Source organism: Terriglobia bacterium (assembly GCA_036496425.1).
GTDB lineage: Bacteria > Acidobacteriota > Terriglobia > 20CM-2-55-15 > 20CM-2-55-15 > 20CM-2-55-15.
The window spans coordinates 1-96,108 of record DASXLG010000133.1; the positions used below are offsets into that span (position 1 = coordinate 1).

General features: G+C 56.6%; 90 protein-coding genes and 1 pseudogene. 55 read left to right on the forward strand and 36 right to left on the reverse strand.

The annotated features are described in order from the left end of the window. Window positions 1-132: 132 nt before the first annotated feature. Window positions 133-1,845: an NAD+ synthase gene (locus VGK48_08970; protein HEY2381297.1), complete on the forward strand. Its 1,713-nt coding sequence runs from the start codon at window positions 133-135 to the stop codon at window positions 1,843-1,845. Window positions 1,846-1,849: 4 nt separating this feature from the next. Continuing rightward, window positions 1,850-2,500, forward strand: a complete 651-nt coding sequence (locus VGK48_08975; GenBank protein HEY2381298.1) for a Smr/MutS family protein — start codon at window positions 1,850-1,852, stop codon at window positions 2,498-2,500. On the opposite strand, the gene VGK48_08980 is transcribed toward VGK48_08975, so the two are convergent. Then, a complete protein-coding gene (locus VGK48_08980; protein HEY2381299.1) occupies window positions 2,479-2,811 on the reverse strand; it encodes a hypothetical protein in 333 nt (110 codons plus the stop codon). The genes VGK48_08975 and VGK48_08980 overlap by 22 nt on opposite strands. After that, on the reverse strand, window positions 2,808-3,422 hold the full coding sequence (gene lexA / locus VGK48_08985) for a transcriptional repressor LexA (GenBank protein ID HEY2381300.1): 615 nt from the start codon (window positions 3,420-3,422) through the stop codon (window positions 2,808-2,810). The genes VGK48_08980 and lexA overlap by 4 nt, the downstream gene beginning before the upstream one ends. A gap of 130 nt (window positions 3,423-3,552) precedes the next feature. On the opposite strand from lexA, the gene VGK48_08990 reads away from it, so the two are divergent. Further along, window positions 3,553-4,467, forward strand: coding sequence for a PilX N-terminal domain-containing pilus assembly protein (locus VGK48_08990; protein ID HEY2381301.1), 915 nt, complete (start codon window positions 3,553-3,555; stop codon window positions 4,465-4,467). A gap of 61 nt (window positions 4,468-4,528) precedes the next feature. Here VGK48_08990 and VGK48_08995 read toward each other — a convergent pair whose 3' ends face one another. Further along, a complete protein-coding gene (locus tag VGK48_08995) occupies window positions 4,529-4,822 on the reverse strand; it encodes a Sm ribonucleo-like protein (GenBank protein ID HEY2381302.1) in 294 nt (97 codons plus the stop codon). Window positions 4,823-4,860: 38 nt separating this feature from the next. Here VGK48_08995 and VGK48_09000 point away from each other — a divergent pair, with 38 nt between their 5' ends. From VGK48_09000 to VGK48_09035, 8 genes are all read left to right on the forward strand, one after another. After that, on the forward strand, window positions 4,861-5,478 hold the full coding sequence (locus VGK48_09000; protein ID HEY2381303.1) for an HAD family phosphatase: 618 nt from the start codon (window positions 4,861-4,863) through the stop codon (window positions 5,476-5,478). Window positions 5,479-5,608: 130 nt separating this feature from the next. Next, window positions 5,609-7,867 (forward strand): glutamine amidotransferase, encoded by a 2,259-nt coding sequence (locus tag VGK48_09005; protein HEY2381304.1) that lies wholly within the window; start codon window positions 5,609-5,611, stop codon window positions 7,865-7,867. After that, on the forward strand, window positions 7,864-8,820 hold the full coding sequence (locus tag VGK48_09010; protein ID HEY2381305.1) for a hypothetical protein: 957 nt from the start codon (window positions 7,864-7,866) through the stop codon (window positions 8,818-8,820). Before VGK48_09005 ends, VGK48_09010 begins: the two co-directional genes overlap by 4 nt. Further along, window positions 8,817-11,351, forward strand: a complete 2,535-nt coding sequence (locus VGK48_09015; GenBank protein HEY2381306.1) for a tetratricopeptide repeat protein — start codon at window positions 8,817-8,819, stop codon at window positions 11,349-11,351. The genes VGK48_09010 and VGK48_09015 overlap by 4 nt, the downstream gene beginning before the upstream one ends. Window positions 11,352-11,353: 2 nt before the next feature. Next, on the forward strand, window positions 11,354-12,379 hold the full coding sequence (locus tag VGK48_09020; protein ID HEY2381307.1) for a MoxR family ATPase: 1,026 nt from the start codon (window positions 11,354-11,356) through the stop codon (window positions 12,377-12,379). Window positions 12,380-12,470: 91 nt separating this feature from the next. Next, a complete protein-coding gene (locus tag VGK48_09025) occupies window positions 12,471-13,385 on the forward strand; it encodes a DUF58 domain-containing protein (protein HEY2381308.1) in 915 nt (304 codons plus the stop codon). Window position 13,386: 1 nt separating this feature from the next. Further along, complete coding sequence (locus VGK48_09030) at window positions 13,387-15,435, forward strand: BatA domain-containing protein (GenBank protein HEY2381309.1); 2,049 nt, start codon at window positions 13,387-13,389, stop codon at window positions 15,433-15,435. 20 nt (window positions 15,436-15,455) lie between these two features. After that, the gene (locus VGK48_09035) at window positions 15,456-19,142 is read left to right on the forward strand and encodes a hypothetical protein (protein ID HEY2381310.1); all 3,687 of its coding nucleotides are present in this window, start codon (window positions 15,456-15,458) and stop codon (window positions 19,140-19,142) included. Window positions 19,143-19,276: 134 nt separating this feature from the next. On the opposite strand, the gene glyA is transcribed toward VGK48_09035, so the two are convergent. Further along, window positions 19,277-20,521, reverse strand: coding sequence for a serine hydroxymethyltransferase (glyA, locus tag VGK48_09040; GenBank protein HEY2381311.1), 1,245 nt, complete (start codon window positions 20,519-20,521; stop codon window positions 19,277-19,279). Between the two features lie 56 nt (window positions 20,522-20,577). On the opposite strand from glyA, the gene VGK48_09045 reads away from it, so the two are divergent. The 8 genes from VGK48_09045 (at window position 20,578) to VGK48_09080 (ending at window position 26,885) form a co-directional block, all read left to right on the forward strand. After that, a complete protein-coding gene (locus VGK48_09045) occupies window positions 20,578-20,940 on the forward strand; it encodes a hypothetical protein (GenBank protein ID HEY2381312.1) in 363 nt (120 codons plus the stop codon). Next, entirely contained in the window at window positions 20,927-22,141 is a 1,215-nt protein-coding gene (gene glp, locus VGK48_09050) for a gephyrin-like molybdotransferase Glp (GenBank protein ID HEY2381313.1), read from the forward strand. Before VGK48_09045 ends, glp begins: the two co-directional genes overlap by 14 nt. A 2-nt stretch (window positions 22,142-22,143) precedes the next feature. Beyond that, window positions 22,144-22,665, forward strand: coding sequence for a cyclic pyranopterin monophosphate synthase MoaC (gene moaC / locus VGK48_09055; protein HEY2381314.1), 522 nt, complete (start codon window positions 22,144-22,146; stop codon window positions 22,663-22,665). Window positions 22,666-22,737: 72 nt separating this feature from the next. Then, window positions 22,738-23,265 carry a MogA/MoaB family molybdenum cofactor biosynthesis protein gene (locus VGK48_09060; protein ID HEY2381315.1) on the forward strand — a complete coding sequence of 176 codons (528 nt, stop codon included), beginning with the start codon at window positions 22,738-22,740 and terminating at the stop codon, window positions 23,263-23,265. 9 nt (window positions 23,266-23,274) lie between these two features. After that, window positions 23,275-23,637, forward strand: coding sequence for an NADH-quinone oxidoreductase subunit A (gene ndhC, locus VGK48_09065; GenBank protein ID HEY2381316.1), 363 nt, complete (start codon window positions 23,275-23,277; stop codon window positions 23,635-23,637). 44 nt (window positions 23,638-23,681) lie between these two features. Continuing rightward, window positions 23,682-24,254, forward strand: coding sequence for an NADH-quinone oxidoreductase subunit B family protein (locus tag VGK48_09070; protein HEY2381317.1), 573 nt, complete (start codon window positions 23,682-23,684; stop codon window positions 24,252-24,254). Window positions 24,255-24,285: 31 nt separating this feature from the next. Beyond that, window positions 24,286-25,275, forward strand: a complete 990-nt coding sequence (locus tag VGK48_09075) for an SAM-dependent methyltransferase (GenBank protein ID HEY2381318.1) — start codon at window positions 24,286-24,288, stop codon at window positions 25,273-25,275. After that, window positions 25,272-26,885, forward strand: coding sequence for an ATP-dependent DNA ligase (locus VGK48_09080; protein HEY2381319.1), 1,614 nt, complete (start codon window positions 25,272-25,274; stop codon window positions 26,883-26,885). The genes VGK48_09075 and VGK48_09080 overlap by 4 nt, the downstream gene beginning before the upstream one ends. 17 nt (window positions 26,886-26,902) lie before the next feature. On the opposite strand, the gene VGK48_09085 is transcribed toward VGK48_09080, so the two are convergent. Beyond that, window positions 26,903-28,045 carry a glycosyltransferase family 4 protein gene (locus VGK48_09085; GenBank protein HEY2381320.1) on the reverse strand — a complete coding sequence of 381 codons (1,143 nt, stop codon included), beginning with the start codon at window positions 28,043-28,045 and terminating at the stop codon, window positions 26,903-26,905. A gap of 29 nt (window positions 28,046-28,074) precedes the next feature. Here VGK48_09085 and VGK48_09090 point away from each other — a divergent pair, with 29 nt between their 5' ends. Next, on the forward strand, window positions 28,075-29,085 hold the full coding sequence (locus tag VGK48_09090; GenBank protein HEY2381321.1) for a GDP-mannose 4,6-dehydratase: 1,011 nt from the start codon (window positions 28,075-28,077) through the stop codon (window positions 29,083-29,085). An 86-nt stretch (window positions 29,086-29,171) separates the two neighbouring features. On the opposite strand, the gene VGK48_09095 is transcribed toward VGK48_09090, so the two are convergent. From VGK48_09095 to VGK48_09110, 4 genes are all read right to left on the reverse strand, one after another. Next, window positions 29,172-31,229 carry a glycosyltransferase family 39 protein gene (locus VGK48_09095; protein ID HEY2381322.1) on the reverse strand — a complete coding sequence of 686 codons (2,058 nt, stop codon included), beginning with the start codon at window positions 31,227-31,229 and terminating at the stop codon, window positions 29,172-29,174. A 5-nt stretch (window positions 31,230-31,234) separates the two neighbouring features. Next, window positions 31,235-31,642 carry a PIN domain-containing protein gene (locus VGK48_09100; protein ID HEY2381323.1) on the reverse strand — a complete coding sequence of 136 codons (408 nt, stop codon included), beginning with the start codon at window positions 31,640-31,642 and terminating at the stop codon, window positions 31,235-31,237. Further along, on the reverse strand, window positions 31,639-31,848 hold the full coding sequence (locus VGK48_09105; protein ID HEY2381324.1) for a hypothetical protein: 210 nt from the start codon (window positions 31,846-31,848) through the stop codon (window positions 31,639-31,641). Before VGK48_09105 ends, VGK48_09100 begins: the two co-directional genes overlap by 4 nt. A 139-nt stretch (window positions 31,849-31,987) precedes the next feature. After that, window positions 31,988-33,073, reverse strand: coding sequence for a hypothetical protein (locus tag VGK48_09110; GenBank protein ID HEY2381325.1), 1,086 nt, complete (start codon window positions 33,071-33,073; stop codon window positions 31,988-31,990). 98 nt (window positions 33,074-33,171) lie between these two features. Between VGK48_09110 and VGK48_09115 the strand changes: the two genes are divergently transcribed. Next, window positions 33,172-34,251, forward strand: coding sequence for a TonB family protein (locus VGK48_09115; protein HEY2381326.1), 1,080 nt, complete (start codon window positions 33,172-33,174; stop codon window positions 34,249-34,251). A gap of 735 nt (window positions 34,252-34,986) precedes the next feature. On the opposite strand, the gene VGK48_09120 is transcribed toward VGK48_09115, so the two are convergent. The 3 genes from VGK48_09120 to VGK48_09130 all read right to left on the reverse strand — a co-directional run bounded on the left by VGK48_09120 (window position 34,987) and on the right by VGK48_09130 (window position 36,929). Further along, window positions 34,987-35,430 carry a hypothetical protein gene (locus VGK48_09120; protein ID HEY2381327.1) on the reverse strand — a complete coding sequence of 148 codons (444 nt, stop codon included), beginning with the start codon at window positions 35,428-35,430 and terminating at the stop codon, window positions 34,987-34,989. A gap of 112 nt (window positions 35,431-35,542) precedes the next feature. After that, entirely contained in the window at window positions 35,543-36,151 is a 609-nt protein-coding gene (locus VGK48_09125; GenBank protein ID HEY2381328.1) for a DVUA0089 family protein, read from the reverse strand. 367 nt (window positions 36,152-36,518) lie between these two features. After that, on the reverse strand, window positions 36,519-36,929 hold the full coding sequence (locus tag VGK48_09130; protein HEY2381329.1) for a hypothetical protein: 411 nt from the start codon (window positions 36,927-36,929) through the stop codon (window positions 36,519-36,521). A gap of 142 nt (window positions 36,930-37,071) precedes the next feature. Here VGK48_09130 and VGK48_09135 point away from each other — a divergent pair, with 142 nt between their 5' ends. Continuing rightward, complete coding sequence (locus tag VGK48_09135; GenBank protein HEY2381330.1) at window positions 37,072-37,977, forward strand: AAA family ATPase; 906 nt, start codon at window positions 37,072-37,074, stop codon at window positions 37,975-37,977. 119 nt (window positions 37,978-38,096) lie between these two features. Here VGK48_09135 and VGK48_09140 read toward each other — a convergent pair whose 3' ends face one another. Both VGK48_09140 and VGK48_09145 read right to left on the reverse strand, forming a co-directional pair. After that, complete coding sequence (locus tag VGK48_09140) at window positions 38,097-39,074, reverse strand: aldo/keto reductase (protein ID HEY2381331.1); 978 nt, start codon at window positions 39,072-39,074, stop codon at window positions 38,097-38,099. After that, entirely contained in the window at window positions 39,071-39,430 is a 360-nt protein-coding gene (locus tag VGK48_09145) for a TIGR03435 family protein (protein ID HEY2381332.1), read from the reverse strand. Before VGK48_09145 ends, VGK48_09140 begins: the two co-directional genes overlap by 4 nt. A 465-nt stretch (window positions 39,431-39,895) precedes the next feature. On the opposite strand from VGK48_09145, the gene VGK48_09150 reads away from it, so the two are divergent. Together VGK48_09150 and VGK48_09155 are read left to right on the forward strand one after the other, a co-directional pair. Further along, the gene (locus VGK48_09150; GenBank protein ID HEY2381333.1) at window positions 39,896-40,630 is read left to right on the forward strand and encodes a DVUA0089 family protein; all 735 of its coding nucleotides are present in this window, start codon (window positions 39,896-39,898) and stop codon (window positions 40,628-40,630) included. Window positions 40,631-40,732: 102 nt separating this feature from the next. Then, window positions 40,733-41,242 (forward strand): hypothetical protein, encoded by a 510-nt coding sequence (locus tag VGK48_09155; GenBank protein ID HEY2381334.1) that lies wholly within the window; start codon window positions 40,733-40,735, stop codon window positions 41,240-41,242. A gap of 212 nt (window positions 41,243-41,454) precedes the next feature. Here VGK48_09155 and VGK48_09160 read toward each other — a convergent pair whose 3' ends face one another. Beyond that, the gene (locus VGK48_09160) at window positions 41,455-41,847 is read right to left on the reverse strand and encodes a BlaI/MecI/CopY family transcriptional regulator (protein HEY2381335.1); all 393 of its coding nucleotides are present in this window, start codon (window positions 41,845-41,847) and stop codon (window positions 41,455-41,457) included. 144 nt (window positions 41,848-41,991) lie between these two features. On the opposite strand from VGK48_09160, the gene VGK48_09165 reads away from it, so the two are divergent. The 6 genes from VGK48_09165 (at window position 41,992) to VGK48_09190 (ending at window position 50,466) form a co-directional block, all read left to right on the forward strand. Further along, a complete protein-coding gene (locus VGK48_09165; protein HEY2381336.1) occupies window positions 41,992-42,969 on the forward strand; it encodes a chemotaxis protein CheB in 978 nt (325 codons plus the stop codon). Window positions 42,970-43,307: 338 nt separating this feature from the next. Further along, on the forward strand, window positions 43,308-47,342 hold the full coding sequence (locus VGK48_09170) for a TonB-dependent receptor (GenBank protein HEY2381337.1): 4,035 nt from the start codon (window positions 43,308-43,310) through the stop codon (window positions 47,340-47,342). A gap of 41 nt (window positions 47,343-47,383) precedes the next feature. After that, a complete protein-coding gene (locus VGK48_09175) occupies window positions 47,384-47,809 on the forward strand; it encodes a DUF6152 family protein (GenBank protein HEY2381338.1) in 426 nt (141 codons plus the stop codon). Beyond that, on the forward strand, window positions 47,806-48,600 hold the full coding sequence (locus VGK48_09180; GenBank protein HEY2381339.1) for a hypothetical protein: 795 nt from the start codon (window positions 47,806-47,808) through the stop codon (window positions 48,598-48,600). The genes VGK48_09175 and VGK48_09180 overlap by 4 nt, the downstream gene beginning before the upstream one ends. A gap of 18 nt (window positions 48,601-48,618) precedes the next feature. Next, a complete protein-coding gene (locus tag VGK48_09185) occupies window positions 48,619-49,416 on the forward strand; it encodes a hypothetical protein (GenBank protein ID HEY2381340.1) in 798 nt (265 codons plus the stop codon). A 102-nt stretch (window positions 49,417-49,518) separates the two neighbouring features. Further along, entirely contained in the window at window positions 49,519-50,466 is a 948-nt protein-coding gene (locus VGK48_09190; protein ID HEY2381341.1) for an MBL fold metallo-hydrolase, read from the forward strand. A gap of 85 nt (window positions 50,467-50,551) precedes the next feature. On the opposite strand, the gene VGK48_09195 is transcribed toward VGK48_09190, so the two are convergent. Next, on the reverse strand, window positions 50,552-51,361 hold the full coding sequence (locus tag VGK48_09195) for a hypothetical protein (GenBank protein ID HEY2381342.1): 810 nt from the start codon (window positions 51,359-51,361) through the stop codon (window positions 50,552-50,554). 24 nt (window positions 51,362-51,385) lie between these two features. On the opposite strand from VGK48_09195, the gene VGK48_09200 reads away from it, so the two are divergent. From VGK48_09200 to VGK48_09250, 11 genes are all read left to right on the forward strand, one after another. Further along, the gene (locus VGK48_09200; protein ID HEY2381343.1) at window positions 51,386-51,805 is read left to right on the forward strand and encodes a hypothetical protein; all 420 of its coding nucleotides are present in this window, start codon (window positions 51,386-51,388) and stop codon (window positions 51,803-51,805) included. Then, window positions 51,783-52,190 carry an SET domain-containing protein-lysine N-methyltransferase gene (locus tag VGK48_09205; protein HEY2381344.1) on the forward strand — a complete coding sequence of 136 codons (408 nt, stop codon included), beginning with the start codon at window positions 51,783-51,785 and terminating at the stop codon, window positions 52,188-52,190. Before VGK48_09200 ends, VGK48_09205 begins: the two co-directional genes overlap by 23 nt. A gap of 162 nt (window positions 52,191-52,352) precedes the next feature. Beyond that, the gene (locus tag VGK48_09210) at window positions 52,353-53,132 is read left to right on the forward strand and encodes an NADH-quinone oxidoreductase subunit C (protein ID HEY2381345.1); all 780 of its coding nucleotides are present in this window, start codon (window positions 52,353-52,355) and stop codon (window positions 53,130-53,132) included. Between the two features lie 9 nt (window positions 53,133-53,141). After that, window positions 53,142-54,260, forward strand: coding sequence for an NADH-quinone oxidoreductase subunit D (locus VGK48_09215; protein ID HEY2381346.1), 1,119 nt, complete (start codon window positions 53,142-53,144; stop codon window positions 54,258-54,260). A gap of 50 nt (window positions 54,261-54,310) precedes the next feature. Beyond that, on the forward strand, window positions 54,311-55,351 hold the full coding sequence (gene nuoH / locus VGK48_09220; GenBank protein HEY2381347.1) for an NADH-quinone oxidoreductase subunit NuoH: 1,041 nt from the start codon (window positions 54,311-54,313) through the stop codon (window positions 55,349-55,351). A gap of 4 nt (window positions 55,352-55,355) precedes the next feature. Next, a complete protein-coding gene (locus VGK48_09225; GenBank protein ID HEY2381348.1) occupies window positions 55,356-55,826 on the forward strand; it encodes an NADH-quinone oxidoreductase subunit I in 471 nt (156 codons plus the stop codon). 36 nt (window positions 55,827-55,862) lie between these two features. Beyond that, on the forward strand, window positions 55,863-56,393 hold the full coding sequence (locus VGK48_09230; protein HEY2381349.1) for an NADH-quinone oxidoreductase subunit J: 531 nt from the start codon (window positions 55,863-55,865) through the stop codon (window positions 56,391-56,393). Window positions 56,394-56,399: 6 nt separating this feature from the next. Next, window positions 56,400-56,702 (forward strand): NADH-quinone oxidoreductase subunit NuoK, encoded by a 303-nt coding sequence (gene nuoK, locus VGK48_09235; GenBank protein ID HEY2381350.1) that lies wholly within the window; start codon window positions 56,400-56,402, stop codon window positions 56,700-56,702. A 148-nt stretch (window positions 56,703-56,850) separates the two neighbouring features. Next, window positions 56,851-58,908, forward strand: a complete 2,058-nt coding sequence (nuoL, locus tag VGK48_09240) for an NADH-quinone oxidoreductase subunit L (GenBank protein HEY2381351.1) — start codon at window positions 56,851-56,853, stop codon at window positions 58,906-58,908. Then, complete coding sequence (locus VGK48_09245) at window positions 58,908-60,491, forward strand: NADH-quinone oxidoreductase subunit M (GenBank protein ID HEY2381352.1); 1,584 nt, start codon at window positions 58,908-58,910, stop codon at window positions 60,489-60,491. Before nuoL (VGK48_09240) ends, VGK48_09245 begins: the two co-directional genes overlap by 1 nt. Beyond that, window positions 60,491-61,939 carry an NADH-quinone oxidoreductase subunit N gene (locus VGK48_09250; GenBank protein ID HEY2381353.1) on the forward strand — a complete coding sequence of 483 codons (1,449 nt, stop codon included), beginning with the start codon at window positions 60,491-60,493 and terminating at the stop codon, window positions 61,937-61,939. Before VGK48_09245 ends, VGK48_09250 begins: the two co-directional genes overlap by 1 nt. Window positions 61,940-61,952: 13 nt before the next feature. On the opposite strand, the gene VGK48_09255 is transcribed toward VGK48_09250, so the two are convergent. Next, window positions 61,953-62,714: a cytochrome c gene (locus tag VGK48_09255; GenBank protein HEY2381354.1), complete on the reverse strand. Its 762-nt coding sequence runs from the start codon at window positions 62,712-62,714 to the stop codon at window positions 61,953-61,955. 10 nt (window positions 62,715-62,724) lie between these two features. After that, entirely contained in the window at window positions 62,725-63,351 is a 627-nt protein-coding gene (locus VGK48_09260; GenBank protein ID HEY2381355.1) for a hypothetical protein, read from the reverse strand. A gap of 103 nt (window positions 63,352-63,454) precedes the next feature. On the opposite strand from VGK48_09260, the gene VGK48_09265 reads away from it, so the two are divergent. The 4 genes from VGK48_09265 (at window position 63,455) to VGK48_09280 (ending at window position 65,223) form a co-directional block, all read left to right on the forward strand. Beyond that, entirely contained in the window at window positions 63,455-63,682 is a 228-nt protein-coding gene (locus VGK48_09265; protein ID HEY2381356.1) for an AtpZ/AtpI family protein, read from the forward strand. Continuing rightward, a complete protein-coding gene (locus VGK48_09270) occupies window positions 63,679-64,074 on the forward strand; it encodes an ATP synthase subunit I (protein ID HEY2381357.1) in 396 nt (131 codons plus the stop codon). Before VGK48_09265 ends, VGK48_09270 begins: the two co-directional genes overlap by 4 nt. 3 nt (window positions 64,075-64,077) lie before the next feature. Then, window positions 64,078-64,821, forward strand: a complete 744-nt coding sequence (gene atpB / locus VGK48_09275; GenBank protein ID HEY2381358.1) for a F0F1 ATP synthase subunit A — start codon at window positions 64,078-64,080, stop codon at window positions 64,819-64,821. A gap of 81 nt (window positions 64,822-64,902) precedes the next feature. Beyond that, window positions 64,903-65,223, forward strand: coding sequence for an ATP synthase F0 subunit C (locus tag VGK48_09280; GenBank protein HEY2381359.1), 321 nt, complete (start codon window positions 64,903-64,905; stop codon window positions 65,221-65,223). Window positions 65,224-65,312: 89 nt separating this feature from the next. On the opposite strand, the gene VGK48_09285 is transcribed toward VGK48_09280, so the two are convergent. The 9 genes from VGK48_09285 to ndhC (VGK48_09325) all read right to left on the reverse strand — a co-directional run bounded on the left by VGK48_09285 (window position 65,313) and on the right by ndhC (VGK48_09325) (window position 74,685). Further along, complete coding sequence (locus tag VGK48_09285; GenBank protein HEY2381360.1) at window positions 65,313-66,746, reverse strand: alpha/beta hydrolase domain-containing protein; 1,434 nt, start codon at window positions 66,744-66,746, stop codon at window positions 65,313-65,315. 306 nt (window positions 66,747-67,052) lie between these two features. Further along, window positions 67,053-68,501, reverse strand: coding sequence for an NADH-quinone oxidoreductase subunit N (locus tag VGK48_09290; GenBank protein ID HEY2381361.1), 1,449 nt, complete (start codon window positions 68,499-68,501; stop codon window positions 67,053-67,055). Then, entirely contained in the window at window positions 68,498-70,033 is a 1,536-nt protein-coding gene (locus VGK48_09295; protein HEY2381362.1) for an NADH-quinone oxidoreductase subunit M, read from the reverse strand. The genes VGK48_09290 and VGK48_09295 overlap by 4 nt, the downstream gene beginning before the upstream one ends. A gap of 1 nt (window position 70,034) precedes the next feature. Continuing rightward, the gene (nuoL, locus tag VGK48_09300; GenBank protein ID HEY2381363.1) at window positions 70,035-71,972 is read right to left on the reverse strand and encodes an NADH-quinone oxidoreductase subunit L; all 1,938 of its coding nucleotides are present in this window, start codon (window positions 71,970-71,972) and stop codon (window positions 70,035-70,037) included. A gap of 3 nt (window positions 71,973-71,975) precedes the next feature. After that, window positions 71,976-72,278, reverse strand: coding sequence for an NADH-quinone oxidoreductase subunit NuoK (gene nuoK, locus VGK48_09305; GenBank protein HEY2381364.1), 303 nt, complete (start codon window positions 72,276-72,278; stop codon window positions 71,976-71,978). After that, window positions 72,275-72,766 (reverse strand): NADH-quinone oxidoreductase subunit J, encoded by a 492-nt coding sequence (locus VGK48_09310; GenBank protein HEY2381365.1) that lies wholly within the window; start codon window positions 72,764-72,766, stop codon window positions 72,275-72,277. The genes nuoK (VGK48_09305) and VGK48_09310 overlap by 4 nt, the downstream gene beginning before the upstream one ends. Beyond that, window positions 72,763-73,776, reverse strand: a complete 1,014-nt coding sequence (nuoH, locus tag VGK48_09315; protein ID HEY2381366.1) for an NADH-quinone oxidoreductase subunit NuoH — start codon at window positions 73,774-73,776, stop codon at window positions 72,763-72,765. Before nuoH (VGK48_09315) ends, VGK48_09310 begins: the two co-directional genes overlap by 4 nt. Window positions 73,777-73,855: 79 nt before the next feature. Next, window positions 73,856-74,326, reverse strand: coding sequence for an NAD(P)H-dependent oxidoreductase subunit E (locus VGK48_09320; GenBank protein ID HEY2381367.1), 471 nt, complete (start codon window positions 74,324-74,326; stop codon window positions 73,856-73,858). Further along, window positions 74,326-74,685 (reverse strand): NADH-quinone oxidoreductase subunit A, encoded by a 360-nt coding sequence (gene ndhC / locus VGK48_09325; GenBank protein HEY2381368.1) that lies wholly within the window; start codon window positions 74,683-74,685, stop codon window positions 74,326-74,328. The genes VGK48_09320 and ndhC (VGK48_09325) overlap by 1 nt, the downstream gene beginning before the upstream one ends. 84 nt (window positions 74,686-74,769) lie before the next feature. On the opposite strand from ndhC (VGK48_09325), the gene thiS reads away from it, so the two are divergent. After that, the gene (thiS, locus tag VGK48_09330; protein HEY2381369.1) at window positions 74,770-75,753 is read left to right on the forward strand and encodes a sulfur carrier protein ThiS; all 984 of its coding nucleotides are present in this window, start codon (window positions 74,770-74,772) and stop codon (window positions 75,751-75,753) included. On the opposite strand, the gene VGK48_09335 is transcribed toward thiS, so the two are convergent. Continuing rightward, on the reverse strand, window positions 75,719-76,972 hold the full coding sequence (locus VGK48_09335; protein ID HEY2381370.1) for an MFS transporter: 1,254 nt from the start codon (window positions 76,970-76,972) through the stop codon (window positions 75,719-75,721). The genes thiS and VGK48_09335 overlap by 35 nt on opposite strands. Window positions 76,973-77,057: 85 nt before the next feature. Here VGK48_09335 and VGK48_09340 point away from each other — a divergent pair, with 85 nt between their 5' ends. Beyond that, the gene (locus VGK48_09340; protein HEY2381371.1) at window positions 77,058-77,663 is read left to right on the forward strand and encodes a Uma2 family endonuclease; all 606 of its coding nucleotides are present in this window, start codon (window positions 77,058-77,060) and stop codon (window positions 77,661-77,663) included. Here the strand turns inward: VGK48_09340 and VGK48_09345 are convergent. Next, window positions 77,635-78,285: a hypothetical protein gene (locus VGK48_09345; protein HEY2381372.1), complete on the reverse strand. Its 651-nt coding sequence runs from the start codon at window positions 78,283-78,285 to the stop codon at window positions 77,635-77,637. The two genes, VGK48_09340 and VGK48_09345, sit on opposite strands and share 29 nt — an antisense overlap. A gap of 256 nt (window positions 78,286-78,541) precedes the next feature. Then, window positions 78,542-78,661: pseudogene (locus VGK48_09350) on the reverse strand (transposase). A gap of 404 nt (window positions 78,662-79,065) precedes the next feature. On the opposite strand from VGK48_09350, the gene VGK48_09355 reads away from it, so the two are divergent. Together VGK48_09355 and VGK48_09360 are read left to right on the forward strand one after the other, a co-directional pair. Continuing rightward, on the forward strand, window positions 79,066-81,648 hold the full coding sequence (locus VGK48_09355) for a protein kinase (protein ID HEY2381373.1): 2,583 nt from the start codon (window positions 79,066-79,068) through the stop codon (window positions 81,646-81,648). A gap of 81 nt (window positions 81,649-81,729) precedes the next feature. Then, complete coding sequence (locus VGK48_09360) at window positions 81,730-82,161, forward strand: hypothetical protein (GenBank protein ID HEY2381374.1); 432 nt, start codon at window positions 81,730-81,732, stop codon at window positions 82,159-82,161. Window positions 82,162-82,290: 129 nt separating this feature from the next. On the opposite strand, the gene VGK48_09365 is transcribed toward VGK48_09360, so the two are convergent. Beyond that, window positions 82,291-82,662: a hypothetical protein gene (locus VGK48_09365; GenBank protein HEY2381375.1), complete on the reverse strand. Its 372-nt coding sequence runs from the start codon at window positions 82,660-82,662 to the stop codon at window positions 82,291-82,293. 16 nt (window positions 82,663-82,678) lie between these two features. Between VGK48_09365 and VGK48_09370 the strand changes: the two genes are divergently transcribed. Next, on the forward strand, window positions 82,679-83,179 hold the full coding sequence (locus tag VGK48_09370) for a YajQ family cyclic di-GMP-binding protein (GenBank protein HEY2381376.1): 501 nt from the start codon (window positions 82,679-82,681) through the stop codon (window positions 83,177-83,179). A gap of 12 nt (window positions 83,180-83,191) precedes the next feature. On the opposite strand, the gene VGK48_09375 is transcribed toward VGK48_09370, so the two are convergent. Then, window positions 83,192-84,520 (reverse strand): sigma-54 dependent transcriptional regulator, encoded by a 1,329-nt coding sequence (locus VGK48_09375; GenBank protein ID HEY2381377.1) that lies wholly within the window; start codon window positions 84,518-84,520, stop codon window positions 83,192-83,194. Next, window positions 84,469-86,574: an ATP-binding protein gene (locus VGK48_09380; protein ID HEY2381378.1), complete on the reverse strand. Its 2,106-nt coding sequence runs from the start codon at window positions 86,572-86,574 to the stop codon at window positions 84,469-84,471. Before VGK48_09380 ends, VGK48_09375 begins: the two co-directional genes overlap by 52 nt. A 179-nt stretch (window positions 86,575-86,753) precedes the next feature. Between VGK48_09380 and VGK48_09385 the strand changes: the two genes are divergently transcribed. The 3 genes from VGK48_09385 (at window position 86,754) to VGK48_09395 (ending at window position 90,999) form a co-directional block, all read left to right on the forward strand. Beyond that, complete coding sequence (locus VGK48_09385) at window positions 86,754-87,968, forward strand: type II secretion system F family protein (GenBank protein HEY2381379.1); 1,215 nt, start codon at window positions 86,754-86,756, stop codon at window positions 87,966-87,968. A 3-nt stretch (window positions 87,969-87,971) separates the two neighbouring features. Next, the gene (locus tag VGK48_09390; protein HEY2381380.1) at window positions 87,972-89,537 is read left to right on the forward strand and encodes an ATP-binding protein; all 1,566 of its coding nucleotides are present in this window, start codon (window positions 87,972-87,974) and stop codon (window positions 89,535-89,537) included. A gap of 85 nt (window positions 89,538-89,622) precedes the next feature. Beyond that, window positions 89,623-90,999, forward strand: coding sequence for a sigma-54 dependent transcriptional regulator (locus VGK48_09395; protein HEY2381381.1), 1,377 nt, complete (start codon window positions 89,623-89,625; stop codon window positions 90,997-90,999). A gap of 102 nt (window positions 91,000-91,101) precedes the next feature. Here VGK48_09395 and VGK48_09400 read toward each other — a convergent pair whose 3' ends face one another. Together VGK48_09400 and VGK48_09405 are read right to left on the reverse strand one after the other, a co-directional pair. Beyond that, window positions 91,102-92,400, reverse strand: coding sequence for an FAD-dependent oxidoreductase (locus VGK48_09400; protein ID HEY2381382.1), 1,299 nt, complete (start codon window positions 92,398-92,400; stop codon window positions 91,102-91,104). After that, the gene (locus VGK48_09405; protein ID HEY2381383.1) at window positions 92,397-93,398 is read right to left on the reverse strand and encodes an MraY family glycosyltransferase; all 1,002 of its coding nucleotides are present in this window, start codon (window positions 93,396-93,398) and stop codon (window positions 92,397-92,399) included. The genes VGK48_09400 and VGK48_09405 overlap by 4 nt, the downstream gene beginning before the upstream one ends. A gap of 71 nt (window positions 93,399-93,469) precedes the next feature. Here VGK48_09405 and VGK48_09410 point away from each other — a divergent pair, with 71 nt between their 5' ends. Both VGK48_09410 and VGK48_09415 read left to right on the forward strand, forming a co-directional pair. Beyond that, window positions 93,470-93,817, forward strand: coding sequence for a hypothetical protein (locus tag VGK48_09410; GenBank protein ID HEY2381384.1), 348 nt, complete (start codon window positions 93,470-93,472; stop codon window positions 93,815-93,817). A gap of 204 nt (window positions 93,818-94,021) precedes the next feature. Further along, a complete protein-coding gene (locus VGK48_09415; protein ID HEY2381385.1) occupies window positions 94,022-94,816 on the forward strand; it encodes a TIGR03435 family protein in 795 nt (264 codons plus the stop codon). A gap of 243 nt (window positions 94,817-95,059) precedes the next feature. Here VGK48_09415 and VGK48_09420 read toward each other — a convergent pair whose 3' ends face one another. Then, on the reverse strand, window positions 95,060-95,632 hold the full coding sequence (locus VGK48_09420) for a Uma2 family endonuclease (GenBank protein ID HEY2381386.1): 573 nt from the start codon (window positions 95,630-95,632) through the stop codon (window positions 95,060-95,062). Window positions 95,633-96,108 lie beyond the last annotated feature (476 nt).

Below are 96,108 nucleotides of genomic sequence, written 5' to 3' on the forward strand. Positions count from 1 at the left end.
TAAATAGACGTAGAACCATCGCCGGCACTGGGTTTCAGCCGATCATGCCGCTCAAACCGCCGTCATTTCTGGCTTGAGTCTTTAACGTTTTGTTACGATAGCTGTGGCATTAGTTTTCAGCGCAGCACTCTCATGAAACACCCGTCTCAATTGCGTTTGGCGATGGCACAAATTAACGTCGTGGTCGGTGATATCGACGGAAACGCGCAAAAATGTCTGGAATGGATCGATCGGGCGCGCGCCGCCGACGCGGACATCGTGACGTTTCCCGAGCTGGCATTGACGGGTTATCCGCCCGAAGATCTTTTGCTGAAGCCGCAGTTCATCGACGCCAACCTCGCTGCGTTGGATAAAGTCGTCGGCCGAACACGAGATATTGCGGCCATCATCGGCTTCGTCGATCGCCGGGACGACATTTTCAATGCCGCTGCGATTGCGCAGAACGGGCAGCTCGTTACCACCTACCACAAGATTTACCTGCCGAATTACGGAGTGTTCGACGATTTCCGTTACTTTCAGCCGGGCAACGGCTGCCCTGTACTGCAGTTGGGACGCGTGACGATCGGCGTGAGTATTTGCGAGGACATCTGGTATCCCGACGGCCCGGTCTTTCAACAGGCAATTTCGGGAGGAGCGGAAGTCATTATCAATATTTCGTCGTCTCCCTATGACGCCGGGAAGCGCCGATGGCGCGAACGGATGCTGGCGACCCGCGCATCGGACAATACCGTCATTGTTGCCTACAACAATCTGGTCGGCGGGCAGGACGAACTGGTTTTCGACGGCGACAGCCTGGTTTTTGACGAAAACGGCGATCTGATCGCCCGCGGCAGGCAGTTCGAGGAAGACTTGATTCTCGTCGACCTCGATGTTGAATCTGTTTTTCGAAAGCGCCTTCACGATCCCCGAAGACGCCAGCAGAAATTCAGTGTGCCGAAGCCGCCGGAAGTGTTCTCCCTGGCGGCGCGATCGACCAAACACGGTCCAATGCCGCCTGCGCCACAACCGGAACCGCTTTCTGAAGACGCTGAAATTTATCGCGCACTCGTTGTCGGCACACGCGATTACGTCATCAAAAATGGCTTTAAGAAAGTGGTGCTCGGCCTGAGTGGCGGCATCGACTCTGCATTGACCGCATGCGTCGCCGTCGATGCCCTTGGAAGCGCCAATGTCGTTGGTGTGCTGATGCCCTCGGAGTTCTCATCGCGCGGAAGCATTGAGGATGCCGAGCAGCTCGGAAAGAATCTCGGCATCGAGCTTCTGACGATTCCGATCAGCGACGTTTTGCACTCCTTCACGACTGCACTGAAAGCAGGATTTAAAGGAGCGAAGCCGGACGTCACCGAAGAGAATATTCAGGCCAGAATCCGTGGCACTTATTTGATGGCATTGTCCAACAAGTTCGGCTGGCTGGTGTTGAGCACCGGTAACAAAAGCGAGATCAGTACAGGCTATTGCACTCTTTATGGGGATATGGCGGGCGGTTTCGCGCTGTTGAAGGACGTGATGAAGACCACGGTGTATCGATTGGCCGAATATTGCGGCCGCATCCCAAGGGCTACTATCGATAAGCCACCCTCCGCGGAATTGCGGCCGGACCAGCTCGACACCGACAGTTTGCCGCCGTACGAGGTGCTCGATCCGATTCTGAAGGCATACGTCGAAGACGATCGCAGTTTCTCGGAAATGATCGATATGGGTTTCGAGGAACAGTTGGTGCACCGCGTGATTCGCATGGTGGATACCAATGAATACAAACGCCGTCAGGCCGCGCCCGGAGTCAAAATCACGCGGCGCGCGTTCGGGCGCGACCGGCGAATGCCGATCACCAACAGGTTCAGATAACACAATGGATAAGCCGTTTGCGATTCTCGAGCAATGGGTGAAAGAGGGCCGAATCCATCTGTCGGCGGAGCCGGCACGCCTGACGGTTGAAGAAGAGCTGCGCGATTTCCCGTCCGATATGCCCGCTGGAATGTCGGATTCGGAACTGTTCGAATTTGCGATGAAGGACGTCAAGTCGCTTGGCTGGAGCGCGGTGCCGCTTCACGCCAGACCGCCGGTTGAAATCCAGGGGCAGGACGAGGAGAAGGAAGCGTTATGGGTGCTCGAGCAGTTTTTGCGGAGCGGCAACGACGATTTCGAGAACTCCGGTGAATACATCGAAGGGTCCGTCCAGCCACAAGGCCGCCTCTACTTGCACGATCTACGTTCGGGCCGGTTCTCCGTCCAGGCGCACCTGGACCTCCATGGCTTGAATCAGCAGGAAGCGCGGTTTGTTCTCGAAGAATTTCTGTTCGAAGCGGTCCGCAGAGGATTCACCTGCGTCCGGGTGATCCATGGCCGCGGCCGGCATTCCGAAAAAGACCAGCCGGTCCTGAAGGAGAATATTCAGCGCTGGCTTTGCACCCGGCGGATGAGCCGCCGCGTCGTCGCTTACACTTCCGCCCGCCGCTGCGATGGCGGCGGCGGTGCCGTCTATGTGCTTTTGAGGAAGTGAACGCGATCCGCAGGCGCGCATAAAGACGACAGAAAGTGCGAGCGCGTTCCAAGATCGTTATTGCGGCGGCGGCACACCACAACAACTCGCGCACCCTGCTGCACCATCGACTCCAGTTCGGTCTTAATGCGCCCGAGCATATGCGCGGCCTCGCGTGTCTGGATGGACGCGTCGTATAAAGGTTCAAGTAAATCCGCCAGGACAATGGCGTTGGGATGAGAATGTTTCAACGACGCCACTGCGGCCTCGTCGATCTCGTCATCACAGACATACACAATCAACTGGCCCGTTTGTACTGCTGTTGCGATCATTTCTTCATCACGCGAAGCACGCCCATCACCTTGCCGATGACTTTGAACGTTGCCGCCTCGCTCCTTTCGATTTCGATGGGACGATATGCAGGGTTTTCGGCTTTCAGGGATATCCGGTCGCCCGTCATGTAGAACCGTTTGACAGTCGCCTCTTCACCGATGAGAGCGACAACAATCTCACCATTCAACGCAGTGTCCTGAGGATGCACAAGAACATAATCCCCATCCAAAATATGAGCGCCTTCCATGCTGTTGCCCTGAACCTTCAGCAGGAAGGCGCCCGCTGGAGCCCAGTCTTTTGGGAGTTGGATTATGTCTTCGATGTTTTCCTGTGCCAGCAAAGGCGGTCCGGCAGCAACCCGTCCCAACACTGGAACCGTCAGGCCTTCTGCGGATTGCTGGCGCGAGGACGCTGGAACGGAGAGCGAACGCGATTGATATCGCTTTTTTTGGAGGAAGCCCTTCCGTTCCAGCGCCGAAAGATGATCCTGGACCGTCCCAGGATAAATCTCGAAGTGCCGCGCAATTTCCCGGATCGACGGTGGATAGCCGTTATCTTTCAAATGGTTATCGATGAAATCCAGAATTGCCTGCTGTTTGTCTGTCAGCATGCCGGAGTTTATACCGTACATATGTACGGTATGTCAACATGCGTCTAAGCAAGCCAACTTGAACAGAGCTTTTGTGCAAAGCCCTTGCTCGCAAAGTGACACCATCTTAGTGTGCGTTCAGGAGGGCGCCTTGGAACGCGAGCGAGGCGTCGCTTTGATCCTGGCGTTGCTGGTGCTTTCGTTCCTCACGATTCTCGGCAGTGCTCTTCTGACGACGTCGACCATCGACATCTGGATCAGCGACAACTACAAAACTTCGACTGAAAATCTCTATATCGCCGAGGCGGGAATCGATAACGCTCGCCAGCTGTTGCGGACCTCGAATCTTTCGGCTTCTCAACTGCTGGCTGCGGCCGCGGGCCCGGATCATCAACTGTCAACTGCGACCGACCTCGCCACGTTGCTGGCGAGCGACGATCTGCCGCTGATTCCGTCCGATCCATCCATGCGATCCAGCGGCCAGCCGCTTCTGAACAGCTCCGGAGAGATTACCGGCTATTACTACGTCTGGCTGCGTAACGATAACGCGGACGGTACAGCTTCAACATTCGACACCAATCAAACGCTCACACTCATCAGCACCGCCTCGAACTGGGGACTGCACAAAGTGATCGAAACGACGGTGCAGAAGGGCGGCTTTCCGGACAATGCGAACGATTCCCGGATGCAATCGGCTGCCGGCCTGCAGAGCTTCGCGGCCGGCATCACCAGGCATGCGACGGACCTCTATTCCACAACGTCGATCACCGACTACGGCAGCGCCGCCCAATATAAGATTGCAGTCGTGAACGGAAACACAACCCTGGGGCCCGGCACGGGTTACGGAATTCTGCTTTGTCAGGGCGACTTGAACGTCGCCGGCAACTTCACCTGGAACGGTCTTATTCTGGTGATTGGGACGGGTAACGTGCATTGGAACGGATTTACCGGAACGGTCAATGGTGGTTTGTTCAACGGAGGGGTGTATAACGTGACCGACGCAGGACAGATCAGGCTGGCGAATCAACCGTTTCCCTACACTCCGATCGCGATTCAGGAAAGATGAAGAGGGAGCCACGAGAAGCACAAAAGGCACATGCGCATCTTGTGCCTTTTGTGGTTTCTGCTTATGCCTTGGCTTCGCGAGCTCTGCCGTTTGCTGCGGGATCTTCGAAGAGATACTTGACGCGGTTCTTGTAAATGAAGAGGTTCGGCTGCGTGTCGCGAGTGATCCGGATGATGTCTTTATCGTAGTACTCGATCCAGCCCCGCACCTCCTCGCCGTCGATCAGCTTCACGACGACGGATGTGCGGCTTTTCGAGAGCCGATCGATGTATTCGGCCTCGCGGTAAGTCTGCTCCGGAGCCGCTTGCCGCCGGTCGCGCCGGCTGGTGTATTCATGGGGTGTACGTATTGCCATGCCCCGCAGTATTCAGTTTTCGATGTTAAGATTCAAGAGTGAAGATTGAGGCACTTTTGTTCGATCTGGGTAAGGTCTTGATCGACTTCAACTTCGAGACAGGCGTTCAGGCTCTGCATGGTGCCTGCTCGATTTCCCGCGGCCGGTTTGAGGAAGTTTTATGGGATGAAACCTGGATCCAGCGCTACGAAAGGGGCGAGATCTCCACCGCCGAATTCCACACTTACCTGCGTGAGACCGCAGCCCTCGAAATGGATCTTCAGGGCTTTTGCAATGTCTGGTCGTCGGTATTTCTGCCCGGTTTGCTGGTCTCCGAAAAGCTCCTGGCTACTCTGAAAAGCAGATATCCCCTCATTCTGGTTTCCAATACGAATGAGGCGCACTTCGAATTCGTCCGCACTCACTATCCTGCCGTCGACTATTTCGAGCAGCACATTTTGTCGTATGAGGTTGGTTCTCTGAAGCCCGATCGCAAGATCTTCGAACAGGCTATCCGTGTTTCAGGGTGCCGTCCGGAGGCTCTTTTTTTCACGGACGACCGGGAAGAGAACATCCTGGCGGCGCGGGAACTGGGCATCCACGCGCACCAGTTCAAGACCGAGGCTCTGCTGATCGCAGCGTTGCAGGCCGCGGACGTCGAGATGGCGCATACGTAAAACCTTTTTAACGTCTGGAAGTTTTGTCTGATTTCCAAGTAGAATGGGACCGCTTGCCGTTCCAAAACTGAATTTAAGAGGCAAAAAGGTCGGCCAGATGTCCCGCTAAGGAACGTCTAACCTCGAGTTAATGAGCATTTTTGAGTTTTTCTTCAAATACAAACCCATCATTTACGAAAAGGGGCATCTCGCATTTCAACTGCTGGGTTCCCGTTGGCTGTTTCTTTTCTTCATCGTCGCGGCCGCTGCAGGCGCCTGGTTCGCATACCGGGCTGTGGCGCAGGATAAGTACTCCATCGGCCCCGTTGCGCTCAGAGCGTTCACCTTCACGGTCCTGGCTTTCATTTTCCTGCGGCCGGTCCTGAATATCTCCACGGTTCTGCCGCAAGAGAGCTACCTGGCTGTCGTGATCGACAATTCGGAAAGCATGAAGATCAAGGACGACGGCAAGGTTGCCCGGTCGGAAGAGTTGCAGAAGCAACTCGAGACGACAAACTTCATGAAGCGGTTGAACGACAAATTCAAGACCCGGGTCTATCGATTCGATGCGACGGCAGAGCGCATCGATCGTCCCGATCAAGTGAACTTCTCCGGTAAGCGGACCCGGCTCGAATCGGCTACCGATCTTTTACAGCAGGAACTGGGGACGGTTCCCCTATCCGGTGTCGTTCTGATTACGGACGGCGGGGACAATGCTTCGAAACAGTGGACCGAATCGCTGTCCAAACTCGAATCCAGGCATATCCCGTTCTACACCGTCGGTGTCGGTTCGGAGAACATTACGCGCGACGCGGAAATCGTGAAAGTGTCGGCGCCCCGATCCACACTCAAGGAATCCTCCGCAGCGGTGGACGTGTCGTATCGAAGCCACGGCTTCTCCGGGCGCAAGGCCACCATGTATGTTCGTGAGAACGGCGTTCTGCTCAAGACACAGCAGGTCACGCTGCCTCCGGACGGTGAGATTTCGGAAGCGACCATCGATCTGCCTGTGAAAAACGAAGGCGTCCGCCTTTTCTCGTTCTCGCTCGAGGAACCCGACGACCGCATTCCGGAAAACAACACGCTCAATGCGCTGGTGGAAATCAAGAACGATCATCCTCAGATCCTTTACATCGAAGGGGAGCCGCGCTGGGAATTCCGATACATCCGCCGCGCGCTGCAGGACGATCCGAATATCCGTCTGGTGACGTTGTTGCGGTCATCGCAGAACAAGTTCTACCGCCAGGGCCTCGACAAAGAAGAAACGCTCGCCGAGGGTTTTCCCAAGAAGAAGGAAGAACTGTTCGCATACAAAGGCCTGATCTTCGGCAGTATCGAATCGACCTTCTTCAGCCAGGAACAGCTGAAAATGGTGGTTGATTTCGTCAGCAACCGCGGCGGCGGCTTCATGATGCTGGGTGGCCGCAACTCCTACTCGGGTGGACATTATGAGAACAGTCCGATTGCGGACATCCTGCCCGTCCAGCTGGCCGCCGGCGACCGTACGCCTGTGGTCGGCCCGGTGAAGATGGTCGTTACCGATTACGGACGAACGAATCCGCTCATGAGGTTATCGCCCGACGCCAATGGGAACGTCGTTAAAGACTGGGCGGACCTGCCGCCGGTCAATGATTACAACAAGACTTTGGATGCCAAAGTCGGCGGAATCGTGCTGGCCCGGGGACAAGCCGCGCAGAAGGGCGGCGCGGACCCGATTCTTCTGGCGTATCAGCGCTACGGCCGCGGCCGCACCATGGCTCTGACGACAGGCAGCACCTGGCATTGGCAAATGGGGATGGATTCCAAGGATCAGACGCACGAGATGTTCTGGAAGCAGACTCTGCGCTGGCTGGTCAGCAACTCTCCGGACCCGGTGATGATCACGTCGGACAAAGACACCTATCTCCCCGGCGAGACTGTCCGCCTGAGCGCCGACATTTCGAACAAGAATTTCGAGCGCATGAACAATGCGAAGGTCGTTGCCAAAGTCACCAATCCGGACGGACTTTCCCAGACCATTCCGCTCGATTGGAATGGAGCGGCGGAAGGAACTTATCAGGCGGAGTTCAACGCGACGGGCGCCGGCGTGTACTCCATCGACGTTGAAGCCGCTCAAGGATCCGAGAATCTCGGCAGTAACCACTCCGCCTTCCAGGTTCAGGACCGGCCCGTGGAATTCTATAACCCCGCTCTCGACACACGGCTTCTTCAATCCGTCGCAACATCGACCGGCGGCAAGTATTACCCTCTTTCCAAAATGGGCGACATTCCGGACGATGCTCAGTACTTCGACGGTCAGTCGTCTTTCATCGAACAAAAAGAATTGTGGGATGTGCCGATCCTCTTCATGCTTCTTTGTCTCAGCCTCGGCGCCGAGTGGTTCTGGAGAAAGAGAAAAGGACTCGCATGAGGCATAGAGTTCTGTCTGTCTGCGCTCTGCTGCTGCTGCTTCTCATTGCATTGCCGGCAGCTGCCTTCGCCGAGTCGAGCGCTCTGATTCTCCAGGGTGTCGCGGGCAGTCCGGAACACGAAGCGAAGTTTGCCAAGTGGACGGTGGGGACCCAGAAAGCACTGATCGACAAGTTCGGCTTCTCTCAAAACCGCGTCATCGTCCTCGTCGATAAGCAGACAGCGCAGGCCGAGATTCAGAAGGCGTTCGTCACACTGAAGCAGCAGCTCAAGCCCGGGGACAGCTTCTTCCTGTTCATGATCGGTCATGGCAGCGCCGAAGACGGCGTCTACAAGTTCAATATCTTCGGGCCGGATTATACCGCCGACGATTACAACAAGCTGCTCGCGACTCTCAATGTCGGCCGGACTGTGATCGTTGCGGCGACGCCGTCGAGCGGCGCTGCGCTTGAGAAGTTTGCCGGCAAGAACCGCGTCGTGGTCACGGCTACCCGGAGCGGCCAGGAAGAGAACGATATCGTTTTCTACGATTACTTCCTCGAAGCGCTTCAGGGCACCGCCGCCGATGAAGACAAGGACCAGAAAGTCTCCGTCTGGGAAGCATTCAAATACGCGGTCAACGGTACGGATCGTTTCTATAAGGATGAAGGCCGCCTGTCCACCGAACATCCACAGATCGACGACAACGGAACCGAAAAGACCGACGCGAAGGCCAAAGAGCCGCCTATGCTCGCGCGGTCGACAAGCTTCGTTGTGGATCGTCCGCTCGTGTCGAGCGATCCGAAGATGCAGGCCCTGTTGAATGAGCGGAAGGAGATCGAGCAGAAGATCGATCAGCTCCGCATCGACAAAAACTCCGTGCCAGCCGCCGACTTCGACAAGCAGATGGAAGATCTGCTGGTCCAGCTGGCGCTCAAGAACCAGGACATCAAGCAGCAGGAGGCCAAGAAGTGAGAAAGTCCCTTCTTTCTCTGGTTCTTCTGCCGTTCCTTCTGTTGAGTTGCGGAGCGCTCTGGCAATCGGAAAAGAAGGGGCCGGTCGAACTCGCGCGGACAGGTATGTACAAGGATGCCGCGGCCGAGCTCGAACCGATGGTGGCGAGCGGCAATTTCGATCCCGTCGTCGTCGAGAGTCTTTATTACTCCTGGATCCGCACCGGCGATTACACCAAGGCGCGGGAAAAGTTCGACGTCTGGGCCAGGTCCAATCCGAATGCGGGTCCTGTCCAGCTTGCCGCGGCGCGGGCCAACCGGCTGGCCGGCAACTACGACCAGGCTCTCACTCATCTGGATCCGATTTTGAATTTTTCGAACGTCGGCGTCGCTGCGCAGTATGAGAAGGCTGCGGTACTCGATGAGAGCGGGAAGCACGACGAGGCCTTCGCTCTGTACAAGAAGCTGTATGACAACTTCGCGAACGGGATCATCCGTGCGACGAGCGACGAGCTGCCGGTCGTTCGTGCGATGTGGGGGCTCGGCGGCAGTAACAACTTTCACGATGCGAACGATCTGCTCGGGATCATCACAAAGTCAGATCCCCGCAATGCGGAAGCGTTTGTCGCCTGGGGCGATCTGCTGGCCGAGAAGTACAACGAGCCGGAAGCGATCGCGAGCTATCGGGACGCGCTGAAGATCGACCCGAATATGCCCGAGGCACACCTCGGCCTCGCGAAGACGCTCGCCAGCACCGCGCCCGACAAGGCCAGCGCCGAGCTTGAAACCGCGATGACGACAAATCCGAACCTGATCGGCGGGCATCTTCTCATCGCCCAACAGCAGATCGACACTGAGAAATACGACAAAGCCAAGCAAGAGATCGGGAAAGTGCTCGCGGTCAATCCGAAGTCGGCGGAGGCCTTGAGTCTGCTGGCGTCCATCGCGTTCTTCCAGAACAATACTGCCGACTTCAATATGTACGTGAAGCAGGTGCTGGACACGAATGCGCACTACAGCAAACTTTACGATCTGCTTGCTTTAAGCTGCGAGCACCTGCGGCTCTATAAGGAAACCGTCGATTTTGCGCGTGAAGCCTTGAAGCTCAATCCTCAGGATTGGGATGCGATGGGCACTCTCGGCATCAATCTGGTTCGCATCGGTCAGGAAGAATCCGGGCGCCAAGCGCTCGATCAGGCGTTCAAGGGCGACTCCTTCATCACGTCCGTATACAACACCCTCGATGTTCTGGATAAGCTTGACCACCATTTCACGAAGTTCGATACGCCTCATTTCAGAGTGAAGCTTTACGAAAGCGAAGTCGCAGCGCTGAGACCCTATGTCTCGGATCTCCTGGAACGGGCCTACGATACGTTGAGCGAAAAGTACGGCTACAAGCCGGCAGTTCCCGTCAATTTCGAGATGTATCACGACCACAATGACTTCGAGGTCCGGACATTCGGGGAGACCGGCTTCGACGCTCTCGGCGTTTCCTTCGGCCGGCTTTTCATTATGGATTCGCCGACCGCGCGGAAGCCCGACACATTTAACTGGGGTAGTACCCTGTGGCACGAATTCACCCATGTCATCACGCTCGAGATGACCGACCACAAGGTCCCCAAGTGGCTGTCCGAAGGGCTGTCGGTGTATGAGGAGCGCAAAGGTTTCCCCGGCTGGGGCGACCGCATGAAGTTCGATTATCTTCAGGCGATCAAGGCAAAAAAGCTTTTGCCGGTCGAAGAAATGAACGACGGCTTCCTGCATCCGACCTATCCGCAGCAGGTTTTCGTTTCATACTACGAAGCCTCGATCATCTGCGATTACATCGAAGAAAAGTACGGCTTCCCGGCCATCAAGAAACTGCTCCTCCTTTATAAGGACGGCAAAACCACTCCCGACGCATTTCAGGGCGCGCTGGGCGTGGCGCTTCCCGAGTTTGATACCGGGTTCTTTGCATGGGTCGACGGCAAGGTGAAGGACATCGACGTCAAAACCTTCACCGACCTGATGAATTCGGGCCAGGAAGCGGTGGTCAAGGGGGATACGGACAAGGCCATTGAAATCCTGAATAAAACCGTTCAGATGTATCCCGAGTACACCGAAGATCACAATGCCTATGAGCCGCTCGCCGAGGAGTATTTGAAAAAAGGCGACAAGAAAGCTGCCATCGATATCCTGAAAAAGTACGTCGGATATTCAGATACGGCATTTAAAGGAAACATGAAACTCGCCGGCCTGCTGATGGAATCGGGTGATATGGCCGGAGCGCGACAGGCATTTGAAGGCGCGCTCTACATTCGCCCGATGGATCTGGAAGAACATCAGAAGTTTGGCGATCTTTTATTGACTCAGAAGCAATACGGTCCAGCCGTTCGTGAGTTTGAAGCGCTGATTGCATTGAACGCGCCCGATAAAGCAGGAACGTATACGAAGTTGGGGGAATCGGACTTTGGCAAAGGCGACCGTCCATCGGCCAAGGCCAATGTCATGAAAGCTCTCGAGATCGCGCCGTCATACGAGCCTGCTCTCGAATTGTTATTAAAAGTGAGGTAATTGTGGAACTCAGCGTTGAACAAAAGAAAGAACTCGAAACAGTCGAGCGGTTTCATGCGGAACTGAAAAAGATCGACTTCGAAATCCGGAAAATTATCGTCGGCCAGAAAGAAGTCGTCGATCAGGTGATGATCTCGATGCTGACCGGCGGCCACTCGATCATCACCGGCGTCCCGGGCCTTGCCAAGACGCTGCTGATTGCGACTGTGGCCCAGGTGCTTCATCTGGATTTCAAGCGCATCCAGTTCACTCCCGACCTGATGCCGGCCGATATCACGGGAACCGAAATCATTGAAGAGGACCGGGCCACGGGCAAACGGTCGCGGGTATTCGTCAAAGGACCGATCTTTGCGAACATCATTCTCGCCGACGAAATCAACCGCACGCCGCCCAAAACCCAATCCGCTCTGCTTGAGGCGATGCAGGAAGGATCGGTCTCGATCGAAGGCAATACCTACATCCTGGAAAAGCCGTTTTACGTGCTTGCGACCCAGAACCCGATCGAACTGGAAGGTACCTACCCGCTGCCTGAAGCTCAGCTCGACCGCTTCATGTTCAACATCGTCATTGGTTACCTTTCGGAGGATGAAGAAATTCAGGTCGTCAACCAGACCACCAGTCTCCGCCAGGTCGCATTCGAAAAAACCATTGGCGGCCAGGAAATCCTCGAATTCCAGCGCCTTGTCCGGAAGATGCCCGTCGCCGAAGAAGTCATGCGCTACGCCGTACAACTCGCCCGCACCAGCAGGCCGAGCGGCGCGAATCCGCCGGATTTCGTGAAGCAATACGTCAATTACGGCGCCAGCCTCCGCGCCTCGCAGTTCCTGATTCTGGGCGCCAAAGCCAGGGCGCTTGTTCACGGACGCTACAACGTCGCCGTCGAAGACATCCAGACACTGGCGTATCCGGTGTTCCGCCATCGCATTCTGACGAACTTCCACGCCGAATCCGAAGGCATCAAGTCCGAAGACATCATCAAGCGCCTTCTGGAAGTCGTGCCGCTGCCGAAATCGGGGTTGAAGGACTAAGGGATTAAATGAGCGGAGCGCGCGAAGCACAAGGCCGACAGGCCGCAGCCGGAAATAATGCAAGCGCGATAGCGCGCAGCCAGGAAATTAAATGAGTACGCCCGTTGCAGACAGAATGCCGGCAACCCGGTTCATCGATCCGAAGGTTCTGATCAAGATTCAGAACCTTGAACTGGTCGCCCGGACCGTGGTCGAGGGTTTTGTCCAAGGCTTGCACCGTTCCCCATACATGGGGTTCAGCGTGGACTTTGCCGCCTATCGCGAGTACATGCCGGGAGATGAGATCCGGCGCATCGACTGGAATGTTTATGCACGGTCGGACCGCCTTTACGTCAAGCTGTTTGAAGGTGAGACGAACACCCGTGTTCTGGTCTTGTTGGACATCAGCGGTTCCATGAACTACGGATCCGGCGAGGTCAAGAAAATCGATTACGCCCGGATACTGGCCGCCTCGTTGACCTATTTCGCGCATCATCAACGCGATGGCGTGGGTCTGCTGACTTTCGATACCGAAGTCCGCGCGCATGTTCCGTCGAGCCGCCGGCGCGGACAGCTGCTGACCATCCTTTCGGAGATCGACAGGGTTCAGCCCAGCGAGCAAACCGAATTTCGCAAGCCGCTGCGGTTCCTGGCGGAATACCTGACCCGCCGCGGCGTCATCGTGCTGATCTCGGACCTCTATGACGAACCGGACAACATTATCGCCGGTCTCAAGGCGCTGAAGGCGAAGGGCAATGACATCATCGTCTTTCATATCATGGACAACTTCGAGCTGACGTTTCCGTTCGAGGACATGGCCCAGTTCGAGGACATGGAAACACGCAAGAAGCTGCATGTCATTCCGGAATATCTGCGTACTCAGTATCTGGCCATTTTGAACGAGCACATGGAAAAGATCAGCAAGGCGCTGGCCGGTACGCGGATCGATTATTGCCTGATGGATACCAGCAAACCGCTGGATGCCGGGTTGTTCACCTACCTGGCGTCGAGGTCGAGGAGTACTTGATTTGTCGTTTTTGAACCCATTCCTGTTGTTCGGATCGGTTGCCCTTGCGATACCAGTGCTCATCCACTTGGTTCGCCGCGAGAAATCGGAGATCATCCCGTTCAGCTCGCTGATGTTTCTGCTGAAAGTGCCGAAGCGGTCGATCCGCCAGCAGAAAATGAAGAACCTCCTGCTGATGGCGCTGCGGCTGCTGATCCTGGCTCTGCTGGTTGGCGCATTTGCGCGCCCCTTTATCACGCAGGCTGCCAAGCCGGTCGCCGGCGCGAACTCGAATCGCGGCACCGTTCTGATGCTGGACAACTCGTACAGCATGCAATACGGAGACAATTTCAAGAAGTTGAAGGCGGAGGCCCAGAAACGTATCGACGACTTGCGGACAAGCGACCGCATGGCGATTGTCTCGTTCAACGACAGCGCGTCATTGCTGTCGCGGCCGACATCGGACAAGAACGCGCTCAAGGCGGTGGTCGATACGCTCGAGCCATCGTTCGGCGGAACCCGGTATTACGAGGCCTTTACTCTTGCCGATCGTGTCCTGGGCGAATTCGGCGGCGATCAAAAGCAGCTCATCATTATTTCCGACTTCCAGCGTAACGGCTGGAACCGGACGAGCCGCGAAAGCGTCATCGGCTCCGACGTCAAAACGGAAACCGTGAATCTCGCCGTGAAGGACTACAACAATGTCGGAATCGATAGCGTCATCGTCGAGCAGCCGACGAGTTTTTCACGCACCTACAGCGGCCGCGTGATTGCCCGCATTCACAATTACAGCAAGGAAAAGCCCATCGTTGTTCCCGTGATCGTTAATCTTGACGGCAAGGAGGTCGGGCGCAAACAGGTGACGGTTTCCACCAATGCGACGGCTCTTGCCGAGTTTACGGGGTTCGATCTGCGCCTCGGCTTTTTGAAGGGCGAGGTCAAAGTCGATGTCGACGATCCGTTGAAGGTCGACAACAGCTTCCTGTTTTCGATCGAGCGGCGTGAAAAATTGAATATTCTCGTCGTGGACGACGGCAAGGCCAAACAAAGTCTCTATCTGAAACAGGCATTTACCTCGAGCCCGGAACTGCCGTTCGAAGTGACGACCGTAACCGCCAGTCCCATCACGCCGGAAGAGTTGGCGAAGCACGAAGTCGTCATCATCAATGACGTGCCGCGGCTGCCGGATAAAGTCCGCGACAAAATGGACGACCTCCGCAAAACCGGCCAGGGTCAGCTGGTCATTCTCGGCGAAAACTCCGAAGTGGGCTGGTGGGCCGGATACGCCAAGCTGCCGGTCAAACCCGTGCAGCGGATTTATGTCGCGCATGACCGCGGGCGTCCGTTCGTTGCGCTGACGACTTACGACCGCAATCATCCGATTTTCAAGCCGTTTGAAAAAAGTACCCGGGTTGCACTGAACTCGGCGCAGTTCACCGCCTATATGAGTGTTGAAGCGAAGCCCGGCGCCGCTGTCCTCGCGAAATACGAAGACGGTTCTCCCGTCCTCGTTGAGTCGGGCAAGGATGACCATGGCCTTCTCGTTTTCGACTCGACAGTGGACAGCAAGTGGAATGATCTTCCACTGAAGCCATCGTTCCTTCCGCTCTTTCAGGAGATCATCTACTACCTCTCGCGATACAACGAGAGCAAGGGATGGTATCAGCTGGGTGAAGGTATTCCGGTTACAGCCGGCGTCGAAAACGCCAGCGCCGCAGTGATCGATCCGAAAGGCGAACGCCAGGCTCTGGGAGAAATCAAAACGGGAGAGGCGAAATTCTTCACGCCGACGATGCCGGGTTTCCACGAGATCCGCGTCGGGCCGGATACCCGCTTGATCGCGGTGAATCCGCCGTCGGCCGAAGGGAACCTGGACAGCATGCCTCCGGAAGACCTGCTGGCCAGTGTCCAGAAGACTCAGGCGGAATCGCAGCAGGCCGGAGCTTTCGGAAGTGAAGAAAAAGACGAGTATGCCCGCCGGCAAATGGGCTGGTGGTATCTGTTATTGTTTGCATTATTGGCCGGCATGGCGGAGATTTACATAGCGAACAGGAAGTACAGGACATCCTGACCGACAAAGGGAGACGAAGCATGGCACCACACGAAGAGTTGTTGCAGAAAATTGCAATCGTCAGAAGCAGATGGAAGACATTCCTCTGGGTCCGTGGTCTGGCCTGGGTTTTAGGCGTCACGGTTGTCTCGCTGTTGATCGGTCTCAAGCTCGCAGATTCACCCGGCATTTCCGGATGGACCGTGCCTGCATTGCGCCTGTTCCTTCTCGCGGTTGTCGTCGCGACAATCGTGAAGGCGCTGGTGATGCCGCTGCGCCGTACGCCCTCCGACTCGCAGCTCGCGCGTTTCATCGAGGAGAAGAACCCGGGACTGCAGGACAGCCTCGTCAGTGCCGTCGATGCCATCAAGAAGGCCCGCCCCGAGCAGCTCACGTTCGTTCATCTTTTGACCAAAGACGTCCTGGACCGCACGAAGAACGTCCGGTTTGGCGATCAGGTCAACAAGCGGAAGTTCAGTACGTTTGCCGCGCTGACGGGCGTCTTTGCCGTAGCGTTGCTCATCAGCCTTTATGTGGCGTCTCTGTTCTTCCCCATCGGCAGCGCAAAGCTTTTGGCGTTGAACCTCTTGAAGCCGCCGGCGGTCGATGCGATTGAACTGAAAGTCACGCCCGGAAATACGACCGTTCCCAAGGGCCAGGACGTGACGATCCAGGCCATCGCTCAAGGCTTCGATCCCTCGCGCGCACAGATTCATCTGCGTTATGCGAATGGTTCAGAATGGGAAGTCTCCACGATGGAGCCGGCGCCGCAGAATCAGCCGACGTTCCGGCATCTTCTTTTTAATGTTCAGGAACCCGTCCACTACTTTGTCGACGCCGCCGGCTATCGATCGAAAGAGTTCACCATCGACGTTGCGGATCTGCCCCGCGTCGAGAAGGTCGATTATGCCTATCACTATCCGGCCTATACCGGCCTTGCGGTTAAAAAGGAAGAGAACGGCTCCGACATCGTCGCTCTGAAAGGTACAGAAGTGGACGTCACCGTCACCGGCAGCCAGCCACTGTCCGGCGGCCGCGTCGTGTTTGCCGACGGAAAGAGCATCCCGTTACAGCCGATGGGAGAGCGCACCGTCATGGGCAAGGTTATGGTCGACCGGAACACTTCATTCCGGATCGAGCTGACCAATACCAGCCGCGCGAAGTATCTCGATCTCGAAGAGCGCTCGATGGAAGCCACAGACGATCAGAAACCGCTTATCGAATTCACCAAACCCGGACGCGATACGAAAGCAACCAACGTCGAGGAAGTGTTCACCGAACTCAAAGCTGAAGATGACTTCGGCGTGCGCCAGCTGGAACTGCACTTCTCGGTGAACGGCGGCCCCGACCAGAAGGTCGATCTGTTCGCCAGCAAAGGCGATAGCCCCAAGGAAATCTCCGCCGGCCATACGTTTTTCCTGGAGGAGTACAAGCTCCAGCCGGGCGACATCATTACGTACTACGGAAAAGCGGTCGATACGAAGATGCCGGCAAACACGGTTTCCACCGACGTCTACTTTATCGACGTCCGCCCGTTCGGGCGCGAATACCGTCAAGGCCAGCAAGGCGGCGGTGGTGGTGGCGGGCAGGGGGATGATTCCGCCGAAGCTTTGTCCAAACGGCAGCGCGACATCATTGCCGCGACCCACAAGCTGATCAACAACAAGGACAAATATAAGGACAAAGAGTGGGCCGACGACGTCCAGTCTATCGCGGCCAATCAGCTGAAGAACGCCGAACAGGCGAATACCCTTCTGGAACGTATGAATCGCCGCGGCTTGACGAGTCAGGACAAGATGATCAAGCAGATGGCGGAAGACCTCAAAGCCGCCATCGACCAGATGACGCCGGCCGCCGATCAATTGAAGGCGCAGAAGGCGGATGCCGCCGAGCCCTTTGAACAAAAGGCGCTGATGAACCTGATGCGTGCCGAGGCCCTGTTCAATGAAATTCAAGTGAGTCAGGGCGGTGGAGGGGGCGGCGGTGGAGCGCAGAGCGCTCAGGATATCGCCGATCTCTTCGAACTCGAACTCGATCAGAACAAAAACCAGTACGAAACGGTCCAGCGTGGCGAGCAACAGCAGCAGAATTCTGCCGAAGTCGATGAGGCTTTGCGCAAGTTGAAGGAGCTTTCGGAACGCCAGCAGAAACTCCAGCAGCGGAAGGCGCAGCAACAGCAGGCCGGCGGCGGCGGTGGCGGGCAGCAGGATCAGATGTCGGCCCAGGACCTGCAGAAGGAAACCGAAAAACTGGCGCGGCAGCTCGACAAGCTCTCGCGTGAAAACAACGACCGCCAGATGGCCGATGCCGCCCGCGCACTCAATCAGGCCGCTCAGAATATGCAGCAGGCTCAAAACGGCGGCAGTCCCGGGCAGCAACAACAGGCCTCGCAGCAGGCTCAGGAACAGTTGCAGAAGGCACAGCGGCTTTTGAGCCAGGGCAAGAACGGCTCGATGGAGGATCGTCTCGCCAAGGTGCAGGAGCAGGCGAAGCGCCTCAAGGACGAGCAGAGCAAGATTGCGAATGAAACCCAGCAGTTGGCTGATAACCCAGGCGCTCCTGGCGAGGCCCGGAGCCGCGCGAACTCGATCAACCAGCAGAAAGATGGCGTCGCCCAGGATCTGAAAGCGATGACCAACGAGCTGGAGTCGCTGGGCAACAACTCGGACAACCGCGACGCGGCGAACAAAGCTCGAACGGCCGCGAACACGATCAAAGGTGAACAGCTGCAGGAACGCATCGAGCAGGCCCGCCAGTTCCTCGATAACGGGACTCCGCAGAACAACTATTTCAAATATGCAGAACAGCAGGAGCGCCAGATCGAAAAAGGTCTCGACGACGTGGCAAGACAGGTCGGCCAGGCGGCGTCCGCAGCCAATAACTCCGACGAAAAGAAGCTTCAGAACGCTCTGAACCAGACGAGCGAATCGATTCAAAGCCTCGAATCCATGCAGCGCCGGCTGCAGCAGTTGCAGCAACAGGGCCAGGGGCAGCAGCAGAGTCAGCAAAACCAGCAGGGGCAGAGATCGGGTCAAGGACAACAGCAAGGCCAGGGTCAAGGCCAAGGAAGCCAGAGTCAGCAGCAAGGTCAAGGACAAGGCCAAGGTCAGGGGAGCCAGGCTCAGCAGCAAGGCCAGGGTCAAGGCCAGGGTCAGGGGAGCCAGGCTCAGCAGCAAGGTCAGGGACAAGGCCAAGGTCAAGGGAGCCAGGGTCAGCAGCAAGGCCAAGGCCAAGGCAGCCAAGGCCAAGGCAGCCAGGGTCAGGGTCAAGGTCAAGCTCAGGGTGGCGGCCGCCAGGGCGGCAATCCCCAGGGCAACCCGCAGGGCGGTCAGTACGGCGGCAACAATGCTCCATACACCGGCCAGTACGCCGGCGGCCAGTTCGATCCCCGGCAGGCCGTTCGCGAACTGCAGCAGCGGCTGAACGAGATTCGCGATATCCAGAACCAGCTGGGACCCAAGAACCCGCTTTCGCAGGGCCTGGATCAGGTTGCGCGCAACCTCCAGCAAATTATCAACGATCCCAAGCTCGGCGATCCCCGCGCTGTCGACAAGCTCGAACAGCAGGTGATCGATCCGTTCAAGGGAGTCGAACTGGACCTCAGCAAAGCGCTTCAGATCCTTCTCGCGAAGGACAACATCCGTTCATTGCAGGAAGACGAGATTCCTCAGGGCTATCAGAAGCTGGTCGAGGAGTACTACAAGAAGCTGTCGAGTCCGAAAAACTAAGAAATAACCACAAAAAGCTGGAGATTATTGGAGGTTGCATCATCTAACGTTTCTGCAGTGCAAATTTGAAATGCAGAAACTTCGACTGATGCAATCTCAAATAATCCCCAGCTTTTTGTGGTTACTTTCCCCGTTCAATACAGCGGAAATCTTTCACACAATAGCTCGACTTCCTTCCGCACTCTCTTCTGCACGCTCTCATCGTTGATGTGATCCAGGACGTCCGCGATCCAATCCCCGATCGCTTCCATCTCTGCTTCTTTCATTCCGCGAGTGGTGAGCGCCGGAGTGCCGATGCGGATGCCGCTGGGCGTCAGCGGCGGATTCTGATCGAAGGGAATCGCGTTCTTGTTCACGGTGATTCCCGAATGATCGAGCGCCTGTTCGGCCTGCTTTCCATTGACGCCTTTCGAAAAGACGTCCACCAGAAAGAGATGGGTATCGGTGCCGCCGGAAACGATCCGGAACTTTCTTGAAGCCAACCTGTTTGACAGCGCCTTCGCGTTTTTCACAACTTGCCGGATGTAGGTCTTGAATTCCGGAGTCGCCGCCTCTTTGAAGCACACGGCTTTTGCCGCGACGACATGGACGAGCGGGCCGCCCTGCATTTCCGGGAACACCGCCCGGTTCAAGTCCTTGGCAAAGGTTTCGCGGCACATGACCATTCCGCTGCGCGGTCCACGCAACGTTTTATGTGTGGTGCTGGTGACGAATTCGGCAAAGGGAACAGGGCTCGGATGTTCGCCGGTTGCGACCAGTCCGGCGATGTGGGCGATATCGACCATCATCATGGCGCCGGTTTCCTTCGCCACCCGCGAGATCCGTTCGAATTCGATGGTGCGCGGATAGGCGCTCGCCCCGACCACGATCAGCTTCGGTTTGTGTTCCCGCGCGAGGCGCGCAAGCTCATCGTAATCAATGACCTCCGAATCTTTTCGCACGCCGTATGGCACGATGCGATAGTACTTGCCGGAGAAGTTGAGCGGATGACCATGCGTCAGATGACCGCCGTGCGACAGGTTCATTCCGAGGATCGTATCGCCCGGTTTCAACACGGTCAGATAGACCGACATATTGGCCTGGCTGCCCGAATGCGGCTGCACATTGACGTGCTCCGCGCCGAACAATTTCTTAGCGCGTTCGATGGCGAGGTTTTCGACGATATCCACGTACTCGCATCCGCCGTAGTACCGCCGCCCGGGATAGCCCTCGGCATACTTGTTGGTGAATACGGAGCCGGTTGCTTCAAGTACAGACCGGTAGGTGAAATTTTCCGACGCAATCAATTCGAGACCCGTCGATTGGCGCCGTTCTTCGTTCTGGACCGCGGCGTAGATCTCGGGATCCATTTCCTGGAGGGATGTCTGAATTCTGTTCATCAATACCTCTTATTGAGAAAAAGGCAGCCTATCACGCCATGTTATAATTCCGCACCATGTTTGGCCTGAACGGCAGACAGCTCTTCTTTCTGCTGGTCCTGGTACTGCTCCTCTTTGCAGGGACGCAATACGTCCCTGGCTATTTCGCTGCTCTTCAGTTCAATGACTATGTGCGGCAGGAAGTGAAGTACGCCATCTCCACCAGGAAGACCCCTGAAAGGGTTCGTGACGAAGTTGTCGACAAGGCGACGGAGCTCGGGATTCCGCTCACGAAAAAGGAAGTCCATATCACGCGGCGCGGTCCGGCATTCAGCATGGAGTTCGAGTATCACTGGCCGATCAACATGAGGGTCTACCATCACGACCTCGTTTTCCACGTGGATGAGTCGGGAGAAGTCTTCGAGAATGCTTCCGATTGAGCGTGGCCTGGAGATCGTGATGTCCACGGCCGCGGCGAAGAATCGTCCGGACCGGATGCCCGCCGAACCCGTCGCCCTGCTCGATTCGATGCACCGTATTCTTCGCGAAGACATCCTCTCCGACGAGGATTCGCCGCGTTTCGATAAGGCCACCCGCGACGGCTTCGCTGTGCGCTTCGAAGATCTCCTGGAGGTTCCCGCTGAGCTGACGGTCATCGGCGAATCTCGCGCCGGCGCCGGCTCGGGTGTCCATGTCGATCGTGGCTGCTGCTGCGAAATCATGACCGGAGCGCCGTTTCCGGATGGTGCGAACGCCGTGGTCATGGTCGAGCACACGGAACGTCTCTCACCGGACAAGGTCCGCATCCGGAAAACGGTGCGCAAAAACGAAGGTCTGTTGCGCCGCGGCGCGGAAGTACGGAAGGGCGAGCGCATTCTGCAGGCCGGCCGAATGATTGGCGTGGCCGATCTCGGCCTTCTCGCCGGAGCCGGGAAGTCGAAGGTCCTCGTTTCCGCCAGGCCGCGCGTTGCCGTGATCGCCACCGGCGACGAACTGGTAGAAGTGGATGAGACGCCGAAGCCGGGGCAGATCCGCAACAGCAATACCTACACGATTTGCGCGCAGGTGAAAGATGCGGGCGCCGAACCCGTTTTGTTGGGAATTGGCCGTGACAACATGGAAGATCTCCGGGAAAAGATCGAGCGCGGGCTTCGCCACGACATCCTGCTGGTTTCCGGCGGCGTGTCGATGGGAAAGTACGACCTCGTGGAGTCCGTGTTTGCGGAATTTGGTGTCGAAGTTCTCTTCGATAAGGTCGCTATGAAACCCGGTAAACCAACCGTTTTCGGGCATCGCGCTGAAACGTTTGTTTTCGGGCTCCCCGGTAACCCGATTTCGACGATGGTCGCTTTTCAGGTTTTCGTGCGGCCGCTGATTCTGTCTCTGCTCAAGGCCGCCGACACGAAACCGAAGGTTCTTGAGGCCAAATTGGAGGTGCCCGCAAACTGCGATCCGGAACGCGCCTCTCTGGTTCCGGCCCTTGTCCGGTTCGACGCCGGTCAATACTGGATTCGCACGGCGCCGTGGAAAGGCTCTTCCGATCTCGCCGGACTGGCGCGGGCAAATGCTCTGATCCTGATTCCGCGCCGTGAAGGCAATCTGGAGCCGGGCGATACGGCCCAGTTTCTGTCAATGGAGTGAATGTGGCTTCGCGGAAAACCGAACTGACTCATGTGGATAGAGAAGGACGCGCACGAATGGTGGACGTCACCGCCAAGTCCGAAACCGTTCGTCTCGCCCGCGCCGAGGCGATGGTCGGGATGTCGCCGGACACCGTTCGTCTGTTGCGGGAGAAGCAGCTTCCGAAGGGCGATGCCCTGGAGGTCGCGCGTATCGCCGGCATTCAGGCCGGAAAGAAGACCTCGGAGCTGATTCCGCTGTGCCATCCACTGGCCCTCACGCATCTGGATGTATCGATCGAAGTCATCGACTCCGGCGCGCGGGTCGAAGCGGTGGCGCGCACGAAAGCTGAAACCGGTGTGGAGATGGAGGCGCTGACGGCCGCGACAGTCGCGGCCCTCACGCTCTATGATATGTGTAAGGCGGTCGAGAAAGGCATATCCATCGGGCCCGTCCGTCTACTGGAGAAAAGTGGCGGCAAGAGCGGGCACTGGACGGCGAAACCTGAAGAAAGGAAAATAGTGAGCCGCAGATGGCGCGGATGACGCAGACGCGGCAATTGAAAGCCATTGATGCCGCATCTGTGTCATCCGCGTCATCTGCGCCTCACCATCGCTATGTTGGGTAGAGCTCTCGTCTTAACAATCAGCGACACTGCGTCTGCCGGCGGCCGGGAGGACTTGTCAGGTCCCGAAGCAAAGCGCATCCTGGAAGAAACGGGGTTCGAGGTCGTAGCGGTCGAGATTCTGCCCGACGAGCGGCCGGCAATCGAATCGCGATTGCGCCGGGCCAGCGAGGAAGGTTTGCGGCTGGTGGTAACCTCCGGCGGAACAGGGCTTTCGCCGCGCGACGTCACGCCCGAAGCCACAACGGCGGTAATCGACAGGCCGGTACCGGGAATTGCGGAGCTGATGCGGCTGGAAAGTCTGAAAATCACGCCTCGGGCGGCGTTATCACGAGCTGTTTCGGGCATTTGCAAGTCGACGCTGATAATCAACTTGCCTGGAAGTGTCAAAGGCGTGCGAGAATGTTTGACGGCAGTGCGGCCGATCCTGTCGCACGCTGTCGAGGTTTTGAAGCAATCATCCCTAGGATGTGGGGACATGAGCGGAGCGAATGCAAGCCCGACAGGGCGCAGCGAGTAATCAAAGCATATGGATAATCTGACATCTTACGTGCCGATCTTCCTGTTCATGGCGGTCGCGTTCCTGTTTCCGACCGCCACGTTGCTGGTCGCGAAGCTGATCCGGCCGAGCACCGGTGGAAAAGGAAAGTTGATGCCCTATGAATGCGGTGTCGATCCGGATTCCGATGCGCGCCAGCGGTACGCGATCCGGTACTACGTGGTGGCGATTCTGTTCGTGATTTTCGACGTCGAGACCATATTTCTTTTCCCGTGGGCGATCATTTACAAGCAACTGGCGCTGTTCGGCCTGATTGAGATGATGGTCTTTCTAGGTATCCTCATCGTCGGATACATCTGGATTATTAAGAAGGGCGCCCTCGACTGGGCGTAGATATGTAGCCGCGGGCTTCGGCCCGCGCTTTTTCGGGAGTATTAATGCCTGCATGGATTGAAGACCGTTTCGAGAAAAACATCATCACCACATCCGTGGACTTCGTTTTCAACTGGGCGCGCAAGTCGGCGCTGTGGCCGATGACGTTCGGCCTGGCTTGCTGCGCGATCGAGATGATGGCGACGGGAGCTTCCCGCTTCGATATGGACCGCTTCGGCGCCGGTATTTTCCGGCCCAGCCCGCGACAATCGGATCTGATCATTGTCGCCGGAACCGTCACGCTGAAGATGGCCCCGATCGTCCGGCGTGTATATGACCAGATGCCCGACCCGAAATGGGTGATTTCGATGGGTGCCTGTTCGAATGTCGGCGGCCCGTTCGATACCTATTCGGTTCTCCAGGGCGTGGATCACGTGATTCCCGTCGATGTCTACGTCCCCGGCTGCCCGCCGCGGCCCGAGGCCTTGCTATACGGTTTGATGCGTCTTCAGGACAAAATCGACCGCATGACGATCGCCAAGAAACCGACAGAAGTCCGTCTGGACGACGTGAAGAACGATCCGCGCATTGCCCGCGCGGCCAAAGAAGAGATGGACCGGATCGGAATGAAAATCTAATGGCCGCTGTGGATCAGACCGGCAGTTAGAATTGACCGGTATCGTCGAACAACTTCGAAAACGCATTCGCGAACAAGGACCTCTTCCATTCCGGGATTACATGGAAGAGGTCCTTCGCTTTTACTACTCCTCACCGCGCAACCCGATCGGTACTGACGGCGACTTCTACACATCCAGCGATCTGGATCCCATCTTCGGGCAGCTCCTCGCCAAACAATTCCGGCAATGGGCGGCGGAATTCGAGACCTTCACCGTGGTCGAACTCGGCGCCGGTAAAGGTCTCCTGGCCCGCGACATCCTGCAGCACGAGAAGTTCAGGTACCTGATCCTCGAGCGAAGCCCCGCCATGCGCGAGCGGCAGAAGGATCTGCTGCGGGACTTCGAAATCGAGTGGGTCGACGAACTGCCGAAGGGAATCACCGGCTGCATCTTCTCGAATGAGTTTTTCGATGCGCTGCCCGTACATCGCGTGGTCCGGAGAGCCGGCAGCCTGAAGGAAATCTATGTCAATGAGGATTTCCAGGAAATCGATGGCCCGCTTCAGGTCGCGATGGAACTCCCGATCGCGGAAGGCGCGGCGACGGAAGTGTGCATTGAGGCGCACCGGTGGATTCACGATATCGCCGTCTCGCTCGACCGCGGTTATCACCTCGCGATCGATTACGGCTATTTGAAGGACGAGTATTACTCCCAACCCCGAGGCACGCTGATGTGTTACTGGCATCATCAGGCCGTGGAAGATCCGTACCTCCGGATCGGCGAACAGGACATCACGGCGCACGTGAACTTCTCGGACCTGATGGAGGAGCCCGGCCTCAAGACGACCCTGTTCACGACTCAGATGGACTACCTTATCCGGCTCGGCATTCTCGGCGAAATCGAGAAGCTTGCAACCGCAGCCGATGCCGCATCCATGCAGCGGCTCTTGAAAATCAAGAAGCTCATCCTGCCCGGCAGCATGGGCGAACGCTTCAAAGTATTGATCCAGGCCGCCAATCGCGGCACGATCAATTCAGGATGAAACGCCTTGCTGTAACGGCCGATGCCATCTCCGGCACCACGTCGAAGCTGAAGAAGATTGCTTTCCTGGCCGAATATCTCCGGGATCTGCCCGCCGATGATTTGCGGGCAGCCACGGTCTTCTTTGCAGGCCGTCCGTTTGCGCTGACCGAGGCCCGCACTTTAAACATCGGGTGGTCGGCCCTGATGAACGCCGTTCAGCAGATATCCGGCGCATCGGATGAGCAGATCCACGAGATCTATCTTGCGCGCGGGGATCTCGGGGAGATGGTGGAGGGGCTCCTGATGGGTCATCAAGCTGCCGGAGAGCTCTCGCCCTCCCAGGTTCAGTCAAAATTTGCCGCGCTGGCTACCATATCAGGCGCTTCGAACAAACTGCCGGTCCTGCTGGATCTTTTTCGCGCGCTCACTCCATCCGAAGCAAAATACGTCATCAAAATCATTACCGGCGATCTTCGGATCGGCCTGAAGGAGAACACCGTGGAAGAGGCCATCGCGAAGGCTTTCGAGCGGCCGGTCGATGCGGTGCGGCGGGCGAATATGGCACTGGGCGACATCGGCGAAACGGCTGTGCTGGCGAAGAGCGGCGAGCTGGACCATATCGCGCTGAAGATCTTTCGGCCGGTGAAGTTCATGCTGGCGACGCCGGCCGAGAGCGAGGAGGAAATCTTCGCCAACTTTTCCACGCCCTTTTACGTGGAAGACAAATATGACGGCATCCGCGGCCAGCTTCACGCCGGCGGCGGCCAGTCGGCGCTCTATTCGCGTACGCTGGACGACATCAGCCGCCACTTTCCGGAAATTATTGAAGCCGGCCGGTTGATGACCGGCTCTTTGATCGTGGATGGCGAGATCGTCGGTTTCAGAGAGGACCGCGTCCTCCCCTTCGCCTCGCTCCAGAAAAGGCTCGGGCGGAAGCGTCCATCCGCGGCACTGATCGAAGAAGTTCCCGTTGCCCTCATGATCTTCGACATTCTTTCATTTGGGGATAACAGTCTGATCGATGAGCCGCTGAGGGAGCGGAAGAAGGTGATCGAATCCATTGCGTGGCAGCCTCCGCTGAAAGTCGCGCCTTTTATGCTGCTCGACGGCCGGGTGGAACTTGAACCATTTTTTGCGCAGGCGGCCCTCCGGCGCAATGAAGGTTTGATGCTGAAGGACGCGGAGTCGGTCTATCTCCCCGGCAAGCGAGGCATGAGCTGGCTGAAGTGGAAGAAGGCATTAGCCACGCTGGACGTCGTCGTCACCGGCGTCGAATTCGGCCATGGCCGCCGCCACGATGTGCTTTCCGACTACACCTTCGCCGTGCAGGATGAGGGAAAGCTGCTGAATATCGGCAAAGCGTATTCGGGCCTCACCGACGTAGAGATCGCGGCGATGACCGAGTACTTCAAGGCGCACACGCTTCAGGACTTCGGCCGTTTCCGGACGGTGGAGCCGGCTGTCGTCATCGAGGTCGCGTTCAACGGAATGCAGCGAAGCAATCGCCATTCGAGCGGCTACGCCCTCCGCTTTCCCCGCATCGTCCGAATCCGGAGCGATAAAACCGTGGCGGACATCGATAATCTTGCCACCGTCGACAAGATCTACCGCAAACACATCGGCGAATAGTGGCCATCCGCAGAAGTCTAAGACGGATTCACGACTTCCAGAAGCCGGGGGCCGATCTGCAGCCAGTCCAGCCGCTTCAGAATCATTTCTCGTCCAGCCATGCCTAATTTCGTACGAAGCTCTTCAGACGATACCAATTGCGCCAGAGCGTGGCGAAAATCGGCGGCCGAATTTGCAATCAGCATTTCGCGGCCGGAGGAAACCGGATAGCCGTACGCCGCGATCGAGGTTGCCACGATGGGACAGGCCATACTGAACGCTTCAAGCAGTTTGACGCGCTGTCCGGTTCCGGAAAATAGCGGAGCCATGACAATGGTATTTGGCCTTTCGTACAAAGTCCGGAGGTCGGTAACGTATCCCGGACAATCCACGTTGGCAGTAGCTTTCAAATCCTCTGGAAGGTTGGCGCCCGACAGGACAAATCGGAGCTGCGGGAAGAAAGGCGCGATTTCCGTAACTAAAAAACGTGCTGCCTCGACGTTGGGAGTATGACGAAAGTTTCCGACAAACAGCACCTTCAGGGGATGCGTTGGATCGCCTGCCAGTGGGCGGAACTCCTCCGGATTGATACCAATTGGAATCGCCCGGATGTCGACATCCGGGGAGTACGAGCGCAGATATACGGCGTCCTCCTCGGTCATCGTCACCACCCGGTCAAAGCGCCGCGTCGAGCTCACTTCATAGCGCAGCACTTGCATCCATCGATAAAACAGTTTCAATTTCAAGCTCGGATCAGATTCTTTCTGGAAGGCGGCCCAGGCATTATCCGATTGGGTTTCGATGATTGTGAGTACCGAGAAGACCCCGCGGCGTTTGTATTGGGCCATCTGCAGATACTCGCACTGAAGCACGTCCACCGGTTTCTCGCAAAAGGCCGCCTCGATGGCCTCGTGCATTGCCGGCGTATCGAATTCGCGAACGAGAAAAGGATCGAGCGACAGCCAATGGGGACGGAAATCCGCGATCCGCTGGACCGCGGTGATGGACTCGCAGACTCCCTCCAGACTCCGGAGAAGCTCGCGTTCACGCTCATTTTCGACAAAACTAATGACCCGAACGCCGTGTTGCTGTGCCAATATACGGATATTGTGGTACATCCGAACGCCTCCGCCGTGCATCTGCAGCACCGGCGGATAAGCCGTCAGCATCAGGATATTCACTTGTCGATCTTAGCAGCTGTCTTAAACACATGAGCAGGAAAGCGCTGATTACCGGAATAACCGGTCAGGATGGAAGCTACCTGGCGGAATTCCTTTTAGAAAAAGGATACGAGGTGCACGGCATCGTCAGGCGGGTTGCCATCGAAGACCCGGACCACCGCTTGCTGCGCATTCGTCACATCCTCGATCGCATCAATCTGCATGCCGCTTCGCTGGAGAGTTATCCCAGCTTGTACTCGGTGATGACCAAGGTGAAGCCCGACGAGGTCTACCATCTCGCGGCCCAGAGCTTTGTCAGCTATTCATTTGAAGACGAGTTCTCGACCCTGGGAGTCAACATCAGCGGCACGCACTATGTATTGGCCGCCGTTCGCGACCTCGTACCGCAAGCGCGATTATATTTTGCGGCTACCAGCGAGATGTTCGGCAACACGGAAACGTATCCACAAAACGAGAACACCCCTTTTCGGCCGCGCTCCGCTTACGGTATTTCGAAATTGGCGGGATATCATTTGTGCAGAAACTACCGTGAGGCGTATGGGCTCCACATTTCGAGCGGCATACTCTACAACCATGAATCGCCGAGACGGGGCTTTGAGTTTGTCACCCGAAAAATTACCTCCCAGGCGGCCAAGATCAAGCTGGGGCTGGAAAAGACCATCCGGCTTGGCAACCTCGATGCGAAGCGTGATTGGGGCCATGCCCGCGAATATGTGAAGGTCATGTGGCTGATGCTGCAGCAGGACAAACCGGACGACTATGTGATTGCCACGGAAAAAACGCACTCCGTAAGGGAGTTCCTCGAGGCCACTTTCAAAATCCTGGGTTTAGATCCGTACAAGCATCTGGTAATCGATCCGGATCTGCTGCGGCCGGCGGAAATCCATATCCTGGTCGGGAACAGCACAAAAGCCAGAATCAATTTAGGTTGGACTTACGATTTGGCGCTCCCGGATCTGATCGAGGAGATGGTAACGTCTGATCTTTCTTACTACACGTCATCGGCCCACTCCGGCAGTGAGCCTGCCAAGAAGACCTAATGTAAATTGCATCATTTCGACGTTGCTTCATTTCTTCAAGTTGAAGCAATGAAGCAACGTTGAAATGATTCAATGATCCAATGTTCTTAAAGTCGGTAAAGCACGGTTCGGTTATCGCTGAACTCGACTGTCGCAAATCGAGAGAGGAACTCGGGTTGCAGATACGGAGACTCACCGGAGGGATTCTGCAGGGCCTCTTTTGTTGCCAGGATGTAACTGAAGCCGTAGTCTCTCAGATTCGCCAGCAACGCCTCATTGGGGGGCGCGCCTGCAACTTCCCGCAACCTGGTATGAAGCGTCGACTCTTCTAACGTTTCAAGCGGGGCGTTCAAATAGAACCGGACTTGCTCCACACCGGCGCCAATGACGCGATCCTGCGGCTTCGCCATCGCGTTCAGATGCTGTGCCGCCGTGTAGCCGGCTAATGCGCGATCCAGGAAATGCTCTCGCGTTTCAAGCCCCAGGGCCACGCGCAAAGGATACCGTTCCGGAATATTCCAGAACTGAACCGGTGTGGCGGGGAACTGCATCAGCAGCCCAAGACCGAGGCAAGCCAGGCGCGCTTTTCCGGCAAGGCCCCGCGCTCCGATATGAAACACTGTCGCGGCGCCCAGGATGCACACGATTGGGAGGATGTGCGTGAAATAGCGGCAGTACTGGAACGTGAAGCTCCAGATCACAAGGTAAAATGCAGCCGCGGCGGCCAGAACGCCCACGATCCGGCGTTCCCGGGATAAAAGCACGATGCTGAACGGAAGCGCAATCAGCAGCGCGATACCCGCACCGCCTCGAGGGGACGCCTCGCCGAACAGATCGGTGTTGAAGATAAAACGGAAGGGCAGCCGGATCAACGATCCCGGCGACGTTCCGGTCCCAAAAGAGCTGGAGTTCATAATATGGTTTGCCTGTTCCCACATGCTGCTCTTGAAAAGGCCATTCAGCATCGGCAGCACGGGATTTCCGGTCCAGTAATACGTCACCGCGTACCACGGCGCCGCCACCGCGGCTATCAGCGCTAGAAAAACTGCGGCGCGCCAGACAGAGATGCGGCGGATATTCCAGCAGACCACAACGATGAGAACCGGGAGCCCGAATGCCCCGTTGATTTTTGCGGCGGCCGCCATTCCAGCGAGTACTCCGGCGATGTACATCCAACCAGTCGACGCGGGGTGCTTGTACCATTTCACGAATGCGAGTATCGCGGCCGTCAGGAACATCGCAACGATGTGGTCCGTGTATGCCGTCCCCGAGAGCCAGCTGACGATCGGCGTCGTGTAGAAGTAGGCCGCCGCCCAACAGCCGACCCGGACATCGAAAGCCTCCTTTCCAAGCGAGTACGCGCAGCATCCGGCAACCAGACTCAGTCCAAACGAAAGCAGTTTTGCGGCGGCCTGTCCGTCCAGGGCTATCCCGAACGCGAACACCATTTCGACGAGATGCGCGAAATACGAATGGAAAAAGTAGGGCTGATCGATGAATCCGCCGGCGGCCAGATCAATCTTCGGGACCGCCAGATGGTAGTTGGCCGCATCGAAATGGATTTCAGGCGCCACAGCCCAGACGAAGCTTAGAACGACGGCCGGCAAAGCCGCCAGAAGGGGGAATATTAGTTCGAACGAGGGTTTGCGGAATTCAATGGTTCGCGATCGGAGACCGGCAATGGTTCGCCACTGCAGTACGGTCAGGCCGGGAACCAGTATCCAGACAGAGACCGGCGTCAACAAATGGAGGCACGCCAGGATAAACCCGCAACCCGCCGGAACCGCCAAGCCAAGCGGGACAGCGAGCGCGATGGACTCGATCCCATCCTCGGGCTCGGCGCCAGCCAGTCGCAGCAACCATTTGCCCCATATGTACGCTACGAATAGAAACCAGAGGGCAAGGAGCGCCGCAACCCCGGCGCCGCTCAAAACGGCGATGGCGATCATTGCAACAATCGCCAGTTTCACCAGAATCCGCGCGGAGCCGGGCCAGAAAAGCAAACATGCCGCGATGATCGAAACTGCGGCCAGCCAGCCCGCCAGCCACAGCGTATCCTCTCCGGGATTGAATGGATGCGCAACGCTCCTCAGGACGGTTTCGGCATAGCGCAGGGTAATCACGGCCAGCCAGACCGTGAAAACCGCCTCAATTGCCCGTTTCACGATGTTCAATCGGATGGAGGATGGAGTAGTGGTATGACATCCTTTCGGTTCTTTCGATAGATTCGGAAATCAGCCGCGTCGATGGTAATTACCCGATGCCGGGGATGAAGTTCACTCAGCCGGATGATACACAGATCCGCCAGATCCGGTGAGCGGTCTGCAAACCGTTTGGCAAGCTCTGTCAACCGGTCCAAGTGTTCGGCGACATTAAAGGAAGGGAGCAGGAGACCGTCCTCAATGAGTTTCAGGACGATGGCGGAGTTTTGCACGTGAAACGCAGCCTCAGCAAGAACTGCATCGCATGTCAACAGGGGCTCGGAGACCTGGGCAGCCAAACCGGCTGCCCAATCATGGTGCGCATCACGCCGGTTCAAAAAGGCAACGATGAAACCGGTATCTGCGATCGCTTTCACTTGCGGGAGAATCCCTTTCTTCGGGAAAGATCGCGCGGTCCATCGATAGCTCCTGCCAGACGCATAAACGGCTTATCTGCTGCCGACTTGGCCTTTTCGAGCTGTTGCCGGACAATCCGGCCTTGAGGGATCCCGCTCTTCCGCGCGGTCGTCTCAAGCCATTCCGCGAGTTCCGGTGTGAGACGAACGGTTATTGTATGACTCATATAGCGAAAATGTATTACATCCGCTCCGGGATTTCAATTGGCTGGGGGCGCCCAACTGAATTCCCAGCGCAGCCAACTCGCTCAGATGGTCTTCCCCGCCCGTCAAGCTTGCAAGGCGGGATGTAAACGTGAATGGCCCTTACTTCCCGCTCGCCTTTGTGACGTCCCTTGCGGCGCTCGACATGCCGTCTTCATAGCTGCTCCATCCGGAGTTCATGCCGTAGGGAGCGCGTTCCAGCACGGCTTCAACCTGATGAATCCTGCTCTTCTCGATCTTAAACATTTCGCCAAGCTGCCACGTCCAGGGGTCGGTTGGTCCGCCTGTCACGCTGCGTCCGTCCGGTGTTTTGAAAGTACGATCCGAACCCAGGGCATGGTCGAAGAAGCCGAAACTGAAGACAAGGCCCCTTTCACGGTCCACGGCAACAAAGCGGCGGTCCCGGATGCGCCATACAAAATGGATCAGCCCCGATTCGAACTGTTCCTTGCAGCCCCACGCGGAGGAATATGAGTTTGAGGTCTTGGGATCCGGCCGCGGCTGACCGCCTCGCATCGGAACGTTTGTCGTCAGCGATCCGTTTTCGATGCGATTGCAATCGTCAGTGAATGGATAAACGCCTTTCCCGTCGTTCTTTTCCATTCCTGAGAAGTACATATTCGCTGCTTTGATCAGGTCTTCACGAGACATCCGTTCGGCAGCTGGAATCGTTTGGGTGAACAACGGACTCGGCGTCCTCAGGCGTTCCATATTCACCGCGGCGCCGGTTGGCGCGGCCGGTGGTGCACCTCGCGCTCCGGTTGGCGCGGTGCTGCGCACCATGAGAGTTTCGATCTCGGTAATTTGTCGGTTTTCGATTTTCAACCGAAGTGCCAAAGCCGTCGGCGTCCCCTCCGGCCCCCGCGCTTCCTCGCTCACCGTTCCGATAAACGCCACCTGTCCGGCTTCGGGATCGGCGACAACGATCCGGTATCTTCCTTTGCCGATGACGGTCTTCCACTGCGCATCGCCAACTTCCAAACGCACCCCATTCTCCGTGAACTTGACGTTACGCGAGAGGGGCAGCCGTTTCGGACTGTGCGCGATCAGTGCGTCCAGATAGCGCTCGACGAAATTTTCCAGGCACGCTCGATCGCAAGGTCCGGAACCGTTTTGTCCCTGGATTTCCCTGCCGGATGCGGCGATCAGCGCGAACACGATGGTGAATACGACAGAGCATTTGCGCATAAGCTTAACCTCCTTTTTTGCACACGATTCAGCCGGGAGTACTTTACTCCGAATTCGTGCTTGGTTTAGATACGGTATACTTCGGCGGAGGCTGAAAAATGCGGACGGTCACTCGAATATGCTTCTGGATCGTGACGGGTTTGCCGGTGACGGGGATGTCCTTGATGGCGCAAACAATCCCGCCCTCAATCCAGGCACGGGACATTTTGAACCAGGGTGTGGCTGCTTTCCGGAATACCCATTACGAGTCCGCTATCGAGCTTTTCAAGCAGGCGGTGCAGATCGACTCGGATTTCACGACCGCGGAACTGTATCTGGCCACCGCCTACGCGCAACTGTTCGTTCCCTCACAACAAACTCGGGAAAACCTGGCTTTGGCGGACAACGCCATTGAGTCGTTTAAGCGGGTTCTGAAACAAGATCCGGACAATACGCCAGCCCTGCTGGGACTGGGCAGCATCTATCAAACCGCGAATCGGTATCAGGAGGCCCGCGATACGTTCTTATTCGTTTCGAAGTCGAACCCTCAAAACCCGATCCCGTTCTATAAGATCGGCGCAATCGACTGGGAACTGGTGTTTGACAGAAACAGGCCGCTGCCACTCGGGGAACAATCCCTGCTCATCGACGAAGGATTAAATAACCTGGATTCGGCACTCGCACTCGATCCTCAGAACGAGGATGCCATGATGTACGAAAACATATTGCTGCGAGAGAAGGCCAGGCGGGCTGTTGATCCTCAGGAAGAGACCCGTCTTACCAGACTCGCCGACGAGTGGTTCAATCGTGCCCTGGAAATCCGCAAAAACAACACGCCCACAAGAGGCGGCTTCCCGCCGCTGCCCCCACCGCTCCCGCCTCCCCCACCGCAATCAACGCCGAGCGGGTCCGATGTTCGCGTCGCCTCGACTCTTAGAGCGCCGACCCTGATCCGCAAAGTGCCTCCGGTTTACCCTCAGCTTGCCAGGGACAACCATATTGAAGGTGTTGTTGTTCTGGAAGCAACGATCAATAAGGATGGAATCGTGGAGAATCTCAATGTCGTCAACGGACATCCTCTATTGATCCCGGCGGCGATTGAAGCCGTCAAGCAGTGGGTCTATAAGCCCGTTTTGCTCAACGGCGAGCCGGTCGGTACTGTGACCACGGTTACAGTGAACTTCGCTTTATCCCAGTAAGCAGGTGTGCGCCCTCCTATCAGCGGTTTAGCGAAGTTTCCGCTGACACTGTTCATGGACCGGTTTTCCGGTGGTTGGTTTACGCGGCTGTGGTCCGTGTTATGAGAGAACGCGCTTTAATAACAGACGATAGAGAGGAACACCCAAGAGCAAGATCCAACACTACGAACCGAAGTGGCTCGATCTACCCTGGAAGAAAGTACGCGACTCAGTCGATGTGAAACTGTTTGAAGACGGCGGGTCCGGTGACATCATTTCGTGGGACAACGTCGGCTGTGGCTTGATGAGACGACAGATGATCTCGACGAGCGCGGCGGCGCCTATGCCGCGTTGAAGCGGCTGCACCCGCACCTATGCCGGCACTGTTGAACCGTTTCGAAAAGGAACCCATTGTGGTCTTGAAGGAGCATGGGTTGGATGTTGAAAGGGCCTCGATCACCCTTCTGCAACCGGGTACTCCGAATGCCCTCGGTATCAAAGATACGACAGCGGAAAGCGCTTACCAATTGTGGGTTGAGGGTAGAAAGAGAGGGAACATCCCCTTTTATTTTGCCGCAGAACCTCCGGAAGCGGCCTGCTCTCGGACTCCGAGTTGATGTCGGTGGCCGGCGGCCTGACCGTCGAGAGTTGCTGCTGCACGCCTTGCTGCTACTGACGTCACACCTTTTTCATCTTCCGCGTTGACCTCCTAAATAGCAGCGGGGAAAACGCGGAAGATTCTCATTCTGCTGGCTCCTAATTCACAGCGTCGATCAGATACCCGTGAAGTGTGAAATTCGAAACAAAGGCCATTCCGGCAGAAGCAGAAATTTTCAGCCGCGGAGCCGTTCCAGGTTCGTAATAAACGGTGATGTCCTTATCGAGCGACCAAAAATTAGCTCCTAAAATAGTGGGGCCCTGCGTGAAAGTGGGTTGAATGATCGCGATATTCCCGGTATTCGTCGTAAAATCATCGCCAAAAGCGAACAGATTCGGCTGGCCTCCGCTCGCGACGCCTACAAGGGCTGTGATATGTTGCACAACAAGCCGTTTTCCTGCGGGGACCGCGGGAAAGTCTACGAAACAGAACGAGCTGGACGGACATGCGGAACTCCCCGGGCTGACATCGACTTCATGCTGGTATGGCAAGCGCCCCGCTTCGTCTACGTTCTTGGTGTAGGTAGGTCGAATTTGAGCCACAGCTTTCTCAGCGGTAGCCGACAATATCAAACCGATACTCGACAGAGTTACGACACCCAAGATCAGTCTTTTCGCAATACGTATCATCAGTCACTCTCCTCTAATGGTTTATCTAGTTTTGAATCAGAGCGTCTTTTCTGATCCGCCAGGCAATCAGAAGTATCAGAGGTAGCGAGATGAGAATAGAGCTGGAGGGTTCCGGTACGCTTGCCTGTCCCTGACTGATATCCAGTTCGTAATAACCATTCCCCAGCGAATCGGGAGAGCCAAAGAAAGTGAATCCGTCTCCAAGAGTACCTGTGCCGGCGTTCTCGGCAGAGGAGTCATTGGCATATGTCCCAATAGCAACGGTATAGTTCCCGGCAACCAGACTGAAGGTCAGGCTGAAATCCCCTCCAGTTGAGAATGCTTGGTTAAAATTCGAGCCAACAAAGGTCGCCAAATTTCCGGTTCCAGAGAATAAAGTAAAATAAGGATCAACACCTCCAAGGGCGAATCCCTTGCTGGTAAAGGTCTCATTCCCGTCGCCAACCGATATCGTATATAACGCCACATTGTCAGCAATGTCGTAGTCGGAGCCAAAAAGAGCCGCACCCAGATCGGAGCCAACAAGATTGGCATTTGATGGATCGTTCACATATCCATTGAGGATCGTATCGGCCGAACAATATTCGGCAAACAAGAGGGCGCACCCCAGAGCGAGAATGATCGGAATTCGCATATTTTTAGTGAAGGGTTTTCAGCAAGTTACTGGCCTAGATAAGAATTGGTTAACCAGACCCTGCTCACAACCCAACAGGTTCTATGATTTGGCGGGATTGCCGCGCTATTCGGCTATTCGCGACGAGGTGGAAGGGACGTTGCGAAATGTCAGGTAATCCGACGTTTTCTGAATCAGGTTGACGAGCTTTGAAAAGAAAACTGGAATAATCAAGCGTTTAGATGATATTTACCTCTTACAATAAAAACGTTAACTATCCTGACGGGTTTCGTTCTTTAGAACAAGGCTGTTTACTTCAAAACCGCATTCAGCCTTAATGGCAGGAATTTTAAACAGGGATCGCCGTCGATGGCGTGATGGGTTCATTTCACACGTCCACGGGATTCGAAGCCCACTTTGGAAGGCCGCAATGCATGCAGCGGCGGGCGAATGGGTTGTGCTGCCATGACATTCGCCAGGGGCGATCGTCGAACTTGCGGAAGAACAGTTCCCGGCAGCGCGGACACCGGAAGTTTATTTTGGGATAACCGACGGCGATTAATGACCCCATCCAGAGCAGCGCGGCGCCAAAAATCAAGGGGCCGCCCCTGCGAAGCGGTCCAATCGCATGGCCTGCCAAGTCCATCGCCGGCAGGTAGAAAAAAAAGAGCAGCCAGAACGCCCGGCTCCATCGGCGGTAACGCCGCCATTCCTGCGAATATGCGCCTTCCGTGCTCACTTGCATGTGCACCTTCGACAACTCCTCATTCGATGGAATCCGAACCGTCCGCGAAGTCATACCATTATCGGGTCTGGCGGAACAAGAGAGCCGGCCCACGTGCACCGCGTTTGAAATTTCTCCGAATCCTGGCTTCATCGATGGGCCGCCTGGTTGCGAAGTTTTCGGCGACCATTCGCTTCAAGGTCGGTATTCACCTGTGATGTCGATGCAACGGACCAATGAAGAGTTGATGGTTGCGGTGCGGGAAGGCCGGTTCGACCCGCTGGAACCGAGACGGGATCCTCTTGTGCCTTTTGTGCTTCTTGTGTTCCTTCCCCCTTCGTTACTATTCTTGCTTCTCGTGTCGAAATCGAACATTGTTCGCCACCTGGAGCGGATCGATTGGTCGCCGGCCCCAAACGGCGAGCTGGACCTGGGGTCGTGGCCATACAGCATCCCGGCTGTCGCGCAACTCATCCGGGAAGGCGGACTCGACATTCCGCCAGGCGTGACGATTCTTGTCGGTGAAAACGGCAGCGGCAAGAGCACATTGATCGAGGCGTTCGCGGCGATATATCCGCGTTCGGGTCACAGACCGGCGAAAGGTGCAAACGTCACCGGCCCCGATTCAAAGCCGGAAGATTCGCTGCTGAGATTCCAGCTTCGCGCCCGCACGCATCGCCGCGCGTCACCGGCAGGTTTCTTCCTGCGTGCCGAGGCCATGCACGAGTTCTTGCAGGGTGAGGACGCAGGACTGCATAAGAAAGCGTGGGGCGGTGAAACGCCGCTCAATGCCCGGTCGCACGGCGAATCCTTTCTTACAATACTCCGCTACCGGTTCGAAGATGTCGGCGTGTATTTTCTCGATGAGCCGGAATCTGCGCTGTCGTTTCATTCTTGCCTGGGTCTGGTATCTCTGCTCGACACGATGTGTCGCGAGGGCAGCCAGATCATTGTCGCGACGCACTCTCCGCTGTTGGCTTCATTGCCTGGTGCGACGCTTCTGGAGCTTGGCGAACAGGGAATCCGCCGCGTCGATTCGTTCGACGATCTATCGCTGGTACAGAACTGGCGGCTATTCCTGGGCGATCCGCACCGTTTTCTTCGCCACCTGATCGACCTGTAGGATGGAATCAACATGAATTGTGAGCGACCACCTCGCCCTTCGGGCACCCCTCCTCCGCGAGGAGGGGAGTTGTTATTCCCGAAATGTCAAACTGAGACACACCCTCGCACGCGGACCGGTCAGATCCCTTCCTGGGCGTGGGGAATATAGTGTTCCTCGAGACGCTTGCATTCGTCGGTGTTTAGTTGCAAATCGACGGCGGCGATGGCATCGGTCAGATGCGCCGTTTTCGTGGCGCCGACGATTGGAGCCGTTACGGCAGGTCTGTGGAGGACCCAGGCCATCGCTATTTGAGCCTGGGACACTTCGCGCTCCTTGGCAATGGCGGCGACGGCGTCGAGAATCCTACGGTCCGATTCCTCGGACTGCTTGTACAGGGATTTGCCGAAGGCGTCGGTCTCGCTTCGGCGTGTTGCAGCCTGCCAGTCGCGAGTGAGCCGGCCGCGGGCCAATGGGCTCCAGGGCAGGGTCCCGATGCCCTGGTTCACGCAGAAGGGAAACATCTCGCGCTCCTCTTCGCGCATCAGGAGGTTGTAATGGTTCTGCATGGAGACGAATCGCGTCCAGCCGTGTAGATCCGCGAGATACTGCGCCTGGACGAACTGCCAGGTCCACATCGACGACGCACCGATATAACGAACCTTGCCGGACCGTACCAGATCGTGAAGAGCTTCCAGCGTTTCCTCGATCGGCGTGTTCGCGTCATAACGGTGAATCTGATATAGATCGATATAGTCCGTTTTGAGACGTTTCAGGCTTGCGTCGACTTGCGTCAGGATGGCGCCGCGCGAAAGGCCGCTGTCGTTCGGGCCTGCTCCCATCCGTCCCCAAAGCTTGGTCGCGATGATGATTTGATCGCGCCTGCCAATCTCTCCGATCAATTTCCCGAGAATTTCCTCGCTTGAACCCAGAGAGTACACATTGGCCGTATCGAAAGTCGTGATGCCGGCGTCAAACGCCTGCTTAATGAGCGGTCTTGCGTCATCGAGATCGAGTGTCCACTCGTGTGTGCCGCGGTTCGGCTCGCCGAAGCTCATGCAGCCGACAACGATTCTCGATATCTGCAGACCCGATGTTCCGAGGCGCGTGTATTTCATGCAGACTCCGTTCCGAATGATCGAGCTCCTTGTACTAGAGCATCGCCGCGAGCCTTCCTGGGTTCAGGTTCCGCCGAATCTGCAGCCGCGGCTTTGATCTTCGCGCCGTCCTTCGCAATGCTCAATGTATAAACCGGTAAATCGCGCGTCTCGCGACTGAGGTTCAGCTGGAATTGGTCGGTAAGCATCGATTGCATCATGAATTCGAGGGGGACGAGTTTGTCCCGCTCGTCCCGTGAATTCCGAGTCTCGGGAATCGCGCCGTCCTCAGCCTTCGCCTGAACGTCGAACCGATCGTTGTCGATCCAGGCAGGGCCGCCGATAACCTGAAAGTCCTGTACTCGATAGGCGGACATGATCAGTCGTCAGCGTGACGTTCCTGGCCGTCAGCCGCCCGCCGTTCGTCGAAATACTGGACGAGCCCGATTCCGAGTCATTGGGCTTGATCGACACCGCCTCAAAAGTCACCCCTGGTAGGGCGGAATTCTGCGAAGGTGCCGGCGCGGTTGCTGCGATCCCTCTACCGTAAACCGAACAAATTGCGGTCTCATCGTAGTACAGACGACTTTGCAGCGGAGCGGTTACAGGAAGAAAGCAGGAACGCATGCTTGCGGCCCGAGAGACTTGTCGGAAACTCTTACAGTTTCCAGCCACGACGTGCGCAGTTTCGCAAGATACTGATTCCATGGAAGGCCAGACCTTCTGACGCCCTCTCTCCCTCCAACAGCAACGTCGGAAAACCTAACGCATTCGTTAGATTCTTTTTTCGCACTTTTTGCGCTACTCCCGATGAGTCAAGCATTTATACAAGGGTAGGCCAATTGCTTTCAATACCCTGCAAAATTTCCGACAAACAACCGATGAAAATCCTAAAAATACTGCTCGTATTAACGCCTTATCTTCTTGTTGCCTGCTTCTCGATCCAGAAGGCTCATGCCAGCACCTTCTCGGTCACAGGAGTCTTAAGCAGCCCCACTGACCCGAACGAATACACTTTGACATTGCCCACCAGCGAAGATGTAACACTTCAGACGTTCGGGTTTGGTGGCGGAACGAATGCGGCGTCGATGGTCATCGCGCCGGGGGGCACGGACCCGCTGGTTGCCATTTTTTCAGGTACCGGTGACAGTGCTGTCATTTTGACGGAAGGGACCGTAACGTTTGGCACTTCGCTGTCCGAGGGCAACTACGGCAGCTTTGCAGGCTGCCCACCCGCAAACGCGCCGACTTTTGGCACTGACACGGAATGCGGCGACGTCGAGATGACTATCTCAGGTCTTGGTGCAGGCACCTATACGATCGTGCTTGGCGACGGTGCATACGTGCCCAATGCGTTTACCAGTAACGGAACTCTCGGAGAAGGTTTCACAGACTTTACCGGAGGTCAATTCTGCAACGTCAACATCGACGGCATTTCCTGCACGGGCGCCTTTGCTCTTGACGTTATCACCAGCGGAAGTTCCACGTTTTCCGCAGTTCCGGAACCGGGAAGCCTACTCGTCATCGGAATCGGCGCTGCCTGGCTGTTTAGCCGCCGGCGGCAATTTGTTTCTTAAGCATCGGAAAGCCGCTGAATTTAGTTTCAAGGACGAACCTCAGCGTTAGATCAATTCGGCCAGGGAGGGTTATCCAAAATCAAAAATCCTGAAGGAGACCCAATGAAACGTTCTCGCAAAGTTATCTTTTTTGCCGCGGTTAGTGTTGTGTCCCTGGCCGTTATTTCGACTGTCGGTTCCAAGACTGTGCGAGCCGCTGTCGCCACTCTGATCCAGAATATTGATGAGCCGGGCCGTAATCCTTATCACCAAGCCATAATATTCGGTCAGGACAGTGGGAGTTGCACGCCGTTCGTTTGCACGGTGAACTTTCCGGCGGTGCCTGCTGGAAAACGTCTGGTCGTAACCTATGCTTCGGCCTACTACAGCCTGGCCTCAGGCGGAGCGGAGCAAAACGTCTCGATCGGCGCGAACGGGAACTTCTTCAGCGACTTTCAATATCTCGCAGCGCCTAGCAACCTTGGCTTTAACAGAGTCATTGTCGGCGGACCGATCACATACTACGTCGACGCCGGAAACATGCCTTCACTCTTCTTAGGCGGCAATCAGGTCTCGACCGGTTCTCTCTCTGCGGAAGCAACCATTGCCGGATACCTGATTTCCGCGCCGTAGAAATCTCATTTCGATCCAAGGGCTGCGATACGACCGCGCATATTCGTTGATTCAACGAATACCGCGCGGTCTAAATAACGGTGAATTCCAATCAGGAGTCCGACAGTCGCGCCCATTGAACGCTCGTGGCCCGCGCCGTATCCGTCACCTTCACAGTGACGGATACGGCGAATGAACTGCTCATGGCAGGGCCGCTTCAATAATGACCGCGTTCATGATCGTTTTCTCTCTTTGCGCGCTTCCTCGATCTCCGCTTTGAGGGCATCGAGGTCGTCGTCACTCCACGAACCCTCCCGGACCAGCGCCGTCATCATCTGGCGGAGCGATCCGCCGAAAAATGTCTGCAGGTACTGTTGCAATGCCGTCCGCTTGGCGGCCGCCGGTGAGATCGTGGCTGAATAGATGTAGCGAACTCCGTCCTCCTGATGCTTCAGGCAGCCTTTTTTTTCAAGACGCGTCAGCATGACCCGAACCGAGGAGTAACTCGGCGGGCTCGCGAGACGGCTGCGGATGTCCTCGGCGGACGCTTTATTGCCCAAGGCGAAAATAGCGTTCATGATTTCCCGTTCCCGGCGCGTCAGGCGTTCCGTGGTTTGTTTCGGCATTGCGGCTCCGTCTTCATGTGCGACAGATGTAGCATTGTAATGCGACATCTGTCGCACGTCAATCGCAGTGCCCTGATGGATGGAAACGAAGCGACAGCGGTTGTGCAAGCCGCCGAACAGGTTTAGGATAATAAGAGACACCGTTTGTGGACACAGCTTGACCTTGGAGATATGACGCAACGGGACATCATCGTGATTGGCGCATCGGCCGGCGGAGTTGAAGCGTTGAGACAACTCGTCGGTGGGCTTCCGTCCACGATTCGCGCCAGTATTTTTGTCGTCCTTCATTTGCCGGCTTCCGAGAAGAGCCGGCTGCCCGAGATTCTTGCCGCAGCCGGCAGGCTGCCGGCGGCTCATGCGAAAGATGAAGAACCCATTCGCCCCGGACGGATCTATGTCGCTAAGCCGAATCTGCATATGCTGCTGAAACACGATCGAGTGAAACTGTGGGCCGGTCCCAAAGAAAATTACAGCAGGCCCGCGATTGATCCGTTGTTCAGGACGGCAGCCGAGACCTGCGGTTCCAGGGTAATCGGAGTGGTGCTCACCGGTTTATTGGATGATGGAAGCGGCGGGCTCATCGACATCAAGAAACACGGCGGCATTGCGGTTGTGCAGGATCCGGACGATGCGCCGTTTTCAAGCATGCCTGAAAATGCCCTGAAGCGGGACCATGTCGACTATTGTGTCCGGGTGTCTGAAATGCCCGGACTATTGGCTGCACTGGTCAGCGGCGCCCGTATCGAGACCTCCAAAGAGGAAATACCAATGCCGGACGAAGCCTATTCGCACACGGACCTGACCTGCCCGGAATGCAGAGGCCCATTGTCCGAACGCAGCGACGGAGGCCTGATGGAATTTCGTTGCCGGGTCGGGCACGTTTATTCATTGGAATCGGCAATCGCCGCGCATTCGGATACCGAGGAAAGGACACTCTGGTCCGGCGTTGTCGCCCTCGAAGAAAGCGCATCGCTGCTGCGCAAGGCGGCCGCGCACGTGAGACCGGACAAAGCCGAACGCATGATCGCGCGGGCCGACAGCGCGCTGGAAAAAGCCAGAGTGATCCGGGAAATGCTCGAAGACCTGCTTGCGCGCGCGGACACGGAACCTCAAAAGGACTGAGGGAACGAAACACAAGAGGCACAAACAAAACACCAGAAGCACAAGAAAATAGGCTTGCGAGCCCACTTCTTGTGCCTTTTGTGTTTCTTGTGTTCCGTTCCCGATTTTGCCAATTGTCCCGCCACCCAGATGAGTTAAAGCTTGACACCGCAGGCAACCAGGGACTAACGTCGGCCCCAAATTTCGCCGTAAAACTATAGGCCGTTCATTCCGAGGAATAACGGCCAGGTGACTTCAGACTATTGGGGGATCCGATGCGAACTCTCTGTGCAGCTTTAGCACTACTCATGGGCCTGGCTTTTTCGGGGGAGGCATTCAGCCAATCTATTTTCGCAACCGTGAGTGGAACGGTTGCGGATCCCAGTGGCGCCGTGCTTCCCGGCGTTTCTGTAACTGCAACGAATAACGCCACCGGAGTTGTGACAACGGTGGTCAGCAATGAATCGGGCGCCTACAACCTGACCGGCCTTCTGCCGGGCGCATACACGGTTTCTGCGGAGCTGCCCGGCTTTCAGAAAGCGACCTACACCAACGTCGTGCTCGGAAATGCGCAGCAGGTCCGATTGAACTTCACGATGCAGGTGGCGACGGCGGCGCAGTCGGTCGAAGTCACGGTGGCCGCGGACACTCTGCTGGCGACCTCGAGTTCCTCCATAGGTGAAGTCCTTTCGCAACAGAAAGTGGCGGATCTGCCGATCGTCGCCAACAACCTGGTGAGTTTTTATCTGTTGATGCCGGGGGTTCGCATGAATGACGACGGCATCAGCGGCACGTTTGCGGGGCTGACCGCCGACAAGGTGAATATCCAGCGCGATGGAGTCGATGCCAGCGGCTCGGCGCGTTACTCGCAGGCCGGCGCTCAAACCGCGACGGTCATCAACCCGGACCTGGTGGGCGAAATGCGGATCATCGTGGCGCCGGTCGATGCCGAAATGGGACGCGGCAACGGACAGATCCAGTTTCTGACTCGATCGGGAACCAACCAGATTCGAGGCGCCGGCGTGTGGTCCGTCCGGAATTCGGCCCTGGACGCCAATACCTGGACGAATAACTTTGCGGTCAACCCGGCAACCGGCGCCTGGAAGCCGACGGCGCCGAGTTTTAACAACGCCCACCAGCTCACTTGGAGTGTCGGCGGACCCATCATCAAAAACAGAACATTTTTCTTCACGTTATTCGACGACCAGATTGTCGGAGCGCATACGACACAAAATCCGATTGTGCTGACGCCATGCGCGCGTAACGGGATTTTCCGGTATTTCGACAGCTGGAATAACGGAAACGCGATTGCCCCGACTGTGTCCACCGGCGCCACTCCAACCATCGCCGTCGTGGATGGCATCGGTAATCCGCTGGCGCCCGCCACGAATCCGACGGGCGGGGCCTTCACGGGCGCCCTTCGCTACGCAAGTGTGTTCGGAAAGCTTCCCGCGGCCCTGCCCGCGGCGAGCGCCGACTGCTCCAATATTGCCGCGCTTGTCCAGCCGGGCACGAATTGGGACCCATTCCGCAAAGCGCTCGATCCCACGGGATACGTCACGAAGTTGACGGCCACCATGCCGATGCCGAACAATTACACCGTCGGCGATGGCCTGAATACGGCGGGGTTCACATGGCTGCGAAATGAGAACCGCGGGACGGAGAGCGTTTTCGGGACGCCCTCAGTCGGAATCACTGCCGGCGGCCTTGCGCGCAAACAGATCAACACCAAAATCGATCACAACCTCAACCCCAGAAACAAGCTGTCGGTGTCTTACACGTATGAAGACTCCGCCGGCAACTTCGACTATGCGACCTGGCCGAACGGCTTTCAAGCCACAGTTTTCAAGCACCCTCAGACATTGTCGGCCAATTTCGTTTCGACGCTGTCGCCGACACTGGTGAACGAAGCTCGACTGGGTATGCGTCGCATCGGCGAGAATTCGTACGACCCGCTGAACGATCCTACGTTGAGTAAGAACGCGCTGGCGTTCGTTCCTAACGTCAGCGGCTATCCCGTCCTTCCGCTTCTCGGGACGGGCGCTGTGAACTTCCAAACCAACCAGATCGTCGGCTCGGGCGGCACGTCCTCTTATCTGGATACGACGGTTTTGTTCAGCTACGGCGATTCGCTGAGTTGGACGAAAGGCAAACACGCATTCAAGTTCGGCGGTGAAATCCGCCGTGGACGCTCCCTGGGTAACGACGCGGGCGTAGGCAACCCAACGACCATTCCGCGCGCCACCGGCGGAGATGCCGCAAACGCTCCCATCTCGACCACGGCGATCAGCTCAGCCAACATGACGGGGCTGGCGGGAACCAGCGCGAGCGGCAACAACGCTGCCGTGCGCAACCTGCTGGATTTCCTTGCCGGTTCGTTGTCCCAGGTCTCGCAGCTCAAATTCATGGAAGATCCGAACAACCTGACGTCGTTTGTCGACTTCAAAACGTATCCCTGGCGGGTTCGCGAGTTCCACAACAATGAAGCGAGCTTTTACGCCAAAGATGATTGGAAGGTGCAGAAGAACCTGACGCTGAACCTTGGGTTGCGCTGGGACTACTACGGAGTGCCATACGACACCCACGGCCTGATGGCAGGAGCGATCGGAGGCGAAGCCGCCATCTGGGGCGTCTCCGGATCGAGCTTCGCTGATTGGATGAAGCCGGGAGTTCGCGGCACCAACACTCCCGTCGGCTATCTCGGCAAGAACTCGCCTAATCCCAATACGCCCTGGTACAACAACGACTACAACAATTTCGGCCCCGCGGTTGGTTTTGCATGGCAGGTTCCGTGGTTCGGCGAGGGCAAGACAACCATTCGCGGCGGCTATCAGGTCACGTATCAAATCATCCAGGCGCCCAACAATATATTTCAGGAGAACGCTGTTCCCGGCAGCACCAACAGCATTCAGTTTACGGGGGATGCCGCAGCCAATGCCTATCTCGATTTGACAAAGCTGTCATCGTTGATTCCAGTGCCTTCCTCGCTCGTGCCGATGCAACCCGTTCCGGTTACGGATCGAACTCAACAGGTTTATCAACCGCAAGCCAACACGGTAGCTCCGTACGCTCAGAACCTGACATTGTCGGTGACGCGGAGTCTCAGTTCGAGTCTAACGCTGGATTTGCGCTACGTTGGAACGCTGGCAAGAAAGCAATGGAATCCGACGTTCAATATCAACAGCCCGAACTTCCTTTTCAATGGGTTGAAAGAGGCTTTTGACGCCGCGCGCGCAGGCGGAGAGTCCACGTTGTTGAATCAGATTTTCAACAACATCAATCTCGGGTCCGGAACGGTGGGACAGAACGGATTTACGGGGGCCGCCGAGCTTCGAGCCGACAGCCGGTTCAACTCGAACCTTGCCAATGGCAATTACTCCGCGGTGGCGGCAACATTGAATACCCTGGACTATACGGCGGCTTTGAATCCCACTTTGCCCGCCGTTGCATCGGGCGTCAACGGGGCTGTATTGAGAGTCAATCAATTTCCGGATAACTTTATCGCCACGAACCCGCAGTTCAGCAATGTGTACCTCGTGACCAACGACTTCAGCACCAACTACCATTCGCTTGAAGCGCAAGTCACGATGCGGCCCGCGCACGGTCTCGGCTTTCAGTCGACGTACACGTTCAGCAGGGCACTGGGAACCGGCCAATGGGCCGCGAGCGGGAATACTCTGGGCCCGACCTTTACGGCGCCGTTCGCCCGGCATGCCGACTACTCGGTACAGCCGGATACCCGCACTCACGATTTCCGCACCAACGGCACTTTCTCCCTGCCCGTCGGGCCAAACAAACAGTTCTTCAACGGAACATCGGGAGTCCTCGGACGGATTATCGAGAATTGGCAGACCGGCTTTGTCCTCAACTTGAACACCGGCGCGCCGGCAACGGTCGGCGCCAGTACGTCTTTGTATGCCAATGCAAGGCCGGATGTCGTCGGGCCGTTCCCGAAGGAAGGGAAAGTAACGTTCAACGGAACTCCGAAGACAACCGGAAGTTATTTCGCGCCGGGCACCGTTGCGACGGTCAAAGATCCGCAGTGTGCCGCGCTCGCGGCGAGTTTACAGCCTCTTTGCACACTGAATGCGCTGGCCAATACCCAGACGGGCCAGGTCCTGATTCAGAACGCCAAGCCGGGAACCGTTCCGTCACTGGGTATCAACTCGATGTATGGGCCGGGCCGCTGGCGTTTTGACGCCAACATCAGTAAAGCCATCCGGCTCACGGAGTCCAAGAACCTGCAGTTCCGCCTGGACGCCTCGGATGTCTTCAACCATCCGGAGCCGAACGCGCCAAGTCTGAGCCTTGCCAGCACCACGGGTTTTGGAGTGATCACCGGCAAGAGCACCCTGCACCGGATGTTGCAGGCGCAACTTCGCTTTACCTTCTAGACGAGGCGAAGTATTTTAGTTTGAGAAAAAAGGGGATTCTCATGATTAAAGTGAGCAGACGCAGACTTTGCTGCCTTGCCGTTCTCGTGACCTGCTGTTTCGCCGGAGCGAACGTGCTGACAGCTCATCATTCCTTCGCCATGTTCGATACGACGAAATCGATGGCGCTGACCGGCACGGTTACCAAGTTCGAATGGACCAACCCGCACGCCTATATCGAGATCGACGTTCCCGAGGGCAACGCCGTCAAGCACTGGAGCATCGAACTGGGAAGTCCGAGCATCCTCCAGCAAAGCGGATGGAAGTTCAAAGACTTGAAACACGGTGACAAGATCAGCGTGAAAATCAGTCCGTTGAGGAGCGGAGAGCCGGGCGGACTGCTTGTCCAGGCAACCTTGGCGGATGGGCGAACTCTCGGGAATGGGCCGGGCCGAGGCCCGTCTGCGGCTACAGCCCCAACCAAATGAACGCTCGTCATCCGGAGGCTCTCATGTTGTCGAAGAATGGTGCCAGGCCGTTCGCCCGGATTGCACTATGTGCTGTTTGGTGTGTCCTGTTTGTTGCCGGCGGAGCTTATGCGCAGTCGAAACCCAGCACTCCCGATTTCAATGGTGTCTGGACACCGTATCGTGGCGGCCGCGGCGCTGATCCGAAACTAACGCCGCCGCCCGCGACGCCGCTGGCGATGAAGCCGGAGTATAACGAGCCGTATCAGGCCCGCCGCGCCGTCGAGGCGGAGGCTACCAGGCGCGGCGAACCCCTCGCTTCGGCTGCTGTATCGTGCGTGCCGTATGGCATGCCGGCGATGATGTCGGTCGTCAGTTATCCGGTGGAGATCACGCAAACGCCGAAGCAGCTCACCATCGTCACTGAGGCTTTCGATGAAGTCCGCCGGGTCTTCATGGACAAGCCCCAGCTTCCGATCGATGACGTGCCGCCGGGGTTCTACGGCCGCTCGGTCGGCCATTGGGAGGGCGGCACGTTAATGATCGATACCGTCGGCATCAAGGAATCCGTGAAATACCAGGGCATTCCGCACAGCGATCAAATGCGGATCACCGAACGTATGCGGCTGGTTTCGCCTGATGTGCTCCACGACCAGATCACGATCGAGGATCCGGTGGTGCTCGAGAAGCCTTATACCTACACGCTGGCTTACCGGCGCACGCCTGATTATGAAATGGTCGAATTCGTCTGCGATAACAATCGCGAGTATGTCGATGAAAAAGGCGTCCAACACCTCAGGACGGAGAAGTAAGAGGAGAATAGGGGACTCATGATCAAATCACGGACGACTGCACGGGTGGTTGCATTTGTGGCCGCATTCCTCTTTTGTGCCGGAGCGGACTTACAGGCGCAGTTTCAACCGGCGGGTGCGCTCGGCGCGCTGGCGCCGGCGAATCTGGCGAAGCCGCGTCCGAAGCCGCCATTCGACCTGACCGGAACATGGTTGCACGGCGGCGGGCCCAATAACGCCTTCCAGTTTGCGCCTCCGCCAGGCTTCAGGCTGACTCCAGAGGCGCAGGCGATTTACGATGAAGCGCAAAAAGCCCGGGCGGAAGGCAAGGTGTATCACGACGACATCGGCCAGTGCTGGCCGTCGGGCTTGCCGATCCTGATGACCCGGGTGTGGCCGATCGCGATGATCCAGCTCCCCACCGCGGTCTTCATGATCCAGGAATTGATGAACACCATGCGGATCGTTTATCTGGATGGCCGCCCGCACACGGATCCCGATATTGCGGTGCCCAGCTTCAACGGCGAGTCGATCGGCCACTGGGAAAACGACACGCTGGTGGTCGATACGAAGTACTTCGTCGCCGACCATCATTGGATCGACGCCGGAATCAAGGCGAGCGACGCCCTGCACATCGTCGAGCGGATTCGCATGACAAACGAGGGAAACACCCTGGAGATCGAATACACGCTGAGCGATCCCAAGACCTGGGAAGGCGACTGGAAGATGACAAAGCGCTGGCAACGGGTTGACGCCCGGGACATTGCTGAAGTCGAATGCCTGCCTGACCTCAACGAGCACATGCCAAGCACCCACTCGAACGCAAATGTCCGCTAGTGCAAATGTCGACGCCGCCCGAGGCCGGCCAAACAATAGCTTCCGAGGTCAGGCAATGGTGTGCAACGATGACAGCCGCACTTTTGCATTCCGGGAGGGAAGATGTTTCGAAGAATATCCATTGCAATGATTCTGGGCCTGATGTGCGTGGTTTCCGCCGCGATGGCCCGGCAACAGGCGCCCGCAGGCGCTGATGGCGCGCGCGGCGGCGGCCGTGGACAACGGGGAGGAGGCGGCGGCCGGGGCGGCACACCCACCACAACGATGATCAAGCCGGGCCTTTTTATGATTTCCGGCATTGGCGGTTCCGCATCCGTGATCGTTCGCGTGACGGACGACGGCCTGGTTCTGGCAAATACGGGCGTGTTGGGCGATCAGAACTACGAGACCCTGATGAACATGATCAAAATGATCTCCGACAAACCCATCAAGTACGCCGTCATCGGTGATGTCCATCAGGACAAGAGCGGCGGCGCCGGTCCCATGATCAAGGCTGGAGTCCAAGTCATCGGCCATGTCAACGAGAAGGAAGGCCTGAAGACCTACACGAACGCGGCGGGAACGCCGGAGCCGCCCAACGTCACCTTCGACAAAGACTATTCGATCAAGCTCAACAACAAGGAAGTCGCACACGTTTATTACTTCGGCAAGGCCTCGACGAACGGCGATGCCTTCGTCTACTTCCCGGATTTGAAGGTCGTCACGATGGGCGATGTGTTCCAGCAGGGGATGAACTGCGACTACGCCCAGGGCGGCAGCCTGGTCGAATGGCCAAAGACCCTCGACGCGGTGATGAAACTCGATATCGACACCGTCATTCCGAATCGCGGCAATCCGGCGACAAAAGCCGACCTTCAGGCCGCCCGCGACCGCGTCGCGAAAATCGACAGCGTCGCCATCGACCTTGTGAAGAAAGGAACTCCGAAGGAGCAGTTGCTCGCGCAGATCAACGCGGCCGATTCAACCCTGAACGTGAACGGGTTTCTGAATATCAATGCGGCGATGCGGCTTGACGCGTTCTACGAGGAATTGCAGAAAGCGGCGAAATAGATAATTTTATTGGAGGTTGCATCATTCGAGGTTTCTGCATTTCAAATCTCAAATGAAACAACCTCAAATGATACAACCTCCAATATCATATGGAAGCCAAACGGTATGTTCCCACCGAAAGCATCACGGCATAGCCTTCTTTAACTAAGGCGCGGTTGCCGAGTCCGGCGTCCGGGCGCGACAGCCCGGTGACGCGTGCCAGCTCACCGGGGATTGTCAGCCCGGCGCCGTCCAGGAAGCATTGAGCCACGTCGCGCAACGCGTCCGTCCGGCTCATTTTCGAGGCCAGTTCCTTCGGAAAGCGTTCTTCGGCGAGGCCCCACAGGTACGTGAACTTCGGTTCATAGACGACATCGGCCGGAACGACGATCATGGCCGCCTGGAGTTCGTCCAGCGCCCGCGTGAACGCGGCTTTCTCGAGCAGGCCCGACTCCTGGCGCAATTCTGTCGTCGCCATTTCCCATTCTCTGCGCAGCACGCGCAGGACGTTCAAGGCCGCCTTGCTCAGCCGTTCTTTCTCCTCGCGCCGGCGAATGCCGAAGAGTGTCTTGAATGAGGGAATCATGCGGGGAGCGAGAAAGGTCGCCCGGCCTCGCGGCAGCTTGCCGTAGTAGACGCGGCCGCGCCGCAGCAGTTCATCTTTCAACCGCCAGGCGTGAGAGCTTTCCGGATCCTTTTGGACGTTCCGGGGCATAACCGCGTCGCGCCGGCCGCACACGGCAACATAGAGTGAGGGACCCGGTTTTCTGGAGTCCGTCATGCAGCCGGCAAACCCGACCCGAGCGATGAAGGCTTCGGCGTTCAAGACTGTCTGGACGGAGTCCTTCTCCTCCCGGTTCCAGTGCAGGTCCCGGTGTTCTTCGATATGAGAGGGTAATTCCTGGTATGTCGGCAAGCGAAAGCAGATTAACCTTAGTGCATGAAGGTTTTCTGCGTTATTTTGATTTTGATCCCTCAGCTGGCTCTTGCCGACCGATGTCCCGACCTATCGGGAAAGTACACGATTCAGGGGCAGGATGGGCAGGCGGTCCATCTCAGTATCGATCAAGACGAATGTCTGTATATCTCAATCGAACGAAGCAGCAGTAACCAGGGAAAAAACGTCAAGGATAAGCATACCTTCGCGCTGGATGGCGTGTTACATCCCGGCTCGTTGGGTGGGTCGACCGAACAGTCCAGATCGTCGGCGAGGTTCGTGGGCGGAAAGCTCGAGCTGACGGTAGCATCTTCTTCCGGAGACGTAATTTCCAAGGAGACCTGGCAGCCGCTTAAAGACAAAAGCATCGAGATCAAGGATATGAAAGGCGGAACGATTCTTGCCAAAAAAGGCCGCAGATGAAACCTATCCACGACTGTTTGTTGCCCGCTCGAAAATCCACGGCCTCGGCCTGTTCGCCGGCCAGGATATCGAATGGGGACAGCGCCTGATCGAGTACCAGGGAAAACTGGTTTCCCAGCGCGAGGCGCAGCGCCGCCGCCGCTTCTATGATTCAATCGGATTTACCTGCCTGATGGAATTCGGAGACGGCCGCGCCGTCGACGGTATTTTCGGCATGAACGAGTCCAGGTTCATCAATCATTCCATCAAGCCGAACGTCGCCGCCGTGCGCGAAGGCGCCGGTGGGATCATCTTTTACTCCCTGGATGACATCGCAAAGGGCGAGGAGCTCACGTTCAACTACGGGTTCAATCCCAGAAAAGCAGGAAGACGGAAGATCGTCTGACGGCAGTGGTAATGCGATTCCCCTTTGCGTTACTATCTTCTGTTGCACGTGTTAAGAAACGCGTGAGTGGGCGTTGACACCTGTTGAAGCATGTGGTTGAATCCACGTCTTTGTGTGACGGCCGCTCTTCGAGACAATCCAGTTACTTCCGAGATTTAGAAAGTGGCAGAAGAACAAAAGGATAACCAGCAGACCGAAAAGCCGGCTGAGCCAGCAGCCCAACCCGAAAAACCCGTGGCACCGCCCAAGACGGCGGCCCCGCCGGCACCGGCGGCGCCCCCAGCGGGGGAACCCAAAGCCGCCGCTCCAAAGCCTCCGCCGCCACCGCCGGGAGCGAAGCCGGCTGCACCCGCTGCTCCGGCGAAACCCAAGGGCCCTCAACAGGAACCCTGGACGAGCCCGCTCGTCGATGCGCTCAAAGAAAAATTCGGGGGCGAGTTCGTCAAGTCGTATTCCTTTCTGGGTCAGAATCAGATTGAAGTAAAGAAGGATCGCATCGCGGAAATTATGGTGTTTCTCCGCGATAACACGATCGTTCCGTTCAACTATCTGGCGGATGAAACGGCGGTTCACTGGCCGAAGGATGAGGTGTTCGAGATCATTTACATTCTCTACTCCTTCGAGAAAAACGAATACGTCCGCGTCAAGGCCCGGGTCAAGGAATGGGAGTCGATCGAAAGCGTTGTTTCAGTCTGGACAACTGCCGACTGGCTAGAACGCGAAGTCTACGACATGTTCGGCGTGCAGTACGCCAATCACCCCAACCTCAAACGAATCCTTCTGCCGGAGGATTGGACCGGTTTCCCGCTGCGAAAGGATTACAACATCCGGCTGCAGGACGTGGAGTGGGTGCGCAAGCACCTCGGTATCGATTCAGGCCAGAAATACTACGTCGGAGAGGCGCGAGACGAGAGTCCGGATTACCGGACGCCGCAGGATTAATTTATCCATATGCCCACTAAAGACGAAACTCTATTTGATGCGAGTGAAATAACCGTCAGCATGGGGCCGCAACACCCGTCGACGCACGGCGTGCTGCAGGTGAAACTGAAGCTGGACGGCGAGCGGGTGATCGACGCCGAGTGCGTGATCGGCTACCTGCATCGCGGAGTCGAAAAGCTCGGTGAAGCGCAGACCTACGGGCAGTGGGTTCCGACGCTCGACCGCATGGACTACGTTGCGGCGGTGTCGAACTGTCTCGGTTACTGCGAAACGATCGAGAAACTTCTCGGTGTGACGGCGCCGCCGCGCGCGCAATACATCCGGATCATCATGACCGAGCTGAACCGGATCTCGAGCCACCTGCTCTGGCTTGGCACTCACGCGCTGGATATCGGCGCGATGACCGTGTTCCTGTATGCGTTCCGCGAGCGCGAAGAAATTCTCAAGATTTTCGAGAATTATTGCGGCGCCCGCCTGACCACGCACATGTTCCGGATCGGCGGTACGCAATACGAGATCTACGCAGGTTTCGAAGACCAGGTCCGCAAATTCGTGCGGGAGTTTCCGGCCCACGTCGATGAATACGAAACGCTTTTGACCGAGAACCGCATCTGGATCGGCCGTACCCGCGGCGTCGGTGTGATTTCGGCCAAGGAAGCGATTGATCTGGGCGTCACCGGTCCGCCGCTGCGCGGTTCGGGCGTGGAGTGGGATCTTCGAAAAGCAAAGCCATACTGCATTTATCCCGAATTTCAGTTCGATATTCCAACCGGCACGACCGGAGATACCTACGACCGGTATATGGTGCGCATCGAGGAGATGCGGCAGTCCGCGCGGATCGTCGCGCAGGCGGTCGAGAAGATTCCAGATGGACCGATCATGGCCAAGGTATCCAAGATCATCAAACCACCGGTGGGGGATATTTATCATTCGATCGAGGCGCCGAAAGGGGAACTCGGTTACTACATCGTCAGCGACGGGAGCACGCAGCCGTATCGCGCGCGGGTGCGGCCGCCATCATTTGTGAACCTGCAGGCCTTAAAGAAGATGGTCGCCGGTCTCATGGTGGCCGACGTCGTGGCGATTATCGGAACGCTCGACATCGTCCTGGGCGAAATCGACCGGTAGCGAAGCGTGAGCGCGATAGCGCGAAACAGGAACTAGAGCGCATTTTATATATGGACTTTGCAATCGATTACATTCTGATACCGCTCATCAAGATCGCCCTCATTCTGGCGATCGTCCCCGGATATGTCGCCGTCATTACGCTCGCGGAACGGAAAGTCATTGCCTGGATGCAGGTCCGGCTCGGTCCGATGCGCGTCGGTCCCTGGGGAATTCTTCAGATGGTGGCGGATCCACTCAAACTGCTGATCAAAGAAGACATCGTTCCCGATCAGGCGGACCGCTGGATTTTCACGCTGGCTCCCGTCATCTGTCTGATTCCGGCATTCATCGTACTGGCCGTGATTCCGATCGGTCCGCCGATACATATTCTAGGCCGGACGGTCACGATGTATCTCACGGACATCAACATCGGCGTCCTTTATGTAATGTCGATTTCGTCGGTGGGGGTGCTGGGAATCATTCTCGGCGGCTGGGCCTCCAACAGCAAATATCCGTTGCTCGGAGCGCTTCGCTCTGCCGCCCAGATGGTGAGCTACGAAGTCGCGCTCGGCTTCTCGATCATCGGCGTTTTGATGCTCTCCGGCAGTTTGAGCCTGGTCAGCATCGTCGAAGCGCAGAAGAATACCGGCTACTGGTATGTCTTTCTTCAGCCGATAGGATTCATCCTTTTCTTCATCTGCGGAGTGGCGGAAACCAACCGGGCGCCCTTCGATCTGCCGGAAGCCGAATCGGAGCTGGTGGCGGGCTTCCATACGGAATACAGCGGTTTCCGATTCTCCCTGTTCTTCCTTGCAGAGTATGCCAACATGCTTACAGTGGCAGCTATGGCCGTCACCCTGTTCTGGGGCGGCTGGTTGCGGCCGTTCCCGAACGTCGCGGCGCTCTCATTCCTGGATCTGATTCCCGGAGTTCTCTGGTTCATCGCCAAAGTTGTCGTCTTCCTCTACTGCTACCTATGGTTCCGGGCGAGCTGGCCGCGTTATCGGTACGATCAGCTGATGAAGCTGGGCTGGCAATATCTCCTGCCGCTTTCGATGGCAAACGTCGTCGTGACCGCTGTGGTCGTTCTGGTTTTAGGCGGGAAAGGATAAACATATGAAGGTCAAACGTCCGGAACTCAGCTTCCTTAAGAAGATATTCCTGGTCGACTTGATCAAGGGACTGGCTCTGACGTTCTCATACCAGCGCCCTTCGAAGAATTACACGGAGCAGTACCCAAAGGTCCGTCCCAAAGTCGCGGAACGTTTCCGCGGCGCGCCGCGCCTGAACAACGATCCGGAGAACGGCGAAACGCTTTGTATCGCGTGCAACCTGTGCGCGCTGGCGTGTCCGGAACACTGCATCGAAGTGGGGTGGGAGCGTACCGCAGAAGGGAAGAAGGCGCTGACGACGTACACGTTCGATCTGTCGCGCTGCATGTTTTGCGGGCTTTGCGAGGACGCCTGCCCGACCCCATGTCTGGAACTGACACAGGATTTCGAGTTGAGCTTGTATGACCGCCGGAATATGAAGTGGGGCCGGCAGAAGCTCGAAGAAGGCAATCAGCCGGTGGTCTACACGAAATGATGGCTGTCGCTCACAAGCCATTGAGCAACAATTGACATGCTGCAGCTAGTTCTTTTTTACATCTTTGCCGCAATCGCCATCGTCTCCGCGATTCTTTTGATCACGCGGCACAACGTGGTGCACAGCGCGGCCTTTCTTGGCTCAACCCTGTTTGCCGTCGCCGGCATTTTTCTGACGCTCCATGCCGAGTTTCTCGCCGGTGTGCAGGTCATCGTTTATGTCGGCGGCATTCTGGTGCTGTTTGTATTCGTCATCATGTTGATCTCGGTGGAGCGCGCCGAACATGAGCGGCAATTCAACCGGCAATGGGTCATCGCGCTGATAACCTCCGCGATCCTGATTGCGGAACTCGCATACGGCCTGTACGAGGGCCGCGATTCTCTGAACCTGCCTGTAGCGGTTCCGCCGCCCGCGGCCGCAGCTGCCGTGGTGGGGAATTCCGAGAGGGTTGGAATTGCGTTGTACACAACCTATCTATTGCCCTTTGAGATCGCGTCGATCCTGCTGCTGGTTGCGGTCGTCGGGGCTGTCGTGCTGGCGAAAAAGCGAACGCCGGCGGAAGAGTAAACCGGTATGGTTGGGACGTTTCATTATCTGCTTTTAGGTGCGGCTCTCTTTACAATCGGCGTCATCGGCGTTCTCACGCGCAGAAATATCATGATCATCCTCATGTCGATTGAGCTGATGATGAATGCCGTCAATATCAACCTGATCGCGTTCTCCGACCGCCTTCAGCAGGTGACCGGACAGGTCTTCGCAATCTTTGTCATCACAGTCGCTGCGGCCGAAGCCGCGGTGGGTCTCGGGATCGTTATCGCGATGTTCAAGAACAAGGAAACCATGAACATCAACGAAATCGATCTGATGAAGTGGTAACCGTACTCAGGGAAGAAACAATGGGAACCTATTGGAAATTGCATCAATCGGAGTTTCTTCATTCCAGATTTAGAAATGAAGAAACCCCGGATGATTCAATTTCCAATGAGTCTTGTCTCGTTTTCCGTTTCTCAATAGTGGAATGTAGATGAACTTTTTAGATCTGATCTGGCTGATCCCGCTGTTTCCGGCGATCGGATTCGTCATCAACGGGCTGTTCGGAAAACGGCTGCCGAAGAGCGTCGTCGCGGTGATCGCCTCCGGCGCCGCATTCATCGCCTTCATTTTCGCTGCCGGGGCGGTGTTCCAGCTTCTCCAACTCGAACCCGGCCATCGTGAGCACACCGTGCGGCTTTACGAGTGGATCAATGCCGGCCCGTCTCACAATGCCGAAGGCGCGATGACGCGGTTCTCGGTCGACTGGTCTTATCTGCTGGATCCGCTTTCGTGCGTGATGGTGCTCGTCGTCAGCGGTATCGGTTTCCTGATTCACGTCTACTCGATCGGATACATGCATGAGGAGGACGGGTTCTATCGCTTTTTTACGTACCTGAACCTCTTCATGTTCTCGATGCTGACGCTGATTCTGGGCAGCAACTATCTGATGATGTTCATCGGGTGGGAAGGCGTCGGTTTATGTTCGTACCTCCTTATCGGCTATTACTTCCACAAGAGAAGCGCGGGCGATGCCGCCAAGAAAGCTTTTGTGGTGAACCGCGTCGGTGACTGGGGACTTTCGATCGGGATCATGATGATCTTCGCGACGTTCGGGACGCTGGAATTCAACCAGGTCGGCGAGAAGGTCCGCGAAGGCGTGATGTCCGGCGCGTTCCATGTCGGCGACCCCGTGTTCTTCACGATTGCCCTGGCGCTCTTCATCGGCGCGACCGGCAAGTCCGCCCAGCTTCCGTTATATGTATGGCTGCCCGATGCCATGGAGGGTCCGACGCCCGTCAGCGCTTTGATCCATGCCGCAACGATGGTGACCGCCGGCGTTTACATGGTGGCGCGCAGCAACTTCATTTACCAGATGGCCCCGTCGGTCATGGCGATCATTGCCGTGGTTGGAGCCCTCACGGCATTTTTCGCGGCCTCGATCGCGCTGGTTCAAAACGACATCAAGAAAGTGCTGGCGTATTCGACCGTCAGCCAGCTCGGATACATGTTCCTGGCTCTCGGCGTCGGGGCGTTTACGGCCGGTATCTTCCACCTGATGACGCATGCCTTCTTCAAGGCTCTCCTCTTCCTTTGCTCGGGCAGCGTGATTCATGCCATGCACCACGAGCAGGACATGCGCAAGATGGGCGCGCTGAAGAACAAGATTCCGATCACGTTCTGGACGATGGCCATCGGCACCGTGGCAATTGCGGGCGCGCCGCCGTTCGCCGGATTTTTCTCGAAGGACGAGATCCTCTGGAGAGCGTTCTCGAGCGAGCAGGGCCATGTCTTGCTCTGGCTGATGGGAGCCCTGGTGGCTGGGATGACGGCTTTTTATATGTTCCGGCTGTTGTTCATGACGTTCTTCGGGCATTCGAGGGTCGATCACCATACAGAACATCACATCCATGAATCGCCCGCTTCGATGACCACGCCGTTGATCATCCTCGCAATCGGCTCGATTGTCGCGGGATGGATCGGCTGGCCGGCCTGGCTCGGCGGAACGAACGCATTCGAGCATTTTCTGGAACCGGTGTTCGAGCCGCTGCCGATTCCACATGCGCCGCCGGCCGACTACGGCAAGTTCGCCGAGGGGGGCATGGCCGTAATTTCCGTCCTCATCGCGGTGATCGGCTTCAGCGTCGCTTATTTCAAATACTGCAAGCGCAGCTGGGAAGAGGAGCGCGAGGTACGACAGTACGGTTCGCTTTATCGCTGGATATTGAACAAGTGGTACATCGACGAGCTCTATGACGCGCTGTTCGTCAATCGCGCGAAGGACGCCGGCAAGACTTTGTGGAGATTCGATGCGAAAGTCGTTGACGGCGCGGTTAACGGCTCGGCATACACCGCCGTGGAAGGCGCCCTCGGTTCGAGCTGGTGGGATCGCTGGATCGTGGACGGGCTGGTCCGGCTGATCGGCGGTTTTGTGAAGACATTGAGTTGGCCTGTCCGCCTGATTGAAACAGGATATGTGCAGAATTACGCGCTGGTAATGATTTTCGGCGTTTTGATCTTCATTGGTTATGTTTTGTGGGGGACTCCGTAATGGACTTCTTTCGTCAGCATATCCTGACCATCGTGGCGTTCTGGCCGCTGGCGGGCATGATTGTTCTCTTTTTCTTCAACAAGGAGAACAAAACTCTCATTCGCATCTGGGCCAATTTCGTTTTGATTGCCGGATTCGTTCTGTCGCTGCCGCTGTGGTTCTGGTTCGATCGCAACACTTCGGACCAGATGCAGTTCGTGGAGAACATACCCTGGGTGCAGACGCTCGGCGCGAATTATCACGTCGGCATCGACGGGATTTCGCTGCTGCTGATCATGCTGACGACGCTGCTTGGTCCCCTGGCGGTATTGTCATCCTGGACCGCGATCGAAAACCGGGTAAAGGAATACTACGTTTTCATGATGATGCTGCAGGTCGGCATGCTGGGCGTCTTCATCTCGCTCGACTTCTTCCTGTTTTACGTGTTCTGGGAAGTCATGCTGGTGCCGATGTACTTCCTGATCGGGGTGTGGGGCGGTCCAAGAAAGCTTTACGCGGCGATCAAGTTCTTCCTGTATACGCTGGTGGGATCGGTTCTCATGTTGCTCGGGATCCTGGCGCTGTATTTCATCTATCCGTCCATTGCCGCGCAGCACGCGGATATCGCAGCTCAGTTCGGAGTCGGCAATACGTTCGACGTACTGGCGTTTCACGCGATCGCCCCGTATCTGGCATACAATTTCCAGTACTGGATATTCCTCGCCTTCTTCGTCGGATTCGCGATCAAGGTTCCGATGTTCCCGTTCCACACCTGGCTGCCCGACGCTCACGTTGAAGCGCCCACAGCGGGTTCGGTCATTCTTGCCGGAGTGCTGCTGAAGATGGGAACATACGGATTCCTGCGCTTCAGTCTGCCGATTCTTCCGGAAGGAACAAAACATTTCGTCCCCATGATGATCACGCTTGCGATTATCGGCATCGTTTACGGCGCCCTGGTCGCGATGATGCAGCCGGATATGAAGAAGCTTGTGGCGTATTCGTCCGTCAGCCACATGGGATTCGTCATGCTCGGCATGTTCGCCCTGAATCCGAATGGATTGAACGGAAGTATCATCCAGCAGATCAACCACGGAATCTCGACCGGCGCGCTCTTCTTGATCGTCGGCATGATCTACGAACGCAGGCACACTCGTGAAATCGCCCAATTCGGCGGCATTTCGAATGTGATGCCGATGTTTGCGATCGTCTTTTTGATCATGACGATGTCGTCTATCGGCCTGCCCTTGCTGAACGGGTTCATCGGTGAATTCACCATCATGATGGGCGCCCTGCAGGAACACCTCGCATGGGCGGTCTTCGCCGGCTCGGGGATCGTTCTTGGCGCGGCTTACATGCTCTGGCTTTATCAGCGGACGATGCTCGGTAAAATCGAAAACCCGGCCAACGAGAAGCTGCTCGACCTCAATCTGCGCGAACTGGCGACGATCGTTCCGCTGATTATCGTGGCCTTCTGGATCGGTCTGTACCCTGCGCCGTTCTTCCGCATTCTGGATAAGCCGGTAAACAAGATCGTGGCGAAGGTTCGTCCGGACTTCTTTCAGGGTGCTCCACGGCTGAACGCCGAGAATGGAGCCGTCCGGTAATGCAATTTCTGCAGACCGTCACTGTACAGGATATAGGCGCGATTGTTCCGGAACTCGAACTGGCTGTATTCGGGATGTTTCTCCTGATCTTTGACCTGTTGGTCAAGGAAAAGCGCAAACTCGGCTATTTTGCGCTGGCCGGCATCGCCGCATCGGCTCTGTTTTTGTACCGCTTGAGATCGGTGGAATTTTCGGCATATGGCGGCGCATTGAGCCTCGATCCGTTCGCCATATTCTTCAAGCTGATCTTTCTGCTGGCCGCCGCTCTCTCGATCGCGATTTCGTTGAAATACCTCGACATCGAGCGGGAAAATCACGGCGAATACTATGCGTTGATCCTGTTCGCGACGATGGGCATGATGTTCATGGCCGGCGCCGTCGATCTGGTGACGCTGTATATCGGTCTCGAGACGATGGCGATTGCGACGTATGTCCTCGTCGGTTTCCTGCGCAGCAATCAACGATCGAACGAAGCTTCGCTCAAGTATTTCCTGCTCGGAGCGTTTTCCTCCGGGATCCTGCTTTACGGCATGTCGCTCCTATATGGCATTTCGGGGTCGACACGGTTCGTCGATATCGCGGAAGCGCTGTCGCGGCGTCCAATTACCGATCCGATTTCGCTGATGGCGATGATCACACTGTCCGCCGGAATGTTCTTCAAGGTGGCGGCTGTGCCGTTTCATCAATGGACTCCGGACGCCTACGAAGGCGCCCCGACCTCGATAACCGCCTTCATGTCGGTTGCGGTGAAAGCCGCATCGTTTGCGATGATGGTCCGCATCTTCATGGTTGCGATCTATCCGCTCCGGCCTCAGTGGGTCACGATCATGGCGGCGGTTTCGATCATGACGATGACGATCGGCAACATTGCGGCGATCACGCAGTCGAACGTCAAGCGGCTGCTGGCGTATTCGTCGATTTCACATGCCGGATACATCCTGATCGGCTTCATTGCAGGAAACGAGACCGGTCTGACTGCCGTTGGACTCTATCTTCTGATCTACACCTTCACCAACATCGGTGTCTGGGCGGTGATCGTCGCCCTGCGGCGCAAGGATGTCATCGGCGAACACGTCGATGACATGGCGGGATTGTTCTTCCGGCATCCCACAGCCGCCGTGCTGATGTTGATTTTCCTGCTCTCGCTGGCCGGCATCCCGCCGACCGCGGGTTTCATCGGCAAATACTTCCTTTTTGCCGCCGCCATCGAAACAGGGCACAACGTCCTGGCAGTCATCGCGGTGTTGAATGCCGCGATATCGGTCTACTTCTACTTCAGGATTGTCGTCTCAATGTTCATGCGTGACGCAACCGAGAAGACCGGCCTCACCCTTGCTCCTGGTTTGAACATGGCTCTGGGTGTCGCGATCATCTTCACGATGCTGATCGGAATTTATCCGGATCCGTTTATCGCGCTGGCGAGACACGCCGTCATTCTGGGGTTCTGACGAGCCGCCACGATCACTGGCAGGTGGCTGAGATCTCCTCAATCGAGTTCACATTGATTCGATTTCCGGTGGGGCTCCGCACAATGATGCCTTTCACCTGCACCTTCTTGTCTTCACGCGGGAACGGGTCGAAATTTTCGGCATCCTGCAGCCTGAAGCTGTAGTCGCCAAGCGGCCGGTTTTTGGATTCTTCGAGCTCCTTGTCGATTTTCTTGAAGGAGTCTCTGGTGCGAACGGGTTCGCTGGCTTGCTCCAGAAACCAGTTACTGTTGCCCATCTGTTCGAGACAGCCGACCGAAAGCACAGGAACGAAGTTGGGAACGGGCCTTGGGCCGCCTTTCCCCACAAGCTCAACGTTGTCGAGCACCTCAGGTTTCAGTTCCGTCTTGCCCGCCGGCATGTCGTTGCTTTGCAGTACAAACGAAATGATATCAATATATGTCTGGTCCGGAAGACCGCCGGGGTTGCCCCGGGGCATGGTGGCTTTCATATCCAGGAACAGCGTTTCCAGGTTGTCTTCGCGGCGGCGCTCGATGAACGGCTCGCCCTTCATGGCGCCTTCGATTCCCAGCAGGTCCGGCTTGTGGCATTCGACGCAATACTGCGTGTAACCGGTTTTTCCCCGCTGGGCCTGATCTGCGGTATAGACACCGTCCCAGACAGTTTGTGCGAAGAGAGGCGTGCTGAGGAGGTATGAAGCGGCGAGAAGCCACAGATAACGCCGGCAGGCGAACAAAACACGCTTGTGCGCGCCCATCTGCGTTATCCGCGGCATCTGCGGCCTCTTATGAACTCTTTTTAACTTCCGTGAACCGGATCGCATTCACCATGGTTCCCTTGACCTTGAATCTGACGAATTGGAAGCCGCGGCTGTCGTAGGGATATGCGGTCGAGTTATCGTCGGCATTCTCCACCGCTGGCCCCTCTTCCATGCCGAGAGCCGCGTGCATGGATTTGAGACTCCAGTTCGTCAGAAGCGTTTTCAGCTTCTCGTCCGCGATTTTCTTCGCGAAGCCCTGATAAACCTCTATTTTGTCCAGTTTTCCGGTCAGCGGGACGGTATAGGCGAAGACGCTCATGTCCTGATAGATCGTCAGGTAATGTCCGGAAGGATCGGTGTCGGTCTTAGGCAATGTACGCGTGTTGTCGACAGCGCCGAGATTTTTCTCGACCTGGGCCGTTTTGTCGCCGATCTTGACGCCAAGCACGCTGATGTTGCGGCTGGTCCAGCCTTCGTGGCTTGTAATATCATCCTTGGTCAGCTCGTAAACGGGGACCTTTTCTTCCGCAGGTTTGGGTGCTGGAGCGGGCGTGGCTGCAGGTGCCTGTTTTTCGTCCTCGCCACCGCCGCATCCGGCTAAACACAGGAGCAGGATGCTGATAGAAGCGAACAGCATGACCCTGTTGAACATTGATGTCCTCCTTCGAAGGTTCCGACGATGATTAGGTAAATGTGCGTGAAATCCCGATAGTACAACGTTTTACGGCGCGAATTATATATCATCGAAAAGTTGCATGAACAGCAGAAAAGACGATAATCGGCGGTCACTCAAGCAGCTCAATTTCGCGTTGAGCGTGGGAATGGTGTTTCCCGTATCAATCGTGATTGGTTATGTCATGGGATATTTCCTTGACCGGTGGCTCGGAACCACATGGCTCAAGATTCTCTTCCTGCTGTTTGGCGTCGCTGCCGGATTCGTGAACTTCGTTCGCATGGTTTCGCAAATGGGAAATGATGAATGAGTGCCGACGAGGACAGTTTTGAGGGTCTCGATCGACGCCTGGATTGGTTCGGTCTGGCGGTTGCGATCGTCGCGACTTTGGCCGCCCTGCGGCTTCACTCCTTCAAGGCTGCGTTGAGCCTGGCGGCGGGCGCTGTTCTGTCTTATGTGAACTTCCGGTGGTTAAAACAGGGAGCCGATTTCATCGTCTCCCAGGGGACTCAAGGCCGGCGCGCGAGCGGCGTCGCGTTTCGTTTTGTTGCCCGCTACGCGTTGATCGCGTTGTTCCTGTATGTTACGATTCGCAGTTCGGCATTGGAGCTGATTTTCGTCTTTGCGGGCCTGCTCACATATGTCGCGGCGATTCTGATTGAAGCCGTCTATGAAGTGGCCCGGGCCATAGGGGATCATTAAGGAATGGAAGAACAGGCAACGGTAGTTAAGTGGGTCAATGACATTTTCGGCGGACCGGTGGCTTCGCTGCTCCATCTGCATCCCGCGGCGAACCAGTTGGTGATTCCCGCCCATGTCGTGATGGAGACAATCGTTGTCGTTGGCTTGATGGTCTTCTTCGGTATCCTCCGTATGACGTTCTCCCTTGAAAATCCGGGAGGTCTGCAGCAAGCCTTTGAACTCTTTGTCGAATTTGTGAAGGACGAACTGGACAGCAACGTCGGCCATGATGGTCCGAAGTACATCAGCATTATCGGCACGCTTGGTCTTTTTATTCTGGTTTCTAATCTGCTCGGCCTTGTGCCGGGTTTGGAATCGCCGACCGGAATTCAGGTGGGCGGTATTAATGTTGCTGCCGGTTGTGCCATTGTCGTGTTTCTTTTTTATCAGTTCCAGGGTTTCAGGAAACAAGGAGTGGTGAATTACCTCAAACACTTCATGGGGCCGGTCTGGTGGCTTGCACCCATCATGGTTCCTATCGAACTGGTCAGCCATATTGCCCGCCCGGTGACGCTCACGATCCGGCTTTTTGCGAATATCATGGCCGAAGATATGGTCATTGTGATCTTCCTGGGGCTGATTCCCTGGTTCGTTCCTTTGCCTTTTATGGCCTTCGGCATCTTCGGCGCACTTCTTCAGACTTTCATTTTCTGTACGCTGGCAATGGTCTACCTCGGCGGCGCTGTCGCAACCGAGGAGCACCATTAAACCTGCTTCACGTGTGAGGCCGGCTGTAAGAGGGTTGTCGGCAACCACCTCCGTGCGGCAATTTCATTCAGGAGAATCACAATGAGAAAACTTCACGCAGCTTTAGTGCTAACGTTTGTTTTTTTAATGCTTACGACGCCGGTTTTTGCCCAGGGCGGAGGCGGTGGCGGGACAGATCACGCAAGTTGGGTGGTGATCAGCGCGGGATTCGGAATGGCGATCGCGTCCGCTATTTGCGGTCTCGCTCAAGGTAAGGCGATCTCGTCCGCTTGCGAAGGTTTGGCGCGTAATCCCGGTGCGGCTCCCGCCATCCGGTTCGCGCTGATTGTCGGTCTGGCGCTTATCGAATCGCTCGCGATTTATACGCTCGTGGTTATCTTCGCGGTTGTGAGAGTCGGATAAGCCGAAGAGAAGGAACACAAGAAGCACAAGAGGCACAAGAACCAAACTTTCTTGTGCCTCTTGTGCTTCTTGTGTTCCTTCTCTTCTTTTTAGGGGTTTCGATCGAAGCTCGAAATCGGGACCTCCCGCTTCCCCTCCAGGTCGTCCATTCGCCCGATCATCGACTCCCTCGCTTCGCGAATCGTACTGTCTGCATCTGCTTTCAGAATAAATCCCGCCCGTAGATTCTCATTTGCGGCACGTTCCACGGCGCTGACGTATGCCACATGCGTCGGATACAGCTTATTCAGCGTCGTAAGGTCGAAAGGCTTGTAATAGCCCCAGCGCGCGCAGGCTCCCGGGCCGGTGTTGGTTCCGCTGTTTAATCCCGTGGGGACGGCCACCTCTGCCAGGCGTATCCCGCCCAGTGCGAGTCCATTGGAATCGTGAGCAAGCTTGATCGGCCGCTCCGAGGATTCGATTTTGATCGGCGGTGCGGCGGGCGGCGGCGTCTTTTTATCCACCCATCGTGACAGAAGATCCAGACCAGCTGCAAGGACGTACTGTAGAGGAGCGCGTGTCCCGACGTCCGGAACCCCGCAGGTTGGGGCAAATTTGGCTTCGGAGGACGTGCCGATATCCCGAAGTTCCAGCGGCTCGCGGCTCATTCGAAGATGGTAGTCCACGTGGGATGTGCCGGCGATCTCCCACGAGCGGAAAAGCTTTGAGTCCGCCTGCCGCACGTTTGCTTCACCAAAGCCGACGTCGAATTCAGTCGACATCTTCCACACGGGAACATTCAAGTCGGTCCGTATTTTCTGATTCAGCGAGGAAAACAGCAGAAAGCCTTCGTAGACGTTCGCGAGTGGATGAATCGAGTTCACATAAGTCGACAGCCTGCTTGCGGACTGTGATTCACCGATAGCGACCACATGGCGCGGCTTCAGGCCGCCGAGCAGGTCGACGCCCTTCGGATTCCGGATCGCTTGCCCGGCCTGCGAGAAAATGTCGTAAGAAAGGGCGTCCATATTCACCGTTCCACCGTGATTCACGTCGACCGTTCCATACCGGGCCATGCTGAACGCCTTAAGAGCCGTGACGCCGACCTGCTGGGTGGAAACGCCAACCCAGATGTAGCCTCCGCGCAGCATGTGTTCCCAGCCGAAGAACCACATGTTTTCAGCATCGAAGCCGTTCGTCACGTTGTACCACTCGACCAGCACTGTTCCGTTGAATCGCTTCGCATCCGCCGGACGACGCACCACCACGCGAGTCTTGTAAGGATAATTGCCGTCCGTCACGGTGCCGGTTGCCTGGGCCGGCGTGTTATAGCGGTTCGCTGTGCCTTGAATGAAGAACTCCTGTTCGACGTAGCCTTGAAGCGCGAGTTCGTGATTCGTGGCGAAGAAGGTGTAGTCGTGAGCAGAGTTGCCGGGAATCCCGGTCGACGAAACGGGACCTGTCACCGTAGGATTCGGTACCTCTGCGGCTGCGGTGCTCGCAGCGATCAGAAAGGCCAGCGCGATGAGGGCGGTAATTTTCATGCGCAGCATTATCACTCACGGATGTAAGTGCGGTCTATGACGGTGTCAAATGAATTGGAACAATCTGAAACAAGGCGCTGTCCCCCCTCGGTTTTGCCCAAAAAGTAGATTAGGTGGACATTCCCCGCCTTTCAAAGGCGGGGTGGCTGTGCCATAAACAAAATGGTCCCGTTCCTTTGCGGCGCAGACGGGGCGGTTAGTAACTTCAAACAAAATACGGTGCGCGGCGCGGTTCCTGGACATTCCCCGCCTTTGAAAGGCGGGGAATGTCCATCTCATCTATTTTTTGGGCAAAGCCGCCGGGTGTCAGCGGAAAGCGGCCTGGGCCGCGTTCACTGTCCAGTCCAGGACGCGCGTGGGCAGGATTCCCATGTACAGCACGCCAGCCGAGGACACAAACAGCGCCGCTTTGAGGCTTCCGCGGAGCCGGAGATCGGAAAACTCTTCAGAGGGATCATGCATGTACATCTGCACGATGACGTAAAGGTAGTAATAAAACGAAACGACCGTCGTTATGACGCCGATAATCGCGAGCCAGACCAGCCGCGATTCCAGGGCGGCTCTGAAGATGAAGAACTTTCCGGCAAATCCCGCCGTCCCCGGCACTCCAGCCAGCGACAAAAGAAATAGCGACAGCAACGCCGCCAGTCCCGGCCGTTTTGCGCCCAGTCCCGCATAGTCTGTCAGGTTTACGAGTTTGTCCTCGCTTCTGCTCAGGATGGTCACAACGGCGAAGGCGCCGAGATTCATCAGCGTGTAAGCCAGCAGGTAAAAGAGGGCAGCGGATACGCCTCGCTCCGAAGTCGCCGCGAAAGCGACGGCGATGTATCCGGCATGGGCAATCGACGAATAGGCGAGCATTCTCTTGATATTCGGCTGAACAACGGCGATCACGTTTCCAAGAATCATTGTGAGTGCCGCGATAAGCCATATTGCGGAAGCCCATCGATCTTGAATAACGGGGAATGCCGTCAGGAAGACCCGGAACAGTACTGCGAAGCCGGCGGCCTTGGGACCGACCGACATGAAACCCGTCACCGGACTCGGTGCGCCTTCATAGACGTCGGGCGTCCAGATGTGGAAAGGCGCGACCGCGACTTTGAAGCAGAGAGCAATTAACATCAGTGCCGCGGACAATTCGACCAGGCTCAATTGGATTTCCGGAGACTTCAGCGAACTCGCAATCGTCAGGAGATTGGTGCTGCCTGTGGCGCCGAAAATCAAAGCGATACCGTAGAGGAAAAAAGCGGAGGAAAACGAGCCCAGTAGAAAATACTTCAGGGAAGACTCGTTCGACTTCAGATCGGTCCTGCGGAACCCGGCCATGACGTAAGTGGCGATGGAAAGGATCTCCAGGCCCAGAAAGATCATGATGAGGTCGTTCGATGCGGCCATCATCACCATGCCCGCCGTTGCAAACAAAAGCAAAGTATAGAATTCGGGGTGGTTCATGCGCTCGCGGGCAAGATAATCGACCGATGTGAGGATCGTCAGCGCCGCGGCGAGAAGAAACACGAAACTCAGGAAAACGTCGTAATCGTCGACGATCCAGAGATTGGAATACCACTGCCCGCGCTGCGCTGCCATCGGAATGAGCGAGAACATCGCTGCCACCGTACCCGCCAGTGCCAGCCACGCAAGGCTGGATTTGTTCTGTTCGGCGGTGAAGGGTTCCAGAACCATCACGGCGACGCCGAACACCGACAGGATGACCGCGGGAAGGATGGCGTAAATGTTGAGGCTGGCGAGATTCATTTCGTTTGTTTCGCGTATTCAACCCGGCCGGTTTGCGTCTGGTTCAGAAGCTTCGACACCGTACTGTCCATTGGCCGCAGAAAGAAGTTCGAGTAAACGCCCATCCAGACCATGGCGATGAGAAGCGGAAGGAGCATCAGGCGCTCGCGTCCAACCATGTCCACAAGGTTGGCGTTCTTCTCGTTCTTGATTTCACCCCAGATCACACGCTGGTACATCCAGAGCATGTAGACAGCGGACAAAATCACTCCGAGGGCCGCCGCCGCCGCTCTCACCCGATTGGCGCCGAAGGTGCCCAGGAGGATGAGGAATTCGCCAACGAAACCGTTAAGGCCGGGAAGTCCGATCGAAGAAAGCGTCACCACGAGAAAGATGGCCGCATATATGGGCATCCGGTTGGCGAGCCCGCCAAACTCATCGATAAGCCGCGTGTGGCGGCGGTCGTAGATGATGCCGACAATCAGGAATAGCGCACCGGTCGAGACGCCGTGATTGAGCATCTGATAAACGGCGCCCTCCATGCCCTGCGGGTTGAAGCTGAAAATTCCGAGAACAATGAAGCCCATATGGCTGACGGAAGAATACGCTACCAGCCTTTTCATATCCGGCTGAACCATCGCCACCAGAGCGCCATAAATGATACCGACAATGGCAAGAAGTGAAATCAACGGTGCGAACAAATGGCTCACATGGGGAAACAACGGCAGATTGAATCGGATGAAACCGTAGGTTCCCATCTTGAGCAGTACACCGGCAAGAAGTACCGAACCCGCCGTTGGAGCCTCGGTGTGCGCATCCGGTAACCAGGTATGGAAAGGGAAGAGCGGTACTTTAACCGCAAACGCGAGAAAGAACGCGATGAACAGCCATTGTTCGATGGTGGGAGACAGGACCAGACGTCCTGAAGCCAGCGCCGATTGTATCTGCGGATAGCTGAAGGTGAACGTTCCTGTGGCATCGCCGTGCATGAAGTACAAGGCGATGATAGCCACCAGCATCAGGACGGAGCCGACCATCGTGTACAGGACGAATTTCATTGCGGCATAGATCCGCCGCTCGCCCCCCCAGACGCCGATCAGGAAATACATGGGGATGAGCATGATTTCCCAGAAGACATAGAAGAGGAACAGGTCGAGCGAAACGAACACGCCGATCATCCCGGCCTCGAGCAGCAGCATGAAGATGAAGTATTCCTTGAGCCTGTCGTGAATGGACCATGAAGCCAGGACAGCAAGCGGACTCAGCAGCGTGGCCAGCAGGATCAGGAAAACGCTGATGCCGTCGATTCCCATCGCATAGTCGATGCCGTAGGCGGGAATCCAGGGCACCTTGATTCCGAATTGGAAATCAGGATTCGTCGAATCGAAATGCGCAATGAGGTGCAGAGAAAAGGCGAACGTCAGGATAGTGATGAAGAGAGCAAAAGCTCGGATCGCACGGACATTCCCGCGGTTGAAGAACAACAGCAGGACCGCGCCCAGCACCGGAGTGAACGTAACGATCGTCAGGATATTGGATGCCAGAAAGTCCATTTCACCTCAAAAACCAGACCACAACGATAACGCCGCCTAAAAGGATCCAGCCGGCATAGGTGCGCACATAACCTGTCTGCATGTGGCGCAGGCCTCCCGCGCTCTCACGGACGCTCCTGCCGACCCCATTCACCGCGCCGTCGATGATCGACACATCCACAACTTTCCAGAGGAATTCCCGGGAAGTTTGCACGATCGGTATAACGACGATGGCGTCGTAGATTTCGTCGACGTAGTACTTGTTGAGGACGATGCTGTACATGGCGTGCGCTTTGGCCGCCAGCTGTTCCGGCAATGCGGGTTTGGCGTAGTAAAAAAGATACGCCGTCAGCGCTCCTGCGAGCGCTGCTCCAACCGATACGGCCATGAGCAGCATTTCGGTGCCGGTGGTATCCGTCGATTCGCTTTGCGTTTCACGAGCTTCCGGCATAACGAATTGTTCAATCCTGTTGCCGCCATGAAGCGCCGGAGGCACGCCCGCAAACCCGGCAATCATCGACAATCCCGCCAGGACGACAAGAGGCAGCAGCATGGATTTCGGAGACTCGTGCACATGATGAACATCGTGTTCGGTATATCGCGGCTGCCCATAGAATGCGAGGATCAGCAGCCGGAACATATAAAACGATGTGAAAGATGCGGCGATGAGGCCGACAGCCCAAAGGATCTTTCCATAAGACGCGTAATTCCATGCTCCCCACAGAATGGCATCCTTGCTGAAGAATCCCGCAAATGGCGGAATTCCGGCGATGGCGATCGTGGCGATCAAGAAGGTAGCGTGGGTCCAGGGCATGTGTTTTCTGAGGCCGCCCATCTTACGAAGGTCCTGAATGCCGCCCATGCCGTGAATAACGCTGCCCGCGCCAAGGAACAGAAGCGCCTTGAAGAAAGCGTGCGTCATTAAATGAAAGACGCCAGCGGCATAGACGCCCGCGCCGCAAGCGAGAAACATGTAGCCGAGCTGGCTGACGGTCGAGTACGCCAGGACCTTTTTGATATCGTTCTGAACCAGTCCGATCGAAGCCGCGAAAATGGCCGTAAAAGCACCGACCACCGCGACGACCAGCAAAGCACCAGGCGCATGGTTATAGATGGGAGCGGACCGCGCGATCATGTAAACCCCCGCGGTCACCATGGTTGCCGCATGGATCAATGCGCTGACCGGGGTCGGACCTTCCATCGCATCCGGAAGCCACACGTAAAGAGGGAATTGCGCCGACTTGCCTGCGGCTCCCAGGAACAACAATAACCCGATCGTCGTCATCGCCCCGATGGTGCCAAGCGGTTCGACCGCGAAACCCGACGGGCCCGACAGCCGGTTGAAGACGCCGGCGAAATCGATCCGGTCGAACGTCCAGAAGATTGTCATCACCGCGAGAATGAATCCGAAGTCACCGACCCGGTTGACGACGAACGCCTTTTTGCCCGCGTCGACCGCCGACTTGCGCGTGAACCAGAACCCGATCAGCAGATAAGAGCAGAGGCCTACACCCTCCCAGCCGACAAACATCAACAGATAGTTGTTCGCGAGAACGAGAGTCAGCATGAAAAACACGAACAGGTTCAGGTAGGCGAAGTACCGGTAAAACCCATCCTCGTGAGCCATGTACCCCGCGGAATACACGTGGATGAGAAACCCCACACCGGTGACGATGAGGATCATCAGCCCCGAAAGATGATCCAGCATGAATCCGAATTCTGCCTGAAACCGGCCGGCCTGAATCCAGGTGAAGTAGTCGCGCAGGATCGGAAGCTGTTGTTCCGGCGTATTCAACATGGCCATGAAGGCGCGCAGCGCAATCAGGAACGAGACGCCGACGGTTCCGGATCCGATAACGCCGACCAGCGTCTTTGGCAGCCGCTTGCCCGCGAGTCCGTTGACCGCCGCGCCGATCAACGGAACTACCGGAATGAGCCAGAGAAGGCTAAATGCATCCATTGGTTACCACTTCAGCAAATTACTGCGGTCCACGTTCAGCGACTCGCGGTTACGAAACATGGCGATGACCAGAGCCAGGCCGACTGCGGCTTCGGCCGCGGCCACGACGAGCACGAAGAAAACGAAAATCTGTCCGCTGATCTGGCCCCGCTGACTCGAGAACGCGACGAAGGTCAGGTTAACCGCGTTCAGCATGATCTCGACAGAGAGCAACAGGGCAATGATGTTCCGTTTGACGAAAAAGCCCAACACGCCGATGAGGAACAATACTGCAGCGAGGATCAGATACCACGAGATTGGAATCATAGATCCTTCTTTGCGAAAATCACCGCGCCCACCAGCGCGATCAGGATCAGCAGTGAGGTCGCTTCGAACGGCAGCACATAATCCGTAAAAAGACTGTGCCCGATGGCCTGCGGACTCCCCGCCAGGAGCGCGTTCGCCCCGCCCGGGACTTCGACACGCCACAGCGTTGCTACGACGAGAAACAGGAAAAACAGGCCCAGCGGGATTCCCAGAAACTTCAGCCAGCGCAAACGGTCGGCGCCGTCTTCGTCGGCGGGAAGGTTCAAAAGCATGATCACGAATGTGAACAACACCATGATGGCGCCGGCATATACGATCACCTGGATGACGGCGAGAAAGTCGGCCCGCAGGAATATGAAAAGGACGGACACCGACGTCAGCATAACGATCAGCGACAGCGCGCTGTAAAGGACATGCGTCTGCACAAGCACGTTGATCGCGGCGCCGATGGCCAGTGCTGCAAAGAAAAAGAACAAGATCTCGATCATGAAATAGCCACGATGAGGCTGGTCACGAGGATATTGGCCAGTGCCAGCGGAAGCAAAACTTTCCAGCCGAACTTCATCAACTGATCGTACCGGAATCTTGGAATCGTCGATCGTAAGAGAAAGTAAAAGAAAATCAAAGCCGAGACCTTGATCACGAACCACACGATCGGCAGCACCATCTGAAGCAACGCCGGCCCGAACATCGGACCGCTCCAGCCGCCGAGAAAAAGAACCGTCGCCAGAGAGGCGACGGCGATCATGTTCGCGTATTCCGCCATCATGAACATCAGGAACTTCATCGAGCTGTATTCCGTGTGCCAGCCGGCAACCAGTTCCTGCTCGGACTCCGCCAGGTCGAACGGCAGGCGGTTCGTCTCCGCAATGCCGCTGATCAGGTAGACGGCAAATGCGACCGGCTGCAGGAAGATATTCCAGCGCGGAATAAAGCCAAACCAGGTGCTCTGCTGCGACACGACGATCTCGCGCAAACTGAGCGTGTTTGAGATCATCAGCACGCCGATTACAGACAACGTCAGGCTCAATTCGTAACTGATCATCTGCGCCGACGATCGCATTGCTCCCATCAGCGGATACTTGGAATTCGAAGCCCATCCGCCGAGCACGATGCCGTACACACCGAGCGAGGTTGCTGCAAAGACGAACAGCAGTCCGACATTGAGATCCGTGACCTGGAGATCCGGCCCGAAAGGAACCACTGAAAATGTTAAAAATGCGGGAACCAGGGAGACGATCGGAGCAGCAATATATAAAAAGGTATTCGCATTCGTCGGAATGACGTCCTCTTTGAAGACGAATTTCAAAAGGTCCGCCAGCGGCTGAAACAAACCGAAAGGACCGACGCGTGTCGGCCCGGGCCGCATCTGTACCCGGGCCATCATTTTTCGCTCCACCCAACTCAAAAGGCCGACCACATTCATGACCGCGCCGAAGATGATGACGATCTTCAGCAGAACGATCAGGAAAGCATAGCTGGTCAGATATTCAGTCATCTTATTGATTGCTTCGCCTTTTCTTGAGGCTGCGCGCTATCGCGCTTGCGCTCCGCGTCGCGGCTTGCATTCGCTCCGCTCATCGTTTCCGGAGCTCGTTGATGATGTCTTCCGTCTTCTGGGCATCCAGATTCTCGTAGAACTCGCCGTTGACCTGTATTACGGGCGCGGTCGTGCAAGAGCCGAGGCACTCGAACTCAATCGCGGAGAACAGGCCGTCCGGCGTCACCTCGCCCAAACCTACTCCCAGCACGCGTTTGACGCACGCTTCAATCTCGTCCGAGCCCTGCAGCAGGCAGGCGAGATTCGTGCATATCATGATGTGATACTTGCCGACGGGATGGCGCCGCAGAAGCGTATAAAACGACAGAATCGAATCGACCTCCGAGGGATCGAGTTCGAGGTACTGGCCGATATATTCGATGGCTTCCGGCTTGATGTACCCCTGTTCCCTTTGCGCCAGCAGCAGCATGGGAATCAATGCCGAGCGCTTTCGCGGATAGATCGATGCCAGGTGTTTGAATTTATCTTCGGTTTCGGACGAAAACATTAACGCTCCCACTCCAGGGCGCCTTTCTTCCAGGCATAGATATAGCCGGCCAGGACTGTAGCGATGAAGAGAAGCATTTCAAAAAAACCGAAGAGTTTGAGATCGCGATACACCACGGCCCATGGGAACAGAAACACGGCTTCAATATCGAAGAGCAGAAAGAGCATCGCGACCAGATAAAATTTGACGGAGAAGCGCTCGCGGGCCGTGCCGATGGGTGTAACTCCGCACTCGTAGGGCGCAAGCTTGCGTGGATTCGGGTTCTTGACTCCGAGAAGATAAGATCCAACCAGGACGACAATGCCGAATCCTGTAACGAGGATGAAGAAGATTCCAATTGGCGCCCAGCTCTCTATCATGTGCATTCTCCTGCGGCCAACACAAAATTATGACTATAGTGACCCGTCGGACACACTGTCAATGTGCTAAGATCCAAACTCGTAATGAAAATTGAAATTCGCTTGAACGGCGAGATGCACGAACTGCCTCAGCCGCTGAACATCGCGCAGCTTCTGGAGCATTTCGATTTGCCGAAGGACCGCGTTGCGGTCGAGCGCAATCGATCGATCGTCCCAAAGCCACAGTGGGAAAACGTCTCCGTGAATCCGGGTGACGAATTCGAAGTTGTCCATTTCGTCGGTGGAGGCTCGGGTCATCCCGACGCGCTTGTTGTTGCCGGCCGGACGTTCAAATCGCGGCTGATCGTCGGCACGGGTAAATATCCCAGTAATGAGGTGATGGCCGAAGCCCACCAGAGATCGGGAACCGATATGGTGACCGTCGCGGTCCGGCGAATCGATTTGAAGGCGCCGAAAGGGCAGTCGCTCATCGATTTCATCGATCGGGAAAAGATCATGGTTCTGCCGAATACGGCAGCCTGTTACACCGTCGATGACGCCGTCCGCACCGCGCGGCTTGGCCGTGAAGCCGGGCTTTCGAATTGGGTGAAACTGGAAGTGATCGGCGATGAGCGCACGCTGTTTCCGGATACTGCAGCTCTGATCGAAGCCACGAAGATCCTGGTCAAAGAAGGATTTATTGTCCTGCCTTACACGAATGACGACCTCATCGTCGCCCGCAGGCTGATCGACGCCGGCGCCGCCGCCATCATGCCTCTCGGCGCTCCCATTGGCTCCGGCATGGGAATTCAGAATATTGCGGGCATGCGAATCCTGAGAGAAATGATTACCGAAGTGCCTTTGATCGTCGACGCGGGTGTGGGAACGGCTTCCGATGCGGCCATCGCCATGGAACTCGGCGCCGACGGAGTCCTCATGAACTCGGCGATCGCCGGTGCAAAGGATCCGGGCGGCATGGCGGAGGCGATGAATTACGCGGTCAAGGCCGGCCGCCTTGCTTACAAATCCGGACGTATCCAGCGGAAGTTGTATGCTACGGCGTCGTCTCCGGTCGAAGGAAGAATTTAGCGGCGAAGGGCACACACGCGCCCGTCACTGCCGTCAAGAGACAGCCCGCAATTCCGACCAGCCAGATTCCACGATATTCCTCCAGCGTGTTTCCCGGGATGGAATTTAAAGCAATTCCCAGGTAGCCGCTGATCAAAAGCGCGGTAGCGCCCGCCAACTGCGCGAACGTGTTCAGAAACCCCATCACCGAGGATGTCTTCTCCGCTCCGAAAGTTTCCGATACCGCAGTCGTGACCAAGGGGTACATGTTGATGGAAATTCCCATCAGAAACCCGATGGCGCCCAGCGCGGCAGTGGAATGGATGCCGAGCGGCATCAATTGAAACAGAACGGCAGTCAGAAGCAGAAATCCGATGGCGAGCGAATTTCGGGAAATGCCGCGTCCTGAAAGACGGTCTGAAACAAAGCTGCAAATGGGAACGCCGACCAGGCGTCCGGCAAGATATAAGGTCGTCAGCAGGCTCGCCGCAATGACGGCCCGGTTTACCGGCAGGCCGCGGCTGATATAGATATCGGCAGCGTAAATCGGCAGCCACGGCGGCAGGATGCGGATCGCGATAATCGATCCGGAATAGACCAGAATAAAGGACCACAGTCGAAGGTCTTTCATTGTCGGCCAGTCGAGCGGTCTCTTCTGCGCAGGCTGTTGGCCCGGTGGCGCCGAGCGCAGAAAGACGATGCAAAGCACGCCGATGACGGCAATGATGCCCGCGAGAATTCCTGTTGCCGGCCTCCAGCCGGCGGTGATCTGTATCGAAAGGTAGGGCACGATCAGGTTGGCTGTGCCTTCGCCTGCCGTCGCGCCGCCCGCCGCGAACACGCCCTGCGCAAAGCCCCGCTCCTTTGGAGAAAACCAGCGTGAAAGCGCTCCCGCCATGACGACGTAAACACCGGCGGCTGCCGCGCCGTTGGCGGTGCGCCAGAACAGAAGCTCATGGTAGGTGCCGCTGGCCGCGAACCCGAAGAGGGTCAGGGCCGTCAGGAAGATGCAAACGCCAACGGTCCGGCGGCTGCCCCATCGATCGGAAGCCATGCCCCACGGCAGCTGCGCGAGAGCGTATGAATACAGGAATACGGAGCCCATGAGTCCCAGCGCCGCTTTGTCGAGATGGAAGTCGGCAGAAACGAATTTAGCAATGCCCGTGTAGTTTGAGCGCGCGAAGTAGCTGGTCGTGTAGGCCAGCATGCCGAAAATGAGGATTACCCAACGATACGCCACGAGATGTGCCGGAATCGTATCATGCCGCAGGCACTCCGATTGCTCAGTCTCCCGCGGTGGAAGTATGATCAAAGTCGAAGCGATTATGAATCGAACTGACGTAACCATCACAGGCGACGAGTTTTACCTGGTCTTGGATGTCCATGATCTCGGTCTGACGGACGATCAGTATTTCCGCCTTTGTCGCGACAATGACGATCTTCGCATTGAGATGAGCGCGCAAGGAGAGCTGATCATCATGTCACCCAATAAGCCCAAGACGGGCCGGAAGCACGCCGTCATCATTCAACGCCTCAGGAACTGGGCGGAACGAGATGGCACCGGGGAAGTTTTCGACGCCACATCGGAGTTCACTCTGCCGAACGGCGCCAAGCGTATGCCGGATGCGAGTTGGATTCTGAAGCTGCGCTGGGACAGCCTGACCGAGGAGCAACAGGAGGATTTCAGTCCGATCTGCCCCGATTTTGTCATCGAAGTGCGATCGCCCAGAGACCGCCTGAAGGTCCTCAAAGCAAAGATGGAAGAGTACCGCGATAACGGCGCATGTCTCGGGTGGCTGCTCGATCCAATCGCGAATCGCGGTTACATCTACTTGCCCGGCGCATCAGTCCAGGAGATTGAGAAGCCCGAGATTCTCAGAGGCGATCCCATCCTGCCTGGTTTTACGTTTGATTTCCGCGAAATTCTGTAAGCCCGTGAGATGTGCAAAGTACGCCACCCAATAAAATGCCCAGAGTCAGGATCGCGATCATCGTCCAAAACAATGGCGGGTAGACGCCGACACTGGCGGGATCGATGGTGAGTCCCTTCCAGATCCAAAAAGCCAATATCGTAGTAGCATATGCGAGGACCATTGATATTTTTCGGCGGTGCAGTCCCCCCACGATCCCTCCGCATACAAGTCCTAACAACCAGACGCTTAGCATTACTAACGCCCAGTAACAATATATTGGAGGTAAATAGCCCGCCGGCGCCCGGGCAGGCTCTACCACTCCTATGGCATGTAAGTTCGCGAAGAGATGATCCAGCAGAGTGATAAAAAACGGTGTGTTGTATTGAGTGAACTCACTCCACAGAAACCAGAAAACAAACCAGCCGACGATTAGACCGCGGAGTGTCAGCAGCTTATGGCCCCGAATGTCTTTGAACGTGCTGACAACGATGGCAACAGCGACTTGCCGCCAATACCACAGTCGGGAACGGCCCTGGCCATACTGTTCGTCAAGGTCACCCACGATGGCCTCAATGCTGGGGCTGGAGGACAGATGATGCATTAACCACTTCGCGAGCCGCGGAGTTCGATCAGCGTTCATGCTTTACCCCTTGCAGTTCCGGCAATCCGTGGCACAACCAACTGTTTTAATGCAGGGGTCGCACACCTGAATTCCCTAATTCAAGATGACGGAGGACGCCGAGGTTTCGGGCCAGGCTTTCGCGGTCGGATCCTTTGACCGGTCCGTTCCTCCAACCGGTATCCGAAGCGCCGCTGAGCCATTCCGACCAGCTTGCAAAGCTTCCCGCACCGGCCCATGCGGCATTGAGCAGGACGTCCGTCGCCACCAAACCGCAATGGAAGCGGGCGCTCGACCACGGGTATTCCTCCGCGCGCTGGATCATTCCGGCACGCACGGGATTCAGCTCCACATAGCGACCTGCGGCCAGGAAATGGCTTTCATCGGTCGGAGCCGATCGGGGCCTTTCTTTCAGTTACTCCGCCTACCGGTTAGGAGCGGATTTTCCAGTCCGCTTCGTGGTAAAACCACTTGCCGCGAAGATCGCCGGATCGTCGTTGGAGACATTCTGGACAAGCACCGCAAGCAGGTTCAGATCTTGAATGACCAGCCTGCGTTGCTTCTCACGAGTCGTCTTCGCTTTCCGCCATCCATATTTGTTGAAGTTACTAACCGCCCCGTCTGTGCGGCTAAGGAACGGGACCGTTTTATTAGCGGCGCAGCCACCCCGCCTTGGAAAGGCGGGGAATGTCCGTCTGGGCGACTCTTTGTGCAAAAGCCGCACGGGTCTGTGCCGGATGTGGATGATTGCGGACTTTCTTCGATGACAAACCCGGCGGCGCTTGTTATTTTCAGGACCCTATGATCCCTGCCGGGACGAAGCTCGGTGTTTATCAACTGCAGGAGCCATTGGGCGCTGGCGGCATGGGCGAGGTTTATCGGGCTTACGATCAGCGGCTCGGCCGTTATGTGGCGCTGAAGGTTTTGCCGGACGAGCTTGCTTTCGATCGTTCAAGGCGCTCCCGATTTGAACAGGAGGCGCGGCATGTCGCGGCTTTGAATCATCCGAACATCGTTGCGCTGTACGATATCGGCGAGCAGGACGGGATCGCCTATATGGTCACCGAACTCATTGACGGCGCCTCGCTGCGTGGCGTCAAACTTCCGCTGCGCGAACTTCTCGACGTTGCCGCCCAGATTGCCGACGGGATGGCAGCGGCACATGCGGCCGGCGTCACCCATCGCGATCTGAAGCCCGATAACGTGATGTTGACGCCTGATGGCCGGGTGAAGATTCTCGATTTCGGCCTGGCTAAAATCGACGGAGTTTTCGGCATGGACGCAGCGACAAGCGCCGGGACCGAGATCGGCGCCGTTATGGGAACCGTCGGCTACATGGCGCCCGAACAAGTTCGTGGCGAGGATGTCGATCATCGCGCAGACATCTTTGCATTCGGCCTTCTCCTTTATGAACTGCTTGCCGGATCACGCGCATTTGCGGGAGACACCGCGGCGGAGGTGATGGCTGCGACCCTCAAACAGGATCCTCCGGAACTCCCGCCCGGTATACCGCCCGGCCTCTCCCGGATTGTGATGCGGTGCCTGGAGAAAAAAAAGGACCGCCGCTTTCAATCTGCTCGGGACCTCGCTTTCGCGCTCCGGCATCTCACGGGATCCTCCGCCAGCGTACCCGGGATCGAGGTAACGGCGCCGGTCAAACCCGCAGGCCGCCTATGGATCGGTCTCATTGGATTTGCCATAGGTGTGCTGGTGGTGGGAGCGTTGGTCCAACGCGTCCTCTCGGTTGATGATGCGATTCTGGATCCCATTCAATTGACGCGCATCACTGCAGATCGTCTGGACGAAGATAATGCCGTCTTCGCGCCCGATGGCCGGTCCGTGGCGTATTTGCGAATCGGAAATCCCACGACGGAACTTCTGGTCAAACCCTTCGACGCTCCAGCCCCAATCGTCCTGGTCCGATCAAATACTGCGCTCAGCAGACCCGTATGGTTTCCCGACGGCAATCGCATCTGCTACACGGGTGTCACGCGTGACTTCATGTGCGTCGGAGCGGCCGGAGGAACGCCGCAGCGCATTCTCGAAAACGCCTTCTCGCCCCAATTCACGCCGGACGGACACGCCGTTTATTTCATCCGCGGAGAAGGCGGTCCCTGGTTATATCGCAGTGAGCCGCCCGGAAGCGAACCTCAGCGGATCGGCAAATCCGCTCTGCCGCCGGATCTCGTGGCGCTATCTGCGATTTCCCCCGATGGAGCCAGATTGGTGGCGATTATGCGAAACGAGCGCCTGCTTATCAGCCTGGCAGACGGTTCTCGCCGCAACATACCTGCCGAGGTTGGCGCCCGCACCGATTCCATCAGTTGGTTTCCGGATAGCCGTCATATTGCGGCCGCAGAAGAAACAACCAGGCTGATCGGATCGCGTCTGCTGATCCAGGACACCGAGAGCCCGGCCCGGCGGGTCATTATCCGTACTGCGGATCCGATCACGGCAGTAACCGTCAGCCCGGACGGGCAACGACTTATATACACAAGCGGCGTTGTGGAAAGAGACATCAAGGAATATTCGGCCGACGGTAAATTCGTGCGCAGCGTCGCGAACTCGTCTTTCCTCGAAGGCTTTCCTTCCTGGGCGCCTGCCGGCGACAGCTTCATTTACAAGATCGGCGGTCCCGGCCAGATCGACAGCTTATGGATGAGTGATTCGAAAAATGCTTCCGTCACCCTGATCCAGAAACTGGGGTCGAACATCAGTTCTCTGGCGAAAATCTCGCCGGACGGCACCCGCATCGCCTATGTCGAGCAATCCGCCATCCGGGTGGTGTCCACATCGGGAGGACGTGCCATCACTCTCCTGACGGACCCGGATCTCAATCGAAGGTTATGCTGGTCCCCGGACAGCAAATGGATCTGGTACTCCTCCCTGAGGGACCTGAAGAAGGTGCCGGGCGAGGGAGGCCGGCCCGTTGTTATTCCAGCGGCGCCCGGAACTCTGGAAGATTGCTCGCCCGACGGGAAATGGCTGGTGCGCCGCGGGGCCAGCGGATTCGTCTTCACCTCGACCGACGGTAAGCGCGAACGCGCAGGCGGCAGCTATGCGGACTACCCTTCGCGGGCCGAAACCTCCATGCAGTTCGGAGAAGGTGGACGCGCTTTGTATGCGCTGCGTCTCGACCGGAGAACCATCGACGTCCTGGACGTGGAGACCGGGCAAAAGAAAAGCGCGATCGTCTTCGACATTCCTCCCGAAGATCAAATCGAAGGCTTTTCCTTCAATGCCACCGGCAAGCGAGTGCTGCTGACGACGGGAGGCAACCGGAAGGACCTGTGGATGGCCGAAGGATTCGCGCAGCCCTCGAGTGGCTGGCGCCGCTGGCTGCGTCACTGGGATTCGCCATCGAGAAACGATACACAACATTAAACCTCGCGGAGTTTCGCCATGAACCGAATTGTCATCGCCGCCAGCGCGTTCTTGGTCCCGGCGTCTATATCTGTAATGGCAATGCAAGGACCTGTCACAGCACCTCTTATGGGAACCTGGACGCTCAATCTTGCGAAGTCCACGTATCAACGATCTCTACCGCCACGGAGTTTCAAAATGGTGGTTGAGGAACGCGAGGATGGGAAGGTCGTCATCAGATCTGAGGCCGTGCTGGCCGGCGGAAGCAAGAACGCCACTGTGTCCATCTTCAAGTGTGACGGAAAGAATTATCCGTTTTTGGTGCACGAAGGAAAAGACGTGGACACTTTGTCGATGTCGTGCATGGTCCGCGGCGCCGGAACCTATGAATTGCGGCTGATGGACGGGTACGAGGAAGTGCAGAAGACGGAGCGGATGGTGGCGGCGGATGGAAGGACCATGACGGATACGATAAGCACGCAACGGCCGGATGGAGTTGCTATTCAGATCGTCGCCGTGTATGAGAAGCAGTGAGTTCCAGCGACGCCTCCCGCTTCTAATGCATCACCAAAGCGGTCATTTCCTCATAAAGTGAAAACCCTCAACCAAGTCCGTTTCGGCTTCATCATAGAAAAGACTTTGTAGGAGTTGACGCCACCGGTCTCAGCCGGGGCGTCCTCTCGATTCGAAATCTTCCGTATTGGGAGGGTGCAACTTGAGATCGATGGCCAGCCACAGCGCCTTGGAGTAACGCACGAACCAGATGCCGAACAAGATGGCGATGGCGACCATAATGGTCAGCGTCAGCGCCGCGTTTCGAATTCCGAAGACATAGCGCAGCAGCGGCCATGAACCCAATGAAGCGGCAACCGTAAAGGCGTAACCGATCGGAACGTGGGGCAGGAAGTAGCCGGTTTCGCGCATAAAAAAATAGCCGCATTTCGGGCAGCGGACCGGACTGTCGAAATATCCCTGGAATAATTCGCCTTTTCCGCAAATTGGACACCTGAGCCGCAGCAGACTGCCGAGTTTCATAACGTATACTTATTCTATGCCTGACAATAGTTTCGACGTTGTATCCGTAGTGGACATGCCCGAGGTTCTAAACGCAATTCAACAAGCTCAAAAGGAATTTCAAACACGCTTCGATCTGAAGAACTCGAAGTCGGAAATCGAGCTTAACGAGAAAGACAAGAAACTCGTGGTCAGCAGTATCGACGATTTCAAGCTCAAGGCCGTCGTCGAAATTCTTCAGCAGAAACTGGCGAAGCGCAAGGTCCCGCTCCGGAATTTCGCCTATGGACCGATTGTTCCCGCGGCTGGATCGACGGTCCGGCAGGAGGTTACGATACAGTCCGGGCTTCCTGTGGAGAAATCCAAAGAGATCGTCAAAAAGATCAAGGACAGCAAGATCAGGGTCCAGGCTTCCATTCAGGGCGATCTGGTGCGTGTGAGCGCGAAGAGCCGTGATCTGCTGCAGGAGGCGATTCAGTTGCTGCGGTCGGCGGACTTCGGTGTGGAACTCCAATTTACGAACTATCGAACGTTTTAGCGGCATCTGCGGCTATTTCTCTATCCCGTAAGTCTTCATCTTCCGGTAAAGATAGCTGCGCTCGAGGCCCAGCAACCGCGCGGTCTGCGAAATATTCCAGTTGTTCTCCTTGAGCTTTGAAAGGATGAACTCGCGTTCATATTGAGCGCGGGCTTCGTGGAGAGTCGAAGCGCGGGCCGGCCCGGAGCCGTTCGGCAGGGAAAGATCCTGAGCCTGAATCGTGTCCTCCTGCACCATGATCACGAGCCTTTCGATCTCGTTTCGTAATTCGCGGACGTTTCCCGGCCAGGAATAATCGACCAGCGCATCCAGCGCTTCTGATGAAAACTCTTTCGGTCCGCGGCCATGTTCAGCCGAAAAAATGGTCATGAAGTAGCGTGCGAGGATCGGTGTGTCCTCACGCCGTTCGCGCAGCGGCGGCACAAAGAAGGGAATGACGTTCAACCGGTAAAACAGATCTTCGCGGAAGCGGCCGGCGGCAATCTCGCTTTGCAGATTCTTGTTCGTGGCTGTAATCACCCGCACGTCGACCCGGACACCGGCCGGCGCGCCGATCGGCTGAAAGCTCTGGTCTTCGAGCGCGCGAAGCACCTTGGCCTGCGTCTTCATCGACATGTCGGCGATTTCATCCAAGAACAACGTGCCGCCGTCCGCCAGTTCGAATTTACCCTTTTTCGATTCGCTTGCGCCGGTGAACGACCCTCTCGTATGGCCGAAAAGTTCGCTTTCGATGAGCTCTTCGGGAATTGCCGCGCAGTTCACTTCAACGAAGGGTCCGGTGGAGCGGCCGCTCATGAAATGAATATTGCGGCTGACCAGTTCCTTGCCCGTCCCGCTCTCGCCATAAATGAGAACGCGGCTGTTGGTCGGCGCGACGATCGCGATTTGCTTGCGGAGGGCTTTGACCGGGATGCTGTCACCGACGATGTTGTAGCGTTCCTCCAGTTGATCCCTCAGGAGGTCGTTCGCCTGTTCGAGCCTGCGATGGGACAAGGCATTTCGTGCCGTAAGGAGTGTGTGTTCGAGCGACAGCGGTTTTTCGATGAAATCGAACGCTCCGAGCTTTGTCGCACTGACAGCGGTAGCGATGGTCGCATGACCCGAGATCATGATGACGTGCGTCCGGGGCGATCTCTCGCGGAGCGTGCGCAGCGTTTCGAGGCCGTCCATTCCGGGCAGCCAGATATCGAGCAAAACAAGATCATAGGAACCCTGTTCCACCTTTTTCAGGCAGTCTTCCCCCGTCGACACGGTTTCGGTAGTGAAACCTTCGTCTTCGAAGACGCCTTTCAGCGACTGCCGGATACCGGGCTCGTCATCGACAATGAGGATTCTTGGCATACTGGTAATTCAAGAACAAATCGTGTGCCCCGGGGAAAATTTGGTTCAACGCCGATATAGCCGCCGTGATCGGCAACGATGCGGCTCGATATGGCGAGGCCCAGGCCGGTTCCGTTTTTGCGTGTTGAGAAATATGGTGTGAACAGCCGTTCCCGGTCGTCGGCGGCGATACCGCGTCCACTATCGGTAAGCGTCAGCCGAACCATGGTTTCGTCACGCGTGAGTTCACAACGAAGGCTCAATTCCTGGACGGGTTCGCCGCTGAGCGCTTCCAACGCATTGTCCAGCAGGTTGACGAGGACGCGCTTCATTTGCAGAAAATCCATCAGAATTGGCGGCAGGTTTGATGGAATATCCACCGCGACCTTGACGTTGTCGATCCGGCCCTCATATAGAGCCATCGTTTTATCAAGCAGGTCGCGCATGCTGTTCGGAACCCGGGCAACTGCAGGCAGCCTGGCGAAGCGAACAAACTCGTCGACGAGGTTCTTCAGGCTCGAAACTTCTTCAACGATGGCATGAACGCATTCATCGATGACAGTGGTTACACGCTGGGGCGCCGCCGGCAGACGGGCGATGTTGCGTGAAATACGCTCGGCCGAGAGCTGGATCGGCGTCAATGGGTTCTTGATTTCATGAGCCAGCCGCCGGGCCACTTCGCGCCAGGCATTTGCTTTTTGCGCCCGGACGACTTCAGTCAGATCTTCGATGACAAGAACGAATCCGCCGGCCGTCAGCTGGGTCGCCGTCACTGCGCTGTGGGCCGGGCGTCCGTGCGAGTTGAATTCGATTTCGCGCGTGACGGACGCGCTTTCCGACGCGTGAAACAGCCCCCGAATCGCGTCCGCATCCTGGCCGAAAATCTGATTCAGAGTGGAAGCATTCTCGGCCGAAAACATCGTTCGCGCCGCTCGGTTGACTTTGTTCACCTGGAGGTCCTGATCGACGGAAATGACGCCAGTGGGGATGCTTTCCAGGATGATTTCCGTATACCTGCGGCGGGCTTCCAGTTCGCGCGTCGTGCTTTGCAGCTGTCCGGCCATGTCGTTGAAAAGCGTGACCAGCAGGCCAAGCTCATCTTGTGCCTGAACATGAACACGGTGGTCGAGGTTGCCGGCGGAGATTTCCCTGGTCGCCTCGGATAATGCTTCGATCGGCCCGGTAATACGTTTGGACCAGAACAGGCCGACCCACACGGAGGCAAACAAAACCAGAACTGTCGTTAAGAGGAGGATGATGACGTATGTATCGCGGATCCCTTTCCGTTGCTGGGCGAGGAAATGGTAGTCCTTTAGATTCGCTGCAATTTTAGCGGTCGATTCGGCAATTTGCCTCGGTTTCGGGAAGACAGCCGCCAGAATCTCCGGTGTATCGTCTTCCCGGGTGCGCCGGATCGCGATCCAATATGGGTCGGCGTCGATGAAGGCGTCGTTCTGATCCGCAACAGCAGTGTGGATGCGTTGCACGAGTTCCGCCGGTTCGACATCGGGCTCCGCCGAGGATCGAATGACGCGGCCATTATTGTCCAGAACGATGAAGGCTTTCAGCCGGAAATCGTGCCGGACCTGATCTGTATCCGGTTCCGGTTCCTGCGCCACATGGCTGAGGATGCTTCTCGCCAGCGACTCGTATTCCTGCCGCCATTGTGCGCTGATATCCGTCGTTGCGCTGAAGATCTGATCCACGGGCACGCTGAACCATTTTTCCAGGCTGCGGTTCACCAGACCGAAAGCGAACAGAAAGAGACAGGTCGCCTCGATCAAGGTGAGGCAGATCAGGGATGTCAGCAGGCTTGTCTTGAATTTCGAGCCCGGTTTCTGTTCCTTGCGCTCGGCCCATACCTTGACCAGCGTTCGAAGCAGGATAAATCCAAAGATCAGGAGCGCCAGGAATACGAAAGTCGACAGGGTGAAGAGAAGAAGGATCTGATTCGGATCTGTGGGCCGGAACAGCGGATCCAGATTGAAAGCCGCCTGGACGAACACCAGCAGCGCCAGAGCCAGCAGAAACAGGCCGGCCGCGTACAGCTTGGTGCTCTGGGGCGGTACTTTCATGGCTCACTATTGTAAAGGGTAAGGACCCTTATCCATTACCCTTTGCCTAAAAATGCCAACTTAGTACAATGCCCCAGCAGGTGGACGAGCGGCGCGAGTGCAAGCCCGCGCAAAGCGTGAGCGCGATAGTGCGAAACATCAAGCGGCAGGGCGCAGCCATCAATTGATAGAGGGACGTTATGGCAGTTTTTACATTCAAAGGACAAAATCGCAAGGGTGAACGGATTTCCGGTGAGCGTGCGGCCGATAACCGGCAGGCGCTTGCGCTCGCGCTCCGGCGGGAACAGATTTTGTTGTTGGATGCGCAGGAGAAGAAGGCCCGCGGCGGGGCTCTGGCGGCTCTCGAGTTCGGCGGAAACCCCACTCCGAAAGACGTGGCCGTGTTCACCCGCCAGTTTTCGGTAATGATCGATTCCGGCGTGCCACTGGTCCAGTGTTTGCAGATACTTGCGGAAACGCAGGAAAACAAGAAGTTTGCTGCAGCCATCAAAGGCGTGACCAACGAAGTGGAGTCCGGAAACGCCCTCGCGCAGTCGATGAAGAACTACCCGAAGGTCTTCGACGACCTGTACACCAACATGGTCGCGGCCGGTGAGACGGGCGGTATTCTCGATACGATCTTCCAGCGTTTATCCGTCTACATCGAAAAAGCCGTCAAGTTGAAACGAGCCGTGCAGTCGGCGATGGTTTACCCGATCGCCGTTGTCGTCATTGCCGGGGGCGTCATTACACTGATTCTCTGGAAAGTCGTTCCGGCGTTCACCGAACTGTTCGAAAGCATGAATGTCGATTTGCCGTTGCCCACGCGAATCGTCATTGCGTCCAGCAAATTTGTCGGACACTACGGCATTCTGGTCGCGATCGGCATCGGTCTGATCATTTTCGGCTTCAAAGCGTATTACGCGACGCCGAATGGGCGCTATCTTGTGGACAAGTACCTCCTCAAGACGCCGATCTTCGGGCCTCTGATGCGCAAGATCGCCGTGGCGCGGTTCACGCGCACCATGGCCACGCTGATCGCCAGCGGCGTGCCTATTCTGGATTGTCTCGAGATCACGGCATCGACGGCGGGAAACGCCGTTGTGGAAGAGGCGATCATGAGCGTAAAAAAGGCCATCGAGGAAGGCCGCACCATCGTGGATCCTCTGAAGGCATCCGGCGTCTTCCCGTCGATGGTCGTGTCGATGATTGGAGTCGGCGAGCAGGCGGGCGCGCTGGAAACCATGCTCACGAAAATCGCCGATTTTTACGAAGAAGAGGTCGACTCTGCGGTGGGCGATCTTATGACGGCGATGGAACCGATGATGATCGTCGTGCTCGGCGTCGTCGTCGGCGGCATCGTCATTTCAATGTACCTGCCTATCTTCACGCTGGTCGGACAACTCAGCAAATAACTAATGGCTGAGATTGCCATACCGGATCGCCGCAAATGGCTCCTGCGGCTGATCGATGTCCGGCTTGCCGTTTTCACGATCTTCATCGCCGCCGAGGCGATTCAGAACGCCGATACGCGGGTCGATTTATTTGGTCTCTTGTTGGCGGTCTACGCCCTCTCGGCATGCTGGTTCGGCCTGTTGAAGTTGAACCAGTCGTACGTCGGGCAGTCGTATGCCCAGATTGCCGTCGACCTCTTCCTTATTACGTGGATGGTCAATCGTACGGGCGGCTATGACAGTTATTTTTCGTCCCTGTACTTCCTGGAGATCGTCATGTCGAGCATTCTGCTCGAACGCCGGGGCGCCTTCGTCGCAGGAACGGTCAGTTCGGTGCTGCATTTTGCACACATGGACCTGGCGTATTTTGGCGTCATTCGGACGACTGGCCTTGTCCGCCCCGAACTCATACCGCTGCAGTATCACATCAGCCTGAACATTTTCGGTTTCTGTTCCGTGGCATTCCTGTCGAATTTCCTGGCGGAAAGCTGGAGACGCACGGGTGTCGAGCTTCAAAAGTCGACCGGTCAGGTTGCCTTCCTTCAAGCATTCAGCGACCGGATCATGGACAGCCTGGGCACGGGGCTAATTACATCGGATATCGAGGGCCGGGTCTATCTTTTCAATCGTGCTGCACAGGAAATCAGCGGTTTTCGAATGGACGAAGCGCTGCAGCTGACGGTCTGGGAGATGTTTCCGGGGATGCTTCCGAAGGTCGATTCGGGCCAGTTCGAGATTTCGACAACGCGCAAAGACGGCATTGCCGTCAACCTCCGCTTTTCCGTGGCGCCCGTGATGATCGACGAAAAGAACACCGCCGGCTACGTCTGGAATTTCGACGATGTCACGGAATTGCGCCTGCTTGAACGGCAGATGCGGCAGAAGGAACAAATGGCCGCCATCGGAGCGATGTCCGCCGGCATTGCGCATGAGATACGAAATCCTCTTGCCTCGATTGCCGGGTCGTTCAGTTTGCTGCAGTCGGACTTGCAGTTGTCGACCGACCAGCGGCAGCTGGTGGAAATCATCACGCGTGAAACCGAAAGACTGAATCGAACGATCACGGGTTTTCTGGGTTACGCCCGGCCAATGACGCCAAACCGGAGAGAGGTCGATCTGGCCGAACTGATCTCCGAAACGGTGCAGCTCATGCGGAACAGTCCTGAGTTGAAACAAACGCACCGCATCGAAACCTGGCTGAGACCGGTGAAGGCGAGCGTCGACGAAAGCATGATGCGGCAGGTGTTCTACAACCTCGCCTCGAATGCCTTCAAGGCAATGCTGGACGGCGGCACGCTTTCGATCTCGCTCGAAGGCCGGAACGGGAATGCACTGATTCAGTTCGAAGATACGGGCATCGGGCTTGGCGAGGAGCAGCTCAAACGGTTGTTCGTCCCGTTCAATTCCTCGTTTCGAAACGGGACCGGCCTGGGTCTCCCGATTGTCTATCAAATCATCACGGCCCATAACGGTACGATTTCGGTCCAGTCCCAGAAAGGCATTGGGACGACATTTGTCATTGATCTATAGAAGACACGAGCGGCTTCGCAAGCCCGCGCGAAGCGTGAGCGCGATAGCGCGAAACATCAAACGATAGGGCGCAGCCATCAATTAAATGCTTAAACGCGCAAAGATTCTCATAGTCGACGATGAACGTTCGCTTCGCGAGTTGCTCGAAATCTTCCTAAAGAAGGAGGGCTTTGTTGTCAGCAGCGCTTCGAGCGCGGAAGAAGGACTGGCTCAGGTCAGAGGATCCGAATTCGATCTCATCATCTCGGATATAAAGATGGTGGACATGTCGGGTATCGATTTCCTCCGCCGGCTGCGGCAGACGACGTTTAACGGCCAATTCATCCTCCTGACGGCATTTGCCAGCGCCGAAACCGCCATTCAGGCCCTGAAGATGGGCGCCTACGATTACATTCTCAAGACCGAGAACTTCATGGAAGAGCTGAAGCTCGTGGTCTACAGCGCGCTGGAAAACAGACGCCTTCGCGAAGAAAACACCTACCTGCGCCGTGAATTCAAGAAAGTTCATGGCATGGGGAACCTCATCGGCAAGAGCAAGAAAATGCAAGAGCTCTACAAGATGATCGAGGTCGTCAGCGCGACCAACAGCACGGTTTTGATAACCGGCGAGAGCGGCACCGGCAAGGAGCTTGTGGCGAAGGCCATTCATCTGAATAGTCCGCGTTCCGACGAGGCTTTCGTTTCCGTCAACTGCGGCGCCTTTACCGAGACCCTGCTCGAAAGCGAACTCTTCGGCTATATGCGCGGTTCATTTACAGGCGCTACGGCAAATAAGAAAGGGCTGTTCGAAGTCGCGGATAAGGGCACGATTTTTCTCGATGAGGTGGGAGATACCAGCCTGGCCATGCAGGTGAAGCTTCTGCGCGTGCTGCAGGAGCGGAGCATCCGCCGGGTCGGCGGAACCGAGGAAGTCCCGGTCGACGTCCGGATCATTGCCGCGACGAATCGCGATCTTTCCGAGATGGTGCGCGAAAATCAGTTCCGCGAAGACCTCTTTTACCGCGTCAGCGTTATCCCGCTCGAACTTCCGCCGTTGAGGCATCGCCGCGACGACATACCTTTGCTGGCAGACCATTTCCTCACTCGTCTGAATGCGTCGATTGGCAAGAAGATCGATCGCATCTCCGATGAAGCCTTGAAGAAAATGGAAGCGTACGATTGGCCCGGAAATGTCCGCGAGCTTGAAAACGCCATGGAGCGCGCCTTTATTCTCGAAACCCTCAACGAACTTTCAGCCCAGCACCTGCCCGAAAGCGTGGCCACGAATTCCGGAATGCGGATGATCACGAATTTTCCGGATGAAGGTTTCGATCTGGAGGCATACGTCGAGAGCCTTCAAAAGGCGTTTCTGGAAGAAGCGCTGCGGCGTAAAGACGGCGTTCAAGTCAAAGCGGCGGAACTGCTCAAGATGTCGTACCGGTCGTTCCGGCACTACATGCAGAAATACAATATCCCGTCCTGACGCGAAAGCTGGTTATTAGCCGCAGATGCCGCGGATTACGAAGATGGGGACACCATCAAATTTGGACGCCCCATCTGCGTAATCTGCGTCATCTGCGGCTAACTAACCTGTCTTTGCTCTGACGTTTTCGGCAGCCGCTTTCCCGCTGAGGATGGAATCCTCCATCGAGTAGTAGTCCCAGCGCCCGTACCTGCCTGCGGTATAGATATCGCGCGATTCGAGATAGTCGACCAGGGTCTGTAGATGTGCCTGGCGGTGTTCGTCAAACACGACATACGCGAAGCGGATGTCGAGGACATGTCTTGTCAGGATGCGATCGCCCGCATCGAGGATGCCGCACTTCTGCAAGTCGCGTAACGAGCGCTCAAACATCTCCTCGACGTTGAGCTTTTCCTTCGGCTGATGTGTGATCTCGATATAGACGGAACTGGTGCCTTCCGGCGCTACGGCTTTGGAAAAATTCATCGGAAAGCCGACCCGTGAGAAGACGTACTGGTCCTCAGGGAAGTAAACCCAATGCTGGTTGCTGATGCCCGGACGATCCACGCCGATGTTGATATTCAATACCGAAATGGCCTGCAGCCCGTTGGCGCCGGCAATCAGAGAATCCGGAGTGTCGCCTAATATTTTGAACGTCGTCGGCAGCGGAAGCGTGGAGATCAGATAGTCGTAGGTTTCTTCACGCCCGTTGGCCATGCGAAGGCATTTCTTTTTCGGGTCGATGCTCTGGACGGACTCATTCACGTGTATCCGGCGTACGGGCCGCGCCAGAGCCTGAGGCAGGCAGTCGATACCGCCATGCTTCGGATAGATGAATTTCGGGTTGTAGCCCATTCCTTTGTTCGTCAAGCCAAGCGCGCCGTTGACGACTTCTTCAAGCGTAGGCTTGGGAATCGACCAGCTGACCCAATCGGAAGTGATCGTCCGCAGATCCTGCTTCCAGAACTTTTCGTTGTAGGGAAGCATGAAATGCTTCGCGATACCCGTACCGAAGGTGCGAAGCACCCAGTCATGAAAATTTTTCGGCCCGCCGTTGGCAAGGCCCTGCATACTCTCCACGAACCCGACAACGCACTCTTTGACCACTTCCGGCGGAAGGCCGTACGTATTCGCCTGAAAAGGGTACGGAGTGGTTACTGATTTTGAATGAATCGCTGCGAGGCGTTCGTGGGCATTGAAGGCGTCCGGCAGGATTTTCGCGACCAGGTCCTTCGTGTACTGGTTCTTCAGGTGAATGAGATGCCCGGTACAGTCGAAGGTGAATCCGTCCTGCGTGAAAGACTGGCACAGGCCGCCGACTGCTGCATCTTTTTCGAACAGGATGGGATCGTGATCGACCAGATGATATGCAGCGCTTACTCCGGCAAGACCGCCACCGAGGATGACGACCTTCCCGCTCATGGACGCATATCGACCTTCATCAGCAGGTAGGCAGAGAGGCAGGCAGCAGACAGTGTGCCGCACATGGTTGCCGCCGCCCATTCCAGCGTGACATGGCTCATCAACAACGCTACGCCGCTGAGAAGGATTCCAATGATATAGGTTGTGACTGCCGTCTCGCGGACCGACAGTTTGCACCGGCGCAGGCGCAATGCAAAATGGTCGGGGCTGCCTTTCATCACGGGAATTCCGTTGTGCCAGCGAATCCACATCACCAGCGAGAGGTCAAAAAGCGGTATCCCGAGGATGAGCACCGGGCTCACGACGGCCAAGAGGTTTGCGCGTGTATATCCGGCATTCATGGAGAGGGCCGCCAGCATGAATCCAATGAAAAGACTTCCAGCGTCTCCCAGGTAAATCTTGGCCGGAAAGAAATTGTGGCGCAAAAAGCCGAGCACCGAACCCGCCAGGACGATACAGAGCAGGGCGACTGCGTTGCGGCCTGCCATGAAATTCGCAATCGCGATGGAAATCGCGGCGATCACTCCAACGCCTGAAGCCAGACCGTCGAGAATATCGATGATGTTCAGCGCGTTCGTCACGGCGACAATCCAGAAAACCGTCAACGGTATGGCGAACCAGAGGGGCAGAAAGTCGAGCTTGATGTAGGTCCCGGATTTGATGAGGACCAGCGCAGCCAGCGCCTGGCCCAGCAGCTTTTGAATGGGAGTCATGGCGCCGAAATCATCGAGCAGACCAACCATCAGAACGATGCTGCCCGACAGAAGCAGTCCCAGTGTCTCCTGACCGAAATCGGTGAACACGCCGACGGTGAAGAGAAATGCGGCGAATACCGCCAGGCCGCCAAGATAAGGTACGGGATCCCTGTGTTTCTTCAGTTGGCCGTCCGGCGCGTCCACAATACCCAACTGCAGCGCCGCCTTCCGCATCAAAGGCGTCCAGTAGAGGGCAAAAACAAAGCTGAGAACAAACGCTCCTGCGTATCGAATCGTCTCCATCACGCTACACCTTCCCACAGAGGCATCGAGACGACAAATGGAAATTACGCTAAAAATTCAGGAACTTCAATTTGGCCTCGACAAGCGACAGCGGACGTTGTCCGCTGAAATTTGGTCTCGAAGTCGTGCGCGGTATGTTCGTCGTGTGGCGGCAGACGCATGCCAGATACGGCCGCGCACCTGGTCGATCGTTGATTCCGGCGGTTTCCGTACAGCAATGGGTGCTCTCGCCGTTCGCGCTGCGTTACCGCGTCGCGTTTGACGGAGCGTTGCTGAACGAGGTGCTGGGAATCTTCGTCCGCGCCGTGTTCGGATCGCTGAAGCGGAGAGGGAATCGCTCGCCCAAAAATCGTGCGCCACCCGCTCCGCTATCCCTGCTGTGCCGCGTTATTCCCAGAACTGGACCAGAAAGCCGCTGACTTATCCGTGCCGTGGCCGACTGTGAACTGTGTGTGGCCGACTGATTACATGCGCGTTATACGGCATTCTACAGGCACCACTTATCCTTCCTACACTTATCTATCCGATGCTTTTTCCCGCCGCAGCGCCGCCCTATCTTTTAGATTATTGGCAACGCGGGGGCAAAGCCGTAGGATCATTTGCGCCTACAGGGAGAAAAACAGATGAAGTACGCCTTGATCATCTCTTTCATTGCGTTTGCAACGGCCCTTTCAGGCCGGCAAGTCGGCTTTGAGGCGGCTACAGTGAAACCCGCGGCGACGAACGACCCGCAAAGCGGAGTCATGCGCGACAGCAGTCCGGGCCGAATCACCTACCGTAACATGACTTTGAGGGACCTGCTCTACCAAGCCTACGGAACCGGCCTCAGCACAGCGATGAACGTGAGCGGCGGGCCGGCGTGGATTGCTCGCGACCGTTTCACGATTGAAGCCGTCGCGCAGGGTAATCCCGACGATCGGCAATTCCGTCTGATGTTGCGGAAACTACTCGAGGAGAGATTTGCTGTTCAGACGCGTTGGGAAACTCGGCAGATCGATGTATACGCGCTTGTCCTCGATCGCGACGGCAAGCCGGGTTCCAAGCTCAAGACATGGGACGGCACCTGCGCGGGCGGCAGACCGCCCCGGGACTATGACGATCCGGCCATGCCCCGCTGCCCTGGCGCTTCCTTTCACCCTTCCGGTTTAATCCTGGAGGGCGCAACCATGGTCCCGCTGGCGGAAATGTTATCGACACAGCGGCGGCTGCTCGGCCGCATCGTGCAGGACCGCACGGGACTCACAGGCCGTTACAACATCGACCTACAGTTCGATTTCATCAACGCCAACCAGCCTGATGCGCCGGGGCCATCGATCTTCACGGCGCTCAAGGAACAGTTGGATCTGAAGCTTGAGGCCGCAAAAGGACCTCTTGATGTTCTGGTCGTGGAGAATGCAAGCCCTCCCACGGAGAATTGATTCAATCGATGGAGATCACAGTAAGGATAGACAATTCAGACGGGCTGTGGCCAGTGTCGAGGGGCGTTTCGTGTCCGGTGAATCGCGTGTAATGTAGAACGTTTTATATATCCGAGCGACGCGGCGAGCCATGCATTGGCTAAACACAAGATGTGGATAGCCGCGGCGGTTCCCTAAAAGCGCCTTGAACTGGGCTGCCCAGCCGCGGTCGCGGGCAACGTGCTTGATCCCGCATTCCCGGCCTTACAAATGGAAGAGCCGGTCGTAGATCTCCAACATTGGAACCGAGCACTGAATCGACGGCAGGTCGAGAATGCCGTCCAGTTTTCGAATCTCCGACCGGCGCCATGGTCCTTCGGGCTGACGGACATAGTGTTCGATCCGGGGTTCGTGTTGAGCGACAAGTAAATAGTCCACGAGAGACGGTATCTTGCGATAGTGGGCAAACTTCGCATTGCGATCATAGGAGGCAGTGGATTCCGAAAGGACTTCAGCGATGACAACTGGATTGATCAGCGTGTCGACTTCGGCGTCTTCGAATTGCGCATCGCCGCGTACGACGCTGATGTCAGGGTAGGTATATAGCCCGGTGGCGGAGACTTTGGGCCTCATATCGCTGGCGTAAACCTCGCAGGACCTGCCTTTCAGGCGGAAGCGGAGCTCCGCCACAAAATTCGTGATGATAAGGTTGTGCTCGCGGCTTTCTCCGCTCATCGCCACCATATCCCCATCCAGATATTCACTTCGGACAGCGGCCTTACGTTCGAGCGATAGATACTCTTCAGGGTTCAGCCGATCCTTACGTTCAGAGGACATGGCGTCACTATATCAAAGCCAGGCAGCATTTCGCGACGCGCAGTGGCTGCCGGCGAGCCGGCAAGCCGCAGCCACGTTCCCAAGCTTGCCAGTTTCGAACAGGCGCTCGGCTTTGGCTATGATCGCCCTATGAACGGGCGGGCTTTGTATATCGCGGCGTACGACGTCGCCGTGGCCGACTGTGAACTGGGTATAGCCGGCTGATTACATTTCCGGGGGAAGGCATTCCCCCGGAAGGGGCACGCATTATTTTCCGGGGGGAAGGTATTCCGCCCGGAAGGGGAATACACCAAACCTAGCTCGGAGTTTTCTCCGGGAGGACGGGATTCGGGCATGACGTCGGGGACGAATCCCGGCAGTGGTCATGATCAGGGACAAGGGTGTTATCCGGTTCCGCTTTCGGGCTATGCAACTCCTCTTCAGTATTCACTGAAAACAAAACGTATCGATCAAAGCTGTGGCGCCGGTAATACTGG

What these genes read in the sequence shown, in the direction of transcription:
- VGK48_08970 (HEY2381297.1), top strand. Translation starts at nt 133, where the DNA reads ATGAAACACCCGTCTCAATTGCGTTTGGCGATGGCACAAATTAACGTC.
- VGK48_08975 (HEY2381298.1), top strand. Translation starts at nt 1,850, where the DNA reads ATGGATAAGCCGTTTGCGATTCTCGAGCAATGGGTGAAAGAGGGCCGA.
- VGK48_08980 (HEY2381299.1), bottom strand. Translation starts at nt 2,811, where the DNA reads ATGATCGCAACAGCAGTACAAACGGGCCAGTTGATTGTGTATGTCTGT.
- lexA (HEY2381300.1), bottom strand. Translation starts at nt 3,422, where the DNA reads ATGCTGACAGACAAACAGCAGGCAATTCTGGATTTCATCGATAACCAT.
- VGK48_08995 (HEY2381302.1), bottom strand. Translation starts at nt 4,822, where the DNA reads ATGGCAATACGTACACCCCATGAATACACCAGCCGGCGCGACCGGCGG.
- VGK48_09005 (HEY2381304.1), top strand. Translation starts at nt 5,609, where the DNA reads ATGAGCATTTTTGAGTTTTTCTTCAAATACAAACCCATCATTTACGAA.
- VGK48_09010 (HEY2381305.1), top strand. Translation starts at nt 7,864, where the DNA reads ATGAGGCATAGAGTTCTGTCTGTCTGCGCTCTGCTGCTGCTGCTTCTC.
- VGK48_09025 (HEY2381308.1), top strand. Translation starts at nt 12,471, where the DNA reads ATGAGTACGCCCGTTGCAGACAGAATGCCGGCAACCCGGTTCATCGAT.
- VGK48_09035 (HEY2381310.1), top strand. Translation starts at nt 15,456, where the DNA reads ATGGCACCACACGAAGAGTTGTTGCAGAAAATTGCAATCGTCAGAAGC.
- glyA (HEY2381311.1), bottom strand. Translation starts at nt 20,521, where the DNA reads ATGAACAGAATTCAGACATCCCTCCAGGAAATGGATCCCGAGATCTAC.
- VGK48_09045 (HEY2381312.1), top strand. Translation starts at nt 20,578, where the DNA reads ATGTTTGGCCTGAACGGCAGACAGCTCTTCTTTCTGCTGGTCCTGGTA.
- glp (HEY2381313.1), top strand. Translation starts at nt 20,927, where the DNA reads ATGCTTCCGATTGAGCGTGGCCTGGAGATCGTGATGTCCACGGCCGCG.
- VGK48_09060 (HEY2381315.1), top strand. Translation starts at nt 22,738, where the DNA reads ATGTTGGGTAGAGCTCTCGTCTTAACAATCAGCGACACTGCGTCTGCC.
- ndhC (HEY2381316.1), top strand. Translation starts at nt 23,275, where the DNA reads ATGGATAATCTGACATCTTACGTGCCGATCTTCCTGTTCATGGCGGTC.
- VGK48_09070 (HEY2381317.1), top strand. Translation starts at nt 23,682, where the DNA reads ATGCCTGCATGGATTGAAGACCGTTTCGAGAAAAACATCATCACCACA.
- VGK48_09080 (HEY2381319.1), top strand. Translation starts at nt 25,272, where the DNA reads ATGAAACGCCTTGCTGTAACGGCCGATGCCATCTCCGGCACCACGTCG.
- VGK48_09090 (HEY2381321.1), top strand. Translation starts at nt 28,075, where the DNA reads ATGAGCAGGAAAGCGCTGATTACCGGAATAACCGGTCAGGATGGAAGC.
- VGK48_09105 (HEY2381324.1), bottom strand. Translation starts at nt 31,848, where the DNA reads ATGAGTCATACAATAACCGTTCGTCTCACACCGGAACTCGCGGAATGG.
- VGK48_09110 (HEY2381325.1), bottom strand. Translation starts at nt 33,073, where the DNA reads ATGCGCAAATGCTCTGTCGTATTCACCATCGTGTTCGCGCTGATCGCC.
- VGK48_09115 (HEY2381326.1), top strand. Translation starts at nt 33,172, where the DNA reads ATGCGGACGGTCACTCGAATATGCTTCTGGATCGTGACGGGTTTGCCG.
- VGK48_09125 (HEY2381328.1), bottom strand. Translation starts at nt 36,151, where the DNA reads ATGCGAATTCCGATCATTCTCGCTCTGGGGTGCGCCCTCTTGTTTGCC.
- VGK48_09130 (HEY2381329.1), bottom strand. Translation starts at nt 36,929, where the DNA reads ATGACTTCGCGGACGGTTCGGATTCCATCGAATGAGGAGTTGTCGAAG.
- VGK48_09135 (HEY2381330.1), top strand. Translation starts at nt 37,072, where the DNA reads ATGTCGATGCAACGGACCAATGAAGAGTTGATGGTTGCGGTGCGGGAA.
- VGK48_09140 (HEY2381331.1), bottom strand. Translation starts at nt 39,074, where the DNA reads ATGAAATACACGCGCCTCGGAACATCGGGTCTGCAGATATCGAGAATC.
- VGK48_09145 (HEY2381332.1), bottom strand. Translation starts at nt 39,430, where the DNA reads ATGTCCGCCTATCGAGTACAGGACTTTCAGGTTATCGGCGGCCCTGCC.
- VGK48_09155 (HEY2381334.1), top strand. Translation starts at nt 40,733, where the DNA reads ATGAAACGTTCTCGCAAAGTTATCTTTTTTGCCGCGGTTAGTGTTGTG.
- VGK48_09160 (HEY2381335.1), bottom strand. Translation starts at nt 41,847, where the DNA reads ATGCCGAAACAAACCACGGAACGCCTGACGCGCCGGGAACGGGAAATC.
- VGK48_09175 (HEY2381338.1), top strand. Translation starts at nt 47,384, where the DNA reads ATGATTAAAGTGAGCAGACGCAGACTTTGCTGCCTTGCCGTTCTCGTG.
- VGK48_09180 (HEY2381339.1), top strand. Translation starts at nt 47,806, where the DNA reads ATGAACGCTCGTCATCCGGAGGCTCTCATGTTGTCGAAGAATGGTGCC.
- VGK48_09185 (HEY2381340.1), top strand. Translation starts at nt 48,619, where the DNA reads ATGATCAAATCACGGACGACTGCACGGGTGGTTGCATTTGTGGCCGCA.
- VGK48_09190 (HEY2381341.1), top strand. Translation starts at nt 49,519, where the DNA reads ATGTTTCGAAGAATATCCATTGCAATGATTCTGGGCCTGATGTGCGTG.
- VGK48_09200 (HEY2381343.1), top strand. Translation starts at nt 51,386, where the DNA reads ATGAAGGTTTTCTGCGTTATTTTGATTTTGATCCCTCAGCTGGCTCTT.
- VGK48_09215 (HEY2381346.1), top strand. Translation starts at nt 53,142, where the DNA reads ATGCCCACTAAAGACGAAACTCTATTTGATGCGAGTGAAATAACCGTC.
- nuoH (HEY2381347.1), top strand. Translation starts at nt 54,311, where the DNA reads ATGGACTTTGCAATCGATTACATTCTGATACCGCTCATCAAGATCGCC.
- VGK48_09225 (HEY2381348.1), top strand. Translation starts at nt 55,356, where the DNA reads ATGAAGGTCAAACGTCCGGAACTCAGCTTCCTTAAGAAGATATTCCTG.
- VGK48_09230 (HEY2381349.1), top strand. Translation starts at nt 55,863, where the DNA reads ATGCTGCAGCTAGTTCTTTTTTACATCTTTGCCGCAATCGCCATCGTC.
- nuoK (HEY2381350.1), top strand. Translation starts at nt 56,400, where the DNA reads ATGGTTGGGACGTTTCATTATCTGCTTTTAGGTGCGGCTCTCTTTACA.
- nuoL (HEY2381351.1), top strand. Translation starts at nt 56,851, where the DNA reads ATGAACTTTTTAGATCTGATCTGGCTGATCCCGCTGTTTCCGGCGATC.
- VGK48_09245 (HEY2381352.1), top strand. Translation starts at nt 58,908, where the DNA reads ATGGACTTCTTTCGTCAGCATATCCTGACCATCGTGGCGTTCTGGCCG.
- VGK48_09250 (HEY2381353.1), top strand. Translation starts at nt 60,491, where the DNA reads ATGCAATTTCTGCAGACCGTCACTGTACAGGATATAGGCGCGATTGTT.
- VGK48_09255 (HEY2381354.1), bottom strand. Translation starts at nt 62,714, where the DNA reads ATGCCGCGGATAACGCAGATGGGCGCGCACAAGCGTGTTTTGTTCGCC.
- VGK48_09260 (HEY2381355.1), bottom strand. Translation starts at nt 63,351, where the DNA reads ATGTTCAACAGGGTCATGCTGTTCGCTTCTATCAGCATCCTGCTCCTG.
- VGK48_09265 (HEY2381356.1), top strand. Translation starts at nt 63,455, where the DNA reads ATGAACAGCAGAAAAGACGATAATCGGCGGTCACTCAAGCAGCTCAAT.
- VGK48_09270 (HEY2381357.1), top strand. Translation starts at nt 63,679, where the DNA reads ATGAGTGCCGACGAGGACAGTTTTGAGGGTCTCGATCGACGCCTGGAT.
- atpB (HEY2381358.1), top strand. Translation starts at nt 64,078, where the DNA reads ATGGAAGAACAGGCAACGGTAGTTAAGTGGGTCAATGACATTTTCGGC.
- VGK48_09280 (HEY2381359.1), top strand. Translation starts at nt 64,903, where the DNA reads ATGAGAAAACTTCACGCAGCTTTAGTGCTAACGTTTGTTTTTTTAATG.
- VGK48_09285 (HEY2381360.1), bottom strand. Translation starts at nt 66,746, where the DNA reads ATGAAAATTACCGCCCTCATCGCGCTGGCCTTTCTGATCGCTGCGAGC.
- VGK48_09290 (HEY2381361.1), bottom strand. Translation starts at nt 68,501, where the DNA reads ATGAATCTCGCCAGCCTCAACATTTACGCCATCCTTCCCGCGGTCATC.
- VGK48_09295 (HEY2381362.1), bottom strand. Translation starts at nt 70,033, where the DNA reads ATGGACTTTCTGGCATCCAATATCCTGACGATCGTTACGTTCACTCCG.
- nuoL (HEY2381363.1), bottom strand. Translation starts at nt 71,972, where the DNA reads ATGGATGCATTTAGCCTTCTCTGGCTCATTCCGGTAGTTCCGTTGATC.
- nuoK (HEY2381364.1), bottom strand. Translation starts at nt 72,278, where the DNA reads ATGATTCCAATCTCGTGGTATCTGATCCTCGCTGCAGTATTGTTCCTC.
- VGK48_09310 (HEY2381365.1), bottom strand. Translation starts at nt 72,766, where the DNA reads ATGATCGAGATCTTGTTCTTTTTCTTTGCAGCACTGGCCATCGGCGCC.
- nuoH (HEY2381366.1), bottom strand. Translation starts at nt 73,776, where the DNA reads ATGACTGAATATCTGACCAGCTATGCTTTCCTGATCGTTCTGCTGAAG.
- VGK48_09320 (HEY2381367.1), bottom strand. Translation starts at nt 74,326, where the DNA reads ATGTTTTCGTCCGAAACCGAAGATAAATTCAAACACCTGGCATCGATC.
- ndhC (HEY2381368.1), bottom strand. Translation starts at nt 74,685, where the DNA reads ATGATAGAGAGCTGGGCGCCAATTGGAATCTTCTTCATCCTCGTTACA.
- thiS (HEY2381369.1), top strand. Translation starts at nt 74,770, where the DNA reads ATGAAAATTGAAATTCGCTTGAACGGCGAGATGCACGAACTGCCTCAG.
- VGK48_09340 (HEY2381371.1), top strand. Translation starts at nt 77,058, where the DNA reads ATGAATCGAACTGACGTAACCATCACAGGCGACGAGTTTTACCTGGTC.
- VGK48_09345 (HEY2381372.1), bottom strand. Translation starts at nt 78,285, where the DNA reads ATGAACGCTGATCGAACTCCGCGGCTCGCGAAGTGGTTAATGCATCAT.
- VGK48_09355 (HEY2381373.1), top strand. Translation starts at nt 79,066, where the DNA reads ATGATCCCTGCCGGGACGAAGCTCGGTGTTTATCAACTGCAGGAGCCA.
- VGK48_09360 (HEY2381374.1), top strand. Translation starts at nt 81,730, where the DNA reads ATGCAAGGACCTGTCACAGCACCTCTTATGGGAACCTGGACGCTCAAT.
- VGK48_09365 (HEY2381375.1), bottom strand. Translation starts at nt 82,662, where the DNA reads ATGAAACTCGGCAGTCTGCTGCGGCTCAGGTGTCCAATTTGCGGAAAA.
- VGK48_09370 (HEY2381376.1), top strand. Translation starts at nt 82,679, where the DNA reads ATGCCTGACAATAGTTTCGACGTTGTATCCGTAGTGGACATGCCCGAG.
- VGK48_09375 (HEY2381377.1), bottom strand. Translation starts at nt 84,520, where the DNA reads ATGCCAAGAATCCTCATTGTCGATGACGAGCCCGGTATCCGGCAGTCG.
- VGK48_09380 (HEY2381378.1), bottom strand. Translation starts at nt 86,574, where the DNA reads ATGAAAGTACCGCCCCAGAGCACCAAGCTGTACGCGGCCGGCCTGTTT.
- VGK48_09385 (HEY2381379.1), top strand. Translation starts at nt 86,754, where the DNA reads ATGGCAGTTTTTACATTCAAAGGACAAAATCGCAAGGGTGAACGGATT.
- VGK48_09390 (HEY2381380.1), top strand. Translation starts at nt 87,972, where the DNA reads ATGGCTGAGATTGCCATACCGGATCGCCGCAAATGGCTCCTGCGGCTG.
- VGK48_09395 (HEY2381381.1), top strand. Translation starts at nt 89,623, where the DNA reads ATGCTTAAACGCGCAAAGATTCTCATAGTCGACGATGAACGTTCGCTT.
- VGK48_09400 (HEY2381382.1), bottom strand. Translation starts at nt 92,400, where the DNA reads ATGAGCGGGAAGGTCGTCATCCTCGGTGGCGGTCTTGCCGGAGTAAGC.
- VGK48_09405 (HEY2381383.1), bottom strand. Translation starts at nt 93,398, where the DNA reads ATGGAGACGATTCGATACGCAGGAGCGTTTGTTCTCAGCTTTGTTTTT.
- VGK48_09415 (HEY2381385.1), top strand. Translation starts at nt 94,022, where the DNA reads ATGAAGTACGCCTTGATCATCTCTTTCATTGCGTTTGCAACGGCCCTT.
- VGK48_09420 (HEY2381386.1), bottom strand. Translation starts at nt 95,632, where the DNA reads ATGTCCTCTGAACGTAAGGATCGGCTGAACCCTGAAGAGTATCTATCG.